The sequence below is a fragment of the Embleya sp. NBC_00888 genome, assembly GCF_045207655.1.
GTDB lineage: Bacteria > Actinomycetota > Actinomycetes > Streptomycetales > Streptomycetaceae > Embleya.
On sequence record NZ_CP108784.1, the window covers coordinates 5,742,624 to 5,857,966 of the forward strand.

Sequence of the window (115,343 nt, forward strand, 5' to 3'; positions counted from 1 at the left end):
GAACCTTCCTCGGCGAGCCGTACGCCGGCGGCGCGCCACTTCTCGATGATCTCGCGGTGCCACTCCTCGGCGAACCACTCGGTGACCGCCTTGGCGATGATCGGGCCGACACCGTCGACCGCCGCGATCTCCTCCTCGGAGGCCGCCGCGAGCCGATCGAGGTCGTGGAAGCCGCTCGTGATGGCCCGGGCGGTGGTGTCGCTGACGTGTCGGATGGACAGTGCCGTCAGGATGCGCCACAGCGGCTGGGTCTTGGCCTTCTCCAGACCCTCGAGCAGCGTGGCGACGGTCTGCTTGGGTTCGCCCTTCTGGTTGGCGAAGAAGGTCACGACCTTCGGCTCGCCGGTCTTCTCGTCGATCTTGGGCATGCCGGTCCGCTGTTCGCGGACGACCACCTTGATCGGCAACAACTGCTCCACCGTCAGCGAGAACAGATCGCCCTCGTTCACCACGGGCGGTACGGCCGGCTCCGACGGTTGGGTCAGCGCGGTCGCCGCGACGTAGCCCATGCCGTCGATGTCGAGCGCCTTGCGGCCGGCGAGATAGAACAGGCGCTCACGCAACTGCGCCGGGCACGAACGGGCGTTCGGGCAACGTACGTCGATGTCGCCCTCCTTCATCGCCCGCAACTCGGTGCCGCACTCCGGACACTCGGTCGGCATCACGAACTCGCGGGCGTCCGCGGGACGCAGGTCGGCGACCGGGCCGAGGATCTCCGGGATCACGTCACCCGCCTTGCGCAGCACCACGGTGTCGCCGATCCAGACGCCCTTGGCCTTGACCACGTTCTGATTGTGCAGCGTCGCGTACGCCACCACCGATCCCGCCACCGTCACCGGCTCCATCACCGCGTACGGCGTCACCCGGCCCGTGCGGCCGACGCCCACCTCGATGTCGAGCAGCTTGGTGTTGACCTCCTGCGGCGGGTACTTGAACGCGATCGCCCACCGGGGTGCCTTCGACGTCGCGCCGAGCCGGCCCTGGATCGGGATCTCGTCGACCTTGATCACGATGCCGTCGATCTCGTGCTCGACCGAGTTGCGGTGCTCGCCGAAGTAGCGGACGAACTCCTTCACTTCCTCGATCGTGTCGACCACCTTGTTGTGCTGCGCGGTCGGCAGCCCCCATGCGTGCAGGCGTTCGTACGCGTGCGACTGGCAGTCGATGTCGAAGCCCCGACGGGCGCCGATGCCGTGCACGATCATGTGCAGCGGGCGGGACGCGGTCACCCGGGGGTCCTTCTGCCGCAACGATCCGGCAGCGGCGTTGCGCGGGTTGGAGAACGGTTGCGGCGGAAGCGCCTTCACGGCCAGACCCTGCGCGCGCCGTTCCTCGTTCTCCTGCTCGGCCGCCGTGCGCGCGGCGACCAGTTGCGCGTTCAGCTCGTCGAACTTCTCGATCGGGAAGAACACCTCGCCTCGGATCTCGACCAGTTCGGGCACGTCGTGCCCGCCGTCGTCGCGCAACCTCGTCGGGATCTCGGCGATCGTCCGGATGTTCGGCGTGATGTCCTCGCCGGTCCGCCCGTCTCCGCGCGTCAACGCGCGCACGAGATGCCCGTTCTCGTACAGCAGGTTGACGGCCAGCCCGTCGATCTTCAGCTCGCACAGATAGTGGAACGACCCCGTCCCCAACTCGCGCGTGAGCCGGTCGTCCCACTCGTCGAGCTCGTCCTCGTTCATCGCGTTGTCGAGGCTGAGCAGGCGTTCCAGGTGGTCCACCGAGGTGAAGTCGGTCGAGTACGTGCCGCCCACCTTCTGGGTCGGCGAATCCGGCGTGCGCAGCGCCGGATACTCCTCCTCGATCGCCTCCAGCTCCCGCATCAGCGCGTCGAACTCGCCGTCGCTGACCACCGGCGCGTCCTTCACGTAGTAGCGGAAGCGGTGCTCCTCCAGCTCACGGGCGAGGGTCGCGGCGCGTTCGCGCACCTCGGCCGGGATCTCGTCCACTCCGGTCGTCGCACCAGCCACGTCGTCGCCCTCCAGCGCCACCAGTTCGAATGAGGTTCGCGGCGTCCCGCGGGCGGTCGCCGAGGCGCGCCGCCGCGTTTCGCTACATGGCGCCTTCGGGGTCGTCCCGAAGCACCCGGCCGGCAGCCACGCTGTGGGACAGAGCGGCCCGGGCGTACGCCGGAGAGGCACCGGCGAGGCCACACGTGGGGGTCACCACGACGGCTTCGGCCAGGGACTCCGGCGGGAAACCGAGCCTGTTCCACAACGTTCCGACAGACCTGACGGTACCGGGCGGGTCGGACAGTGGACGCGCTCCCACACCGGGCTTGACCTCGGACGCGTCGCTCTCCGGAGGCAGACTCGGCACCACGCCGGCGAAGAGGTGGAAGCCGGCCTCGACCGCCTCGCCGATCGATTCGTCCTGGGACTGCCGCAACAGCGAGACGTCGAGCGAGACGCCCGCCGCGCCGGCCTGGCGCAGCAGCGTGATCGGCGTGCCGGGTGCGCAGCAGTGCACGATCGTGGGCACACCCGCGCCCGCGATCACGTCCCGCAGCGTGTCGCGGACCACCGCCTTGTCCACGGCGCGCAGCCGGCCGAAGCCGCTCGCGGTGGGCACGTCGCCGGCGATCACGCCGGGCAGCGCGGGCTCGTCCAGTTGCAGCATCAGGTCGGCGCCGGGGATCCGTCGGGCCACCTCCGACACGTGCAGCCGGATGCCCTCGGTGAGCGACACGGCCAGGTCCCGGCATGCGCCCGGGTCGGCCAACGCCTTGTCGCCGTAGGTCAGTTCGATCGTGGCGGCGAGCGTCCACGGGCCCGCGACCTGGAGCTTGAGCGGACCCGTCCAGCCCTGGGTGAACTCCTCCAGGGCGTCCAGGTCCTGGCCCAGGTACGAGCGGGCCCGGCGGTGGTCGCGCCCGGGGCGGTCCACGAAGCGCCACCCGGAGGGCTGTACGTCGGTGTAGAGGTCGACCAGCATCCCGGCCGAGCGGCCGGTCAGGTCGGCGCCCGGACCGCGAGCGGGCAACTCGGGCAGGTGCGGCAGGTCGGTCAGCAGACCGAGCACCATCTTGACGGTCTCGCGGATGTCCTCACCGGGCATGGAACCGACCCCGGTGGCGCTGCCGGGTGGCCGGGGAGAAGTACGTTCTGGGGTGTCCACGCCCGGAAGCTTAGTTCGACGCGGCTCGTGCGCCGGCGGCCGGCGCGGCGGTGCCCGGTGTGGTGTTCGGCGCGGCGGATCCGGCCGGTGCGTCGGGGGCCGAGCGCAGCGGGACCTCGCGGACGAACCAGGACAAGGCGAACGCGAGCGCGGACAGGATCGCCAGCCCGATCGCCACGCCGTGCAGACCGCCGGTGACCGCCGTGTGGAAGGCGTCCCGTGTGGCGGCGGGCAACTCGCGCAGCGCGGCGGGGGTCGGGTCGGCTCCGCCGGAGTGGTCGCGTCCCAGGCCGGCCTCGAAGCGGTGCGCGTACACCGCGCCGAGCAGCGCGACGCCGAGCGAGCCGCCGATCGTCCGGGCGAGCGTCGCGGTACCGCTCGCCGCGCCCAGGTCGCGCGGGTCGGCGCTGTTCATGGTGATCAGGATCGTGCTCTGCATCACGAAGCCCACGCCGACCCCGATCACCAGGGTCAGCGCCGAGGCCACGGCCGTGGGGGTGTGCACGCCCAGACCGAGCAGCACGAGCGCGCCGACGATCATCACCGCGCCGCCCAGGATCGGGTACGCCCGGTAGCGACCGGTGCGGCTGATCAGTCGGCCGGCGGCGATCTGTACGCCGAGCATGCCGAACATCAGCGGCAGGAGCAGCAGCCCGCCCGCCGTGGGAGAGGCGCCCCGCACGAACTGCATGTACTGCGGGAGGTAGTTGCTCGCGGCCATCATCACCGCGCCGACCAGGAAGCCGAGCGCCTGTGCGACGGCGAAGTTGCGGTCGGCGAACAGCCGGGGCGGGATGATCGGTTCGACCGCGCGGCGCTCGACCGGGACGAAGGCGGCCAGCGTGACGACGGTGAGCGCGGCCAGGCCGAGGATCTGCGGCGAGGTCCACGCGTACGTGGTGCCCGCCCAGCCGGCCAGCAGGGTCAGCGCGACGATCCCGGTGGTGAGCAGCGCGGCACCGGCGTAGTCGATCCGGGCCCTGATCCGCACGGTGTCGAGCCGGATGCCGAGGCCGACGACGGCGAGCGCGAGCAGGCCGATCGGCACGTTGACGTAGAACGCCCAGCGCCAATCCAGGTGATCGGTGAGGAAGCCGCCCAGCAGCGGCCCGCCGATCAGCGCGATCGGCATGATCGCGCCGAACAGCGCCTGCACCCGGCCGCTGTCGCGCGGCGGTACGAGCACGCCGATCAGCGCGAACGCGCCGACCATCAGTCCGCCCGCGCCCAGTCCCTGGACGGCGCGGAAGGCGATCAGCTCGTTCATGTCCCGGGCCATCCCGGAGAGCATCGAGCCGACCAGGAACACGCCGATCGAGGCCATGAACACGCCCTTGCGACCGTAGAGGTCGCCGAGCTTGCCCCAGATCGGTGTGGTCGCGGCGGCGGCGAGCAGGTAGGCGGTCACCACCCAGGACAGCCGGTCCAGGCCGCCCAGTTCGCCGACGATGGTGGGCAGCGCGGTGCCCACGATGGTGCCGTCGAGCATGCCCAGGAACATGCCGAGGACCAGGCCGACGACGCCGAACGGGATTTTGCCGGGTGGGGTCTCGGATTCGTGTGACATGGCGCTTCCCCCGTGGCGGGTGGTCGGGTTCGAGAGTGTCGTCGGGTTCGGGGAGGGTCGTCGGGCTCGAAGGGTGAGGAGGAGTCAGGCCGCGTAGGGGCGGACGGCCTTGGCGTCGCGCAGGGCGTGCGCCCACCACACGAGTTGGTCGAGCATGGTCTTCGCGGCGGCGTCCGAGGCCGGGTCGACGGCCTTGCCGTCGGCGTCGAACTTGTCCCAGTGGCCGTGGAAGCTGACCGTGTCCCGCACGGTGACCGCGTGCAGCTCGGCCAGCACGACCCGAAGCTGCTCGACCGCGCGCAGGCCGCCGGAGACCCCGCCGTAGGACACGAAGCCGACCGGCTTGGCGTGCCACTCCCGGTTGTGCCAGTCGATCGCGTTCTTCAGCGCGGCCGGGAAGCTGTGGTTGTACTCCGGCGTGACGATCACGAACGCGTCGGCGGCGGCCAGCCGGGGCGACACCTCGGCGAGCAACTCGGCGGTGCCGGGTGCGGGCGGCTGCCCGAAGGCCGGGAACACGGTGGGCAGCGGGGTCTCGATCAGGTCGACGACGTCCACGGTCAGATCGTCGCGACCGGCGGCGTGGGCGCGCGTCCACTCGGCCACGATGGGCGCGAAACGGCCGTCCCGGGTGCTGCCGACGATGATCGCGAGGCGCAGGGGGGTGGTGGCGGGCATGCCGGCTCCTCGATGTTGTGTGTACAACGTATCCGTCGAAATACAACGTACACAGGCAGGTGTACGACGTCCACTCTTGATACGTTGTACGCACAGCGGCAACACATCCGCGGCATCCGCCGTATCGCCGCGTCCACGCACTTCGGGAGGGCCGCGCTCATGGCCGGGCAGAAGAAGAAGGCCTCGGCGGCCGAAGCGGAGCCGGAGGCAGGGTCGGACGCGGGCGGCGAACCCCGGGTCTCGCTGTGGGAACGGCTGGAGAACCCGAGTCCCGCGCCGCGCACCGTGCTCACCCCGGCGCGGATCGCCGAGGTCGCGGTCGGGATCGCCGACGCCGAGGGCATCGACGCGGTGACGATGCGGCGACTGGCGACCGAACTGGGCGTCGCGCCGATGGCGGCCTATCGGTACGTGTCGGGCAAGGACGACCTGTTGGAGCTGATGGTCGACCGGGTCTACGGCGAACTGCCCGCGCCCGAGACCGGCGCGGGCTGGCGGGCGACGCTGCGGACGCTCGCGACGAGCACCCGCGACGTCGTCCTGCGGCATCCGTGGCTGGTGCAGTTGCCGTCGGCGCGCGCGGCGATCTCGCTCACCCCGAACCGGCTGGCGGTGGTCGAGTGGGGGATGGCCGCACTGGCCGAGCTCGACCTTCCGCCGGATGAGTTGATGGTCGCGGTGGACACGGTCGGTGCGTTCGTCCAGGGTCGCACCGCCTCCGAGGTGGCCACCCGGCGGCTGATGGAGGTGCGGGGTGCGGCCGACGGTCACGCCCTGCGAACGCAGCTCGCCCCGGAGATGACCTACCTGATGAACACGGGCCGCTACCCCACCTTCCACGCGTACCTCGGGGCCGCTCGGCACAAGGACGATCCGCGCTGGCAATTCGAGACCGCCCTCGACTGCATCCTCGACGGCCTCGCCACCCGCCTGGGCATCTGACGTTGCGAGACGGGCTCGCCATGTACTGCGCGTACATCTGACACATTCATGACATGAGTGAGCCCGTGATCGCCTCCATGGCCGAGGTCCGCAGCCACCTCGCGGACGTCCTCGAACGCGCTCGGCGGGACGAGACGCCGACGATCATCACGCGACGGGGGAAGGAGGAGGCCATCGTGATCGATATCCACGAGTACCAGCGCCTGCGGCGGCTCGCGGACCGGGTGGAGGAATCCTGGCTCAACACGCGGGCGGACGAGTCGGAATCCGAGGGCGTCGAAGGGTCGGTTTCCCTCGAGGAGATGGCCGCCCTGCTCCGGGCCCACCACGGTTGATTCCGCTGCGTCCGCGGCGGTCCGGCGGCCGGCGGGCCCGGGTCCGCAGCGTCCGAGCGCCGGGCAGGCCACTTCCGGCCCGTCCGGCGTTCGAGGACGGCCCGGAAGCCGCTTGGTCCATGAGCCATTCGGGCGACAACCGGCTCAGGCGACCTCGCGAGGCGCCAGCCGGAGTGCGTCCACCGCCATCCTGGCGGCCGTTCCGATCACCGCGTCGGCGGCCGGGAGTGCCGCGGACGTGTCGGCGGACCGGGTGCAGATCGCGATCGCGTACCGGCCGCCGTCCGGATACTCGACCACCCCCGCCTCGTGCCGCAGCGTGGGCAGCGTCCCGGTCTTCCCGGACACCCGCACGTCGTCGAACGGGAAGCCGGACGCCAACCGATGCGACCACGCCTGAAGGCCGAGCACCCGCCGCAGCCCCACCCCGTATTCGCCGGCACACGCCTCGTCCCGCCAGATCGCGCCCAGCAACCGGGTCAGGTCACGCGGCGTACCCCGGTTGGACCGGTTCGGGTCCAGCGCCCGCAACCGGGCCACCACGGTCGGGTCGACCAGCGCGGCCGGGCCGCCCGGCCCCGCGTCCGCCCGCAGACCGGCGTACATCTCGCGCAGGGGCTCGATCGCCACCGTGCGGGTCAGGCCCAGTTCGAGCATCGTCGCGTTGACCGTGTCCAGGCCCAGGGTGTCCCACAGCGCGTCGGCCGCCGCGTTGTCGCTCACCGCGACCGCGAGCGACGCGAGGTCGCGCAGCGACATGGTGACCGGGTCCAGCATCGCGGCCACGCCGGTCCCGCCCGGACTGCGCGCCGCGCCCGCGGGCAGCTCGATCCGCTCGGTCAGCTCTACCCGACCGGCCGCCGCCTCCCGGAACAGCGTGGTGACCAGACACAGCTTGTGCAGGCTCGCCGTGCTGTACAGCGTGTCCGCACCCAGATCGACTTCGGCGCCGGTGTCGATGTCGACCGCGTGCAGCACACCGCTCACTCCCGCGTCGGCGAACGCGTCGGCGATCCGAGCCCGCGCGGCACGCCGCCGGCCGCCGTGAGAGGCGTGAGAGGCGTGCGAGCCGGGTGAGCCGGGTGAGCCGGGTGAGCCAGGTGCGGATCCGGGCCGGGTCACAGCGGGAACTCCGAGGCCGGACGCGGAAAGAGCGGCCGCCCGGGATGCTCGGCCAGGACACCGGCATGCCGCCGCAGCGCCGCGTGCGCGGTCTCGGCGAACGCGCGTACGGCCGGCCCGTCGGTGCCCCGGGGCCAGGCCGTCGAGGTCCGCCACGCGAGCGGCCCGCCCGTCAACGGGCGCCACACCGTGCCCGGCTCGGGCGCGGTCTGCGGGACCAGCGCCACCGCCGCGCCGGACAACACCAGGGCCCGGGCGAAGTCGCCGCCGGGCACGTCGTGCACGACCGCCGGCGTACACCCGTGCCGGGCACACGCGGTCAGCGTCTCGTCATACAGCGCCGGGGCGAACTCTCGTGGGAACAGCACCAACTCACACCCCGTCAGGTCGGCGAGCGCGACCTCGGTCGGGGTCGCGAGCGGATCGTCGGCGGCCAACAGCACGCCGAGCGGTTGACGCAGCATCGGGCCCACCTCCAGGTCGGCCACCGCGCACGGATGCCGGACCACGCCGACGTCCAGGGTGCCGGCCGCCAACTCGCGCAACTGCCGGGTGGTGGTCAGCTCGCGCAACTCCAAAGCGCCGCCCGGCGAACGCTCCCGGAAGCCGGTCAGGATCGCGGCGACCGCCGCACCACCGAGATCGGGTGGGACCGCCGCGCGGATCGCACCGGTGGTCCCACCGCGCAGCCCGGCCACCGCCGCGCCGAGCCGGTCGGCGGCGCCGAGCAACTCGCCCGCCTCGGCCAGCACGACCCGGCCCGCCGGGGTCAGCACGACGCCTCGGCTGTTCCGGTCGAACAGGCGCACGCCGAGTTCGCGCTCCAGCCGCTGGATCCGCTGGGACAACGACGGCTGAGCCATCCGCAGGCGCTCGGCGGCCCGGCCGACATGTCCCTCCTCCGCGACGGTCCGGAAGTACCGGAGATGTCGGAGCAGGTCCATGGCCGGCGATGATAGCCGTCCGGCTATCGCTCCCGGTCCGATCACGATCCCGGTCACGATCCCGGAGCGGGCGAGCGACTCGCGCCGGTGGGCGGCACCGACCCGACCGGCGGGCAGCGCCGATCCGACGCCGAGCCCCCTCGGCCGACACAACGCGGGGCCCGCTCGGATCCGTCCCGAACGAGCCCTGCGTCGTGCGACCGGGCCCCGCGTCCTGCGCCGACGTCAGGCTCCGAAGGCCAACCCCACACTCCGACCTATCTCGCGCCGCTGGAGGTAGAAACAGGCCTTGTGCGGCTCCGCGCCGTGTTCGCCCGTGTATCCACCACGCAGCACCGGCCCGCCCTCCGCGGGGACCGGGAACATCCGTGACAGGGTGGGATCGGCCGCCACGAGGTCGTCGCGGTCGGCCAGGTTCACCCAGTTCTCCACGAACGCCGGCGGCTGCGCGGGCTGCGGTCGCACCCACGAGTCGACGACGGTGTCCGGGCCCAGCGGCGACCCGAGCGTGATCAACAGCGGCAGTGGTCTGCGCAGCCGGTGCGCGAGTTCGTAGGCGACCACCGCACCGAGCGAGTGCCCGATCACCACCTTGGTGTCGAAGCCGATCTCGGCGCCGACCCGATCCAGCACCCGATTGCGGGTCTGATCATCCGTCAGGTAGCGGGTGAGCTGGGTCAGCGCCTTGTTCACGAAGCCGCCGGCCGAGCCCGGGCCGTCGGCGGCGAACCAGCGCAGCCCGGCCAGTCCGCAGGTGGGGGAGAGCACGACGGTGCGCCCCGTCTCCCCCGGCCCGCCCTCCAGGCGGGCGATCTCCCGTGCCGCACGCTGTCGTTCCGGCGGGACCGAGCCGCGAACCGCGGCGCGATCCAGCCATTCGCGACCTATGCGTGCGGTCACCTCGTGCTGGATGTCCTCGTCGATCATCTCGCCCTGCGACGGGTGCCGGCGGAGCAGGTCACCATAGAACGCCATCCGCGCGTCGATTCCGCGACGGGTGTGGCGGTACTTCCACAGCCGGTCCGCGACCTCGGGAAATCCCGCTGCCTTCACTCCCCGGGCCAGACGTGGGACCCACTCCTCCTCGAGTGTGTGGGCCGACCTGTATTCCTGCGCGATCCCGTGTACCAGCACGATGGCGGCCATCGTGTCCCCTCCCAAGCCCCGAGTCCTTGACGAGCGCGCTCTCGGACGCCGGGCCCAAGAGTTGTGCGAAGGGCCGATCGACGCGGGGGGACGCAGACCGGAGAGTGGCTTCGCAAGGTTCTCTTACCCAGTCGGTAACGGAAGTTGGCATTTGAGTGAAGTTACTTCCGGGTTGTTCGACGAGATGTGCCATCCGGCCGGAATTATTCGCACCCGGGTACCGCCGGATCGGGGCCGGCGGGCGGGTCGCGAGGCGCCGGCGGGCCGCGCCGGTGTCGGCCGGCGGGCCAATAGACTGGCCTGCATCACACCCGTCAAACCGAAGGAACCCGCTGCATGCCTGGCATCACGCGCGAGGAGGTCGCCCACCTCGCCCGGCTGTCGCGGCTGGAGCTCGGGGCCGAGGAGCTTGATCACCTCGCCGCGCAGCTCGACGACATCATCGGCGCGGTCGCCCGCGTCGCCGAGGTCGCAGCCGACGACATCCCGCCGACCTCGCACCCGCTGCCGCTGACCAACGTCATGCGGCCGGACGTCATCCGCCCCGGGCTCACTGCCGAGGAGGCGCTGTCCGGTGCGCCGGCCGCCGAAGAGCAGCGTTTCCGGGTGCCCCGCATCCTGGGAGAGGAGTGACGGCCATGACCGAGACCATTCGCTGGACCGCGGCCGAGACCGCCTCCGCCATCGCCGACGGCAAGGTCACCGCCGTCGAGATCGCCCAGGCCCACCTGGACCGCATCGAGGCCGTCGACGCCAAGGTGCACGCGTTCCTGCACGTGGACGCGGACGGCGCGCTCGCCGCCGCCAAGGCCGTCGACGACGCCCGCGCGCGCGGCGACAAGCTCGGCCCGCTGGCCGGTGTGCCGCTCGCGCTCAAGGACGTGTTCACCACCAAGGGCGTGCCGACCACCTGCGGGTCGAAGATGCTCGAGGGCTGGAAGCCGCCGTACGACGCGACGTTGACCCGCCGGCTCAAGGACGCGGGCGTGGTCATCCTCGGCAAGACCAACATGGACGAGTTCGCGATGGGCTCCTCCACCGAGAACTCCGCGTACGGCCCGACCGGCAACCCGTGGGACCCGACCCGGGTCCCGGGCGGCTCCGGCGGCGGCTCGGCCGCCGCCATCGCGTCCTTCCAGGCGCCGCTGGCGATCGGCACGGACACCGGCGGCTCGATCCGCCAGCCCGCCGCGCTCACCGGCACGGTCGGCGTCAAGCCCACCTACGGCGGCGTCTCCCGCTACGGCCTGGTGGCCTTCTCGTCCTCGCTCGACCAGGGCGGCCCGTGCGCGCGCACGGTGCTCGACGCCGCGCTGCTGCACGAGGCGATCGCCGGGCACGACCCGCTCGACTCGACCTCGATCGACGCGCCGGTGCCGAACGTGGTCGAGGCCGCGCGCAGCGGCAGCGTCCGGGGCCTGCGGATCGGCGTGGTCAAGGAGTTCGGCGGCGAGGGCTATCAGGCGGGCGTGCTGGCGCGCTTCGCCGACGCGGTCGAGCTGCTGCGCGAACTCGGCGCGGAGATCGTCGAGATCTCCTGCCCGAACTTCACCTACGCGATGCCCGCGTACTACCTGATCGCGCCCTCCGAGGCGTCGTCCAACCTGGCCCGCTTCGACGCGATGCGCTACGGACTGCGGGTCGGCGACGACGGCGAACACTCGGCCGAGGAGGTCATGTCGCTGACCCGCGAGGCCGGCTTCGGCGCCGAGGTCAAGCGCCGGATCATGCTCGGTACGTACGCGCTGTCGTCCGGTTACTACGACGCCTACTACGGCCAGGCACAAAAGGTCCGCACGCTCATCACGCGTGACTTCGAGGCCGCGTTCGGGCAGGTGGACGTGCTGATCTCGCCGACCACGCCGACCACCGCGTTCCCGATCGGCGAGCGTGCGGACGACCCGATGGCGATGTACCTCGCGGACCTGTGCACCATCCCGTCCAACCTGGCGGGCAACGCCGCGATGTCGCTGCCGTGCGGCCTCGCGGACGAGGACGGCCTGCCGGTCGGCCTCCAGATCATCGCGCCGGCCATGGCCGACGATCGGCTGTACCGGGTGGGCGCCGCCGTGGAGGCCGCCTACCTGTCCCGTTGGGGTGCCCCGCTGCTCGACCGCGCACCCGCGCTCTGACTTTCCGAGGAGTCGATATGGCCAAGAAGAAGAAAGCCCCCAAGAGCAACGTCGCCAAGGTCTTCAGCGTCGGCATGCAGCTCTTCGGCGCGATCGGCGTGATCAAGCAGATCAAGGAGGCCCGCGGCAAGAACGACAAGCTGGAGCTGGCCGACGCGGTGATCAGCGCCGCCGCCGTGGTCACCGGCTTCGCGCTGCTGATCCGCGCGATGCGCGAGGTCGAGGAAGAGCTGACGGAGGCCGACGCCCTGTGAGTACCACCAGCCTGATGTCCTACGAGGACGCGCTGGAGACCTACGACCCGGTGATGGGCCTGGAGGTCCACGTCGAGCTGGGCACCGCGACCAAGATGTTCTGCGGTTGCTCGACCGAGTTCGGCGCGGAGCCCAACAGCCAGGTCTGTCCGACCTGTCTGGGCATGCCCGGCGCGCTGCCCGTGGTCAACGCGGTCGCGGTCGAGTCGGCGATCCGGATCGGCCTCGCGCTCAACTGCAACATCGCCGAATGGTGCCGCTTCGCCCGGAAGAACTACTTCTATCCGGACATGCCGAAGAACTTCCAGACCTCGCAGTACGACGAGCCGATCGCGTTCGACGGGTACCTCGACGTCCAGGTCGAGGGCAAGACCTGGCGGGTGGAGATCGAGCGCGCGCACATGGAGGAGGACACCGGCAAGTCGCTGCACATGGGCGGCGCGACCGGTCGCATCCACGGCGCGGACTACTCGCTGCTCGACTACAACCGGTGCGGCATCCCGCTGATCGAGATCGTCACCAAGCCGATCGAGGGCGCGGGCGAGCTGGCCCCGCTGGTGGCCAAGGCGTACGTGGCCGAGCTGCGCGAGCTGATCCGCGCGCTCGGGGTGTCCGAGGCCCGGATGGAGCTCGGCCAGATGCGCTGCGACGCGAACCTGTCGCTGCGCCCGAAGGGCCGGGAGAAGTTCGGCACCCGCAGCGAGACCAAGAACGTCAACTCGCTGCGTTCGGTCGAGCGGGCCATCCGGTTCGAGATCCAGCGGCACGCCACGGTGCTCACCGACGGCGGCACCATCGTGCAGGAGACTCGGCACTTCCACGAGGACGACGGCAGCACCACCGCCGGCCGGATCAAGGAAGAGGCCGAGGACTACCGGTACTTCCCGGAGCCCGACCTGGTGCCGGTGGCGCCCTCGCGCGAGTGGGTCGAGGAACTGCGCTGCACGCTGCCCGAGCTGCCGTCGCTGCGCCGCGCCCGGCTCCAGGCCGAGTGGGGCGTCAACGACTTCGAGATGCAGTCGATGGTCAACGCGGGTGTCCTGGACGTGATCCTGGCCACGATCGACGCCGGGGCCGACTCGGACGCGGCGCGCAAGTGGTGGCTGGGCGAGCTGTCCCGGCGGGCCAACGAGCGCGGCGTCGAGGTGGCCACGCTGCCGATCACGGCGGCCCAGGTCGCGCGGGTGGCCGCGCTGGTCAAGGGCGGCGAGCTGAACGACAAGCTGGCCCGCCAGGTGATCGACGGCGTGCTCGCCGGCGAGGGCGAGCCGGACGCGGTGGTCGAGGCGCGCGGGCTCAAGGTCGTCTCCGACGACTCGGCGCTCGGCGCGGCCGTGGACGAGGCGATCGCGGCCAACGCGGGCATCGCCGACAAGATCCGCGGCGGCAAGGTGCAGGCGGTCGGGGCCCTGGTCGGCGCGGTCATGAAGACCACGCGCGGGCAGGCCGACGCGGCTCGGGTACGGGAGCTGATCCTGGAGCGCCTGGGCGTGTCCTGACCCGTCGGTGTTCGGCGGTTCGGCGGTTCGGCGGGTTCGTTGCGTTCGACGTGTTCGCCGTTCGCCGTTCGTGGTTCGCCGTTCGTGGTTCGTGGTTCGTGGTTCGTCGAGGAGGGCCTTCGGTCGCGTTGCGATCGGGGGCCCTTCGGCGTGTGTGTCGTCGGCCGTGGGGGTGTGCCGGGGGTGTCCGTAGGTACCGGGTGATGTTCGGCCGGGGTTCTCCCTAGGTCTGTTCGACCCCCTTATCGGGTTCTTCTCGGGCGCCTTAGATCGGCTGTGGACGAGGTGAGCGACTCGGATGCGGCATCCGACCGATGCCCGAAGGCCCCCTGGGACGCGAGGCTCGTACCACGAGCCGGAGCGACCGGTTCGGTGACCAGGAGGTCGACACCGTGTTGGAGTACGAACTGTTCCAGGCCCGTGAGCGCGAGCTGCGGGCGACCGCCGACCACGACCGGATGGTCCGTGAGGCGCTGAAGGCCGGTCGGCGTGCGGCCAAGGCCGCGCGGGTGGCCCGGCGCGAAGAGCGGCGAAGCGGCCAAGGTGCCGGCGGTCTCAGTTCCGATCGCGGCGTATCCGGGTGGAGCATAGGAAGCCTCCACCTGCACGCCCGGTGAGTACGTGACGCCGGACACGCCCACCGAAACCCCTTGGTTGACCTGCGCAAACGGGTTTCGCCGGGCGAGAAATCCCCGGCTGCGCACCGGCGGGACATGACATGCTCGGCACTGTGGCGAGTACTTCTGTTTCTCCCGTGTTCGTAGGCCGGTCAGTGGAAATGGCGCGGTTCCTCACGGCTTTGCGCGAAGCCGACGAGGGCACGCCGGGCGTGGTGCTCGTCGGGGGCGAGGCCGGCGTCGGCAAGACGCGCCTGCTCCAGGAGTTCCTGGAGCGTGCGGAGGCGCAGGGCGCGGTGACCACCGTCGGTGGTTGTCTGGAGTTGGGCGCGGAGAGTCTGCCGTTCGCGCCCATCTCCGCCGCGCTGCGCACGCTCTCCCGCCGGATCGGCCCCGAGCTGGCCGAGGCCGTGGCCGGCCGCGAGCGCGATCTCGCGTGGCTGCTGCCCGACCTCGCGCCGGGCACGATCGCGCGCGACGGCGAGTTCGACCGGGTCCGGCTGTTCGAGCTGATGCTCGGTCTGCTGGAGCGGCTCGGCGGCGACCGCACCCTCGTGATCGCGATCGAGGACCTGCACTGGGCCGACTCGTCCACGCGCGAACTGCTCGGCTTCCTGTTCCGGCTGCTGCGTACCGGCCGGATCCTGATCGTCGGGACGTATCGGGCCGACGCGGTCGGCCGGCGGCATCCGCTGCGGTCCTTCCTGGCCGAGTTGGACCGGGTGCATAACGTGGCCCGGATAGACCTGGCCCGGCTCACCCGCGCCCAGGTCGGCGACCAGTTGCGCGGCATCCTGCGCGAGGATCCGCCGCGCCGCCTGATTCGACAGATCTTTCAGAAGTCCGAGGGGAACGCGTTCTTCGTCGAGGAGCTCGCCTGTTCCATTCGGGATGGGCAACTCACGGGTATTTCGGATACTTTGCGGGATTTGTTGCTGATTCGGATCGAGGAGTTGTCCGAGGACACCCAGAAGGTGATCCGTCTGGCGGCGATCGGTGGGGTCACCGTCGGCCACCGGCTGCTCACCGAGGTGTCCTGGCTCGACCCGGACCGCCTGGAGGAGGCACTGCGCACGGCGGTGTCCGCACACGTACTGGTGCCCATCGGGGACGAGTTCCAGTTCCGGCACGCGCTGGTGCGCACCGCCATTCGCGAGGACCTGATGCCCGGGGAGCGGGTCCGGCTGTACGCGACCTTCGCCGAGGCGCTGGAGCGCTGTCCGGACCTGGTGGCCGCCGACGAGCTGCGCGGTCGGATCGCCACGTACTGGTTCCACGCCGGCAAGGCGGTCAAGGCGCTGCCGGCGGTGCTCGCGGCGGCCGAGGCGGCGCGGGAGCGGTACGCCTTCGACGAGCGCACCCGGCTCCTGGAGCGCGCGCTGCTGTTGTGGGAGCAGGTGCCCGACCCGGAGGAGCTGAGCGGTCGACGGCTGCTCGACATCTACATGGAGGCGGTCACCGCGGCCCGGCTGGGCAGCGAGCGCGAGTTGACCATCCACTTCTGCAAGCGCGCGATCGAGTTGGTGGACCCGGTCGCCGAGCCGGAGTTGGCCGCGTTCCTGTGGCGGGAGAAGGCCCAGGGCCTGCGCAACCTGTGTCGCTCGTCGGGCATGCCGGAGCTGCGCCGGGCCAAGGAGATCCTGGAGGGCCTGCCGCCGTCGATGGAGCAGGCCCGAGTGCTCGCGCACATCGCGCGGGACCGGATGCTCGACGGCGAGGGCGACGAGGCGATCGCCGAGGCGATGGTCGCGCTGGAGCGCGCGCGCACCGTGGCCAGCCCCGACATCGAGGCCGAGGCACGCAAGACCCTCGCGTGCGGCCTGGTGCAGATCGGCCGGATCGAGGAGGGCATGGCGCAGCTCGAGCTGGCCGAGCAGGGCGCGATCAGCAGCCGCGAGCCGGACAGCCTGGTGCACATCCTGAGTAACAAGGCCTCGCTGCTGGAGGGGTTGGGCCGGCACCGGGAGAGCGCGGTGGCCGCACGGCGCGCGATGGAACTCGCCGCCGAGCGCGGGCTCACCCGCACCTCCGGCTCGTTCGCGCTGGGCAACCTCGCCGAGTCGCTGCTCTCGGCCGGCGACTGGGCCGACCTGGAGACGCTGGTGGAGAAGACCCTCGACCTCGACCCCGGGCCGCAGACCACCCGCCACCTCGAACTGCAACTGGTCGACCTGTGTCTGGCCCGGGGCGACGTACGGGGCGCGACCGCGCACCTGAAGCGATCCCGGCTGGCCGCGGGATCGCGCTACGTCGAGGCGCAGTACGGGATTCCGCTGGCGCGGGCCGAGATCCGGGTGGCCGAGGCCCAGGGACGACTGGACGAGTCCCGCGAGGCGCTGGTGGCGGCGCTGGAGGGGGTCGGCTGCCCGCCGGGCCACCAGCGGTACATGTGGCAACTGCTCGCCGACGCGGCCGGGAACGAGGCGGACGCGCGCACCTCGACCGTGCGCCCTCGCGAATCCGAGCTCAGGACCCGCCAGGACATCGCCGACCGGATCGCGGCGATGGCCGATTCGCTCGCGGTCGACTGCGTGCTCGACGCGGCGTACGCGGGACTGGTCAAGGCCGAACTGGCCCGCGCGGCGGGCACCGACGACGCCGAGCAGTGGGGCCGGGTGGTGTGCTCCTGGGAGCTGACCGAGCAGCCCTATCGCACGGCCTGGGCGCAATTCCGGCACGCCGAGGCGCTGCTCGCCGCCGGCGACCGCGACGCCGCGGCGACGCCGCTGGCCACCGCCGCCGAGGTGGCCGTCCGGCTGGACGCCAAGACCCTGCGCGAGGTCATCGACCTGCTCACCCGCCGTGCCCGGATGGCCCCGAGTTCCCAGGGCGACCCCGGCACCCCGCTGCCGACCCTCACCCCACGCGAGATCGACGTCCTCCGACTGGTCGCCGACGGCCGCAGCAACCGCCAGATCGCCGAAGAGCTCTACATCAGCGTCAAGACGGCCAGCGTCCACGTCTCCAACATCCTCGCCAAGCTCGAGGTCACGGGCCGGGGTGAAGCGGCGGCGGTGGCACATCGGCTGCATTTGGTGGATGGGTGAATTTGGGGGGCAGGTGCGGGGTGGCGTTGCCGTTGGTGCCGACGGCGGGGCACACGGGGTGGGCTCGGCACGGCTGGGTTGCGGGGGCGCGGGGTGGGTCGGGGTGTGGGGGTTGTGGGTGAGGCTGGGTCGGGTTGTGGGGGTTGTGGGGGTTGTGGGTGAGGCTGGGTCGGTTTGCGGGGGTCGCGGGGCGGGCGTGGTGGGTCGGTCAGAGTCGTGGTCCGCGGCGTTGCTTCTGGTTGGGCGACTTCGTCGCCGGCTCGCGAGGCACCACCTTTTTCTCTCCCCCGCAAGCTCCTCCAAGAAAAAGGCGGCCCCTCGCTCGTGACTTCGTGTCCCTCCGCTTCGCTCCGGGGCACGAAGTCAAAGGTCTGCGGCTCCGCCGCTCTCCGCGCTTCGCGCGTCGATCACTGGGGTGGGCTGGGTCGGGGGCGCTGACGCGCCTGGGGGGTGGGCTGCCGGGATGGGCTGCGTGCCACCGACCGTCCCGCGCCATGTCCGCGTAGGCGCTCCCCGCCGCGTCGGCCCGACTTCCGGGGGCGGGTCGCTTCACCTCTTCGGCCTGAAAGCCTGTCCCGGCTGGTCTTCGCCGTCGGGCCCGCCGCCGCCAGCCGCAGCCGCAGCCGTTGCCGCTGCTGCGTCCGCTCACGTGCCCGCCGCCCCGCCGGCCGCCGCCGCCCGCCGCAGCCGTCGTCGCTGCTGCGCTCGCTCACGTGCCCGCGCGCCGTCGCGTGTGCTGCCAACGTCGCCGTGCCCATGACCAGCGCTACCGTCGCCGCTGCCGGGCTCGTGATCGACACCTTCCCCCGCCCCGCTGCGCCCGCCGGGCGTGCCCGTGGGGGTGGGGGTGGTGGGGGTTAGCGTGGGGGTGGAGGGAAGGGGAGTCATGGGGCCGGGGCTGGGGCTGGTGTTGCGGGAGTTGGGTGTGGACGAGGCGGGTGGGGTGTTTGCGCGGTTGGTGGGGGTGCGGGGGGTGGATGCCTGGGTGGGGGATGAGGTGTGTTTGTCGGACGCGTTGGTGGAGGCGATCGCCGCGTGTGGCAGTGCCGAAGAGGTGGTGCGGGCCGCGGGTAATCCGCGGTTGACCGCGGCGCAGTTGTGTCGGTTGATCGAGGCCGGTGGGTATCCGGTGGTGGCCTGGGTGTTTCCGCCGGAGGGTGAGGACGAGGTTCTCGATCCGCCGGGCGGTCCGAACGAGGTACTCGACCTGGGGCGGCGGGAGTTGCGGCGCGCGGGGGTGGCGCTGGAGCGCGTGCTCGAACTGTTGCGCGCGCATCCGCTGCTCGCGTACACCGCTCGCCGCGCCGGGTCCGTGAGCGTGTTGCACCGGCCGGATGTGCCCGTCACCCGGACCGAGGCGCTCGACCAGGTGGGACCCGCGCTGCGCGCCGGCGTACTGGCGCCGCGCGAGATCCTGAACCGCATGCGACCCGCCCGCGTCGCCGCCCAGGTGCTCGCCGTGGTCTCCCGCGAACACGCCTACGTCACCGGCGAGACCACCATCCACGAACTGCTCCGGCCCGAGGTGGTCGACACGCTCGGCACCAACCCCGCCGCCTGGGCGCACGTGGCCCGCACCCTCGGCCGCCACGCCGGCACCCTGCCCGAGCTGTTCGCGGACGCGAGGACGCACACGGGCGAGGCCGCCATCAGGGTGCCCGCAGCCGTACGGCCGTCCATGGCCTTCCTGCTCCGCCGGCTCACCGCCGACGAACTCACCACCCTCATACCGCACCTCGACGACGCGGCGGCGGTCGCCCTGCTGCCCGGCAACGTCCCGCCGCTGCCGAACGTCGCCGACGCGGCGCTGCGCTGCGAACACCACGCGCTGCTCGCGGCGCTCGCCGAGCACCAGAGCATCGGCCGACACTACGCCGGCCTGCTCAAGGACCTCGGCGACGACCGGCTCGACCGACTCCTGGTGGACAACCGCTCCGGCGTCACCGCCGAATTGCGCCGCGAGATCTACGCCGGCCGCCGGGCCGACCGTCCCCGCGTCCCGATGCACCCGGAGCTGCGCGGCCAATTGCTCAACGAACCGCCCTTCGGCAGTGAGCCCGAGGCGTACGCGCTGTCCGGCGATCCCGCGCTGGTGGACCACGCGCTGCCGGGCTGCGAGGCGCGCAAGCTGCGCCGGATCGACTGGATCGACATCGTGCTGAGCCTGTGGGAGCGCGCCGACTCGACGGTGACCGCCGACATCCTGGCCCGCCACGGCGAGCTGTTCCCGGAGCGGATCAAGGTCACCGCGCAGGCCGCGTTGGCCGCCGAGGACCCGACCCCGCTCCGGGAGTTGCGCGCCCGCTGGGACCGGGGGCCGCGTGCCGAACCGCCCATACCCGAGCACCGCCGACCACCCGCCGACCGGCTTCGCGACACCCCGCTCGACCCGTGGCACTCCTGGCTCGTCGCCGCGGTCACCTCCGGCGAGTTGGACGCCGAGGAGGTCGTTCGGTACGCCCGCCCGGCCCGGCACGCGTTCGAGGCCGTGGTCGCGATCGACGCCTACCACTGGGCCCCGGGCAGTGCCCGCCCGGCGCTCGCCCGACTCGGCAAGCGGATCGGCCCCAACCCGGAGGCATGGGTGATCCTGGCCGGCCTGACCGCCGACTTCGAGGGCACCCTGACCGAACTCGCCGACCTGTGCGCGGCCGCCGCCGGTTGAACCCCGGCGGTCAGTTCGACACGAGCCGCAGGACGCGGTCGTCGCCCTTGCGCGGGCTGCCCCGGCCGTCCGTCGCACTGGTGGTCAACCACAGTTCGCCCGAGACGACCAGCACCGTGCGCAGCCGACCGTACTTGCCCTGGAAGTATGCCTTCGGCGTGCCGACCGTGGAGCCCAGGATCGGGGCCTGCCACAGTCGTTCGCCCTTGAGGCCGGCCAGGTAGACGACATCGCCCAGGATCGCGATGCCGCTCGGGGAGGCGTCGTCGGTGGCCCACTGGGCGACCGGGTTCATGTACCGCGGGTCGTCGCCGGTGCCCTCGACCTCCGGCCAGCCGTAGTTGGCGCCGGAGCGGATCAGGTTCAGCTCGTCCCAGGTGTCCTGGCCGAACTCGCCCGCCCACAGCCGCCCGGTCGAATCCCAGGCCAGACCTTGGACGTTGCGATGACCCAGGCTCCACACCGGGGAGTTCGGGAACGGGTTGCCGGGTGCCGGCTTGCCGTCCGGGGTGAGCCGCAGGATCTTGCCGCCGAGCGAGGAGAGGTCCTGCGCCAAGGGCTTGCGGCCGGCCTCGCCGGTGCCCGCGTACAACATGCCGTCGGGGCCGAACGCGATCCGGCCGCCGTTGTGGTTCGAGCCCGCCGGGATCCCGGAGACCAGCACCTCGGGGCCGCCCAACGGCTGCCCCGGCACGTACGTCATCCGCACGATCCGGTTGTCCTGCTCCGTGGTCAGGTACGCGTACAGGAAGTGGTCGGTCGCGAAGCTCGGCGACACCGCGATCCCGAGCAGACCCCCCTCCCCGCGATGCACCGAACCCGGCACCGTGCCCACCACCACCGGCGTCGGTGTGCCCGGACCGAAGCGAGTGATCGTGCCCGTGTCGCGCGAGGACACCAGCGCGTCCTTGTCCGGCAGCACCGCCACGCCCCACGGCGTGTTCAGATCCCGGGCCAACTCACCGGCCACGACCGGCTCGGCGACCTTGGCCGCGGTCGGCCCGGCCGGCACGTTCGGCGGCTGCGTCCCGGCCACCGGCGCGGAGGAGCCACCCGGTATGGCCTTGCCGTCCGACGAGCCGCCGTCACCACCACACGCGGTGAGTCCGGCCGCCATCGCGACGGCGAGCGCCAGGGCGGGCCAACGAGCCTTGGGACGGCGTGTGAGCACCGGAAACACCACCTTCTCGGGTTACCTCGACCCTAAGCGGCCCGGGCCCGCGAGGGAGGGGGCCGATACGACATTTAGAGTTCCTGCCATGGTCACCGAAGGCAGGATCTGGGTTCCGTACACCCTCGAACAACTCGCCCCGCTCCCCGGCAAACTCGGCGGCGGCGCCGGCAAGGACGACGGCGGCGACAACCGCGTCGCCTCGATCATCGACGTCTACGACGGCTTCGACGGCCCGGTTCCGGACACCGCCGCCGACGTCGAGCTGTACGTCCTGCCGTACACCTTCGACCGCGAACCGCTCGCCCGGATCGCGGACATGCCCCGGCTCAGGATGATCCAGACGCTGACCGCGGGCTACGAACACGTGCTGCCGTACCTGCCGCCCGGCGTGCTGCTGTGCAACGGCCGAGGCATCCACGAGACCAGCACCGCCGAACTCGCGCTCACCCTCACCCTCGCCGCGCTGCGCGACATCCCGACCTTCGTGCGCGGCCAGGACGCGGGCGAGTGGCGGTCGGGGTTCTATCCGGCGCTGGCCGACAAGAGTGTGTTGATCCTCGGGTACGGGGCGATCGGCGAGGCGGTGGACCGCCGGCTCCAGGGCTTCGAGGTGGACGTGGTCCGGGTCGCCCGCAGCGCCCGGGCCGGCGCGCACGGACCGGTGCGGGCGATGGCCGAGCTGCCCGAACTGCTCCCGCGGGCCGACGTGGTGATCGTCACGGTCCCGCTCTCCGAGGACACCCGCGGCCTCGTCGACGCCGACTTCCTGGCCCGGCTCCCGGCCGGCGCGCTCGTGGTCAACGTCGCGCGCGGCCCGGTCGTGGACACCGACGCGCTGCTCGCCGAACTGGGTGCCGGCCGCCTGCGCGCGGCGCTGGACGTCACCGATCCCGAGCCGCTGCCCGCCGACCACCCCCTGCGCTTCGCCCCCGGCACGTTGATCAGCCCGCACGTCGGCGGCAGCTCGTCCGCCTTCCTCCCACGCGCCCTGCGACTGATCCGCGAGCAGCTCGAACGCTGGTCCGAAGGGGTGACTCCGGCGAACGTCGTGCGTGATTGAGCAACAAAAACCGTCCGGTCGCGCTCTGCTTTGAGTAAGGGCCGACACCGGTACGGTGTGCCCGCGCACGCCGACCCGGACGGAGAGACATGAAAGACAGGGGGACGGCGCCCGGCGCTGTTCACAGGCGGTTCCAGGCCCTCGACACCGTCGAGGTGGCCGCCTCGCCCGCCGCCCCGGCGGTCGTCGAATCGGCGGTGATCGCTCCCCGAACGGGTGAACACGACCGCGGATTGCGCACGGTGGTCGAGCGGGCCCGGCGACGGATCGGCTCGGGCATCCTGCCGTACCTGCTCGCCGCGCTGTTCTTCGTGATCTACACGACGCACTCGTTGCTGCGGCATCGCCGGATGGAGACGCACGCCTACGACCTGGGTCTGTTCGAGCAGGTGGTCCGGGCGTACTCGAACTTCCAGGCGCCCGTGTCGGACATCCGGGCGCCCGACTTCAACGTGCTCGGCGAGCACTTCCACCCGATCCTGGCGCTGCTCGGTCCGATCTACCGGGTCTTCCCCGGCCCGAGCACGCTGTTGGTCGCCCAGGCGTTCCTGATCGCGATCTCGGTCGTGCCGATCACCCGGATCGCCGGGCGCGCGTTCGGCCCGTGGGGCACGGCCGCGCTCGGCATCGCGTACGGCCTGTCCTGGGGCATCCAGTCGGCCGTCTCGTTCGACTTCCACGAGATCGCCTTCGCGGTACCGCTGCTGGCCTTCGGCCTGGACCGCTTCCTGCTCGGCCGGTACCTCACGGCGATGGCCTGGTGGTTGCCGCTGATCCTGGTCAAGGAGGACCTCGGGCTCACCTTCGCCGCCGCGGCCGTACCGCTGTTGTTGCTGCGTCGCTGGAAGATGGCCGCGGCGCACGTGCTGATCGGCGCGTCGGCGTTCGCGCTGGCGATCTTCGTGCTGCTGCCGGCGATCAACCCGAACGACACGTACGCGTTCTGGGGCAACCTCGACTCCAGCCAGCGCTCGGGCAACGCGGATCCCACCACGCCGTTGGGCCGGGTGCCGATCTCCGAGCTGATCGTCGAACTGCCCAAGTCGATGGTGCTGCCCAGCGTGAAGTGGATGACGCTGTTCACGCTGCTGCTGCCCACCGGGTTCATCGCGCTGCGTTCACCGATCCTGGCGATGATCGTGCCGACGATGTTGTGGCGGTTCACCTCCAGCAACGAGTACTACTGGGGCACGTACTTCCACTACAGCGCGGTCCTGATGCCGATCGTGTTCGCGGCGTTCGTGGACGGCGTGGTCCGGTTGCGCGCGTCGCGCGTGCATTGGCTGCGTCGATACGCGGTCCACGCCGCGATCGTCCCGCTCGCGGTGTCGCTGGCGTTCGCGCGCGACTTCCCGCTGATGGACCTGCTGCACAAGCGCACCTATACGGTGCCGGACCGGGTGCGCTCGGCGCACAAGGTGCTCGACCGGGTCCCGGACGGCGCGACGGTGTCGGCCACGATGAGCTTCTCGCCGCAACTGGTCTCGCGGGCGGGGCGGGTGACCGACTTCCCGACCCTGCTGCCCGGGCGCGGGTACGCGGCGATCGAGGTGTGGGGCAACAACAAGGACTGGGCCCGCTACTGGATCGCGTACCTGATCGGGCAGGGCTTCACCGAGGTGGCGCGCGAACCGGGCGCGGTTCTGCTCAAGCGCGACTGAACCGGGCACCCGACCGGCGGGCCACGAAAGCCGAGCGCGGTCGAGCGCCCACCCGTGCCCACGGCCGAGCGACTCGTCCGCGCCCTTCGCGCCGGTCACACGCTCGGCCGTCCGAGTTCTGCGTCGCCGGCGCGCGTCGCCGGACCGCGCCGTGTCAACGACCCCGAGTGCCCACCGATCCGGCCCCACCGAGGCCCCGCCGAGCCCCCGGCGGGGCCTCGGCCCGCCTTCCGGACCCCTCGAAGGCCGCCGGCCGATTGCTGAAACTCCCAGGTTTGCCCTGATCAGAGCCCCTTTTTCCGTCCAGTGTCGGGACTTTGTCACAAATGCACGGGAAGGGACTCCCATGCCGGCCATCATTAGTTACTCTGTGTTGAGTAAGACAAGCTCACAGTGACGGGTTGGTGTATCGTCCGAGTCGTGGGGCGTTGAGAGACGCGCACGGTCGGGTGTCGCACCCCCGTCGCGCCGGCGCCGACCGCCCCGCCTCACGGCTGGGGTGTGAGGGCCGGTGCAGTGCCATGAAGCGCCGTGGCGGCGACTTCGGGCAGAGGGGAGTGCGGAATGCCGGGGGACCACTGCCGGAGTGGCCGAGCCACGACGACCCGGTGCGGCTGCTGATCTTGGCCGACACCCCTACGCAGCGGCAGTTGAAGTACCTGATCGTGCCGCTGTGTCTCGTGTACGCGATCGGTGCGCTCCAGGGCTGGGGCAATCCGACGTTGTCGCTGGCGATGGGCGACTTCGGCCTGGCGGCCGCGGCGGCCGTGGCGGCGATCTCCTGCGCGTTCAAGGCCGTGCGCGAAGCCGGTCGTGCCCGGTTGTCCTGGGCGCTGTTCGCCTTCTCCGCCACGATGGTCTCGCTCGGCAACGGGATCTGGGGCTGGTACGAGGTCGTCCTGGACGTCCCGGTGCCCACGCCCGGTCCCACCGACGTGATCTTCCTGCTGTTCGCGCCGCCCACCATCGTGGGCCTGCTCCTGGTGGCGCAGCGCCCGCGCGGCATCGCGGCGTGGACCTGCATGGCGCTGGACGGGTGGCTGATCGCGGGCTCGCTGTTCACGCTCGGCTGGAGTCTCGCGCTGGCCCGCAGTACCAACGGGGATCGCTCGGACATCCTCAAGATCGTGCTCACCCTCGCCTATCCGGTGCTCGACATCCTGATGATCAGCATGGTCCTCGGATTGCGTTTTCGGGCCGGTTCGGGAGATCGCGCGGCACTGAACCTGGCGCTGGTGGGCCTCGCGGTCACCGTGATGAGCGACGCGCTGTGGACCACACCCGGACTCAACAGCGGCTACCGCTCGGGCGGACTGCTGGACGCGGGCTGGTTCGCGGGCAGCCTGCTGCTCGCGATCGCGCCGTGGACCGGCGACCGGGTCGAGGCGCACGAGCGTCCCCGACACCGCACCATCTCGATGTTGTCCGCGCTCACCCCCTACATCGCCGCCGCGGTGTGCACCGCGGGCGTGCTCGGCGGCGCGGTGGCCGGCCACGCGCCGGACAAGGTGGTGCTCGGGGTCGGCGCGACCGTACTGGTCACCCTGGTCCTGCGGCAGGGCATCACGCTCGTCGACAACGTGTTCATGGCCCAGGAACTGTCGGCGAAGGAGAGCCACTTCCGGTCCCTGGTGCAGGGCTCCAGCGATGTGATCATGATCGCGGCGAGCGACGGCGTGCTCCAGTACGTCAGCCACGCGGTGCGCCGGGTGTACGGGTTCGAGCCCGAGGAGTTGGTCGGCACCCGGCTGGAGTTGCTCATCCATCCCGAGGAGAGCGCGCGGGTACAGCGCGAACTACGCGCGTTCCTGGACGGCGCGGTGCCGGTGGGCGAGGCGGACACCGCGATGGTGCGGGTGGAATGTCGGATCCGCTCGGCCGGCGGTACCTGGCTGCACACCGAGTCGGCGGTGAACCGCTACGGCGACGGGCTGATCTTCAACAGCCGCGACGTCACCGACCGGATCAAATTGCAGACCCAACTGGAGCACGACGCCTTTCACGACCGGCTCACCGACCTGCCCAACCGGGCCCTGTTCGAGGACCGGATCCAGCACGCGCTGGCCCAGCGGCGCGGGATCACCCCCACCGTCGCGGTGTTGTTCGTCGACCTGGACGGGTTCAAGGCGGTCAACGACAACTACGGGCACACCGCGGGCGACGAACTGCTCGTGCAGGCCGCGCGCCGGCTCGAACACGCGGTCCGGATCGGCGACACCGTGGCCCGGTTCGGCGGCGACGAGTTCGCCGCGCTTTTGGTCGGCGACCCCACCCCGCGGGCGATCCGGGAGATCGCCGAACGGCTGCTCTCCACGCTGTCCGCGCCGTACCGGATCGCCGACGGCGAGGTACGCGTCGCGGCGAGCATCGGAATCGCCTTCTCCGCGCCCGGCATCGCCCCGGCCGACCTGATGCGGCACGCGGACGCCGCGATGTACCGGGCCAAGGACGGCGGCAAGGGCCGGGTCGAGGTCTACACCCCCGACATGGACGCCGACGTGGAGCGCCGCGCGGCCCGCGCCGCCGGGCGCCGCCGGGTGGACCGGGACGGCCGGCTGGCCGTGTCGTACCAGCCGGTGGTGGACCTGGACACCGGTCGGGTGCGCGACGTGGAGGCGGCGCTGTGTCGGGTCGAGGACGGCGTGGTGCCGGGCCGGGCCGACCACGTCCGGCTGACCGCGGGCGTGGACGGCCGACTCTCGGCGGTGGGCCGCAGGCTGCTGGAGGAGAGCGCGCTGGCCGCGACCACCTGGCGGGCCGCCGGGCACGAGATCGGCGTCACGGTCGGCCTGGCGGCCCGCCAACTCACCGGCCCCGGCTTCCTGGACGTGCTGGAGGAGACCCTGCGCGGTGCCGACCTGCCGGCCGGCGCGTTGACCCTGGAGATCACCGACAACGTGCTGCCGGACGGCGACGAACTGCTGCTGAGCCGGATCGCGGTGCTGCGCCGGTTGGGTGTGCGGTTGTCCCTGGACGACTTCGGCACCGGCCACTCCTCGCTCACCTACCTGCGCCGGTTGCCGGTGGACGTGCTCAAGATCGACCGCTCGTTCGTCGCCGAGGTCGGCACGTGTCCACACCTGACCGTGCTCACCTCGACCATCGTGCGCCTCGGGTTGGAATCCGGGCTGACCCTGGTGGCGGCCGGCATCGACAGCCACGCGCAGGTCGACATACTCCGCGAGATGGGCTGTCAGCGGGGTCAGGGCAACTGGTTCCACCCGGCGGTGTCCGGGGACGCGATCTTCGATGTGCTCGGCCAGGCGCCGCTGGGCAACAGCGCGGTGCGCGGCCCGCGTCCGGAGCCGCTTCCGGAGGCGCGCGTGCCGCTGCCGGTTCAGGTGCCCAGGTCGCAGCTTTGAGTGTGGCCGTGGCGGGCCCCGAGCGGCGCCGGCGTCCGTGTCGGTATCCGCGCCGGTGTCCGAGGTGGTGTCCGCAGGGGCGCCCGAGGCGGCGTCGGGGCCGGCCGAAACCATGACGTCCCGTCAGTCCTGGACAAAGAATCCCGAATACTGAGACGCGCGAAGAGTCGGCTTGACACGTACACGGGCGCGGAGGGAGAGTCGCGGGCATGCAGACCCGCATCCTCGTACTTGAGAAGCGCGTGAACTGACCACCGAGTCGGTTCGCGCGCCCCCCTCGCTTGCCTAACGGCACGGGGGGTTTTTTGTTGCAGTCCGACGGGTCCGGGCCTCGCGCCCCACTCGATATGCCGACTTCAGATCGAGAAGAGACGAAAGCATGACCGATCAGGTGACAGGAGCCCAAGCGCTGATCCGCTCCCTGGAAGCCGCAGGGGTGGACACGGTCTTCGGCATCCCCGGGGGCGCGATTCTTCCCGCCTACGATCCGATGATGGACTCGACGAAGGTGCGCCACATCCTCGTCCGGCACGAGCAGGGCGCGGGTCACGCCGCGGAGGGATACGCGCAGGCCACCGGCAAGGTCGGGGTGTGCATGGCCACGTCGGGCCCCGGCGCGACCAACCTGGTGACGCCGATCGCCGACGCGCACATGGACTCGGTGCCGATCGTCGCGATCACCGGTCAGGTGGCCAGCGCCGCGATCGGTACGGACGCCTTCCAGGAGGCGGACATCTGCGGCATCACGATGCCGATCACCAAGCACAACTTCCTGGTCACCGATCCGGCCGAGATCGCGCCGACGATCGCCGCGGCGTTCCACATCGCCTCCACCGGCCGGCCCGGCCCGGTCCTGGTCGACATCTCCAAGGACGCGCTCCAGGCGACCACCGACTTCGTCTGGAACGGCACCCCCGAACTGCCCGGCTACCGCCCGGTCACCCGGCCGCACGCGAAGCAGATCCGCGAGGCCGCCCGGCTGCTCAGCGAGGCCAAGCGCCCGGTCCTGTACGTCGGCGGCGGGGTGCTCAAGGCGCACGCGTCGGCCGAGCTGAAGATCCTCGCCGAGCTGACCGGCGCGCCGGTGGTCACCACCCTGATGGCGCTGGGCGCGTTCCCGGACAGCCACCCGCAGCACCTGGGCATGCCGGGCATGCACGGCACGGTGGCCGCGGTCACCGCGCTGCAGAAGTCGGACCTGATCTTCGCGCTCGGCGCCCGCTTCGACGACCGGGTCACCGGCAAGCTGGACACCTTCGCGCCGCACGCCACCATCGTGCACGCGGACATCGACCCGGCCGAGATCTCCAAGAACCGCACCGCGGACGTGCCGATCGTCGGCGACGCCCGCGAGGTGATCGCGGATCTGGTGGTCGCGGTCCAGGCCGAGCACGAGGCGGGCCGGTTCGGCGACTACCAGGAGTGGTGGACCGCGCTGAACCGCTGGCGCGACACCTACCCGCTGGGCTACGACCTGCCCGCGGACGGCTCGCTGTCGCCGCAATTGGTGATCGAGCGGCTCGGCGCGATCTCGGGCCCGGACACGATCTTCGCCTCCGGCGTCGGCCAGCACCAGATGTGGGCCTCGCAGTTCATCCGCTACGAGAAGCCGTATACCTGGCTCAACTCCGGCGGCGCCGGGACCATGGGCTACTCGGTGCCCGCCGCGATGGGCGCCAAGGCCGGCATGCCGGACACCACGGTGTGGGCGATCGACGGCGACGGTTGTTTCCAGATGACCAACCAGGAACTGGTCACCTGCGCGGTCAACGACATCCCGATCAAGGTCGCCATCATCAACAACGGCACCCTGGGCATGGTCCGCCAGTGGCAGACGCTCTTCTACAACGAGCGCTACTCCAACACCGACCTGCAGAGCCGCCGGCTGCCGGACTTCGTCAAGCTCGCCGAGGCGATGGGCTGCGTCGGGCTGCGCTGCGAGAGCCCGGACCAGTTGGACGAGACCATCCACAAGGCGATGTCGATCAACGACGCTCCCGTGGTCATCGACTTCGTCGTCCACCAGGACGCGATGGTGTGGCCGATGGTCGCGGCGGGTTCCTCCAACGACGAGGTGATGGCCGCGCGCGACGTGCGTCCCGACTTCGGCGACTCGGACGACTGACAGGCCGACAGGGCATCAGGAAGGCATAGGAGTCCAGCGATCATGTCCAAGCACACCCTCTCGGTCCTTGTCGAGAACAAGCCCGGTGTCCTCGCCCGGATCACCGCGCTGTTCTCGCGTCGGGGCTTCAACATCGACTCGCTCGCGGTCGGCACCACCGAGCATCCGGACATCTCGCGGATCACCATCGTGGTCAGCGTGGTCGAGGAACTGCCGCTGGAGCAGGTCACGAAGCAGCTCAACAAGCTGGTCAACGTGCTCAAGATCGTCGAGCTGGACCCGCCCGCGTCGGTGCAGCGCCAGCTCCTGCTGGTCAAGGTGCGCGCGGACCACGAGACGCGTTCGCAAGTGGTGGAGATCGTCCAGCTCTTCCGCGCCAAGACGGTCGACGTCTCGCCCGAGGCGGTCACCGTCGAGGCCACCGGCGGCCCCGACAAGCTGGCCGCGATGTTGCGCATGCTGGAGCCGTTCGGCATCAAGGAACTCGTCCAGTCCGGCGTCGTGGCGATCGGCCGCGGCGGCCGCTCGATCACCGACCGTTCGCTGCGGTCGGTGGAGCGCTCGGCCTGACGGATATGTCCGGACCTCGGTTCTGACGGACCGTCATGGTCCACATTTCAAACCGGCGGCACGCGGTTCGTTCGTGATTTGCGAAGATGACGAGCGGGGCGCGGCCCCGAAAACCCAGTCTTGAAGGAGAACCCCGAAGTGGCCGAGCTGTTCTACGACGACGACGCCGACCTGTCCATCATTCAGAACCGCAAGGTCGCGGTGCTCGGCTACGGCAGCCAGGGTCACGCCCACGCGCTGTCGCTGCGGGACTCCGGTGTCGACGTGCGGGTCGGTCTGCTGGAGGGCTCGAAGAGCCGCGCCAAGGCCGAGGAGGCGGGCCTGCGGGTCGTCACTCCCGCCGAGGCCGCCGCCGAGGCGAGCGTCATCATGATCCTGACCCCGGACCCGGTCCAGGCGAAGGTCTACGCCGAGGCCGTGGAGCCCAACCTGCAGGACGGCGACGCGCTGTTCTTCGGGCACGGCTTCAACATCCGGTTCGGCTTCATCAAGCCGCCGGCCAACGTCGACGTGTGCATGGTCGCCCCCAAGGGCCCCGGCCACCTGGTCCGTCGGCAGTACGAAGAGGGTCGCGGCGTGCCGTGCATCGTCGCGGTCGAGCAGGACGCGTCGGGCCAGGGCCTGGCGCTCGCCCTCTCCTACGCGAAGGGCATCGGCGGCACCCGCGCCGGCGTCATCAAGACCACCTTCACCGAGGAGACCGAGACCGACCTGTTCGGTGAGCAGGCGGTGCTCTGCGGCGGCGCCTCGGCGCTGGTCAAGGCGGGCTTCGAGACCCTGGTCGAGGCCGGCTACCAGCCGGAGATCGCCTACTTCGAGTGCATGCACGAGCTGAAGCTCATCGTCGACCTCATGTACGAGGGCGGCCTGGAGAAGATGCGCTGGTCCATCTCGGAGACCGCCGAGTGGGGCGACTACATCACCGGCCCCCGGATCATCACGGCCGACACCAAGGCCGAGATGAAGAAGGTGCTCGCCGAGATCCAGGACGGTTCGTTCGCGACCGCGTGGATGGCGGAGTACGAGGCGGGTCTGCCGAAGTACAAGGAGTACGTGAAGGCGGACTCCGAGCACAAGCTGGAGACCACCGGCAAGGAGCTCCGCAAGATGATGAGCTGGGTGACGAACGAGGGCTGATCCTCGACGTGTCGCCTGCCGCTTCGGCGGTGTGAAGTGCCCCGGGCCGGGATCGGTCCGGGGTGCTGCTTTTTGGGCGACTTTGTCGCCGGCTCGCGAGGCGCCGCTTTTTCTTTCCCCCGCAAGCTCCTCCAAGAAAAAGCGGCGCCTCGCTCGGGGCTTCGTGTCCCTGCGCTTCGCTCCGGGCCACGAAGCCCACGCTTGCGGCTCCGCCGCTCTCCGCGCTGCGCGCGTCGATCACTTGGGTGGGCGGGGGTCGGGGGCGCTGACGCGCCGGGGGGTGTGGGGTGTCGGGGCTTGGGGGCGGCCGGGCGCAACCCGTGGGGGGTGGGGTGCGTGTGGACCGTACCGGGGGTGTCGCTTGGGGCGGCGCGGGGAGGGACGGGGGACGCGGGGCATGGGGGAGGAGGAGGCGCTTTCCGTTGCGTTCGGCGCGTTCGAACGGGACGTGCGGCGCGTGCTCGGTGCGCGGCCGGACGGAGGGCGGCCGGCCGTGGGGGTGTTGATCGCGCGGCGTCGGCGTCGGCGGCTCGTGCGCGTCGGGGTCGGGATCGTGGTGGTGGTTTCGGGGCTCCGGTTGGTCGTTGCACGGAACCGATCACCCGGTCGTGTGCGTGGGTGGGGGAGAGACGCTCGAGGCGGGTGTTCCGCGACCTGAACCGACATCGGGTGCGCGCCCCGGGCCGGATAAAGTACCGGGTCACGGCAGGACAGACACGCCGCGACGGGACGCGGGGGAACGATGGGACGGGACACGGGCGGTCGCGCCGACTTCGACGTGTTCTACGCGGAGAGCCACGGCGCCCTCGTCGCACACCTGTACGCGCTGACCGGAGATTTCGGCGAGGCCCAGGAGGCCGCGCAGGAGACCTACATCCGGGCCTGGAAGGACTGGGAGCGGATCAGCGACTACGAGAACCCCGTCGCGTGGATCCGCCTGGTCGGTCAACGTATCGCGGTCAGCCGATGGCGGCGCACCCGTACCGCGCTCAAGAGCTGGATCCGGCACGGCCCGGACGGGGATCTGCCCGCGCCGGGCCCCGAATCCGTGGCCCTGGTCGCCGCATTGCGCCAGATTCCCGAGGCCCAGCGCCGTGCGGTGGTGATGCATCACATGGGCGGGCTGTCGGTGGCCGAGATCGCCGCGCACGAGGGCGCGCCCGAGGGCACCATCAAGGCCCGCCTGTCCCGGGGCCGCGCCGCGCTCGCCGGCCTGCTCGCGGACGGTTCGGAGGCGGTTCGGACCGGACGCTCCTAGGCCCCGACGCGGTCCATCCGGGTTCATCCGCGCGGCGGTGCCCGGAAAACCCGAAGGAATTGGCCTTGCGGATCACATGCCAGGGCCGTATCCGAGGCAGCATGCTTGAACGAGGCAGTGCTATCGCCGCACCGGACTTGCCGTTCCGGGCCGACATCGTGGAGCGTGAGACACATGAGGGGCAGAGGGGACTCGGGTCGGGAGACGACCGTGCCGGCTCGCGGTGGCTTCCCGGAACGGACGCTGCGGCAGGACGAATTGCGCGCCCAGCGGGCACCGGCGGCGGACGACGACATCTTCGGCGACCTGTACCTCGACTTCGAGGACGCGCCCGCCCGCGAGCCGGCCGAGCGGACCGGACCGGCGCAGCCGCTGCCGACGCACGAGCCGGGGCCCGCGCCGAACGGCTCGGCCGACGAGTTCGCGGCCGAATCCGAGCCGGAGGACGGCCGGCCGCGAGCGGACGCCGCCACGTCGTACGAGGGGTACGACGCCGACCCGACGGACGATCCGGCGCCCGCGCCGGCGGCGGATTCCGGCCGGCCGCAGGCCGATGCCGAGGCGGCGCCGGCCGAGGCGCCCGAGGCCGCGTCGCGTTCGTTGTGGGACCAGGCGCCCCGGCCCGCCGAGACGTTCGCGACCGGGCCGGAGGCGGCCGAGCGCGGGCCCGACGCGGTCCCGCACACGGTGACCCCGCGCGCGGTCCGCCCGGAGGGCGGCATCCCGGCCGCGCCGCCACTGGTACCCGCGCCGCCGACGATCTCCGGCGGCTCCGCCGACACCACCTTCGCCGCCGGGCACGCGGTGCCGCCGCCGCCCTCGGTGCCGCCGATGCCCACCTCGCCGCCGCCGGTGCCCGAGCCGCAGACCCGGCTGCTGCCGGCCGACCCGCCGGTGCCCGAACCGGTCGAGGAGGCGGACGAGTTGGACGTACCCACCACCTCGCGCAGCGACAGCCTGCGTCGGGCCGACGCGGCCGAGGGCGACGTCCCGGAGGACACCGGGCCGCCGCTGGGCGTCCAGGCGTCCGCGTGGTCCACGTCCTCGCACCCCGGCCGGCGACGCGCCGCGCGGCGCGAACGGCGCGGATTGGGCCCGGAGCTGACCGCCCGCGACAACGACGACCGGTATGCCGCGACGGGCGACGTGTTCATCGTCGCCGACGGCCTCGGCGGCCACCCCGCCGGTTGGTACGCGGCCGACGTCGCGGTGCGCACGCTGGTGGCCGAACTCGCCGCCGCCGACCTGGCCGCGGGCTGGAGCGACCGGCTCAGCGCCGCGATCGCGGTCGCCGACCTGGCGGTGCGCCGGCACGGCGTCGCGCAGTACGAGGGCATGCGCACGACCGTGGTGGCGGCCGTCCTGCAACACGGCAGGCTGCACCTGGCCGGCTGCGGCGACAGCGTGTGCTGGCTGGTGCGCGGCGGCCGGGCGTTCCGGCTGACCGAACAGGGCAACGCGGCCGAATTCGGCCGACCCTGGCTGCTCACCTCCACCCCGTTGGGCGGCTCCCAGGCCCCCGACCCCGAACTGCAACGCATCGAACTGCACCCGGGCGACCGTGTGGTCCTCGCCACGGACGGTGTCGGCCACCTGCCCGACGAGACGGTGGCCGACCTCGTGCACGGCGACCCCTTCCACGCGGCAACGACCTTGACCAGGACGGCCGTCGAGAGCGGTGACGACGACGCGACGGCGGTCGTGGTCGAATGCGACGCACTGCCCGTTCCGGCGGGTCATCGCTCCGGCGCCGACCCCCGGGAACAACCGGAGGATGCGTCGAGTGCCCCCGGGGCCCTACGGTCGGACGGCGGGACTGCCTGGTGACGGTTCACCGGGCGAAGATGGGCGATGCCCCAGGGCGGGGCACGAGACCGGACGGATGGCGATGCTCGAACTGATCCTCACCGTGGCGACGTCGGACGACGCCGACCAGCAGGAGTCGGACCTGGCCCGGCCGCGCACGGTGAAGGTGCAAAGCGAGCCCGGCAAGAAGATCGCGATCGGCCGGGACCCGTCGCGGTGTGGCCTGGTCACGCCGAAGGACTGGCGCTTCGTGTCGCGTGTGCACCTGGAGTTCGTCTACTCCCTGGAGCGCGGCTGGAGCGTGGAGTGGCTCCAGGGCTCGCACCCGCGCCCGGTCGCGCTGGTGCAGATCGATCGCGAGGGCGTGTCGGAACCGGTGCCCTACGGCGCGACGCTGCCGCTGGGTTCGCTGCGCCCGGGCCGGGTGGTGGTCACCGACCTGGCCCGACGGCGACGGGTCCTGGTGGAGTGGCGAGTCTCCCTGCCGCAACGCCCGGGCGAGGAGCCCACCGAACCGGACGTGGGCGTCCCCGAGACCCAGGACGTCGCGCCGTTCGTGTTGCAGAACCGCCTCTCCGAGACGGAGATGGAGGTGCTGGCCGCGCTGTCCTGCGACTGGGTGCACGGTCGTCCGGTCAAGCGGGCCAAGTCGACCAAGGAACTGTGCGAGCTGTTGCACCTGTCCGCGGCCACGGTCGAGCGGTACAAGACCAAGCTGCGCCGCGAGTTCTACAGTTCGGGCCTGTGCCCGGAGCTGAACTCCCTGCTCGGTCCGAACTACCTCGACACCGTGCGGCACGTGCACGGGGGCTGGGACCTGATAGCGCAGACCGCGGTCACCCACGGCATAACGGGACGCGGTCCGTGCCCGTGTGGTGCGGACGCGCCGCACGCGGGTACCAGGTGAGCGGTAGGACCGGGGAGGGGGCGAGGGGATCATGCTCGAACTGAACATGTCGTTCGTCGCGATCGAGGACGGCCGCGAGGCGGAGCGCGATCCGCTGCCGAGCCCCAAGAGCGTGCGAAAGCCCGGAGTGGCGGGCACGCGGGTGTTCGTGGGGCGCGACCCCAACGTGTGCCGGCCGCTGCTGACGCCGCACGACTGGCTGTTCGTCTCGCGCAAGCACCTGGTGTTCGAGTACAGCGAGGACCGCGGCTGGACCGTGGAGTGGCCGCGCGGACAGCGGGACACGCCGGTGGCGATCGTCCGGATCAAGCGTGGCGAGAGCTCGCAGGACATGCCGTACGGCGCGATCCTGCCGCTGCCCGCGCGCACCAGCGGCAACATCCTGGTCAGCGACCTGGCCCGGCGGCGCAGCGTGGTGCTCGCGTGGCGGGCGATGCAGCCGGTCCGGCCCTGGACGTCCGCGTCGCTGGACGGGAGCGCTCCGGACACGGTGGACATCGGTCCGCAGGAACTGCGCGCCAAGCTGAGCGGGGTGCGGCTGGAGGTGCTCGCGGCGATGTCCTGCGACTGGATCCACGGCCGCGCCACCAAGCGGCCCAAGACCACCGACGAGCTGTGCGAGATGCTCTACATGGCCAAGGCCACGGTCGAGCGCTGCAAGACGGAACTGCGCCGGGACTTCTACAGCTCGGAACTTTGCCCGGAATTGAACCACTTGCTGGGGCCCGACTATCTGGACACCACCCCGCATGTGCACGGAGGTTGGGACCTGATCGCCCAGACGGCGGTCACCTGCGGCATTGTGGGACGCGAACCGTGCCCGTGCGCACGTCGCGGTGGATCGATCGACTGAACCACGGGGGGTCGGCCGCACGGCGGGCCGGCACGCGGGATCGATTGTGGATGGACTGACGGCCAGGAGCGTGGGGGAGGAAACCGGTGCTCGATCTCAACATGGCGTCGACTTCGGGGGCGGACGACGCGGCGACGGTCGCCATGCTGATGGCCAGCGCGCCGAGCCGGCCGGGGGCGACGTTGGCGGTCGGTCGCGACGCGACCCGCTGCCATCTCGTGACGCCGGCCGACTGGCTGTTCGTCTCCCGGGTGCACCTGGAATTCCAGTGCGACGACGACACGACGTGGTGGGTCACCTGGCGGCGCGGTTCGCAGAACGCGCCGGTGGCCGAGGTCCAGGTGGACGACGGCGAGACCCGCACGCTGCCCTACGGCGGCACCGCGCCGCTGCCCAGCCCCGGTTCCGGCGAGGTGGTCATCCTGGACCTGAACGGGCAGCGCCGGGTCACCATCGGGTGGTTCCTGGCCGCCGACTGAGCGTCGAATCGATCCCGAGCCGATCCACCCGCTGATCTGACGACAGGTCGGAAGTGTTGCCCCCGCCCGTCCGGAGTCCACACATCGGACATCTGTGAAGTCCTTCACAAGGGCGGCGGTAGGATCGGCCACGCGTCAGGCCACCCCGTCGTGCGTCTTCCACGCGGCCACCCGTCATCGCAGCACGCGAAGGAAAACCGTGAGCAAGCCCGTCGTTCTCATCGCCGAAGAGCTGTCCCCGGCCACCGTCGATGCCCTCGGACCCGATTTCGAGATCCGCCACTGCGATGGTGCGAACCGCGGTGAGCTGCTGTCCGCGATCGCCGACGTCGACGCCATCCTGATCCGCAGCGCCACCAAGGTGGACGCCGAGGCGATCGCCGCCGCGAACCGCCTCAAGGTGGTCGCGCGCGCCGGTGTGGGGCTCGACAACGTGGACGTCCCGGCCGCCACCAAGGCCGGCGTCATGGTCGTCAACGCGCCGACCTCGAACATCGTCACCGCCGCCGAGCTCGCCTGCGGCCTGCTCATCTCGGTCGCGCGCAACATCCCGCAGGGCAGCGCCGCGCTCAAGAACGGCGAGTGGAAGCGCAGCAAGTACACCGGTGTCGAGCTCTCCGAGAAGACCCTCGGCGTGGTCGGCCTGGGCCGGATCGGCGTCCTGGTCGCCCAGCGCATGTCCGCGTTCGGGATGAACATCGTGGCCTACGACCCCTACGTGCAGCCGGCCCGCGCCGCGCAGATGGGCGTGCGACTGCTCAGCCTGGACGAGGTGCTGGAGCAGTCCGACTTCATCACCGTGCACCTGCCCAAGACGCCGGAGACGCTCGGCCTGATCGGCGACGAGGCGCTGCGCAAGGTCAAGCCGACGGTGCGCATCGTCAACGCCGCGCGCGGCGGGATCGTCGACGAGGTCGCGCTGGCGTCCGCGCTCAAGGAGGGCCGGGTGGCCGGCGCCGGCCTGGACGTGTTCTCGAAGGAGCCGTGCACGGACAGCCCGCTGTTCGAGTTCGACAGCGTGGTGGCCACGCCGCACCTGGGCGCGAGCACCGACGAGGCGCAGGAGAAGGCCGGTGTCGCGGTGGCCAGGTCGGTACGGCTCGCGCTGGCCGGCGAACTGGTGCCGGACGCGGTCAACGTGCAGGGCGGCGTGATCGCCGAGGACGTGCGCCCGGGCCTGCCGCTGGCCGAGAAGCTCGGTCGCATCTTCACCGCCCTCGCGGGCGGCGTCGCGGTCCGACTCGATGTCGAGGTGCGCGGCGAGATCACCCAGCACGACGTCAAGGTGCTGGAGCTCGCGGCGCTCAAGGGTGTCTTCGCGGACGTCGTGGAGGAGTCGGTCTCCTACGTCAACGCCCCGCTGCTGGCCCAGGAGCGCGGCGTGGAGATCCGGCTGACCACGAGCTCGGAGAGCCCGGACCACCGCAACCTGATCACCGTGCGCGGCACGCTCGCCGACGGCGGCGAGATCTCGGTCTCCGGCACGCTCGCGGGCCCCAAGAACATCGAGAAGATCGTCGAGGTGGACGGGTACGACGTGGACCTGGTGCTCACCGCGCACATGGTCTTCCTGCGCTACGCGGACAAGCCCGGCGTGGTCGGCGTGATCGGCCGGCACCTCGGCGAGGCGGGCGTCAACATCGCCGGCATGCAGGTGGCCCGCGCCGCCAAGGGCGGCGAGGCGCTGGTGGCACTCACCGTGGACACCACCGTCGAGCCGCAGATCCTCACCGACATCGCGGAGGAGATCGGCGCGGTCTTCATGCGCTCGGTGAACCTGGACGACTGACGCCGGTCGCGGCCGGCGACGGGCGCGCGACACGCCGTACGAGGCCCGGGAACCCATGTGGTTCCCGGGCCTTCGGCATGTCCGGGAGCGGGTGGTCGCGGCCCGTCGCCACGCCGCGTGGCGGACGGTCGATCTCAGATAGTAGGAACTCCGAGTAAATTGCAGACAGCGACGCGACCCGTCGCCTACCGTGAAAGCAGACGGCCCTTCCGTACCCGGAAATCCCCGTACGGCAGGAAATTTCAGCACGCCCACAAGGCCCCTGCACGTGTCCGTCACACACCGTGTAGACACCCGAGCCTTGTGAAGGAAGTGCAGTCATGGACGAAACCACGCGCCGCAACGCAGCCCGTGCCCTCCAGCGCGCCCTCGACCGTCGCGACAACGGCGGCAGGCCCGCCGACGAGGACCGCTGACCCTCGATTCACCCCGTTGCGTCCCATCATCCGGACTGCACATGATCAGTCCCTGGGACGGAAGGTAAGGTCCACCGCATGTCTCGCAGCATTCGTCTCGCAGTGGTTCCCGGTGACGGCATCGGCCAGGAAGTGGTCGCGGAGGGTCTGAAGGTCCTCGGCGCCGTACTTCCCGCCGATATCAAGATCGAGACCACCGAGTACGACCTCGGTGCCCGCCTGTACCACCGCACCGGAGAGACGCTGCCCGACAGCGTGCTCGACGAGTTGCGCGGCCAGGACGCGATCCTGCTCGGCGCCATCGGCGACCCGAGCGTGCCCTCGGGGGTCCTGGAGCGCGGCCTGCTGCTCAAGCTCCGCTTCGCCTTCGACCACCACGTCAACCTGCGCCCGGCCCGGCTCGCGCCGGGCGTGGTCTCGCCGCTGGGCGCGGACGCGGCGATCGACTTCGTGGTGGTCCGCGAGGGCACCGAAGGTCCGTACACCGGCAACGGCGGCACGCTGCGCACCGGCACCGAGCACGAGGTGGCCACCGAGGTCAGCGTCAACACCGCGTTCGGCATCGAGCGGGTCGTGCGCGACGCGTTCGCCCGGGCCCAGGCCCGCCCGCGCAAGAAGCTGACCCTGGTGCACAAGAACAACGTGCTCGTGTTCGCCGGCCGGCTGTGGACCCGGATCTTCGAGGCGGTCGCGGCCGAGTTCCCCGACGTCACCACCGACTACCTGCACGTGGACGCGGCGACCATCTTCATGGTCACCCAGCCCGAGCGGTTCGACGTGATCGTCACCGACAACCTGTTCGGCGACATCATCACCGACCTCGCCGCCGCCATCGCCGGCGGCATCGGCCTCGCGGCCAGCGGCAACATCAACCCCTCCCGCGAGTTCCCGTCCATGTTCGAGCCGGTGCACGGCTCCGCGCCGGACATCGCCGGCCAGGGCAAGGCCGACCCCACCGCCACCGTGCTCTCGGTCGCGATGCTCCTGGAGCACCTGGGCCTGACCGACCAGGCCCGCCGGGTCGAGGAGGCGGTCTACGCCGACCTCGCCGAGCGCGCCGGCCCGGGCACCCGCAGCACGTCGCAGATCGGCGACGCGCTCGCCGCCCGAGTAGCCGGCTGATTCGCCGGCACCATCACGTTCGTCGACCGGGACCGTCGACGCGTGCCCCCTGCCGGACCGGCGAATCGGTCGTTCGGCGGGTCAGGGGCCGCGCCTGTCGGGATCCCGGTCGACTGCGTTAACGTCTCACCGGGTGGAACGTGGGTGCGGTTCCCGGGAACACTTCCAGTACGTCCGGTACGGGAAGCCGGGTCCCAGCAGCACCCGGCCCCGCCATACTCCACGGTGAAGGACGAGAACCAGCCATGACGACTGCCGCCCCGCAGGAGCCCGCCCTCCAGGCTTCCCTGACGATCGACCTCAAGCCCACCGCACACCCGCTGAGCGACGCCGAGCGCGCCACGCGCCTGGAGAACCCGGGCTTCGGCCGCGTGTTCACCGAGCACATGGTCGGCATCAAGTGGAGTGCGGGACGCGGCTGGTACGACGCGCAGCTCACGCCCTACGCGTCACTCGACATCGACCCCGCGAACATGACGCTGCACTACGCGCAGTCGATCTTCGAGGGCCTCAAGGCCTACCGCCGCCCCGACGGCAGCGTGGCCACCTTCCGGCCGCACGCGAACGCCGCCCGCTTCCGCAACTCCGCCCGCCGGCTCGCCATGCCCGAGCTGCCGGAGGAGCTGTTCGTGGCCGCGGTGGACGCGCTGATCCGCCAGGACATCGCGTGGGTGCCCAGCGCGCCCGAGGAGAGCCTGTACATCCGGCCCTTCATGTTCGCCACCGAGGTCGGTCTCGGCGTGCGCCCCGCGAACGAGTTCCTCTTCCTGGTCATCGCGTCGCCGGCCGGCCCCTACTTCGCGGGCGGCGTGCGGCCGGTCTCGGTGTGGTTGTCGCAGGAGTACGTGCGCGCCGTGCCCGGCGGCACCGGCGAGGCCAAGTGCGCCGGCAACTACGCCGCGTCGCTGGTGGCCCAGGCCCAGGCCATCGAGCAGGGCTGCGACCAGGTGGTCTGGCTGGACGCGGTGGAGCGTCGCTGGATCGAGGAGATGGGCGGCATGAACCTGTACTTCGTGTACGGGGAGGGCAAGGACGCGCGGATCGTGACGCCGCGACTGACCGGTTCGCTGCTGCCCGGCATCACCCGGGACTCGCTGCTGCAACTCGCCGCCGACCGCGGCTACGCCACCGAGGAAGCGCTGATCTCGGTCGACGACTGGCGCGAGGGCAACGCGAACGGCACGCTCACCGAGGTTTTCGCGTGCGGCACCGCCGCGGTGATCACCCCGGTCGGCTCGGTCAAGTCCAGCACCGGGAACTGGACCGTCGGCACCGGCGAGGCGGGCCCGATCACGATGGAACTGCGCAAGGCGCTGGTCGACATCCAGACCGGCCGCGCGGAGGACGCCCACGGCTGGACGCACGCGGTGTAAGCCGAGCTGTATGCCGCGCTTCGCGCGGTGCCGGCGGCCTCCGGCCGCTCTCCTGGCAGGCTCGTCGATCACCGGTCGACGATCGAGTCGTGGGCGCTGACGCGCCGGGGGGAGCGGCCGAGTCCGCAGCGGCCCCGCGTCCCGCCTGTCGTCGCGGAGCCCGCCGCAACGCGGCATTCCGCCCGAAACGGCAACCCGCCCGCTCGACGCAACGGGCGGAGCGGGTGGAGCGGGTGGGCACACGAAACTCCGTACCCCGACCATGGCCCACATAGTGAGACCCTCGCACCACGCGCAACCTCATGTGCGAGACTCGCGAGTATGCAGCAGTGGATCATTATTAGCCGCAGCGTGCCGGCAACGGGTTGACCTCCCACAAGGGGTGCCATACCGCCCACCGCCCGCACGCAGACCTCTCGCGACCGCGAGGGGTCTTTTTGTTTGGCCGCACCACCCACGCGGCGAGCGAGCGCGCACGGGCCCGCCATTTCTTGATCGACGGGAGAACCGAGGCCGATGCACCCCACGACGACCGACCCGAGCGCCTTCCACGTCTTCGACACCACCCTGCGGGACGGTTCGCAGCGCGAGGGCATCAACCTGACGGTGTCCGACAAGCTCACCGTGGCTCGCCACCTGGACGACTTCGGCGTGGGCTTCATCGAGGGCGGGTGGCCCGGCGCGGTACCGCGCGACACCGAGTTCTTCCGCCGGGCCCGGGAGGAACTCGATCTCGCGCACGCGGTCCTGGTCGCCTTCGGCTCGACCCGCAAGGCCGGTACCACCGCCGCCGCCGACCCGCAGGTCCAGGCACTGCTCGACTCGCAGGCGCCGGTCGTGTGCCTGGTGGCCAAGTCGCACGACAAGCACGTCTCGCTCGCGCTGCGCACCACGCTGGACGAGAACCTGGAGATGGTCCGGGACACCGTCGCCCATCTGCGCGCCCAGGGCCGCCGGGTCTTCGTCGACTGCGAGCACTTCTTCGACGGCTACCGGGCCAATCCCGAGTACGCGCTGAGCGTGGTCGCCGCCGCGCACGACGCGGGCGCCGAGGTGGTCGTGCTGTGCGACACCAACGGCGGGATGTTGCCCAGCGGGGTCCGCGAGATCGTCGGTGCCGTGCACGCGGGCACCGGGGCGCGCCTGGGCATCCACGCCCAGGACGACACCGGTTGTGCCGTGGCCAACACGATCGCGGCCGTCGAGGGCGGCGCCACGCACGTCCAGTGCACCGCCAACGGTTACGGCGAACGTGTCGGCAACGCCAACCTGTTCCAGGTGGTCGGCAACCTCGAGCTCAAGCAGGACATGCGCGTGCTGCCCGAGGGCAAGCTGCGCGAGATGACCCGGATCTCGCACGCGATCGCCGAGGTGGTCAACCTGGCCCCCTCCACGCACCTGCCCTACGTGGGCGTGTCCGCGTTCGCGCACAAGGCCGGCCTGCACGCCTCCGCGATCAAGGTCGACCCCGACCTGTACCAGCACATCGACCCGGCGCTGGTCGGCAACGACATGCGGATGCTGATCTCGGACATGGCCGGACGTGCCTCGATCGAGCTCAAGGGCAAGGAACTGGGCTACGACCTCTCGAACGACAAGGATCTGGTCGGCCGGGTGGTCAACCAGGTCAAGGAGCGCGAGGCGGCCGGCTACACGTACGAGGCCGCGGACGCGTCCTTCGAACTGCTGCTGCGCGACGAGAGCCTGGGCCGTGCGCGCTTCTTCGCGCTGGAGTCGTGGCGCGCGATCAGCGAGCAGCGCGGCGACGGCGTGCCGGTGAACGAGGCCACCGTCAAGCTGCGGGCCAAGGGCGAGCGGATCGTGGCGACCGGCGAGGGCAACGGCCCGGTCAACGCCCTCGACCGCGCGCTGCGGCTGGCCCTGGAGCGGATCTACCCGCAACTCGCGGCGTTCGAGCTGGTGGACTACAAGGTGCGTCTGTTGGAGGGCCGGCACGGCACCGACGCGATCACCCGCGTCCTGGTGGAGACCACCGACGGCAAGCAGGAGTGGAGCACCGTCGGGGTCGCGGAGAACGTGATCGCGGCGTCCTGGCAGGCCCTGGAGGACGCGTACACCTACGGTCTGCTCAAGGCGGGCCTGACCCCCGGTGCCCACGACACCGAGGGTTCGGACCGTACGTAGAACCAGAGGTGATGAACCGTCAGGGGCGGCCGGGGCGGAACGATCGCCATCCGTCGCCCCACGGTTCGTCCCAGCCCGCCGGCAGCGGCGACAGCGAACCCGGCGGTGGCGACGGCATCGCGGGCGGGACCGGCGGGACCGGTGGGGTGGGCTTCGCGGCCCGCGGTTGCAGCGGAGCCGGCGCGGGGGCGGGCGGGCGGACGGGCGACGAGGCCAGCGGACTCGCCGCGGTCATCGGATTGGGCGGCAGCAGCGGTTCGCTCTCTTCGAGACGTGCCAACTCGCGTCCGACGGCGAATCGTTCCAGCCGCCCTCGGACCTCTTCCGGTTCTCGCGACACGGACAGCTCGCGATCGAGGCCGAACTCCTCGGCCGCCGCACCCGGCAGCAGGTTCGCCTGCGGGGGCCTTCGCGGCAGCCCCGACTCGGTCGTTCCGTCGACCATCGGAAGGCGGGCCGCTTGCGCCGCGCGCCTGCTGTTGTCGTCCACCGAACCCACCTCGGTTCGTTGTTGGGCCTGCGCCTCAAAACGTTCTGATATCAATTGGGCAACAGATGACTATGGGAGGACCTTAGCAATGTGCGGGTCGAGGCGGGGACTCGGCCGGGCATGTCGCGGAGTCCTGTCACACATTTGTCGAATCTCTGGAACGCCCGCGCCCGAACGCCCTTGGGAATCCCGCCACATGGGGTTCGCGACCACAACACCTCAGGCGAACCCCGCAATGGGATTCGCCTGAGGTGAGATGGTGCGCAATACGAAAAAACAGGTTCGAGCAGTTACCGAAGACCGGCGTGGATGGACCCGAAGGTCAGCGCAGGCGAGCCATCAGTGCGTGCTCCACCAGCGTGATCAGGGTCGACTTGGCCGATTCGCGGCGCCGTGCGTCACAGCTCACGATCGGTGTGTCGGGCCCTATCTGCAATGCCTCGCGGACATCCTCCGCGTGGTGGGTTTGCAATCCGTCGAAGCAGTTCAACGCGACGATGAACGGCAGTCCGCTGTTCTCGAAGTAGTCGATCGCGGGGAAGCAATCGGCGAGTCGGCGGGTGTCCACGAGAACCACGGCGCCGATGGCACCGCGGACCAGGTCGTCCCACATGAACCAGAATCGGTGCTGACCCGGCGTACCGAAGAGGTACAGGATCAGATCCTCGTCCAGCGTGATACGACCGAAGTCCATCGCGACCGTCGTCGTCTGCTTGTCCGGCGTCGCCGACAGGTCGTCGACACCGGCGCTCGCGGACGTCATGACCGCTTCGGTACGCAGCGGAGCGATCTCCGAGACGGCACCGACGAGCGTGGTCTTGCCCACGCCGAATCCGCCGGCGACGACGATCTTCGCCGACGTGGTGGAGGACCTGGCGGGGGCCGGGCCCGGGCTAGAGCTTGCGAAGTCCACTGAGCACCCTTTCGAGCAGCGTGACGTCCGGCTGCCCCTGGTCGTTCCCGGGCTGGTGGATGACCACCAGCCCGGCTTCGGCGAGGTCCGCGACGAGTACGCGGGCGACGCCGAGCGGGATGGTGAGCAGAGCCGAGATCTCGGCTACCGACTTGACCTCCCGACACAGCGCACAGATGCGCTGGTGCTCGGGCAACAGGCCGGGTGGGTTGGCCACCTGAGGTGTCGTGGTGACCAGGGCCTCCAGCGCGAGCTGATAGCGAGGCCGGGTGCGACCACCGGTCATGGCGTACGGGCGGACCAGGGTCTCGTGAAACTCCTGGTCCCCGTGATCGGACATATCCGGAGGTGTCATCGCGGCAGTGCACCTTGGAGTTCGGCGCGCAAGGCCGGCGTGAGCACGGCACCCGCGCGGTCGACGAGCAGGGCCATCTCGTAGCCGATCAGGCCGATGTCGCACTCCGGCGACGCCAGCACGGCCAACGACGAGCCGTCCGAAATCGACATGATAAAGAGGAAACCCCGTTCCATTTCCACGACCGTCTGGGTCACATGCCCGCCCTCGAAGATACGGGACGCACCCTGGGTCAGGCTGGTCAAACCCGATGCGACGGCGGCGAGCTGGTCGGCCCGGTCGCGAGGGAAGCCCTCGGACAGGGCGAGCAGCAGGCCGTCCGCGGAGACCACGACCGTGTGCGACACCCCGGGGGTGTTGTCCACGAAGTTCGTGATCAGCCAGTTCAGGTTCTGCGCGGCCTGGCTCAACGACTTCTCAGTCATGCCTGCTCCTGGTTGTTCTCGTCACGAGGCCGAGGGGCGGATCCCCCGGACCCGGCGGTGCGACCCTGCTGGATGCCCCGGCGGAAGTTGGTCAGACGCCCGCGAACCTCGTCGGGCGACCGGGACAGGCCCGGAGCGCCCGGCGCGGCCTGCCGGCCCGGCTGCTCCTGACGGGTGCCGGGAGCGGCAGGACCCGCACCCGGGTGACCCGACGCCTGGGCGCCGCCGGACTGCTCGACGCCGCCCGGCACCAGGTTGGCGCGGGGCACGCGGCGGGGCAGACCCGCTCCGGTGGTGCCACCCGAGGACGGCTCGCGAGCGGCCTCCGCCGCGCGCCAACCGTCGTCACCGGCGGAGTACCAGCCGGACTGCTGACCCTGGGGGCCGACGGCGGGTGCGACCGCGGGGGACTGCTCGACGATCTCGTCCGGTTCCGTCGGTGTCCCGAACATGTCGGTGACGGGCTGCGGACGCCCGGCACCGAAGGTCGGGACCTGCTCGACCGGCGCCGGTGTCTGCGGCGGATTGGTCGCCATCGGCACCCGGCGGTCGAGACCACCGAGCGGACCGGCCTCCGGCTCCGCCTGCTCGCGCGCCGGCGTGGCCTGCTCCCCGCCTCGCGGCGTGGAACGGACCTGTGCGGCACGCATCCGACCGCCGCGGTTGCCCTGCCGGTGGAACCAGTCGGACTCGAGCGTGTCGAAGATCGGCAGCCTACCGTCATCGCCGGTGCTCGGCGGCGCGCTCATGTCCAACTCGGAGGGAGCGGGCAGTTGTTCGGCGCTCTCCGACCCACCGACCGGCGCGAAGGGCGAGCCCTCCGAACGACCCGGTCCGGCGGGCGCGAACGGCGAGACCGCCGGTCGCACGTCACCCTGCGGGCCGCGGGCCTGCTCGGCCCGGGTGTGCTCGTCCTGCTCCTGCCGCGCGGGCTCGGGACGAGCCTGCGGCAGACCGCGCAGCACCGGCAACGCGTCGCCGGTCGAGGTCCGGCCGTCCGCGGGGCCCTGGCCGTGCTGCGGCAGGTCCTCGCGACGGGTCAGTTCCTCGCGACGGGGCGCGTCGTAGGCCGACGGCACGTCGGCCGGCGGTGCGACGGGCTCGACCGGCAGCGGGGCCACCGGGGCGAGCTCGTCGTACTCGGTGCCCCACGGAGCCGGCGCGCGCTCCTGCGACCGCGGCGCGAGCTCCGCACCCGGGCCGCCGAACGGCTGCGCGGGTTGCTCGTAACCGCCCCGGTCGAACTCCGCTGCGGGCTGCGACTCGTCCGCGTAGGGCGTACCGAACGCGAACTGCGAGGTGTCACCGGCGCGTCCGGAGCCGGCCTGCGGCTGCGGCGCGGCCGGGAACGACCCGGTGTCCTGCCCGTATCGCGCCTGCTGCGACTCGACCTCGCGGCCGTCCTCGCCGGTGCCGAACATCGGCGCCGAGGGCGCGGCGGGGAAGGCCCCGGTGCGCGGGTCGTCCGGTCGCGGCTGGTGCTGCGGCGGCTGCGGCAGCACCGGTGCGAACGGGTTGTCCCGACCGGGCGTGGCGGGCGGCGGCGAACTCGGCGCGCGGTGCGCGCCGGTGCTGGTGACACCCGGCTCGCTCGCGAACGGGTTCACGGTGCCCGGGTACGGCGTGTCCGTCCCGGCCGAACCGTCCTGGAAGGACGGGGCCGCGAAGGACTGCGTGCTGCCGTACGAGGGCTCCTGCTGGACCGGAGGCTGCGCGGGCCGGTTGGTGGGGATCTGCGTCGGCTGCGGGGCCTGGTTGACCGGCTGGGCCGGTGCGTCGGCTCCGCGCTGCGGCAGTTCGCGCCGCCGGTTGCGCTCCTCGGCGCGGCTGCCCACCCGGGGCCCGGGAAGGGCCTGGGCGACCGGCGCGGCCGAGGGCAGTTCCTCGGACCAACCGGACACGGCCGCGGCGGTCTTGTCGCCGCCCTTGCTCCACCCGTCGCCGCCACCGGGGCGGTCGCCCTGGATGAGCTCGATCGGGAGCATGACGAGCGCGGTGGTACCGCCACCCTCGCCCGGCCGGAGCTGGACGCGGATGCCGTGTCGGGTGGCCAGTCGGCCGACCACGAACAGACCCATGCGGCGCGAGATGGACACGTCCACCACCGGCGGGCGGGCCAGTCGCTGGTTGGCGTCGGCGAGGTCGTCGCCGGTCAGGCCGATGCCGTTGTCGTGGATCTCGATGAGCGCGCGGCCGTCCGGGAGGATGTGGCCGGTCACGCGCACCTTGGTGTGCGGGCTGGAGAACGTGGTCGAGTTCTCCAGCAACTCGGCGAGCAGGTGCACGAGGTCGTTGACCGCGCGGCCGGCGATGTCGGTGGTGGGCAGTGCGCCCAACTCGACCCGCTCGTACTGCTCCACCTCGGAGGCCGCCGCGCGCAGCACGTCGACCAGCGGAACCGGTCGGGTCCAGCGACGGCCGGGCTCCTCACCCGCGAGCACCAGGAGGTTCTCACCGTTGCGGCGCATACGCGTCGCGAGGTGGTCGAGCTTGAACAGGTTGGCGAGCTGGTCCGGGTCCGCCTCGCGGTTCTCCAGGTCGGAGATGAGCGCGAGCTGACGCTGGATCAGGCTCTGGCTGCGACGCGAGAGGTTGACGAACATCGCGTTGACGTTGCCACGCAGCAGGGCCTGTTCGGCGGCCAGTCGCACGGCCTCGGCGTGCACCGCGTCGAACGCGCGGGCCACCTGGCCGATCTCGTCCCGGGACAACACGCCGATCGGCTCGATCGCCAGATCCACGTCGCCGGGATCGGACTCGGAGAGTCGACGCACCGTCTCGGGCAGTCGCTCCTCGGCGACCTCGAGCGCGGAGCGCCGCAGCGTGTTGAGCGAACGCACCAGCGACCGCGCCACGATCACACCGAGCAGGATGGTGATCAACAGCGCGCCGACGACCAGGATCGTGTTGACCAGGGCGTCGGTGCGGGCCTCGTCGCGCAGGTCCTTCGCGGTGGCGGCCAGCTTGAGCCCGAGTTGGGCCTCGACCTGGCCGAGCGCGCTGATCTTGTCGGTGGACAGCGTCCACCACTCCTGCGTGGTGAAGTCGTTCGCGTTCTCGAGCCGGGCCAGACCGTTGGGCTTGTTGTTGGACGACAGCGCGGCGCCGACCATGCCCTTGAAGAGCTGGAAGCGCTCCTCGACGGCGGTGATCTTGTCCCGACTGACGTTGGCCTTGTAGACGGCGTTCCAGTCGGCGGGCGCGACGCTGGTGAATCCGCGGATCGCGTTCTGCTCGGCCTCGTTCAGGCGCGCGAGCGTCTCGCTCGCCTCCAGCGGGATCTCGTTCGGCTTGAGGCCGTACGCGATCACCGCGGCGCGCTGCGAGGACGCGTACGCCTTCGATTCACCGAACGACCCGAGCGCGCGGGCGCCCTGGATCAGGTCGGCGTCACGGGTGACTTCGGGCGCCTCCTGGTTGATCTGCAGCAACTGCAGGATCATCTTGTTGTAGGCGTCGACCGTGCTGCGGGTGCTCGTGCGGAAGGCGTCCTGACGGGTTCGGTTCAACTCCGTCAGCGAGTGGCCGATGTCCTTGAGTGTGGCGCCGAGCACCGGCATCGAATCGGTGTTCATCTTCGCGACGGTCGCGTTGTAGACGGTGACCTGGTCGTCGGTGGTCTTCTTGGCCTTGTTCACCTCGGCCGTCAGATCCGCCGACGGAGCCACGCTCGCCTGCGCGAGCAGGTCGCGTTCCTGCTCCAGCCACGCGGCCAGCGTCGACGCCTGGTCGATGATGGCCGCGGCCTTCTGCACCGTGTCCATCTCGCGCGTCTTGTCGATCGACGACTGGATACGCAGGCCGCCGAGCAACGCGGCGACCACGACCGGGAGCAGGAGCAGCGCGGTGATCCGGGTACGGATGCGCCAGTTCCTGATCGAGAACAGCAACTTGAGCCGGGACGGTGCCGTCCCGGCGGGCCGGGCTGCCCCGGCGCCGGCTATGGAGTCCCCGACGGAGTCGGCGGGCTCGTTGGCATCCTGGGGTCCGCTGGCTTGCTGCGGGGCTCGCACCTCCGGCGTGGAGGGACCGGCCGTGGCCGGGGCCCCTGCGGAGTCGTGCTGCTTCTTCCGACGTCCCTGCACTAGCGTCGCAACCTCTTGTGACCAGTCGTTAGACCCGCCGGTAAGGCGAGGCTCGTGTGCGTTAATCCCTGGATTCGCGTCTTCCCAGGGCACCTCGGCCGCGTTCGCGCGGCGAGGTGAAGGAACTCCGCTTGATGGGAACCACCCCCGTGGTCGCAGGCATTTCAGCACAGCCACGGGGCCGCAACAAGATAGCGGGGTCCGGACAAATGTCCATTGCACCCGGTGTCGGCCGTTAAGCCGTTTCGCCGGGAAAACGACCGGTATTAAGGGGTAATCAGGGGCAAAACGCCACACGTTTGCTGATGTTCCGAGGAGGTGAAAATCACATATTGACGTCGGGGTTCGAACACCTGGTGTAAACCGTGATGCGCAGTCGGTGATCGAGGCCGTCGGGTCACCCGTGACCACCCCTGACGTAACCACGGGTAATCTTGAAGAACAAGGCTGCACCCTGCACGCACTTGTGGACACGCACGTGTGGACGCGTACGGACGAGGAAGAGCGAGAACCGGGAACCGTGGACAACATCAGCACGCACCGCCCCAGCACGGCCAACCCCCGGCGCACCCAACTGGACGTGGTGCTGCCCCGGCAGCGGGTGGCCGAGGCGGGCGTCGAGCAGTCGGTCATCGCCGAGGTGCGGACCGCGAACCCCAGGCGTACCAACCTGATGGACACCCCGGCCTGACCCCGCCGGACCGCACGCCGAGGCGGCCCGTGCCCGCGTAGCCTTGGGCACGTCTCGTTCGTGACTCTCCGGCAAGGGTGACCCATCTTGCGCATCGCCAGGTTCTCCACCGACGACTCCGTCTCCTTCGGGGTGGTGACCGGCGACGCCGACCAGCCCGAGTCGCTGGTGGTGCACGCCCTCGCCGGCCACCCGTTCGGCGAACTGCGACCCACCGGCGCGCAACACGCGCTGTCCTCGGTCCGCCTGCTCGCGCCCGTACTGCCGAGCAAGGTCGTCGCGATCGGCCGGAACTACGCCGCGCACGCCGCCGAGATGGGCTCCGCCGTGCCCGAGGCGCCGATCACCTTCCTCAAGCCGTCCACCTCGGTGATCGGGCACGGCGACGGGATCGCCTACCCGCAGATCTCCGACGATGTGCACCACGAGGCCGAACTGGCCGTGGTGATCGGTCGGATGTGCCGGGACGTGCCGGCCGAGCGGGTGGCCGAGGTGATCTTCGGCTTCACCTGCGCCAACGACGTGACCGCGCGCGACCTGCAACGGGCCGAGGGTCAGTGGGGTCGGGCCAAGGGCATGGACACCTTCTGCCCGCTGGGCCCGTGGGTGGAGACCGACATCACCCTCGACCAGGTCTCCGAAGGCGAGGGCCTGACCGTGGCGTGCACCGTCAACGGCGAGGTGCGCCAGGCCGGCAGCACCGGGCAGATGATCCGTACCGTCACCGAGCTGATCGTGCACGTGACCCAGGCGATGACGCTGCTGCCCGGCGACGTGCTGCTCACCGGTACGCCGGCCGGGGTCGGTCCGCTGCACGTGGGCGACCGGGTTTCGGTCACCGTGGGTGGCGTCGGCACCCTCACGAACACGGTGATCAAACGCGGATGACCCGCCGCGCGCGGCCGATGATGGGCGGGACACCCGGACTTGTGGTGGTTCGAACGAGGGTCCGGTAACCCGTTTTGGTCACGCGCGCCTCATCGGGTAAAGTTCTTCTCGTGCCGCCCCGCAAGGGAGCGGCACGGAGCGAAGTCCTCGCAAAAGCCCCCGGGTAACGCGAAGGACGGAGCATTGGGGTATGGGGTAATTGGCAGCCCGACGGTTTCTGGTTCCGTTAGTCTAGGTTCGAGTCCTGGTACCCCAGCTGCATCGTCCGTCTTCGGGCGATGTCGCTGGAAGAAGTTCATGATTGATGATCTGGCCCCGTTGTGTAGTGGCCTAGCACGTCGCCCTCTCAAGGCGGTAGCGCGGGTTCGAATCCCGTCGGGGCTACCAGATCAGCCGTTCGCGGCTTCCACGGCACGAGCAACACCAGTGGTACGAGGCCCCGTTGTGTAGTGGCCTAGCACGCCGCCCTCTCAAGGCGGTAGCGCGGGTTCGAATCCCGTCGGGGCTACCTCGAAGAAGAAGACCTCCCGCAATCGCGGGAGGTCTTCTTCGTTGTGTGGCTTCGTCGTTCGTGCCGCTTCGCGGTTCGGGGCGTACTCGTTCGGCGGGGGCGGGCGTGCCCGCTTCGGGGCGCGACATCCGGCGTGATTCCCCGGACGCCCGTCGGCGCCCGGGGAGCGGGGCGGTCAGACCTCCACCTGGGCCCGACGCAGCGCGTCGGACAACTTGGCGGCGGCCTCCATGACGGCCTGCGCGTGCAGGCGGCCAGGATGCCGGGTCAGCCGCTCGATCGGGCCGGAGACGGACACGGCGGCCACCACGCGGTTGCTCGGGCCGCGCACGGCGGCGGAGACGGACGCGACGCCGGGTTCGCGTTCGCCGATGCTCTGCGCCCAGCCGCGGCGCCGCACGCCGGAGAGCGTGGTCGCGGTGAACCGCGCACCCTGCAGGCCGCGGTGCAGCCGCTCGGGCTCCTCCCACGCGAGCAGGCACTGCGCGGCCGATCCGGCCTTCATCGGCAGCGTGCTGCCGACCGGGACGGTGTCGCGCAGGCCGGAGAGCCGCTCGGCCGCGGCCACGCACACGCGCATGTCGCCCTGGCGTCGGTAGAGCTGCGCGCTCTCGCCGGTGATGTCGCGCATGTGCGCGAGCACCGGGTGCGCGGCGGCCAGCAGGCGGTCCTCGCCGGCCGCGGCGGCCAGCTCGGCCAGCCGCGGGCCGAGCACGAAGCGCCCCTGCATGTCGCGCGCGACCAGACGGTGGTGTTCCAGGGCCACCGCGAGTCGATGTGCGGTGGGCCGGGCAAGACCGGTTATGGCGACGAGTCCCGCGAGCGTGGCAGGACCGGCTTCGAGCGCGGCCAGCACGACAGCGGCCTTGTCGAGAACGCCGACTCCGCTAGAATTGTCCATGCCTTGATATTGCCGTCTCGGATTACGAGACGCAAGTCCGCGACCGAGGCCGGTGCCGGCACAGTGGCGCAACGCGCCGAACCCGAGCACCGGGGCAACAGCCGGGAGCCGTCGGGACGCGGGCACGCGTCAGGGCGTCGACCGCGGATACGGAATCAGCCGCACCCGCGCGACAGAAGACACACAGCGCCGGCAATGGCGCCGGCCGGAGGGACAGCGATGGGACGGACACTCGCGGAGAAGGTCTGGGACGCACATGTGGTGCGTCGCGCGGAGGGCGAGCCGGACCTGCTCTACATCGACCTGCACCTGCTGCACGAGGTGACCAGCCCGCAGGCGTTCGACGGTCTGCGCCAGGCCGGTCGGCCGGTCCGGCGCACCGATCTGACGATCGCGACCGAGGACCACAACACGCCGACGCTCGACGTCGACAAACCCATCGCGGACCCGGTCTCGCGCGCCCAGATCGAGACGCTGCGCAAGAACGCCGCCGAGTTCGGGGTGCGGATCCACTCGCTGGGCGACGTCGAACAGGGCATCGTGCACGTGGTCGGCCCGCAGCTCGGGCTGACCCAGCCGGGCATGACCGTGGTCTGCGGCGACAGCCACACCGCCACCCACGGTGCCTTCGGCGCACTGGCCTTCGGCATCGGTACCAGCCAGGTCGAGCACGTGCTGGCGACCCAGACGCTGCCGATGGCGCCGTTCAAGACGATGGCGGTCACCGTCGAGGGCGACCTGCCCGAGGGGGTCGGCGCCAAGGACCTGATCCTCGCGGTGATCGCGCGGATCGGCACCGGCGGCGGTCAGGGCTACGTCATCGAGTACCGCGGTCAGGCGATCCGGAACCTCTCGATGGAGGGCCGGATGACCGTGTGCAACATGTCGATCGAGGCCGGCGCCCGGGCCGGGATGATCGCCCCGGACGAGACCACGTTCGAGTATCTGAACGGTCGCCCGCACGCGCCGCAGGGTGCCGACTGGGACACCGCGCTGGCGTATTGGAAGAGCCTGGCGACCGAGGCGGACGCGGTGTTCGACAAGGAGGTCGTCATCGACGCGGCCGAACTGTCGCCGTTCGTCACGTGGGGGACCAACCCCGGTCAGGGTGCGCCGCTGGCCGACTCGGTGCCGGACCCGGTCGCGATCGAGGACCCGGTCGAGCGCGCGGCGGCCGAAAAGGCCATCGCGTACATGGGTCTGACGGCGGGCCAGAAACTGCGTGAGATCGCGGTGGACACGGTCTTCGTCGGCTCGTGCACCAACGGTCGGATCGAGGACCTGCGCGAGGTGGCCGGCATCATCAAGGGCCGCAAGGTCGCCGACGGCGTGCGGATGCTGGTCGTTCCCGGTTCGGTGCGGGTCTCGCTCCAGGCCGTGTCCGAGGGCCTGGACAAGGTGTTCACCGAGTTCGGCGCCGAGTGGCGCTACGCGGGCTGCTCGATGTGCCTGGGCATGAACCCCGACCAACTCGCCCCCGGCGAGCGCAGCGCGTCCACGTCCAACCGCAACTTCGAGGGGCGGCAGGGCAAGGGCGGCCGCACCCACCTGGTCTCGCCGCAGGTCGCGGCCGCGACCGCGGTGCTGGGCCACCTGGCCGCACCCGCCGACCTGAACACCGCAGGAGTCTGAGCGATGGAAGCCTTCACCACCCACACCGGAACGGCCGTCCCGCTGCGCGAGAGCAACGTGGACACCGACCAGATCATCCCCGCGCACTGGCTCAAGAAGGTCACCCGCGACGGCTTCGAGGACGGACTGTTCGAAGCCTGGCGCAAGAACCCGGAGTTCGTGCTGAACCGGCCGGAGCGGGCCGGCGCCACGGTCCTGGTGGCCGGTCCCGACTTCGGCACCGGGTCCTCGCGTGAGCACGCGGTGTGGGCCCTGCAGAACTACGGGTTCCGCGCCGTCATCTCGGCCCGCTTCGCGGATATCTTCCGCGGCAACTCGCAAAAGGGCGGTTTGTTGACCGTCGTGCTGCCGCAGGAGACGGTCGAACGCCTGTGGGCGTTGACCGAGGCCGATCCCACCGCCGAGATCACCGTGGATCTGGTGGGCCGTCAGGTCCGCGCGGGCGACCTCGTCGCGGACTTCGAGATCGACGACTACACGCGCTGGCGGCTGCTGGAAGGGCTGGACGACATCGGTCTGACCCTGCGTCACGAGGAGGACATCACCTCGTTCGAGGCGGACCGGCCGAGTTGGCTGCCGCGCACCCAACCGGTGAGCTGATTACGAACTCCCTTGCAGGGCAAGGGAATTCGCGGGGATTGAACGGCGGGACGCGATCGCGTCCCGCCGTTCGCATGTTCGGCGTTCGCCCCAATGGGCGCCCCGTTGTGCCCATAGCCGGATGAGCTGTCACAATTGCGGTGTGGAGCACCAAGGCCGACACGTGAACGAGTTCGAAGAAGTGGAACTCTTCGCCGAACTGGCCACCCGGTTGAAGGTCGCCCACGCCCGGGTGCGTAGGCTCCGACTACCGAACGAGGCTAAAGTGGCGCTAATACGCCGCTTGTTGGTCATCACCGACGCGGCAAAGCATGATTTGGCGGACGCCTCGCGGCGACTGACCAAGCTCATGGACGAGTTGGACGCGGGGCCCGCGAGTTCGCGGGACACCGCCGAAGCCTGAATCCGTTGCGACACAAGGGTGATTCGCCCGTTCGGTAATTGCTTCGGCACTTTTGGATGCTTAGCGTGCCCAATGCCGGCTGAACTGTCCCGGCATCGGTTTCCGAAGGGGAAGACGTGAACAAGGCGCAGCTCGTCGAGGCGGTCGCTGACCGACTGGGTGGCCGCAAGGCCGCCGCAGAGGCAGTCGATGCCGTCCTCGACACCATCGTTCGTGCGGTCACGGGAGGAGACCGGGTGTCCATCACGGGCTTCGGCTCGTTCGAGAAGGTGGACCGTCCGGCTCGATACGCCCGCAACCCGCAGACCGGTGAGCGGGTGCGCGTCAAGAAGACCTCGGTGCCGCGCTTCCGCGCGGGCCAGGGCTTCAAGGACTACACCAGCGGGACGAAGAAGCTCCCCAAGCCCAACGTGAAGAGCGCGGCCGCCAAGAGCAGCCCGACTCCGCGCGTGATCGCGACGGACGCCACGGCGCCCGCCGCGAAGGCGACGACCCGCAAGACCACCACGGCGAAGAAGGCGCCGGCGAAGCCGGCCACCACGCGCGCCGCGGCGGTCAAGACCCCGGCCGCGACCACCCGCAAGACCGCGGCCGCCGCCAAGACGACGGCGGTCGCCAAGCCCGCCGCCAAGAAGGCGACCAAGGCGCCCGCGACCAAGGCCGCGAGCAAGCCGGCCGCGGCGAAGAAGGTCACGGCCAAGGCCGCGACCGGCACCACCAAGGCCACCACCACCAAGGCCGTCAAGAGCACTCCGGCCGCGGCCAAGGCTCCGGCGACCAAGGCGAAGGCGACCAAGGCCGCGCCGAAGGCCGCGACCGCCAAGCCGGCCGCGGCCAAGCCCGCCGCCGCCGCGAAGGCGCCCGCGACCAAGAAGCCCGCCACCAAGCGCGCGGCCAAGAAGGCCTGACGCGGCGGACATCGGCGGCCGGTCGACGGCCGACGAGGACGACGGGCCGGAATCCCACTCGGGGTTCCGGCCCGTCGCCGTGCGTGCCGGCATCCGGCGCGGGGGTCAGCGCAGCGGATCCGGCAACGTGTACAGCGTCACCAGCACGACCCGATCACCCGTGGCGTCCATGGTCATCCGCACCCGCTGACCGGGGCGCAGGAACCGCATTCCGCCGGCGTCGAACGCCGCCGCGTCGAAGGGCACGGGAGAGCCGTCGTCGAGCAGCACGACGCCCTCTCGCGAGTCGGTTTCGAAGGTGTACACGGTCCCCTGCATGACCCCATTCTCGCCTGTCCGTCACCTGTCACCCACCGCCGCCGCGACCGCACGCACCGCCGTCGATCCGACGCGGCGTCAGGAGGCGGCCGCACGCGGCAGAAACGGTACGGACGGGAGCAGCGCGGCGGTGGCCGCACCGACGCCCAGCGTGATCGCGGCCCGCAGATCCTCGCCGGTGTCCACGTCCCGACGCACCGAATCCACGTCGTAGGGCGTGAGTTCGACCGCCCCCGAGGCCAGGTGCCGGGCCCGGGAGGGGCCGCCGAAGCCGGGCGCGAGCGGGACGCCGGCCGCGGCCGCGAGCAACGTGGTGCCCACACCCGCCGCGTCCGCCAGGAACGCCCGCGGCGCGCGCGTCGCGGCGGCCAGCACCCGATCCAACTCCCGGGTCCGCAACGCCGGAAGATCGGCGGACAGCGCGGCCACCCCGGTCCGCGGCCGGCGCTCGCCGGCCACCCGGGCGCCGTGCGCGAGCGCGGCGTTCAGGCCGCCGCCGACGTCGGCGACCACGTCCGCGCCCAGCGCGCGGATCGCCGCCGCGACCCGCGCGTCGTCGGTGACCACGAGCACGCCGTGCACGCGAGCGCAGGCCAGGGCCGCCCGAACGGTGTCCAGGGCGAAGGCGAGGGCGAGTTCGGGGCGATGGCCGGGACCGATCGTGCCGGCGAGGCGGCTCTTGGCGATCGACAGCGGTTTCACCGGCACCACGAGCCGCCACGAGCGCGTGCCGGAGGAAGCGGGACGCGCGTCGCCGGCGGGCCGGCGCCGGGCGGTGGAATCCGTCGCGGGGGACATCGGCAAGATCCTCGCATCCGTACCGTAAGCCCATATCCTCGTCGGTCGACGAGGACGTTTCTCGACAATGCGGAAGGCCCGGGGGAAACTGTGGGGTCCGCCGTACAGAATCGATGTTCCGCCAGAATCGATGTTCCGTGCTTCTCGCGGGGAACGTCGATGGTGTGAGGAGCGACACGGCGGCGGAAACATCGAGGCGGGACTTTCGCGTCGACACGCACGGATCTGAAACACATGAACGGGAGGAACGCCGGTGGCCCGCCGAAGGATCGGTTTCTGGTACCGCCTGGCGGTCGTGGTGATCAAGCCCCTGCTGTTGTTGTTCACGAAACGCGACTGGCGGGGCACCGAGAACATCCCGACGTCGGGCGGGTTCGTCACGGCGGTGAACCACATCTCCTATGTCGACCCGCTGACCTACGCGCACTATCAATACGACAGCGGCCGGGTGCCGCGTTTCCTGGCCAAATCCGGCCTGTTCAAGATCCCGTTCGTGGGTCGGGTGCTGGCCGGCGCCGGCCAGATCCCGGTCTACCGGGACTCCGCCGACGCCGCGCTCGCGTTCCGCGCGGCCGTGGAGGCGGTCGAGAAGGGCGAGTGCGTCGCGGTCTACCCGGAGGGCACGATCACCCGGGACAAGGCGCTGTGGCCGATGCCGGGCAAGACCGGCGCGGCGCGGATCGCGCTGACCACCGGCGCCCCGGTGATCCCGGTGGCCCAGTGGGGCGCGCACGAGTTGTTGCCGCCGTACGGCAAGCGACCGCGTCTGCTGCCGCGCAAGACGATGCACGTGCTGGCCGGGCCGCCGGTGGACCTGGACGAGTTCCGCGGGCGCGAGCTGACCGCGGACGTGTTGCGCGGAGCGACCGACCGGATCATGGAGGCGGTGACCGAACTGCTCGCCGAGCTGCGCGAGGAGCCCGCTCCGCCGAACGCCGGCGTCCGCAAGACCTCCGGCCGCAAGGGCGAGGACGAGGGCGAGGCACCGGCCGAGATCGAGCCGAGTCGAGAGGTGCCGGGCGGCACCGACCCGATCGGGTCCACCGCGCCGGAGCCGGCGCACGCCGAGCCGCCGCGCACCGCGACCCCCAGGGTCGAGGTCGGCAAGGTCGAGGTGCCCAGGGTCGAGGTCCCGACCGGGGCCGAGGCGGCGAAGACCGAGACCGAACGGCCCGCGGGCGAGCGCGCCGGCACCGAGCACACCGAGGATGGCCGCGCATGACGCGCTGCGCGGTATTCGGCATGGGTTCCTGGGGGACCGCCTTCTCGATCGTGCTCGCCGAGGCGGGCTGCGACGTGGTGATGTGGGGCCGGCGCCCGGAAATGGCCGACGCGATCAACGCGCGGCACGAGAACGACGAGTATCTGCCCGGGATCGCGCTGCCGACCGGGATCCAGGCCACCACCGACCCGGCGAAGGCGGCCGAGGGCGCGGAGTTCGTGGTCTTCTCGGTGCCCTCCCAGACGCTGCGCGGCAACCTCACCGCGTGGGCGCCGCTGCTGCCCGACGACGCGATCCTGGTCAGCTTGATGAAGGGCGTCGAGCTGGGCACCGCGAACCGGATGAGCGAGGTGATCCGCGAGGTCACCGGCGTGTCCGAGGGCCGGATCGCGGTGGTCAGCGGGCCCAACCTGGCGATGGAGATCGCCCAGCGCCAGCCCGCCGCGAGCGTGGTGGCGTGTACCGACGAAGAGGTCGCCCGGCGGCTCCAGGAGGCCAGCCACACGCCCTACTTCCGCCCGTACACGAACACCGACGTGGTCGGCTGCGAACTCGGCGGCGCGGTCAAGAACGTGATCGCGCTCGCCGTGGGGATGGCGGACGGCATGGGCATGGGCGACAACACCAAGGCGACGCTGATCACCCGGGGACTGGCCGAGACGGCCCGGCTGGGTGCCGCGATGGGCGCCGACGCGCACACCTTCGCGGGCCTGGCGGGCCTCGGCGACCTGGTGGCCACCTGCACGTCGCCGCTGTCGCGCAACCGCACCTTCGGCGAGAAGATCGGCCGGGGCATGCCGATCGAGGAGGCGGTGCGGGACAGCCGGCAGATCGCCGAGGGCTTCAAGTCCTGCGAGTCGGTGCAGACGCTCGCACGCCGGTACGGCGTCGAGATGCCGATCACCGACGTGGTGGTCTCGATCATGCACGGCGGCAAGCCCCCGTCGGTCGGCATGGCCCTGCTCTCGCGCTCCGCCAAGCCCGAACGCTACGAGTCGTAACCACCGTCGCCCGTCGTGACCACCGTCGCCGGCCGGACCCGCGCTCTCCGCCCGGCCGGCGACGAGACGCGACGGCGACGCGACACAGGCGAGGTGACCCGGGCGGCGACGAGGCACGGCGGGGGCACGCCGGCGGCGCAACGCCGGGCGCCCGGCGGGCAATAACCCCGTTCGAACGGCGGGCGGGATAGGGTCGTCCGACCATGAACGACGTTTCCGCCACCCCGCACCCCTCCTCGCGCCCCCGCGTCGCGGTCGTCTTCGGCGGCCGCAGCTCCGAACACGCGATCTCCTGCGTCACCGCCGGCAGCGTGCTGGCCGCGATCGACCGCTCCAAGTACGACGTGCTGCCGATCGGCATCGGCACCGACGGGCGCTGGATGCTCGTCGACGACGACCCGGAACGGCTGGCGATCCGCGGCGACAGGTTGCCCTCGGTGACCGACGTCGCGGAGTCCACCGCCGCCGTCGTACTCGCGGCCGATCCCACGGCACGCGAGATCACCGTGCTCGAACCCGGCGCGCTGCCCAAGCTGCTCGGCGAGGTCGACGTGGTCTTCCCGCTCCTGCACGGCCCCTACGGCGAGGACGGCACGTTCCAGGGCTTCCTGGAACTGGCCCAGGTCCCCTACGTCGGATCCGGCGTGTTCGCCAGCGCGGTGAGCATGGACAAGGAGTACATGAAGGCCCTGTTCGCCGGCTTCGGCCTGCCCTCCGGCCCGTACGCCACGGTCCGCCCCCGGGAATGGGAGCGCGATCCGGCCGCGGTGCGCGAGGCGGTGTCCTCGCTGGGCTTCCCGGTGTTCGTCAAGCCGGCCCGCGCGGGCTCCAGCATGGGCATCACCAAGGTGCACCGGATCCAGGACCTGGACGCGGCGATCGAGGAAGCCCGCCGGCACGATCCCAAGGTGATCGTCGAGGGCATGCTGACGGGCCGTGAGATCGAGTGCGGCGTCCTGGAGTTCGAGGACGGGCCGCGGGCGAGCATGCCCGCGGAGATCCGGGTCGGCGGCGAGCACGAGTTCTACGACTTCGCCGCGAAGTACCTGCCGGACAACGGCACCGAACTGGACGTGCCCGCGGCGCTGACGAAGGAGCAGACCGCCGAGGTGCAGCGACTCGCGGTGGCCGCCTTCGAGGCGCTGTCCTGCGAGGGCCTGGCCCGGGTGGACTTCTTCCTGCTGGAGAACGGCCACTTCGTGATCAACGAGGTCAACACCATGCCGGGCTTCACGCCGGTGTCGATGTACCCGAGCATGTGGCAGGCGACCGGCGTGGACTACGCGGAGCTGGTCGACCGGCTGATCCAGGCCGCGCTGCGGCGGCCCAACGCGCTGCTGCGCTAGAACCCGTGCGCACGCAGGGGCGGTCGACCTCCCGGCCGCCCCTTACGCGTTGCTCAGGTCCAGGGTGGCCGGCACCGTGCGGGCGACCGCGTCGGCGACGTCGACGAGCGGCGCGGCCGGCTCGGCGAACTTCTTCGGGACGGTCATCTCGACGTTGGCCCGCCGATAGACCGTGGTGAACCGCACTCCGTCGGCGTACCTCGCGAAGGCCCAGGTCACGCCGTTGACCTCGACCGAGTCGACCGGCTCGGAACCGGCCTTGGCCGGATCGACCACGCGCAGCGACGCGGGCAGGCCCACGCCGCAGCGCAACACGATGGCCGGATCGCCCCACGCGGCGGTCAGGGTGGACTCGGGAGAGATCTTCCGCGCCCCGGCGTCCATCACCTTCGCCGGGAGCGCGTCGTGCAGCGCCCGGCACGCGTCGGCCGCGGCCCCCGGCGGCGGGGTCGGCACCGCGACCCGGACCGGACCCGATCCGTCGCCGCCGCACCCCACCGCCGTCAGCATGGTGACCGGGAGCAGGCAGGCGATCAGTCGAGTGGGGCGCACGGCCTCGATCCTAGTGCCGTGCCCGGCAACGCTTGCCGGGCACGGCACCGGGTCGCGCCCGCGCCGGGTCGCTCTCGGGGGGTCTCACCCCAGGTTGACCACCGGACACGTCAGGGTGCGGGTGATGCCGTCGATGCGCTGCACCTCGGCGACCACCATGCGGCCCAACTGGTCGACGTCGGCGGCCTCGGCCCGCACGATCACGTCGTAGGGGCCCGTGACGTCGTCCGCCCGGGTCACCCCCGGCAGCTCGGCGATGCGTCGGGCCACCGAAGCCGAACGGCCGACCTCGGTCTGGATCAGGATGTATGCCTGTACCACCACGGCCTCCCGGCGCGCAGGATGATGGGATCTTGACGTGATCCCCGCTGCTGCGACCATTGTCGGCCCGGCGGGGCTTCGGCGACCACAGCGGGAGCCGATGGATCACGGCCGAACACGGTGAACACGGTGAACGAGGCGGATCAGGGCTGATGGGCATGGCAGGAGAGCGGCGATGAGCGGGACGCTTGGCGATCTCGGCGAGTTCGGCCTGATCGGGGCGCTGGTCGCCCGCGTGCCCACGGGGCCGCACGTGTCCCTGGGGCCGGGCGACGACGCCGCCGTGGTCGCCGCCGCCGACGGGCGCGTGGTGGCCACCATGGACCTGCTCGTCGAGGGTCGGCACTTTCGGCGGGACTGGTCCACCGCGTACGACGTGGGCCGCAAGGCCGCCGCGCAGAACCTGGCCGACGTCGCGGCGATGGGCGCGGTGCCCACGGCGCTGCTGATCGGCCTGTGCGGACCGCCGGACCTGCCCACCGGGTGGGCGCTGGAGCTGTACGACGGCCTGCGCGACGAGTGCGCGGTGGTCGGCGCGGGCGTGGCGGGCGGCGACGTGGTCGGCGGCGAGACCGTCACCGTCGCGGTGACCGCGCTGGGCGACCTCCAGGGCCGCGCTCCCGTGGTCCGCTCCGGCGCCCGGCCCGGCGACGTGCTCGCGGTCGCGGGCTGGCTGGGCTGGTCGGCCGCCGGGCTGGCGATACTGGGCCACGGACACCGCGCGCCGCGCGCGTTCGTGGAGGCGCACCGCCGGCCCGAGCCGCCCTACGACGCCGGCCCCGGCGCGGCGATACTCGGCGCGACCTCGATGATCGACGTCAGCGACGGCCTGCTCGCCGACATGGGCCACCTCTCGCGCGCCTCCGAAGTGCGGATCGACATCCTCTCCGGCCGGCTGGACGTGCCCGCGCAGATGCGCGACGTGGCCCGCGCGCTGGGCGCCGACCCGCTGCACTGGGTGCTCACCGGCGGCGAGGACCACGCCCTGGTCGCCACCTTCCCGGCGGGCACCGCGCTGCCCGCGCGCTGGCGGGTGATCGGGCGGGTGCACGCCGGCCGCGGCGTCACCGTCGACGGCCGGGACCCGGGCCTGGCGGGCGGATGGGACCACTTCGGGCGCGGTCGATAGGCGCGCTCGCGGCGTGGATAGGCTGCCCGACATGGTGCAGACTCCTCCACGCGTGCTGACGGTGGCCGGCTCCGACTCCGGCGGTGGCGCCGGGATCCAGGCCGACCTCAAGACGATGCTGGCCCACGGCGTGCACGGGATGAGTGTGATCGCGGCGGTGACCGCGCAGAACTCGCTCGGCGTGCAGGGCTACTGGGAACTGCCGGCGGAGGCCGTCCGGGCGCAGTTCCGCAGCGTCGTGGACGACATCGGCGTCCAGGCGATCAAGACCGGCATGCTCGCGTCGCCGAACCTGGTGGCGGTGGTCGCGGCCCTGCTCGCCGAGGTGTCCGTGCCGGTGGTGGTCGACCCGGTGGCCTCCTCCAAGCACGGCGACACCCTGCTCGCGAACGAGGCGCTGGAGACGCTGCGCACCCGCCTGCTGCCGGTCGCCACGGTGGTCACGCCCAACCTGTACGAGGTCGAGCTGCTGACCGGCCACAAGGTGCGCGAACGGGCCGACATGCGCGGCGCGGCCGAGGCGGTGCTGGCGTTCGGTCCGCGCTGGGCCCTGGTCAAGGGCGGACACCTGGAGGGCGAGCCCGCCGACCTGCTCTTCGACGGCACCCACGAGCACTGGTTCACCAGCCCGCGCTACGACAACCGGCACACCCACGGCACCGGCTGCACGCTGGCGAGCGCGATCGCCTCGCGCCTGGCCGTCGGCGACACCGTGCCGGACGCGGTCGCCGCCGCGAAGGACTACGTCACCGGCGCGATCCGGGCGGGCTTCCCGCTGGGCGAGGGGATCGGGCCGGTCGACCACGCGTGGCGATGGCGCGAGGAGTTCTGAGCGGCGCACGAACACCAACACGAACGGGCCCGCGCCGACGGCGCGGACCCGTTCGTGTTCGTGCGGCCGTCCCGGACGAGCCGAAGGGCCGGTCCACCCTGGGGTGAACCGGCCCTTCGATGTCGAGCGATCGAGCAACTAGCGGGAAACCTTGCCCGCCTTGATGCAAGAGGTGCAGACATTGAGGCGCTTCGGCGTGGCACCAACCATCGCGCGCACCGTCTGGATGTTGGGGTTCCAGCGACGGGGCGTCCGGCGGTGAGAGTGCGAAATGCTGTTGCCGAAGCCCGGCCCCTTGCCGCAGACGTCGCAGTTGGCAGCCACGGGAACACTCCAAAGACGAATGGGAATTGCGTACGAACACGTGCCGGCGAATGCCGGACAACCGCAGAAGAGTAACCGACGAACCGTGCGATGCGCGAACCCGGGATGATCCGGGCATAGGCGATCAGCCGATCTCGTCATGCTTCCCGCCAAGCCTAACCCATCCGGGTGGGCCGCTTTACCGCTCCCCGTCTCGATAACGTGGCCGGCGGACGGGACGCGCACAACGGATTCGTACAGGAGGTGGGCGTGCAGGGCCTGCTGGGAGAGCTGGACGGTCCGGCGGTACGCCGCTGGGGCCGCGTCGCCCTGGAGCTGATGGGGCGAGCGCGCGAGGAGATCGACGCCCTCAACGTGTATCCCGTGCCCGACGGCGACACCGGTACGAACCTGTTCCTGACCCTGGAATCGGGTATCGCCGAGGTCGACGCGCTGTTCGGCCGCGACCTGCCCGAGCCCGACCTGCCGACCGCGTTCCGGGCACTGGCGCACGGCGCGTTGATGGGCGCGCGCGGCAATTCCGGGGTGATCCTCAGCCAACTCCTGCGTGGCATGGCCGAGCGACTGGAGGCCGAACAGGCCGACGCGGTCGAGACCGGCCGCGAGGTGCCCGCCGGGCTGGCCATCGCGCACGCGCTGCGCACCGCCGCCGACGCCGCGTACGCCGCGGTGGCCCGGCCGGTCGAGGGGACCATGCTCACCGTGGCCCGGGCCGCCGCCGACGCCGCGGCGGGCGCGGGCGGCGAGATCCGACCGGTGGTGCGCGCCGCCGCCACCGCCGCGCACGGCGCGCTGGCCCGTACGCCCGAGCAACTGGAGGTGCTGCGCCGGGCGGGTGTGGTGGACGCGGGCGGGCGCGGCCTGACCGTGCTCCTGGACGCGCTGCTCGCGGTGGTCACCGGTGAGCGCTCGGCGTACCGGATCCACCCGCACCAGGCGCAGATCCCGGTCCCGGTCCCGTTCGCGGCGCCGATCGGGCCGAACGAATCGACCCAGGGGCCCGGGTTCGAGGTGATCTACCTGCTCGACGCGCCCGACGCCGCGCTGCCGGAGCTGCGCGAACGGCTCGCCGCGCTCGGCGACTCGCTCGTGGTGGTCGGCGGCGAGGGCCTGTGGAACGTGCACGTGCACGTGGACGACGCGGGCGCGGCGGTCGAGGCGGGCATCGCCGCCGGCCGGCCGCACCGGATCCGGATCACCCACCTCGAGCGCGGCCTGGCCGGCCTCTCGGCGCCCGAGCCCACCCCCACGCGCGGGATCGTCGCGGTCGCCCAGGGCGACGGCCTGGCCACCCTGTTCGCGGACAACGGCGCGCACGTCGTGCAGGCCGGTCCGGGCCGGCGGCCGTCCACCGGCGTGCTCGTCGACGCGATCCTGCGGACCGAGGCGCGCGAGGTGGTGCTGCTGCCCAACGACGCGGACTGCCACGCGGTGGCCGGGGTGGCCGCCCAGCAGGCACAGGCGCACGGCGTCCGGGTGCAGGTGATCCCGACCAAGGCCGCCGTCCAGGGCCTGGCCGCGCTGGCCGTGCACGAGCCCGGCCGGCGCTTCGACCAGGACATCGTCGGGATGACCTCGGCGGCGGGCGCCACCCGCTACGGCGCGCTCACCGTCGCCGTCCGCGAGTCGTGGACGATGGCCGGCGTGTGCCAGGCGGGGGACGTGCTCGGCGTGATCGAGGGCGACATCGCGGTGATCGGCCACGACCAGCGCGAGACCGGCACCGTGGTGGTGGACCGCATGCTCGCGGGTGGCGGTGAACTGGTCACCCTGGTCACCGGCAGCGCCTGCCCGCCGGGCCTGGCCGCCTCGATCGAGCGACACCTGCGGGCCACCCGGCTCGGGGTGGACGTGATGGTCTACGAGGGCGGCCAGGAGGTGTACCCGCTGCTCATCGGGGTCGAGTAGCGATCGGTCCGGCGGTTGGGACGGCCCGATGACACCCTCGACCAGTACCGTTGGGCGGCATGTCGCGCCTTGACGAACCGCTGAAGAAACTCGTCGGCGACCGCACGGCGACGGTGCTGGCCAAGTCCCTCAAGCTGGACACCGTCGGAGATCTGCTGCGCCACTACCCCCGGCGCTACGCGGAGCGCGGGCGCCTGACCGACCTCTCCCGCCTGGAGCCCGAGGAACACGTCACCGTGATGGCGGAGATCGCCAAGGTGAACAAGCGCCAATTCCGCAATCGGCGCGGCAACCTCCTGGAGGTCGAGGTCACCGACGGGCGCGGGAAGCTCACCCTGATCTTCTTCAACCAGGCCTGGCGCGAGGAGGAACTGCGCCCGGGTCGGCGCGGCCTGTTCGCGGGCAAGGTCGGGCGGTTCAACAACGTGATCCAGCTCAGCCGGCCCGACTACCAACTGATCGGCGAGGACGATCAGGACGGTGTCGCGAACCTGTTCGCGGGGGCGCTGATCCCGGTCTATCCGGCCGCCGCCAACATGCCGTCCTGGAAGATCGCGCAGTGCGTCGGCATGGCGCTGGACACACTCGGCGAGGTCGGCGACCCGCTGCCCGCCGAGATGCGCGAGCGGCGCGGCATGCCGGGACTGGCCGAGGCGCTCGCGCACGTGCACCGGCCGAACTCGTGGGACGAGGTGAACTCGGCCAAGGACCGCCTCAAGTGGGACGAGGCGTTCGTCCTGCAGATCGCCCTGGCCCGCCGCCGCCGGGACGCCCGGGCCCAGTCCGCGGTGGCCCGCCCGCGCCGCGCGAACGGCATCCTGGACGCCTTCGACGCCCGCCTCCCCTTCGAACTGACCGACGGCCAGAAGGAGGTCTGCGCCGAGATCGAGACCGACCTGGCCACCGAACACCCGATGCACCGCCTCCTCCAGGGCGAGGTCGGGGCCGGCAAGACGCTGGTCGCGCTGCGGGGCATGTTGACCGTGGTGGACGCGGGTGGGCAGACCGCGTTGTTGGCGCCCACCGAGGTGCTCGCGCAGCAGCACTATCGCTCGATCGTGGAGATGCTCGGGCCGCTGGCCGAGGGCGCCGGGATGCTCGGCGGGTCGGAGATCGGCACCAAGGTCACCCTGCTCACCGGCTCGATGGGGGTGCCCGCGCGCCGCGCCGCGCTCCTGGACCTGGTCACCGGCGAGGCCGGGATCGCGATCGGCACGCACGCGCTGATCGAGGACAAGGTGGAGTTCCACGACCTGGGTCTGGTCGTGGTCGACGAGCAGCACCGCTTCGGCGTCGAACAGCGCGACGCGCTGCGCGGCAAGGGCAAGCGCCCGCCGCACCTGCTGGTGATGACCGCGACGCCGATCCCGCGCACGGTGGCGATGACCGTGTTCGGCGACCTGGAGACCTCGATCCTGGCCCAGCTCCCGTCCGGCCGATCGCCGATCGCCACGCACGTGGTCCCGGCCAAGGAGAAGCCGCACTTCCTGGACCGCGCCTGGCAGCGGGTGCGCGAGGAGGTGGAGAAGGGCCACCAGGCGTACGTGGTGTGCCCGCGCATCGGCGACGGGGAGGACGACCCGAAGGCCAAGAAGAAGGCGAAGTCGAAGGCGAAGGCCGCCGCGCGGGACGAGGACCTGCCCGCCGAGGCCTACCTGGACGATCCCGAGGACATCGGCGCGGACGCCGCGGGCGGCGAGGAGCGACGCCCGCCACTGGCCGTGCTGGACGTCGCCGAGTCGCTGCGCGCCGGTCCGCTGGCCGGCCTGCGGATCGCGGTGCTGCACGGTCGGATGGCGCCGGACGACAAGGACGACGTGATGCGCCGCTTCACCGCCGGCGAACTGGACGTGCTGGTGGCGACCACGGTGATCGAGGTCGGCGTCAACGTGCCCAACGCGACCGCGATGGTGATCATGGACGCCGACCGGTTCGGCGTCTCGCAACTGCACCAGCTGCGCGGCCGGGTCGGCCGGGGCAGCGCCCCCGGGCTGACCCTGCTGGTCAGCGAGATGCCCGGCGGCACCTCCGCGCGCGAACGCCTGGACGCGGTGGCGGCCACCCTGGACGGCTTCGAACTCTCCCGGATCGACCTCGAGCAACGCCGCGAGGGCGATGTGCTCGGCGACGCGCAGTCCGGCTCGCGCTCCTCGTTGCGGATGCTGGAGGTGGTGCGGGACGAGGAACTGATCGTGGCCGCCCGCGAGGAGGCGAGCTCGATCGTGGCGAACGACCCGGACCTGATCGAGCACCACGACCTGCGCAGCGCGCTCGCCAGCATCCTGGACGACGAGCGCGCGGAATACCTCGACAAGGGCTGACCGCCCTCCCTCCGCTCCGACGCGCCCCCACCGGTCACCCGTTCGGAGCACGCGGAACACCCCGTCGGTTGGCTACCAATGGGGGCCATGGACGCACGCACGGGGGACGAGGGCTTCGACGCGCTCTTCTGCGGGTTGCTCCCTCGGTTGTATCGGCGGGCCGTGCTGCTCGCCGGCGAGGGCAGCGCCGAGGACGCGGTGCACGAGACGTACCTCAAGCTGGCCCGCAGACCCGACCGCCTGCTCGGCCATCCCGAGCCCTACGCCTATGCCTTCCGGGCCCTGGTGAGTGTCACCCGCGACATATGGCGCGTGCGCAGCCGCCAGGTCCTGCTGCCCGAACCGCCCGAGCCGGGGGAGCGGGCCCGCTCCGCCGCCGACCCGATCGCCCGGCGCGAGGCCGAGTGGGAGGCCGTGCGGATGCTCGGCTCGCTGCCCGCCAAGCAGGCCGCGGCGGTACTCCTGGTCGACCTGGACGGATACACGATCGATCAGGCGGCCGAGATCCTCGGCGTGCACCGGGGGACGGTGTCCCGCTCGCGCGAGCGCGCCCTGACCCGGCTGCGTGCCGGCCTCGGCGGGCCCTCCGGCCGGTTCCGCCGCCGGGATCGACACGAAGGAGTCACCCGGTGAACCCCTCGCCTCCCGACCTCGACGACCCGGACGACGCGGTCCACGAACTGCGCACCCGGCTGCGCGACGCGGAGGCCGCCTGTGTCGAACCGCCCGGCCTCGCGGTCCGAGTGCTGCGCCGGCCGGCCCCGCGGTCGAGATGGCGCGGCACCTTCGCGATCGCGCTCGCCGCCGTGCTCGTCCCGGCCGTGGTCGGGTTCGGCGCCTTCCTGGTCGGTCGGCACGACGCGAGCGACGCACCCGCCCCCAGGCCGCCCGCGGCGCGCGCGGCGAGCGTGCAGAGCGAGGTCCACAACTCCGAGGTGCCGTGCCGGGCGCTGCGCACGCTCGAGTGTTCGATGGGTGTGTTCAAGGAGCCGAAGTTGTCCTCGCGTACCGCCGACCTCGCGGATCGGGTGTGGCACGGCGACCGGCTGTTGCTGGTCTGCCTGCTCACGGACGGCCCGCGGGTCACCGACGAGACCGGCGTCGCCTCCCGGCACTGGTACCGGGTGGTGGTGCTGGGCACCAACGCCGAGGGCTGGCTGCCCGGCGTCCGCACCCGCAACGAGACCGAGGTGCCCGACTGCGCGCTTTGACCGCGGAGCGCGGCCGGGATCCCGGGGGACCGGGGGCAGTCGGGTCGGCGCGGGCGCGGACACGTGGTCGGGGGACGGGACGATCTCCGTCCCCCGACCACGTGGGCTCATCGCATGCCGGTCAGCAGTGGTACATGCCCGGCATCGGGTCCTGCGGCGTGAAGACGCGCTGCGCGGGCAGGAAGCCGTGCCCGCCGTCGTCACCGTCGGTGTAGTACCAGATGTCGTTGCCGCCCGAGTGCGGGTCGCCGGAGGTCCAGCAACTGAAGTAGCTGTAGGTGGTGTTCAACCGGCTGACCACGGGTGCCCGAAAGTACGGCTCGGAGCGCAGGTCGCTCGCGCCGTTGGCGCAGTGCAGGGTGCCGTTGCTGTCGACGTAGCAGTTCGCGGCGGGGGTGTGCGGTGCGGCGGTCTCGGCGACCGCCGGGGCCATGCCGGTCGCGGCCAGCGCGGCGCCGGCGACGACCGTGGCGAGGAAGGTGCGGAGCGTCATCGGATCTCCCGGATCGGGTGGGAATCGGGTGGGAATCGGGTGGGGTCGGTGCCTGGACGGCGATCGGTGTCGCCGGTGCACGACGGTGGCGCCCCCGCCGTGCACACCCCTCATACGATCGAGTGGCTCCGCGTGTATGACACGTCGCGCAAAGTGCCCGGGCCCGGATTTCGTCCACCGCGACCAGTCGATAGCGTGGGCGCCATGCAGGACACGTACGCGCAGGCCGGCCCACCGGGCACCGGCGAGCCCCACCGGTACCGGCGAGGGCACGCATGACCCGGGTGATCGCCGGGGCGGCGGGCGGCCGACGACTGAGCACACCGCCGGGCGAGGGCACCCGGCCGACCTCGGACCGGGCCCGCGAGGGACTGTTCTCCACCCTCCGGTCGCTGCGCGGCAACCTGCACGGCGCGCGGGTGCTCGACCTGTTCGCGGGCTCCGGCGCGGTCGGCCTGGAGGCGCTGTCGCGGGGGGCTGCGCGGGTGCTCCTGGTCGAATCCGACGCCCGCGCGGCGAGCACGATCCGGGCGAACATCCGCCTGGTCGCGCTGCCCGGCGCGGAACTGCGCCCGGCCCGCGCGGAGAAGACCGCCGCCGTGCCCTGCCCGGACGAGCCGTACGACGTGGTCTTCCTCGATCCGCCGTACGCGGTCACCGACGAGGACGTGCGCGCGCTGCTCGGCGCGCTGGCCGAGCACGGCTGGCTGGCCGAGGAGGCGCTGATCGTGGTCGAACGTGCCACACGTGGGGGGCCATTCGCGTGGCCCGCCGAATTCGCCGAGATCAGATCCCGTCGCTACGGCGAGGGAACGCTCTGGTACGGTCGCGCCGCGCAAGCCTGACCAGGCGGGCGGACCATCGGGTCCGGACCCGTCGGCACCCGATTTCGAGGGGAACCTCCGTTGCGTCGAGTCGTCTGCCCCGGTTCGTTCGACCCGGTCACCAACGGTCATCTGGACATCATCGGACGGGCCTCGAGCCTGTACGACGAGGTCTACGTGGCGATCGGCTTCAATCGCGCCAAGCGCTCCGGTCTGTTCACCATCGAGGAGCGCATCGAGATGCTCCACGAGGTGGTCGATCAGTACAAGAACGTCAAGGTCGAGGCGTTCGAGGGGTTGCTGGTCAACTTCTGTCAGGAGCGCGGGATCCCGGCGATCATCAAGGGTCTGCGCGCGGTCACCGACTTCGACTACGAGTTGCAGATGGCACAGATGAACTACGGTCTTACCGAGGTGGAGACGTTGTTCGTCGCGACGAACCCCCTCTACAGCTTTCTGTCGTCGAGTCTCATCAAAGAGGTCGCGACGTACGGAGGCGACGTGTCCGGCCTGGTGCCGGAGACGGTGCTACGTCGGCTCACCGAGCGGCTCGCGCAGGGCTGACGGGGCACGTGCCTCGTCGCCGGGCCGACCGCCCGCGGCGAGTCGGTCCGTCACGCGATGCCGGCGAACACGACGGCTACCGTCGGTTTGAGGAGAGAGAGCAAGCCCGTGGACGTGCAGCCCAAGCTCGATGAACTGATCGCACTGGTCGAGAACGCCCGCTCGATGCCGATGTCGGCGTCGTGCGTGGTCAACCGTGCGGACGTGGTGGCCCGGCTCGAGGAACTCAAGAACCTGCTGCCCGAGGAGTTCGACCACGCGCGCCGGGTGCTCGGCGACCGCGAGTCGGTGATCGAGGAGGGCCGCCGCGAGGCCGAGCGGGTGCTGGCCACCGCCCGGGAGGAGCGCGGCTCGCTGATCGCGGACACCGAGGTGGCCCGCGAGGCGTACGGCGAGGCCGACCGGATCCTGTCCGAGGCCCGCCGCGAGGCCCAGCGCATCCGCGAGGAGGCCGACGACTACGTCGACCAGAAGCTGGCCAACTTCGAGGTCGTGCTGACCAAGACGCTCGGCGCGATCGGTCGCGGCCGGGACAAGATGCGCGGTCGCCGTCCGTCCGACGAGCTCGGCGAGTACATGCAGGCGCAGGAGTTGGCCGACGCGCAGGCCAAGGGCCGGCCGGGCAGCCTCCAGGCGCAGCTCGACGGGCACGAGGAGACGTTCGCCGCGCAGCCCGCTCAGCCCGACTATCCGGCCGCGCCGCCCGCCGCGCCGACCGTGCCCGCGCAGGCCGGCCCCTACGGCGGTCAGCACGGCTACGGCCAGGACGCCTACGGGCAGCCCGCCTACGCGCAGGGCACCGGACCGGACACCGGATACGCCGGCGGCTACGAGGGCCAGTACGACATGCCGCAGTACGACCAGCACGGGCAGCAGCAGCCGTACGCCACGCAGCACGACCCGGCGAGCACGGGGCAGCAGCAGGCCTACGACCCGCAGGCCCAGTACGCGCAGTCGCTGGACGAGACCAGCTTCTTCGACACGAGTCTGATCGACGTCCGCCAGTTCCAGCAGGACGGCGGGCGCTAGGCCCTGTCCGGCGACGGGCACCGCCGCTCGCGGCGCCCGCTCGCGGCGTCCGGTCGGTCCGGGCGCCGCGGGAATCGCCGCTCGAACGTCCCGCTCGAATGGCCCCGTTTGGGGCCTGGCGCGCGGGCTGCGATACTCTTACGGACCGACCCTGCCCGAGGCGTGTTTTTCGCGTGCCCCGAGGGTCGGCACCCTGACCATTCGAGCCCCCCGTCATCCCGGGGGGTGGCACTGCATGAGGTAGGACGTCCTGGACCGCTTGGATCACCGCAAACCACTCGTCGTCGACACACGCGAGCTGGGGCGTCGGCCTGGATCCATGCTGAAGGTGTCCCGCTCCGTGCCGGCCCCGAAGGACATGGGTGTGGCAGACGTGATCGGCGCGCCCGAAGGTGCCCCCATCCAGCTGGGTGTCCGGCTGGAAGCGGTCATGGAGGGTGTGCTGGTCACCGGCGTCGCGCAGGTGCCGCTGACCGGTGAGTGCGTCCGGTGCCTGGAACCGCTCGAGCGTGAGCTCACGGTGCGTTTCCAGGAGCTGTACGTCTACCCGGACGCGGACGCCGACGAGGACGCCTTCCGGCTCACGGACGACCTGTTCGACCTGGAGCCGGTGCTGCGGGACGCGACGGTGCTCGCACTGCCGCTCTCGCCGCTGTGCCGGGAGGACTGCCCGGGCCTGTGCTCCGAATGCGGAGCGCTGCTCGCGGAGGACCCCGACCACAGTCACGAGCTCGCCGACCCCCGGTGGGCGAAGTTGACCAACATCTTCGACGGACCTTCCGCCGAAGCCGACGTTGACGGCGCGTCCAGCGCCGACGAGAACCAGGAGAAGTAGCCGTGGCTGTTCCGAAGCGGAAGATGTCGCGCAGCAACACCCGGCACCGCCGGAGCCAGTGGAAGGCCACTGCCGCCAACCTGGTGACCTGCGAGCGCTGCCGTGAGCCGAAGCTGTCGCACATCGCGTGCCCGAGCTGCGGCACCTACAACCGCCGCCAGGTCCTCGACGTCTGATCAGGCCGGTGGTCGTTCCGGTGACGGAATCACTCGCGCAATACGCGGATCTGGAAGGGCGGCTGGGCTGGTCGCTCGACGCCGCCCTTCTGGAACGCGCCCTCACCCATCGCTCGTACGCGTACGAGCACGGCGGGCTCCCGACCAACGAGCGCCTGGAATTCCTGGGCGACTCGGTGCTCGGCCTCGTCGTCACCGACACGCTGTACCGCAGGCACCCCGACCTGCCCGAGGGCCAGCTCGCGAAGTTGCGGGCCGCGGTCGTCAACTCGCGCGCCCTCGCGGGCGTCAGTCGACGACTGGACCTGGGCGCCTTCATCCGGCTCGGCCGAGGTGAAGTGGGCACGGGTGGGCGAGACAAGTCCTCGATCCTCGCGGACACGCTCGAAGCCATCCTCGGTGCGGTGTACCTGGACCAGGGTCTCGACGCGGCGACCGAGCTGATCCACCGGTTGTTCGATCCACTGATCGAGCAGTCGGCGAATCTCGGCGCGGGCCTGGACTGGAAGACCAGCCTCCAGGAGCAGACCGCCGCGGCGGGTATCGGAGTCCCCGAGTACGTGGTCTCCGAGACCGGTCCCGACCACGAGAAGACCTTCACCGCACTCGCCCGGGTCGCGGGTGTCGACTACGGCACCGGTGTCGGGCGGAGCAAGAAGGAGGCGGAGCAGCAGGCCGCCGAAAGCGCTTGGCACTCGATCCGCGCCAAGTACGGAGACGGTTCCGGCACGCCGCCGGCCGCCACCGCGTAGTCTCCGAGCCAATGCCTGCCGATAGGTAAGTTCGAACCGGTCGCCGACCTCACGGTCGCCCGGCACGATCTCACCTACCGGCAGGCATTTTCGCATTCTCGGACCCGGCCCCGGGCCGGCGTCCGTGTCGTGTCCCGTGCGTTCGTGTTCTCTCCAGTCGTGTCGTCTCCGGTTGTGCCGTCCCCAGGGGGAGTGCAAGGTGCCCGAACTGCCCGAGGTCGAGGTCGTCCGTCGCGGACTGGAGAAGTGGGTGGTGGGTCGCACCATCGCACACGTCGAGGTCACCCACGAGCGCGCCGTCCGGCGCCACCCGGCGGGCCTGGTGGACTTCGCCGACGCGCTCGCCGGTGCCCGGGTACACGCCGCCCGCCGACGCGGGAAGTACCTGTGGCTGCCGTTGGTGGCGCCCGGTGCCGAGGCGCCCGAGGACGCGCTGCTCGCACACCTGGGGATGAGCGGCCAACTCCTGGTCCAGCCGCCCGAGGCACCCCGGGAGAAGCACCTGCACGTGCGGTTCGCCTTCACCGACGGCGGGCTGGAGTTGCGCTTCGTCGACCAGCGCACCTTCGGCGGGCTCGCGGTCGAGCGCGGCGGCGCCGAACTGCCGCCCTCGATGGCGCACATCGCCCGTGACCCGCTGGATCCGCTGTTCGACGACGCGCTCTTCCACGCGGCGCTGCGCCGGCGCAACACCGAGGTCAAACGCGCGCTCCTGGACCAGACCCTGGTCAGCGGGATCGGCAACATCTACGCCGACGAGGCGCTGTGGCGCTCCCGGTTGCACGGTGCCCGGCAGACCGGGAAACTCACCCTCGCGCAGACCACGCTGCTGCTCACGTCCGCGCGGGACGTGATGACCGACGCGTTGGCGGCGGGCGGTACCTCGTTCGACAGTCTGTACGTCAACGTGAACGGCGAGAGCGGCTACTTCTCGCGCGGCCTGGACGCCTACGGCCGTGAGGGCGAGCCGTGCAACCGGTGCGCGACGCCGATCCGGCGGATCTCGTTCATGAATCGCAGCAGTTACTTCTGTCCGACCTGTCAGCGGACGCCACGCAAGGCGACGGCCGGGGCGTAGGCACCGGAACCCAGGGAGCGCGTGTCATGGGATTCAACGGGGACATCGTCGTCGTGCGTGGGGCGCGGCCGTTGTCCGAGTTCGCGCCGCACGTGGACACGGCGGCGCACCCGGCCCGGACGATGTGGGAGTCGTCGGACGGCTGGACCGCGACCCACGTGCGGCACCAGGACGACCCGTACGCCTTCGAGCGGCCGTGGTTGGAGGCGTTGGCGGCCAAGGCGGACTCGCCGGTGTTGGTGTGCTGGGTCTTCGAGACGCACGTCGCGCACGTCCAGGGGGTGAGCGAGGCGGGCGCGTGGGAGGCGTGGCTGAATCCGGGTGAGGCGGCGGCGCATCTGGCGATGGGCCGGCTCGAGGTGGAGGCGGCCCGGGCCGGCGCGGAGGTCTTCGACGACGACGGCGAGTTGCGTCGGCCCGAGCGCTATGCCCGACTGCGCGACGAGGTGGGCGAGGTGCTGGACCGGGCCCGCCCGAAGGTGGTCACGGCGGCGGTGCGCTGGGCGCGGGCGGCGGGTCGGGCGGCCGGCGAACAGGCGGTCGACCTCGTGCTCGCCCGCAGCCAGGGCGAATCCGGGTTGTACGTGTTCGGCCTGCTCGCGGACCGGCTCGGGGTGGGGCCGCGCTGAGGCGCTCGGCCGGCTCGGCTCGCGCCGAGGCACGGCCCGGGTCCGCCCGGGCCGTGCCGTCGGGTCAGCGGCCGAACTCCTGGGTCCACCAGGGGCCGTTGGCACCTTCCTTGATGCCGACCCCGAGCTTGGTCAGGCCGCAGTCGAGGATGTTGCGGCGGTGGCCGGGGCTGTTCATCCAGGCGCGCATCACGGCGTCGGCGGTCTTTTGGCCGCGCGCTATGTTCTCCGCGCCCAGGTAGCTCACGCCGGCCTTCTCGGCGCGATCCCAAGGGGTCAGCCCCTCGGGCGTGTTGTGGTCGAAGTAGTCGCGGGCGGCCATGTCGGCGCTGTGCGCACGGGCCAGCGCGACCAGCTTGGCGTCGTTCTTGACCGGACCGCAGCCCGCGCTCGCCCGCTCCTCGTTGACCGCCGCGAGCACCTTGTCCTCGGGGCCGCTGGACGGGGTCGGGGTGCTCGTGCTCGGGGTGGCGGCGGGCTTGCTCGGCGAGGCGGTCGCGCTCGGGGTGCCGGCCGCGCTCGTGGTCGGTGCGCTCGGCACCGCGCTCGCGGAGGGCGTGGTGTCGGCGCTCGCGCCGGGCAGCGCGGTGCGGCCGGTGGTCGCCGCGCCCGGGAGCAGGCTTCGGGACGCCCCGTCGCCGGTGCGGTCGGCCCCGGCGGCGCCCGACGGGCCGGACCCGTCGGCGCCGAGTCCGGGCAACGGTCCGTCGGCACCGGCGACCCGGTTGCCGGAGGACTCGCCGGCCCGATCCGAGACGACCAGGCCGGCCACCGTCCCGCCGAGCGCGAGGAGGGCCAACAGGGCGAGCAGGGGGGCGACGCGTCGACGGCGGGCCCTCGCGCGTCGTCGACGCGGGCGGGCCGGGGTCGAGGAGGTGCGGCTGTGCCGGGCCATGGAGGGTTGAGTCACCTTCCGGCAGGGGATATCAGTTCACCCGAACGGGTGTCGTGCCGGAGTGACTCTAGGGCACGGTCGTCCGGAGTTGGCGGACAACCGGAATCTTCTTGACGGTGGAGGTCGAAAGATGATCTCGTACACCCAGCACGACAGCCGTCACCCCAATCCGCGGTCGAACCGCGTTTGATCGGGTGAAGGTCTCGTTATCGTGCCGTTATGATATTGACCTCCTGCGTTTTTGGTGCGACGCTGGAAGCCCGCGCACCCTATCAGGAGCCTTGCGGCCGGGTGCCACATTTAGACCCGCGAATCTGCGTGGTCATTCATTTTCAGCGTGGAGGACCCTCTCATGGCGAAGGCGCTTCTCGGTTACGTCGGTGGCCCCGATCCCCGACTGCTCGCCGAGAATCGACGGCTCCAGCAGCGTGTTCGTGACCTGGAAACGGAACTTGTCCGTGCCCAGGAGCGTAACGACGCGCTCAACGCCGCCGCTTCGGACGAGCTGCTTGCCGGCTTCGACGTCTCCGCGGCGGAACCCGCGCTTTCGCGAGCGTAGGTCCGCGTAAGCGATAACCAGGGACGCCTTCCGGCGTCCCTTTGTCGTTTCCGCAGTGGTTCCCGAACGGCAGTGCGCCCCGAACCACCCGGTCCGGGAAGCCGATTGCGTTTGCGAACCTTGTGCTTGCGAACCCGACTTCGGAGCCACCCGCGCTCCCGGGGTCCCGCGCGACCCCTGTGGCGCGCGCCACGATCCGCGCGCCGGTACCTCGGTCTTCCCCCTGTGCCCGTCCCCGCCATGCCCCCTTGCGCCCACCCACTCGCTTCCAGCGGTTGATACCCCCATCCGGGGCACCCGACACGCCGTGGAAGGGACCGAGCGGACGAATCGCCCGAGTACCCCCGACTACTCTTTCGTCGCGTGCACCTGAAGAGTCTGACACTGCGTGGCTTCAAGTCCTTCGCGTCGGCGACGACGCTGCGCTTCGAGCCGGGGATCACGTGCGTCGTCGGGCCCAACGGCTCCGGCAAGTCGAACGTGGTCGACGCGTTGTCGTGGGTGATGGGCGAGCAGGGCGCCAAGACGTTGCGCGGCGGCAAGATGGAGGACGTCATCTTCGCCGGCACCGCCGGTCGACCGCCGCTCGGGCGCGCCGAGGTGAGCCTGACCATCGACAACGCGGACGGCGCGCTGCCCATCGACTACTCCGAAGTCACCATCACCCGACGGATGTTCCGCAACGGCGGATCCGAGTACGAGATCAACGGCAGCACCTGTCGCCTCTTGGACATCCAGGAACTGCTCTCCGACTCCGGTATCGGCCGGGAGATGCACGTGATCGTCGGCCAGGGGCGGCTCGACTCGGTGCTCCAGGCCGATCCGACCGGCCGGCGGGCGTTCATCGAGGAGGCCGCGGGCGTACTCAAGCACCGCAAGCGCAAGGAGAAGGCGCTGCGGAAGCTGGACGCGATGCAGGCCAACCTGAACCGGGTGCAGGACCTGACCAACGAACTGCGCAGGCAGCTCAAGCCGCTCGGGCGGCAGGCCCAGGTGGCCCGGCGGGCGGCGGCGATCCAGGCCGATCTGCGGGACGCGCGGCTGCGGCTGCTCGCCGACGACCTGGTGGGGCTCGAGCGAGCGCTGGCCGAGGAGGTCGCGGACGAGGCCGCGTTGCGCGAGCGGCGGACCGCCGTGGAGCGCGAACTCGGGTCGGTCCAGGTACGCGAGGCGCACCTGGAGACCGAGATGCGGTCGATGGCGCCGCGGCTGGCCCGGGCCCAGGAGACCTGGTACGCGCTGTCCGCACAGGCCGAACGGGTGCGCGGGACGGCCGGGCTGGCGCGGCAGCGGGTCAAGCACGCGACCTCGGCGCCCGCCGACGAGCGGCGCGGGCGCGACCCGGAGGAGATGGAGCGCGAGGCGGAGCGGATCCGCGAGCAGGAGGCGGAACTCGCCGCCGCGCTCGAGTCCGCGCAGGTCGAGCTGGCCGAGACGGTGGAGCGGCGCGGCGAGTTGGAGCGCGCCCTGGTCGAGGAGGAGCGCCGGCTCAAGGAGGTCGCCCGGGCGCTGGCGGACCGCCGCGAGGGGTTGGCCCGGCTGGTCGGCCGGGTCGGTGCCGCGCGCAGCCGGGTGGCCGCGGCGGAGGCCGAGATCGGTCGGCTGGTCGGCTCCCGCGACGAGGCACACGAGCGCGCGGCGGCCGCGCAGGAGGAGTACGAGCTGCTCCGGCTCGGGGTCGAGGGCACCCCGGAGGACGGCGGCGGGTCCGCGCTCGCCGTGATCGAGGCCCGGTTGGGCACGGCCGAGGAGGCGCTGGCCGAGGCCGAGGAGGCGTTGACGGCCACCCGCGACGCGGAGAAGGAGGCCGAGCGGGAGCGCTCGGCGGTCACCGCGCGCAAGGAGGCGCTGGAGTTGGGGCTTCGGCGCAAGGACGGTACGGGCGCGTTGCTCGCGGCGGGGGACCGGTTGTCCGGCGTGCTGGGCACGGTGGCCGCGCTGGTCACCGTCGAGCACGGCGCCGAGCAGGCGGTCGCGGCGGCGCTGGGCGCGGCCTCGGACGCGATCGCGGTGACCGGTGTGCAGCCGGCCGTGGAGGCGTTGCGGCTGCTGCGCAAGGACGACGCGGGCCGGGCCGCGCTGCTGCTCGGCGGGGTCGCGGAGGCGGGGTCGGCGGCCGGGGGGCCGGCGCAGTGGCCGGCACTGCCGGCGGGCGCGGTGTACGCGGTGCGCCTGGTGTCCGTACCGGAGCAGTTGCGCGGTGCGGTGGCCGGGCTGCTCGATCGGGTCGCGGTGGTCGAGGATCTCGCCGCCGCCGCGGACCTGGTGCGGGCGCTGCCCGGGGTGCGGGCGGTCACCCGGGCGGGTGATCTGGTCGGCGAGGGCTTCGCGCACGGCGGGTCGGCGAGCGCGCCGAGCCTGTTGGAGGTGCAGGCGGCGGTGGACGAGGCGGCCGAGCGGCTGGCCGAGCTGACCGGGCGGTGCGCGCGGCTGGGCGACGCGCTGGCGGATGCGGTGGCGACCCGGCGCGAGGCGGCTGCCGCGGTCGAGCGGATCACGGCACAACGACGCGAGGCGGAGCGCAAGGCCGCCGCGGCGGCACAGCAGTTGGGCCGGCTCGGCGGCCAGGCCCGGGCGGCGGGCGGCGAGGCGGAGCGGCTGGCGGGCGCGGTGGCCGCGGCCGAGGCGGCGCGGGCCCAGGAGGAGCTCAAGGTCGAGGAACTGTCGGCGCGACTGGAGGCGGCCGAGGAGTACAACGCGGCCGAGGGCGACGAGGAGCCGGACACCGCCGAGCGGGACCGGCTCGCGGGCGGTGCGAGCGCCGCGCGGCAGGCCGAGATGGAGGCCCGGCTCGCGGTGCGCACGCACGAGGAGCGGGTGCGCTCGCTGGCCGGGCGGGCCGACGCGCTGGACCGGGGCGCGCGGGCCGAGCGCGAGGCGCGGGCGAGCGCCGCCCGGCGGCGGGAGCGGATGGCGGTGGAGGCGCGGGTCGCGGGCGCGGTGCTCGCGGGCACGGACGTACTGCTGCGCCACGTCGAGGCCTCGTTGGCGCGTGCCGGGGCGGAGCGCGACGCGGCGGAGGGCGCCCGGGCCGCGCACGAGGCGGAGTTGGCCCGCGAGCGCGGCAGGTCCCGCGCGTTCGCCGCCGAGTTGGAGAAGCTGACCGACTCGGTGCACCGGGACGAGATGCTGCGCGCGGAGAAGCGGCTGCGGGTCGAGCAGTTGGAGGCCAGGTCCCTGGAGGAGCACGGGATCGAGGCCGTGGGCCTGTTGGCGGAGTACGGCCCGGACCAACCCGTGCCGCCGTCGCCGCCGGCCGAGGGCGAGGAGCGCGACCCGGACTCGCCCGAGGCGCTGCCGCGGCCCTACGTCCGGGCCGAGCAGGAGAAGCGGCTGCGCGCGGCGGAGAAGGCGCATGTGCAACTGGGCAAGGTGAACCCGCTCGCGTTGGAGGAGTTCGCCGCGCTGGAGGAGCGACACAACTTCCTGACCGAGCAGTTGGAGGATCTGAAGAACACCCGCCGCGACCTGATGACCGTGGTCAAGGAGGTGGACGAGCGGGTCGAACAGGTCTTCACGGCGGCGTACCACGACACCGCGCGCGAGTTCGTGGGCGTGTTCGCCCGGCTGTTCCCCGGCGGCGAGGGCCGGCTGATCCTGACCGACCCGGACGACATGCTGAGCACCGGCATCGAGGTGGAGGCCCGGCCGCCGGGCAAGAAGGTCAAGCGGCTGTCGCTGCTCTCCGGCGGGGAGCGCTCGCTGACCGCGGTGGCCCTGCTGGTGGCGATCTTCAAGGCCCGGCCCAGCCCGTTCTACGTGATGGACGAGGTCGAGGCGGCGCTGGACGACATGAACCTCCAGCGGCTGATCGGGATCTTCGCGGAGCTGCGGGAGAGTTCGCAGCTCATCGTGATCACCCACCAGAAGCGCACGATGGAGGTCGCGGACGCGCTGTACGGCGTCTCGATGCGCGGCGACGGGGTGACCACGGTGATCAGCCAGCGGCTGCGGCAGGAGGACCGTCGGGTCGCGTCCGAGCACGCGGAGCCGATGAGCGGGGTCGCCGCGGGCGGGTGAACACGAACGGCGGCCACACCCCGGTCGAGTCGAGGGTGTGACCGCCGCCGTGCGCGGGGCGCCGGGCTACTCGGCCGGCACGTTGCGCGGCATCACCTTGTCGTTGAACAGTTGCAGGCTGGCCCAGCCCGCGTCGATCGGCAGGCCGCCGACCAGCGGGTGCAGGATCAGCGCGTCGGTCAGGCCGCCGGCCTGGCCGATCTCGACGCACTCGTCGGGGGTGAGGCAGCAGTAGATGCCCTCCTCGCGCAGCGCGGCGACCGTGGTGGCCGAGGACTCGACCACCGACGCTATGTCGGGGGTCTGCCAGCCGGCGTACGTGGTGGCCTCGTGCAGGAAGTACTCGCCGTACTCCGCCCACGCCTTGTCCGGATCCTCGGTGCAGAAGATCATCCGGGTCTTGACCGGGGGCAGGATCGCGAAGCCGCCCTCGAAGCCCTCCTCGGCGGCGAGCTCGTAGTAGTACTGCTCGAGCTCCGGGATCGGCGCCGCGGCGTAGAACGGCAGGCGCAGTCGCACCGCGCGGCGTACGGACGCCTTGGCGGTGCCGCCGACCATGACCATCGGGTGCGGGTCGGTGAACGGCTTCGGGGTGACCCGGACGGTGGTGCCGCGGTATTCGAACGGCTCGCCGGTCCACGCCTTGAGCAGCGTCTCCAGCACCTCGTCCTGGATCTTTCCGCGCCGCTTCCAGTCCTTGCCCAGCGCCGCGTACTCCTCGGGCCGGTAGCCCAGGCCGGCGACCAGGGAGAGCCGGCCGCCGCTGATGTTGTCCAGGACCGCGATGTCCTCGGCCAGCCGGATCGGGTCGTACAGCGGGGCGAGCAGCGCGCAGACGATCACGCCGATCCGCTCGGTGGCGCCGAAGATCGCGCCCGCGGTGCTCAGCGGGGAGGGGCTCCACGCGTTGTCCGCGCCGTGGTGCTCCTCGAGGCTGATCATGTCGAACCCGTTCTTGTCCGCGAAGGCCGCCATCTCGACGGTGGCCCGATAACGCGCGGACATCTCCTGCCGGTCGAGACCGGGGAGGACCTGGTTGAACCGCAGATTCGTGACAGCCATGGAGCGTGAACACCTTCCGGGTCGAGCCGAAGCCGTCTCGGACACGTGTCATCTGCCGGACGGTGCTTGGCTCTGGCAAGCTATCTGACGCAGTGTCAGGATTCAACGGTCTTCCGGTCACGGCCGGGCGGCCGGACGCGGACCCGCCGGGAGCGGCCGGTCGCGGTTCGGCGCCGGGCCGTCTGGGAGACTGGAGGTCCTATGGAGACTGTGATCCTGATCGTCGTCATTGCCCTCGTCGTCCTCGGCGCCGCCGGCTGGTTCGTGGTCGGCTCGCGCCGCAAGGGCGTGCCGCCGGCGCCGCCGCGCACACCGGTCGAGCCGGGTGTCGGCGACGAGGCCGCCCCGCCCGTCGAAGCGCCCCGGCGCACCGTCGACACGGTCGATCTGCCGGAGACGTCGGTCGTCGTGCCGGAGACTTCGGTCGTCGTGCCGGCCGAGCCGGAACTCGTCCCGTTGGAGGTGCCTGAGCCCACGGCCGGGCGGCTGGTCCGGCTGCGCGCCCGGTTGGCCCGCTCGCAGAGCACGCTCGGCAAGGGCCTGTTGGCGTTGCTCGCGCGCGAGCACCTGGACGAGGACACCTGGGAGGAGATCGAGGACACCCTGCTGACCGCCGACGTCGGGGTGGCGCCCACCCAGGAGCTGGTCGAGCGCCTGCGTACCCGGGTCAAGGTGCTGGGCACCCGTACGCCCGCGGAGCTGCGCGCGCTGCTGCACGAGGAACTGCTCACGCTGCTCGGCCCCGACCTGGACCGCACCCTCAAGACCGCCCGGCACACCGGCGGCGAGGGGGGCGACCGTCCGGCCGTGGTGCTCGTGGTCGGCGTCAACGGCACCGGCAAGACCACCACGACCGGCAAGCTCGCACGGGTCCTGGTCGCGGACGGTCGCAGTGTGGTGCTCGGCGCCGCGGACACCTTCCGTGCGGCCGCCGCCGACCAGTTGCAGACGTGGGGCGAGCGGGTGGGCGCGCATACGGTGCGCGGGCCGGAGGCGGGCGACCCGGCCAGCGTCGCGTTCGACGCGGTCAAGGAGGGTATCGCCGAGGGCGTGGACACGGTGCTCGTGGACACCGCCGGCCGCCTGCACACCAAGACCGGCCTGATGGACGAGCTGGGCAAGGTCAAGCGGGTGGTGGAGAAGCACGGTCCGGTCGACGAGGTGCTGCTCGTCCTGGACGCCACCACCGGTCAGAACGGTCTGGTCCAGGCCCGGGTGTTCGCCGAGGTGGTGGACATCACCGGCATCGTGCTGACCAAGCTGGACGGCACCGCCAAGGGCGGCATCGTGGTCTCGGTGCAGCGCGAGTTGGGTGTGCCGGTCAAGCTGATCGGCCTCGGCGAGGGGCCCGACGACCTGGCTCCGTTCGAGCCGTCCGCGTTCGTGGACGCGTTGATCGGCGACTGAGCGGGTTCGAGCTGCGACGCCGGGCGGGCCGACACGGCCCGTCCGGCGTTTTCGGGTCCGGACCCGGGCGGCGTCAGGACGCCAGCCACAGTCCTCGGCCGGTCGACGACGCGTCCTTGCGGTGGCACGCGTAGGCGAGCGTGCCGAGCAGCAGACGGGCCTCCGGGAGCGCCGGGTCGCCGCTCTCGGGCGGGCGGATCCACTCCACCGGGCCGAGCATGCCCATCGGCGACGGCGGCGCGAACACGTAGTCGCCCTCGCCGTGGCAGCGCAGGTCCAGGACGGCGTCGTCCCAACCCATCTGGTAGAGCAGGTGCGGCAGTTCGGCCGCCGCGCCGGGGGCGACCAGGAACGCGACCCGCCCGGTCGGCGTGGCCAGCACCGGGCCCAGCGGGGTGCCCATGCGCTCCAGCCGGACCAGTGCCCGGGTGCCCGCCTGGCGGGGCACGCTGATCGCGTCGAAGACCCGACCGGTGGGGACCACGACCGTGCTGTCCGGCCACTGCGACCACAGGTAGCGCACCGCGGCCGGCGACGCGGTGGCCCGCTCCGACCAGCGCGGGTCCGCCGGGTGCATGCCGGGCGCGGCACACGTGACGCGGCCGCACGAACAGTGGGTGCCGCGTCCGTCGCGTACCAGGTGCGCACCCTGGGCCACCGGCCAGCCGCGTTCCTCCGCGAACTCGGCCACCGCCTGCCACAGTGCGGCCCGCGTACGCCGGCGCGATCCGAGCATGATGTCCATGTCCTCCCCAACGGCACTCATTACTTTTGGTTACGCTGTGACCGCAGAACGTCATCTCGACGGCTGTCGGCTCCGCGCGGTATGAACAGGACCGGCAGTCGTCGTCGACGCTGTGTCGACGATCAGTCAAACGCGGGTTCCCCCCTGGCGCGTCCCGGGCGCGTGGGGTGGCGAAGCCTGGCGTTTAGCGCATCGACCGACGCCTGCGCGCGAGTTGCGAATACGTTCGGCGAACGGGCCTGCGCGTACGGTTCCCATCGGGGCCCGACGCCTGACCGGCCGGACCGCTGAGGGCATGGGGGCGATGCGGTGGCGACGACGCGAACGCGGGACGACGGGTCCGCGGACGAACACGAGCCGGACGGCGGGCGGCAACCCAACGACCGGCTCGCCGCGTGGTTCGCCCGCAGCGGGTGGTCGAAGGGCGAACTGGCCCGCCAGGTGAACCGGCACGCGCGGGCGATGTCGGCTCCCCACGTGAGCACCGACACCTCGCGGGTGCGCCGCTGGCTGGACGGGGAACAACCGCGCGAGCCGATACCGCAGATCCTGGCCGAGTTGTTCACCCGACGGTTCGGCCGGGTGGTCAGCATCGACGAGTTGGGCCTGCGCGAGCCGGACGAGCCGCACGGCGACTTCGGCGTGGACCTGCCCTGGACGTTCGAGACCGTGGCGGAGATCCTCGGCGAGTACACCCGCGGCGATCTGCTGCTGGGCCGACAGGAGTTCGTCGGTCCGGCGCTGCGCCTGGCGGCGGGCCGCGATCTGGTCGAACCGCTCCAGCGCTGGTCGGCGCCGCTGCCCGCGACGCCGACCGCGCCGCCGATCGGTGTCGGCGACGGTTCGGGACCGGCTCGTGCGATGCGGCTGCCGGTGGCCGCCACCGAACACCTGCGCGACTCGGTGCGGTTGTTCCGGCGCTGGGACATGCAGGGCGGCGGCGGGCTGCGGCGCAAGGCGGTGATCGGACAACTCAACGCGCTCACCGACCTGTTGCGCACCGAGCAGTCGGCCGCCGTCCGGGCCCGGCTGCTCGGCCTGACCGCCGAACTCGCGTTGCTCGCCGGGTGGATGTCCTACGACACCGGCCTGCAACCGGGCGCGCAGAAGTACATGGTGCTCGCGCTGCACGCCGCGAAGGAATGCGACGACGCGCCGTTCGGGGCCAATGTGCTCGGCGTGATGTCCCGGCAGATGATCCACTACGAGTTGCCCGAGGACGCGCTGGAGTTGATCCACCTGGCCCAGTACGGCAGCCGGGACACCGGCGGAGCGGGGCTCCAGGCGATGTTGTGCGCGCTGGAGGGGCGTGCGTACGCCGCGCTGGGCGACGCGGATCGATGTAGGCGCGCGCTGGGTCTGGCCGAACAGGCGCTGGCCGACAGCCGGCCCGGGACCGAGCCGGACTGGATCCGCTACTTCGACCGGGCCGAACTGCTCGCCGAGAGCGGGCACGCGTATCGCGATCTCGCCTACACCCGGCCGGCCTTCGTGACCCCGGCCGGGGAGCGGCTGGGCGAGGCCGTACGGCTGCTGCGGGGCACCGACGAGTTCGTCCGCAGCCTCGCGCTCGCCCGGGTGGGGCTGGCCACGGTGTTCCTGATCGAGAACGACCCGCCGGCCGCGGTCGAGCAGGCCGGCGCGGCGCTGGAGATCGCCTCCCGGGTGCGCTCGGAGCGGTTGATCGTGCGGCTGCGGCGCACCGTCGAGGCGCTGGCCGGGCGATTCCCGAGCGATCCCGCGGTGCGCGACCTGGCCGCCCGGGTGGCCCGCGAGCTGCCCGAGGCGCCGTTCCCCACCGCGTGACGCGCGTCGGCCCCCGTCCGCGCGAGGCGGACAGGGGCCGAACGGCGTTGAGGCGGGACTACTTCAGCCCGACCCGGTCCATGAAGAAGACGCCGGTGTTGTACTGCACGACACCGGTGACCTTCTTGTTGAACAGGACCCCGATCGAGGACTCGGCATACGTCCACACCGGCAGGTCGGCGGACATCGCCTTCTGCAGGTCCGAGTAGGCCTTCTTGCGGATGGTCGGGTCGGTCGAGTTGCGGCCGGTGACCAGGGCCGCGTCCACCGCCGGGTTGTTCCAGCCGATGAAGTTGGTCGGGCTCTTGGAGAACCAGTTGTTGAAGGCCAGCGGCTCGGGGTCGACCAGCCACTGCTGGAAGAGCATCGCCTGGAAGTCGCGGCGGAACGCGTACTTCTCGATGTAGGCGCCGATCTCCAGCGGTTCCAGCTTCATCGAGACGTTCTTGTACTCGGCGAGCTGGGTCTGCATCCACTCGGCGACCTTGACCGAGGACGGGTTCTGCGGCAACAGGTAACTGAACTCGACCTTCTTGCCGTCGCGTTCGAGCTCGTCGAAGAGCTGCTTGGCCTTGGCCTTGTCGGGCGCGGCCTGCGCGCTCGCCGCGTCGTAGAACGGCGACTTCTGGGCGAAGTAGCCCTTCGCCGGCACGTAGCCGTTGGCGAGGGTCTTGGGGATGCCGGCCGGGTCCAGGGCGAGGGTGATCGCCTGCCGTGCCCGCGGGTCGTCGAACGGCGGCTTGGTCATGTTGAACTGGATCATCTGGCCGCCGTCGACCGAGCGCTGGACGACGCCGATCGCCTTCTCCGCCTGCGCGATGGTGGCGTTGTCGGAGCTCAGGAAGATGTCCGCGCCGCCGCTGTTGACGGTGTTGTACTGCTGCTTGACGTCCGGCACGTTCTTGATGGTCAGCTTGTCCAGCTTGGGCAGACCCTTGTCCTTCTGCCAGTAGTTCTCGTTCTTGACGTAGACCTGCTGGCTGCCGCGGGTCCAGCTCTCCAGCTTGAACGGGCCGGCGCCGACCGGCTTGTTGCGGTACTCGTCCGGACCCTTGGCCAGCGACGCGGGCGACGCGATGTAGGTCAGGTCGATCGCGATCGCGCGGTCGAGGTTGGCGTTCGGCATGCCCAGCGGGGTGATCTCCAGCGTGGTCTCGTCGACCACCTTGCTGGTCAGCCCGGCGGCTATCTGGCGGTGCTGGGACTGGGTCTCCGCCTTCGCGTGCATGTCCCAGTTGAACTTGACCGCCTCGGCGTTCAACGGCGTGTTGTCGGAGAACACGACCCCCGGCCGGAGCTTGAGCTGCCAGGTCTTGCCGTTGTCCGAGGTGGCCAGGCTCGCACCGAGGTGCGGCTTGACCGAGTTGTCCGCCGCGTCGATGTAGAACAGCGGGTCGTACAGTGCCGCCAGGCGCGGCTCGTCCGCCACCGCGACGGACGCGGCCTTGAACGGGTCGAGCGAGGCGGAGTCCTGGACGGCCAGCATGGTCATGCTGCCGCCGGACTTGGCCTCGCCCTGGACGGTCGACTGTTTGCCGCCCGAGGAGCCGGAGTCGTCCGATCCGCCACACGCGGTGGCCGTGATACCGAGGACCACCATCATCGAGACGAGAGCCGTGCGACGTGCGGTCGTGCGTCGTGCAGACAACGTTCTTGCCACCTCCGCCGGGAACAACACAAGTGGTGCCGGGAGCCATGAGCTGTGGAGCGGGCACTGCCGTATCGGTACTGCGTGCGGCACACCGTAGGTCCACTCGGCGCAACTTGCACGACCTGTAAGCCGATCTGTTACATCGTTACAGACAGTTGTCGAATCGTGTCGGGAGACCGGACTTTCCCGGCCTCCCGGAGGTGGCCGGGAAGCCCGCTCGCGGATCGCGAACGGGCCTCCCGGACACCCGAGGTGACGGTGCGTCGGATCAGCCGGAGGTGATCCGGGACCGGCGTTCGGCTACTTCAGGCCGACCCGGTCCATCAGCATGCCACCGTCCTGCACACCCACCACACCCACGGCCCTGGGGCCGGAGATGATGTTGGTGACCGCCTCCTGGTAGGCGAGCATCGGCAGGTCCTTGACGAGCACCTTCTGCAGGTCGGAGTAGGCGGCCTTGCGCGCCGCCTCGTCGGTGGTGGAGCGGCCCTTGATCAGCGCCGCGTCCGCCTCGGGGCTCTTGTACCCGGTGAAGTTCAACGGGGTCTGCGAGAACAGGCTGTTGAACAGCACCGGTTCCGGGTCGCTGGACCAGATCTGGTAGAGCGCCGCGGTGTAGTTCTTCTGCACCGTCAGGCGCAGGTAGTAGCTGGCCACCTCGGCCTTGTCGAGCTTGACCTCGACGTTCTTGAAGGCGTTGAGCGCGGTCATGGTGTACTCGGAGGTCGCGTTGGAGGTCGGGTTCTCCGGGACCAGGTAGTTGAACTTGACCGGCTTGCCCTCGGCCGCGAGTTCGTCGAAGAGCTTCTGCGCCTCGACCTTGTTCGGACTCGGCTGCGCGGCGGTGGCGTCGGTGAAGGTCTTGCCGCTGTGGAAGATGCTCTTGGCCGGGGTCGCCGTGCCCGCGTACATCTTCTGGTTCAGGTCGGCCGGGTCGAGCGCGAGCGCGACCGCACGACGCGCGCGAGCGTCGTCGAACGGCGCCGTCGAGGTGTTGAAGACGATCATCTGGCCGCCGTCGAGGGTGAACGGCGTGACGCCCAGGCCCCCTTCCTGCGCGGCCTTGGTCTTCTGCGGGTCGATGGTGAAGGTGATGTCCGCGCCACCGGCCTTGATCGTGTCGACCTGCTGCTTGACGTCGTTGACCACCTTGATGGTCAGCGTGTCCAGGTAGGGCTTGTCCGGTCCCTGCCAGTAGTTCGGGTTCTTCTCGAACACCATCTGGCTGTCCCGGGTCCAGGTCTTGAGGACGAACGGACCTGCGCCGACCGGCTTTTCGCCCTTGGGGTCGGCCGCGTACTGCTTGGGCGACTCGATGTAGGACAGCTCCGAGGCCACCGTGCGGTCGAAGTTCGCGTTCAGCATCGGCAGGGTGATCCTGAGCGTCAGCGGGTCGGCCACCTCCAGCCCCAGGCCGCTCGCGGCCGGGCGGTGCTGGCTGAGCACCTCCGGCTTGGCGTGCATCTCCCAGTTGAACTTGACCGCGGCGGCGTCCAGCGGGGTGCCGTCGCTGAACTTGACGTTCGGCTTGACCTTGAGCGTCCAGACCTTGCCGCCGTCGTCGCTCTTGAGGCTCTCGCCGATCTGCGGGACCACCTTGTTCTGCGTGTTGTCCACGTAGAACAGCGCGTCGTAGACGGCGAGCATGCGGTTGAGGTCGGTGACCGCCGCGTAGGACGCGTTGAACGGCGTCATGCTGCGCGCGTCGGACACGGTGAGCAGGGTCAGATTGCCGCCCTTCTTGGCGCCCGCGGACGCGTTCGGGTCCGCCTTGCCGCCGGCGGCGTCGTCCCCGCCGCCACACGCGGCGAGGGTCAGGGCGAGTGCGGAAACGCCGGCGATGGCCGCCGCGCGCTTTCGTGCGTTGTTGCCGAGGTTGCTGCTCATGTGACTCCTCCGTTGTCACAAGGCACATCCGATCCCCGTTCGGATCGGGTGTGATGGTGCGGTGGTGCACGGCCGGGTGGTGTGCGCGACGCCGAGAACACCGGATCGCGCCGGCCACCCGGCCGGGTCTGTGGGGGTCAGCCGCTCATCAGCGCCGCCCGATGGCGTCGAAGTGGATCAGGCCGTCGTTGAACAACTGGATCCCGACCAGGTCGGCCCGGTGTACCGCGCCGATGACCGCCGACGAGTAGACCCAGAACGGCAGATCGCGATTGACCTGGTTCTGCAACCGGGTGTAGGCGTCCCGCCGCGAGGACGCGTCGGTGGATCGCCGACCGTCCTCCAGGGCGGCGTCCACGACGTCGTTCGCGTAGCCGGTGATGTTGCTCAAACCGGCCTTGCTGTACAGGAATTGATAGATCGTCGGCTCGACGTCGTCGGCCCAGAGCTGACATACGGTGGCGTCGAAGTCGCTGCCCGCCAACCGGGTCACCAGCGAGGCCATGTCGGTGACCTCGACGATCACGGTGACGCCCGGATAGCCCTCCAGGGTCTGCCGGATGTACTCGGCGGTGCCGCGCATCTTGACGTTGTCGGGCACCAGGTAGCGGAAGACGAACGGTTTCTTCCCGTTGTTGGTGAGCTGTGCGAACAGCGCGCGGGCCTCGTCGGGTCGATTCTCCGGCGCGGCCAGGTTGACGTTCGCCAGCGGCGACGTGGCGTCGAAGATGCCGCGCGCCGATTCGCCCCGGCCGCCGTAGAAACGCCGGTTGATCTCGGCGCTGCTGAGCGCCAGCGCCACCGCCCGGCGGGCGGCCGGATCCTGGAAGACCCCCTTGCGCACGTTGAAGGCGACCATCAGTCCGCCGTTGAGACGGGCGTCCTCGGCGACCAGTCCGTCCGCGCGGGCCTGCGCCACACTCTGCGGATCGATGGTCAGGGTGAGGTCGGCCCGCTTCGCCCGGATCGACTTGTTCGCGCCCTCGACGTCCTTGTCCACCCGGAAGACCACCTCGTCGAGGTAGGGCCGATTCCGTTGCCAGTACTGGGGATTGCGCTCCAGCCGCAGCTCCTTGCCCGGCTCCCAGCTCTTCACCTTGAACGGGCCGGCGCCCACCGGCGCGTGCTTGAGCTCGTAGCGGCCGTCGGCGGTGGCGACCAGGCGTCGGGGCGCGACGAAGGAGAGGTTGCGCGCGATGGTGTGGTCGAAGTTGGCGTTCGAGGAGGGCAGTTCGATCCGCAACTGGAGCGTGGAGACCTCGGTCAGCAGCACCCCGCGCAGCGGACCGCCGACCAGCGAGCGCACCGCGGGGTCGCGGTGCGCCTCCCAGTTCGCCTTGACCGTGCCGGCGTCGAGCGAACTGCCGTCGCTGAAGCGCACGTCCGGACGCAGGGTCAGGGTCCAGATCCGCGCGCTCTGGTCGGAGACCAGCGATTCGGCCAGCTTGGGGCGCACCCCGCCTGTGCTCGGATCGGTCCACACCAGGACGTCGTACAGCGCGGCCAACCGGTTCGAGTCGGCGACGCTGGAGTAGGAGGCGGTGAACGGGTCGAGGCCGCGCTCCTCGCCGGGCATCAGGATGGTGACCGAACCGCCGTGCTCGGGCTCACCGGAGGAACTCCCGGAGTCGGAGGAGTCCAGACCGCAGCCCGCCGTCGCCAGCACCGTCGCCGCCGCGAGAGCGAGGGCGAGTCGGCGGCGCAGGCCGCGGCACGGTGGTCGTCGCAAGGGTGTCTTCGGGTGGGTTACCACTGCCGGCCTACCTACCTATCACTGTGGGGTTCGAACGTGCCTCGTGCGTCGGTGCAGTCGTGCAGTCGTTCCGGAAGTGCGGTAGCGCTGTGGTGCGGCGGCTCGCGCCCGACTCGGGGCGGAACCGGGTGCGTCCGCGTGGCGGGCGTGATCGGGCCCGGGGGTACGGAGGGACGTCCCGCCCGGGCACACGGGCCCGGGCGGGACGGGTGGATCCACTAGCCGGTGGTGCCGATCCGGTCCCACAGGATGGCGCCGTCGTTGGCCAACTGGATGCCGGTGATCCTGGGGCTGTAGACCGCGGCGGTGACCGCTTCCTGGTAGACCCAGAACGGCATGTCCTTGTTCACCTGCAGCTGTACACGCGTGTACGCGTCGCGTCGCTGGGCGGGGTCGGTCGTCCTGCGCGCGTCCTCGAGCGCGGTGTCGACCGCCTGGTTCTCGTAATTGCTGTTGTTCGGCATGCTCTTGCTGTGCAGCAGATCGTAGATGCCCGGCTCCGGGTCGTCGATCCATTGCTGACCGAGAGCGGCGGCCCACTCCGTGTTGCCGCTGCGGACGGTCTTGACGTAGGTCGCGATGTCGACGACCTTGACCTCCATCTCGACGCCGGGGTAGGTGTTCAGGACCTGCTTCATGTACTCGGCGACCCGGATCGACGCGGGGGCCTGCGGCACCCAGTAGGTGAACTTGAGCGGCTTGGTGCCGCCCGCCGTCACGTCCTCGAAGAGCTCCTTGGCCCGCTTCGGGTCGTTCTCCGAGGCCGCGAGTTGGATGTTGGCCACGGGGGAGGACGCCGCGAAGATGCCCTTGGCGGGCGTACCCTTGCCGCCGAAGAACTTCTGGTTGATGTCGATCCCGTTGAACGCGTAGACGAACGCGCGGCGGGCCCGCAGATCCTTGAACGGCGCGACGTTGAGGTTGAACACGACCATCTGGCCGCCGTTCAGCCCGATCCGCGTCACGCCCAGCTTCTTCTCCTCGGCCTGTGCCGTGGCGAGCGGGTCCACCGCGACGGTCAGGTCGGTCTTGCCCTCGTCGACCGCGGTCACCGAGTGGTTGACGTCGGTGTCCACCGTGATGGTCAGGTTGTCCAGGTGCGGCAGACCCTTGTCGAGTTGCCAGTAGTCGGGGTTTCGGGTGTAGGTCTGCTTGACCCCGCGCTCCCACTTCACCAGCTTGTACGGACCCGCGCCGACCGGCTTGTCACCGATTCCGGTGGGACTGGCCCGAAGCGCGGTGGGCGAGGCGATGTAGGCGAGGTTGCGCGTCACCAGGTGGTCGAAGTTCGCGTTCTCGGTGACCAGCTTGATGTCGAGGGTGAGCGGGTCGCTGACGGCGAGCGAGAGGATCGCACTCGCCGCGCCGCGCTGGAAGGAACCGACCTTGGGGTCCTTGTGGCGGTCCCAGTTGAACCGGACGGCCTCGGCGTCGAACACCGTGCCGTCGCTGAACTTCACGTTGGGCTTGAGCTTGAGTCGCCACGTGTCGGCCTTGGGGCCGTTGATCGCCAACGACTCGGCGACCTGCGGGCGCACACTGCCGGTGGTGGGGTCCGCCCACACCAGCGAGTCGTAGAGCGCCTGCATGCGACTGCCGTCGGCGACGTTGACGTACGACGTGGAGAAGGGGTCCAGGCTGGTGGAGTCGCCCGGGAGGCTCATCGTGAGCGAGCCGCCCTGCTTGGGCGTGCCCGCGGCCGACGGTTTGGTCTCGTCGTCGCCCCCGCAACCGGCGAGGACGGTGGCCAGTGCGGTCGCGACGACCAACACGGTTATTCGGCGCCGGGGACGGGGACGGCGTGTGGATCGAAGGGACAACGGGGAAGTACGAGTCACTGCAGGGCCAACCTTCACCTGACGGACCGCCCGGGCTTCCGTGGCCGGGCGGCGGACGTGCTTGGTGCCGGGTACGTCGGCCGACTCGGGGGGAGAGGGCGACGGCGCCCCGGGTGGAGCATGGTGGTGCGTCCGTGCGGCTGTGCTGTCGTGCGGTGGTGCGTGCTACTCGGGTGTCTGCGGCCCGGAGTCGAGACACGTGAAGGCCGGGAATCACGAAGGTGATTCCCGGCCTCCACGAACCGACTGGTAAGGGTGCCGTCCCTTTCTACTGCCTTCCGGCGATCTGGTCCATCAAGATCGGGTCACTGTTGTACTTCTGATGACCAGTCAGTCCTTTTTGCCGATGCGATCGAAGAGGAAGATGCCGTCGTTGCACAGTTGCACGCCGGTCACCCCGGAACGGAACACCCCCGCCACCACGGCCTCCTGATAGACCCACAGCGGCATGTCCCGGTCCAACTGGAGCTGGAGCTGCGTGTAGGCGGCGCGACGCCGGGACGGGTCGGTGGTGTTGCGGGCGTCGTCGAGTGCCCGGTCCACCACGTCGTCGCCGTAGAAGCAGCAGTTGCTCGGGCTGCCCCGGTGCAGGTACTGGTAGACCACCGGCTCGGGGTCGTCGGCGAGCAGCTGGCTGACCTTGACGTCGAACGCCTCGGCCAGGTTGGAGCGCTTGACGAACTCGGAGAGGTCGGCGGTCTCCACGTCGAGCGCGACGCCGGGGTACCGCTCCAGCGTCTCCTTCATGTAGCGGCCCAGTTCGTCGATCGCGCCGCTCTTGGGCGCGAAGAACTTGATCCGCATCGGCTTGGCGCCGTGCTCGGTCACCTTGTCGAACAACTCGACGGCCTGCTGCGGCTTGTTCTCCGGCGCGGACAACTGCGGGTTGGCCAGCGCGGTGGCCTGGTTGAAGATGCCGCGCGCGGGGGTGCCCGCGCCGCCGTACACGCGCTTGTTGATCTCCTCGCTGCTCAGCGCCAGCACGATCGCGCGGCGCACCTCGGGGTTGGCGGTGGGGCCGCCGGAGGTGTCGAAGCTCAGCAACTGGCCACCGGAGAGCGCGAGCGACTCGACGCCGATGCCCGCGTCGCGCGCGGCCTTGAGGGTGAACGCGTCGCTGACGTTGGCGATGTCGGCCCTGCCCTTCTTGACCTTGTCCACCGCCGCGCTGCCGGAGCCCTCGAAGCGGAAGGTGATGCTGTCCAGGAACGGCTTCGCCGGGCCCTGCCAGTAGGTCGGGTTCTTCACCAGGGTCAGGTGGTCACCCTTGACCCAGCCGCCCTCGGGGAGCATGAACGGGCCCGCGCCGACCGGGTGTTCGGCCAGCTTGTCGACGCCCTCGGCGATCGCCTTGGGCGACGCGATGAAGGACAGGCTGCGCGCGACCAGGCGGTCGAAGTTGCCGTTCGGCTTGTCCAGGATGATCCGCAGCTCGAGCGCGTCGGCGCCGATCTGGCTCTTCATGCCCACGGTGGCGTCCCGCTGCCGGGATTTGGTGGTGGGCACCGCGTGCGTGTCCCAGTTGATCTTGACGGACGCGGCGTCGAAGACCGTGCCGTCGGTGAACCTGAGGTTGGGCCGGATCCGCAGGCTCCAGATCTTGTTGCCGCCGCCCTCCACCGGGACCAGGCTCTCGGCGAGCTGCGGCTGCACCGAGCCGGTGACCGGGTTCGTCCAGACCAGGCTGTCGTACAGCGCCGCCATCCGGTTTCCGTCCGCCTGCGCGGCGTACGAGGGCAGGAAGGGGTCGAGGCTGCGGGCGTCGGCGGTGGCCAGGACGTCCAGCGAGCCGCCGGCCTTGGGCGTGCCCGCCGCGCTGGGGATCTCACCGGACTCGGCACCACAGCCGGCCGCGGCCAGGAGGCCGATCGCCGCGATCACGGCGGCGGTGCGACGGCGTGCCCGAAGGGCGAAGGTTCGTGCGTGTGCCACTGGAAACGTCCTCAAGCATGGAGCAGGCCGGCCGAAGGCCGGCTGCCGCGCGGTCAGCGCGGTCAGCGCCGTGAGGCTATAGGTCGACACGTGTCGCATCGTCGACGGGATGCCCGATTCGGCCCCCGATCGCTCGGCCCGGACACGCCCGTGCACGGACAGCGACGCGGTACGGCCGGGTCGGCCGTACCGCGTCGGGTGTCGATGCTCAGTCCCGCTCGGCCGCCTCGGCCTTGGTCGTGGGCTTGGCCTCGGCCGCCGGTTCCGCCGCCGCCTCCGTCTCGGATTCGGACGCGGCCTCGGTGACCGGCTCGGACTTCGACTCGGCCTCGGTCTCGGTCTCCGTCTCGGCCGCCGGCTCGACCTCGCTCTCGGACTTCGACGCGACCTCCGCCTCGGACTTCGACTCCGCCTCGGACTTCGACTCGGCCTCGGCCGGCGCCTCGGAGCGGGCCTCGGCCTTGGGGTCGGGCTCCGCGGCCGAGACGGCGCGGTCGAACACGGCCGCCTCGCCCACCAGCGGGAAGTGACACGCGACCCGGTGTCCCGGCGCGATCTCGCGCAGCGTCGGTACGTGCGCCGCGCACTCGTCGCGCGCGATCGGGCAGCGGGTCCGGAACCGGCAGCCGCTGGGCGGGTTCATCGGCGAGGGGATCTCGCCCTTGAGCGAGGGACCGGCCGGCGCCGCCGCGGGGTCCGGCGCGGGCACCGCGTCGAGCAGGGCGCGCGTGTAGGGGTGCGCGGGCGAGTCGTAGATCGCCGCGGTGTCGCCGGTCTCGGCGATGGTGCCCAGGTACATCACCGCGACGTCGTCGCTGATGTTGCGCACCACCGCGAGGTCGTGCGCGACGAAGATCATCGACACGCCGGTGCGGGTCTTCATCTCGTCGAGCAGGTCCAGCACCTGCGCCTGCACCGACACGTCCAGGGACGCCACCGGCTCGTCGCAGATCAACAGGTCGGGATCGACCACCATGGCCCGGGCGATGGCGATCCGCTGGCACTGTCCGCCGGAGAACTGATGCGGACGTCGATCGGCGACCAGTTCCGGGTCCAGACCCACCTGGCGCAGCACCGCCTCCACCCGCGGGCGGATCTCCTCGGCGGACAGGCCGGAGATGACCAGCCCCTCGGCGACGATGTCGAAGATCTTGCGACGCGGGTTCAGCGCCGAGATGGGGTCCTGGAACACCATCTGGATCCGCCGGCGCATGGTGCGCAGGCCGGCCTTGGGCAGCGTGGTCAGTTCCTGCCCGTCGAACCGGACCGAGCCCTCGGACGGCTTGGTCAACTGCAGGATGGCCCGGGCCAGCGTGGACTTGCCGCAGCCGGACTCGCCGACCAGACCGAGCGTCCGGCCGCGCCCGAGTTCGAAGCTCACGCCCGCGACGGCGTTCATCATCCCGCCGGGCACCCGGAAGCGCTGGACCAGGTCGGTGACCGTGAGCAGCGGGTCGGTGCCGGTCGCGGGCTCGGCGGCGGGCTTGGTGTCCAGGGCGAGCGCGCCCGGCGCGGTGCCGTCGGCGGTCATGCGGAGGTCTCCTTGATCAGGGACGGCGGCCCGGTCGCGTCGTCCGCGGCGACGGCGACGTCCTCGCCGACGGGGTGATGGCAGGCGAACCGGTGCGTGCCCAGCTCGTCGCCCAACTCCGGCCGCTCGGTCCGACACAGGTCGTCCGCCGCCGTGCACCGGGCCGCGAACGCGCAGCCGGACTTGAGCGTGACCAGGTCGGGCGGCGCGCCCGGGATCGCCCGCGGGCGCTGATCGCGGGGCACGTCCAGGCGCGGCACGGCGCCCAGCAGGGCCTCGGTGTAGCGGTGCCGGCGGTGGGCGAACAGGTCGGCGGTGGGCGAGTGTTCGACCATGCGGCCGGCGTACATCACGGCGATCTGGTCGGTCCGCCCGGCCACCACGCCCAGGTCGTGGCTGACCAGGATCATGCCCATGCCGCGTTCGGCCTGGATCTCCTGGAGCAGGTCGAGGATCTGCCGCTGCACGGTCACGTCCAGCGCGGTGGTCGCCTCGTCCGCGATCAGCACGTCGGGGTCGCACGCGAGCGCCATCGCGATGGTCACCCGCTGGCGCATGCCGCCGGAGAGCTGGTGCGGATACTGCCGGGCGCGCTTGACCGGCTCGGGGATGCCGACCAGCGTGAGCAGTTCGATCGCGCGCTCGCCGGCCTCCTTCTTGCCCATGCCCAGGTGCAGCCGCATCGACTCGGTGAGCTGGCGGTCGATCCGCAGCACCGGGTTGAGCGAGGTCATCGGGTCCTGGAAGACCATCGCGATCCGGTTGCCCCAGATCGTGCGGGCCTCCTTGCGCGGTACGCCGACCAGTTCGCGGCCGTCCAGGCGCACGCTGCCGTGGATGTCGGCGATCGAGGGGCAGATGCCCATCAATGAGCGCACCAGCATCGACTTGCCCGAGCCGGACTCGCCGACCAGGCCGAGCGTCTCGCCGCGTTCGATGCTGAAGGAGACCCCGTCCACCGCCTTGAGCAGCCCGCGCGGGGTGTCCAGGTGGACCCGCAGGTCGGTGGCCCGCAGCAGTGGTGCGTCCGGCGTGGGCGAGCCGGTCGTCTTCGGCTCCGCCATGGTCACCACGCCACCTTCGCGCCGCGCGGCTGTTGGATCCCGTCCATGAGAGCGGTCCCGTCTGTGTGAGGGGGTCGAAGAACGGGATCGACGGCGGCCCTCGGGGCGAGGGCCGGCGCCGATCCCTCGGCTACAGCTTGGTGTCGCGGACGTCGAACTTCGCGCGCAGCCGGTCGCCGATGACGTTGAGCGAGAAGACGGTCAGGAAGAGCACGCCGCACGGCACGAACACCTGGGACGGATACAGCGAGAGGTCGTCCTTGGCGGCGTTGATCATGCCGCCCCAACTGGGCATCGGCGGCGGGATGCTCAGGCCGAGGAAGGACAGCGAGCCCTCCGCGACGATCAGCACCGCCATCACGATCACCGAGTACGACATCACCGCCGGGAACGTGTTGGGCAACAGTTCCTTGAAGATGATCCGACCCGGACCCGCTCCCATCGCCTTGGCCACCGTGACGTATTCGCGGTTGGACTGGGCGATCGCGCTCGCCTTGGTCAGCCGGGTGAAACCGGGGATGGTCAACACGGCGAGACCGGCGGTGATGCTGGTCTGCGACGGCTCGTACACCGAGGACAGCGCGAGCAGCAGGATCAGCGGCGGGAAGGCGAGCAGCGCGTCGGAGAACAGGTCGATGATCATCTCGGTGACGCCGCGGAAGTAGGCCGCGACCAGACCGAGCAGGCCGCCGATCACCACGCCGACCACGACCGACACCAGCGCGACGATCATCGACACGCGCGCGCCGAAGGCGAGCCGGGTCAGGTGGCTGCGGCCGAGGCCGTCGGTGCCGAGGAACTCCGGCCAGGCCGCGAAGGGCTTCTGCTTCGCCTCGCCGAACGCCTTGCCGTACTCGTGCGGGAAGACGCCGGGGGCGATCAGGCTCAGCAGCGCGCCGAGCAGCACGATGCTCATCCACGCGATGGCGAACCAGAGCAGGATGCTGGGGCGCTTGCGGGCCTTGCCGCTCTTGGCCCGCTTGACCTGCGAGGGGCGCAGTCCGGTGGGTTCGGCGGCGCCCAGGGCGGGCTCGGGCGCGGTTTCGAGTGTGCTCATCGGGCCCTCACTCTCGGGTCGATGAGGGAGTAGCCGATGTCCACGAGCGTGTTGAGCAGCACGTAGATGATCGCGATCACCACGACCGTGCCCTGCACGACGGGGATGTCCTTGCCGTTGATCGCCTGGTACATGCCCTGCCCCAAGCCGGGGATGGCGAAGTAGGACTCGACGATGACCGTACCGCCGATCAATCGACCCAGGGTCAGGCCGGAGACGGTCAGCAGCGAGAAGGACGAGGGTCGCAGCGCGTGCCGGAAGAGCACGTACGGCGTGGACAGGCCCTTGGACCGCGCGGTCAGGATGAAGTCCTCCTGGAGCGTGGCGAGCATGTCGCTGCGCAACAGGCGTTGGAACTGCGGGATCTCCGCGAGGGCCAGGGCCAGGGCGGGCAGGAACGCGAACTCGATGTTCTTGGCGAAGTCGACCGAGATGTACTCCCAGCCCGTCGGCTTGAACGCGAGCATCATGTTCGGGTTCGCGAAGAAGTAGACGAGGATGAACACGCTGACGAAGGTGGGGATCGACAGCAGGCCCGAGGAGAGCCCGCCGATCACGCGGTCGACGCGACCGCCCGCCTTCGCGGCCGTCCACACGCCCAGCGGCACGGCCACGATCAGGGCCATGAGCAGGGCGAAGACGGCGAGTTCCAGGGTCACCGGGAACCGCTCGCTGATGCCGTCCATGACGGAGGTCCGGGTCTTCAGGGACTCCCCGAGGTCGCCGGTGAGCGCGTTGCCCACCCAGGTCACGTATCGGACGGGCAGCGACTTGTCGTACCCGAACTCGTGCTCCAGGTCCTTGAGGTCCTGCGGTGTGGAGCCGGGGCCGAGCATCTGGGCGACCGGTGAGCCGTCCACCAGGTCGGGCAGGGCCGTGGTCGCGAACGTGACCAGGAACAGCACCGGAATCAGGGCCAGCAACTTGCGACCGAGCAGGCGCAACACGACGGTGTCACCCCCTCTCGCTGGTCTGGTCGGTTGACGAGGTCTGTTGAACATTCCGTGCGGTGGTGCGTTCGCGCGAAACCGCCGAATCCCGGACAGGGCCGTTCACCTGTGGTGACACGTGCCTTGACGGGTCGTCAGTTAAGCGCGGTGATTAATTACGGCAGTGGGCGCGATCAATGTCAATGGATTCACCGCAACCGTTAGCGGGTCGAAAACGTCGATCCCGAACCGGAGGGTTGCCCTCCGTCGGCACGTGTCGACCTGCGCGAATAAGGTGCGGAGGCCAACTAACTGACGGTGCGTCAGATGTCGTCGACGGGCTGTGTGTGGGTCGCCTGCCGCTCACCCACCGGACACCGACACACGCGTCGCGCGCGCGACCCCGAGCCACCCGGCCGTGCGACCCGAGCTCCGCGCGGGCGGCGCGATCCGGCCGGCTCGGCGCGTGAGCGGACGTTCATCCGCCGGAAACACATGTGCGACAAGCGTCACGTCGGCGAAACACGTCGCGCCACGGCGTGAAACCTCACACCCCGAAGCTCCTTCCCATGAGCTCCCGGAGGTCGGCCGGGGCCACGGAGAAGAGAGGCAGAGTATGGACACGGGTAACACCGCATTCGTACTCCTGAGCGCCGCACTGGTCATGCTCATGACGCCCGGGCTGGCGTTCTTCTACGGCGGCATGGTCCGCGTGAAGAGCGTCCTGAACATGCTGATGATGAGCTTCATCTGCCTGGCTGTCGTGACGGTGCTGTGGGTGCTCTACGGGTTTTCGATGACGTTCAGTACGGACGCCTTCGGCGGGTTGGTCGGTAACCTCGACTGGTACGGCATGCGCGACATCGGGGTCGCGGAGTTGTGGGACGGCTACACGATCCCGGTGACGGTGTTCGCGGCCTTCCAACTGATGTTTGCGATCATCACCCCGGCGCTGATCAGCGGCGCCGTCGCGGACCGCACCAAGTTCACCGCCTGGGCCGTGTTCGTGGCTTTCTGGGTCACCCTGGTCTACTTCCCCATCGCGCACTGGGTCTGGGCCGCGGACGGCTGGTTGTTCGAGAAGGGCGTGATCGACTTCGCCGGCGGTACGGCGGTGCACATCAACGCCGGCATCGCCGCGCTGGCCCTGGTCCTGGTGATCGGCAAGCGGGTGGGCTTCAAGCGTGACCCGATGCGCCCGCACAACCTGCCGCTGGTGATGATCGGCGCCGGCCTCCTGTGGTTCGGCTGGTTCGGCTTCAACGCCGGCTCCTGGCTCGCCGCGGACGGCGTCACCGGCCGGGCGCTGATCAACACCCAGATCGCCACCGCCGCGGCCATGCTCGGCTGGCTGTTCCTGGAGAAGATCCGCGACGGACACCTGACCACCCTGGGCGCCGCGTCCGGCGCGGTGGCCGGCCTGGTCGCGATCACCCCCGCGTGCGGTGCGCTCAGCCCGCTCGGTTCGATCGCGCTGGGTCTGGTCGCGGGCGCCGTCTGCGCCTGGGCGGTGGGCCTGAAGTACAAGCTCGGCTACGACGATTCGCTCGACGTGGTCGGCGTGCACCTGGTCGGCGGCATCATCGGCTCGCTCGCTCCCGGCTTCCTGGCCACCGGCCACATCCAAAACGATGCCGAGGGCCTGTTCTACGGTGGGGGCTTCGACCAGCTGGGCAAGCAGCTGATCGGCGTCGGTGCCGTCCTCGCCTACTCCTTCGTCGTCACCTTCATCCTGGGCACGGTCATTCACAAGACCATCGGCTTCCGGGTGTCCGAGGACGACGAGGTGGCCGGCATCGACCTCGTCGAGCACGCCGAGACCGGGTACGACTTCGCCGCACTCGGCGGTTCCACCCGACCGTCGGCGGGCATCGGCACCTCTACGGGCGCGGGCGCCGCGGCGCCCGCCGACACGAAGGTGGATGCGTGAAGCTCATCACGGCGGTGATCAAGCCGCACCGGCTCGACGACGTCAAGAACGCCCTCCAGGCGTTCGGCGTGCACGGCCTCACCGTGACCGAGGCGAGCGGCTACGGCCGGCAGCGCGGCCACACCGAGGTCTACCGAGGCGCCGAGTACCAGGTCGACCTCGTGCCCAAGGTCCGGATCGAGGTCGTCGCGGACGACGAGGACGCCGAGGAACTGCTGGACGTGCTGGTCAAGGCCGCGCGCACCGGCAAGATCGGGGACGGCAAGGCCTGGATCGTCCCGGTGGACAGTGTGGTCAGGGTGCGTACCGGCGAACGCGGCCCGGAAGCCCTGTAGGACCCCCGATGGCCGGTCCCGCCCCGAAGCGAGTCTTCGGGGACGGGTCCGGCCATCGGCCTTCGCGTCGACCGCTCGCGGTGCTCGGCCGCCATGCCCCGGCTCTGGTCGCGGCACGCTTCGGCCGGCGCGTGTGAACGAGGGAGCAGGCCCATGCAACCGACCCCCACTTCGCGCTACACCCGGGCCAGGGACGACCTCCTGGCCGATCCCGCCGGTCCCACCGGCGCGGCCCGCCGACAGGCGCTGGGCGCGCTGTCGGATCGCTGGCTGACCGAGCTGTTCACCGGCGCGGGCGCGCCCGCACAGGGCGTCTCGCTGGTCGCGGTCGGCGGCTACGGCCGGCGCGAGTTGTCCCCCGGCAGCGACCTGGACGTGGTGCTGCTGCACGAGGGCCGGCGCGGGGTCGGCGAACTCGCCGACGCGATCTGGTACCCGGTGTGGGACGCCGGCGTCGCCCTGGACCACTCGGTGCGCACCCCCGACGAGGCCCGCCGGGCCGCCGCCGAGGACCTGCGGGTGCAGACCGGCCTGCTCGACATCCGGCACATCACCGGCGACGCCGACCTGACCGCCGCGCTGCGCACGTCGATGTTCACCGCGTGGCGCGCGGCCGCGGTCAAGCGGCTGCCCGAACTGCTCGCGGCCTGCCGAGAGCGCGCCGAGCGGCACGGTGAGGTCGCCTTCCTGCTCGAACCCGACCTCAAGGAGGCCCGGGGCGGCCTGCGCGACGCCACCGCGCTGCGGGCGATCTCGGCCTCGTGGATCGCGGACGCGCCGCACGAGGAGGTGGACACCGCGCGGGCCACGCTGCTGGACGTGCGGGACGCGCTGCACCTGGTCACCGGACGCGGCTCGGACCGGCTGCTGCTCCAGGAGCAGGACGCGGTCGCCCGGCGGCTGGGGCTGCTGGACGCGGACACGCTGCTGCGCCGGGTCTCCGAGGCGGCGCGGGCGCTGACCTACGCGGGCGACGTGACCTGGCGTGAGGTCTCCCGGGTGCTCGCGGCGCGCGAGGCGGGCTCGGGGGTGCGTCGGTTGCGCCGGGCCCGGGCCGGGGTGTCCGCGCGCACGCCGCTGGCCGAGGGCGTGGTCGAGTACGCCGGCGAGGCGGTGCTGGCCCAGGCCGCGCAGCCGGCCCGGGACCCGGTGCTGCTGCTGCGCGCCGCCGCGGCCGCCGCGCAGGCCGGCCTGCCGCTGTCCCGGCACACCGTGGACCGGCTGGACCTCGAGTGCCCGCCGCTGGCCGATCCGTGGCCGCCCGCCGCGCGCGAGGCGTTCGTGGCACTGCTCGGCGCCGGGCGGGACGTGTTGCCGGTCTGGGAGGCGCTGGAGTCCAAGCGGCTGATCACCCGACTGCTGCCGGACTGGGAACGGGTGCGCTGTCGCCCGCAGCGCAACGCGGTACACCGCTTCACCGTCGACCGGCACCTGATCGAGACCGCGGTCGAGGCCGCCGCGCACACCCGGCGGGTGGCCCGGCCCGACCTGCTGCTGGTGGCCGCGCTGCTGCACGACATCGGCAAGGGCTGGCCGGGAGACCACAGCGTGAGCGGCGAGGTGATCGCGCGGGAGGCGGCCGCGCGGATGGGCTTCGCCAAGGACGACGTGGACGTGCTGGGCACCCTGGTGCGCCACCACCTGCTGCTGGTGGACACCGCGACCCGGCGCGACCTGGACGATCCGACCACGGTGGCGGCGTTCGCCGAGGCGGTGGGCGGCGTGGAAACCCTCGAACTGCTCCACGCGCTCACCGAGGCCGACGCCGCCGCCACCGGACCCGCCGCGTGGAGCGAGTGGCGGGACGCCCTGGTCCGGGACCTCGTCGCCCGGACCAGGGCGGTGTTCGCCGGCCGACCGGCCCCGGCGGCGCCCGAGCGGACCGTCACCGCCGACGTACCGGGCGAACTCCCGGTGGTCCGCCTGGAACCGCTGCCCTTCGGCGCGGAGGTGACCATCGCGGCGGCCGACCGGGTCGGCCTGATGGCGCTCGCCGCCGGCGTGCTGGCCCTGCACCGGCTCACCGTGCGCTCGGCCGCGATCGACGTGGTCGACGAGCTGGGCATCACGGTGTGGACGGTGGAGACCGAGTTCGGCCGGCTGCCCGACCCGGCCGCGCTGCGCGAGGACGTGCGCAAGGCCCTGGCCGGCGGCCTGGACGTGGCCGCCCGGCTGGCCAAGCGCGAGGCCGCGTACCCGCCTCGGCGCGGCACCACCCGGGCGCCCGCCCGGGTGGAGGTGATCGCGGACGCGTCCGAGAGCGCGACCGTCCTGGAGGTGCGCGCGCACGACAGCCCCGGACTGCTGCACCGGATCGGCAAGGCGCTCGCCGAGGCCCGGGTGAGTGTGCGTCAGGCCCGGGTGGGCACCCACGGCGCGGAAGCCGTGGACGCCTTCTACGTGGTCGCCCCGAACGGCCGGCCGCTGGCCGCCGGCGAGGCCCGGAGCCTGGCCAGGACGTTGGAGAAGGCGCTGGCCGGGTGAGCGGCGAGGCGGCGCGGGGCGTCGCTCCCGGGGCCGGCGGGCCAAGCCCGGACGCGTGCCCCCGCCACGACCGCTCGGCGGGCGGTTAGGCTGGGCCCGACACCACCCGTATCTGACGAAGGACCTCTGCCGACGTGTTCGACACTCTCTCCGACCGCCTCGCAGCGACCTTCAAGAACCTTCGCGGCAAGGGGCGGCTCTCCGAAGCCGACATCGACGCCACCGCGCGCGAGATCCGCGTCGCCCTCCTCGAGGCCGACGTGGCCCTCCCGGTGGTCCGCGAGTTCATCGGACGCGTCAAGGAGCGCGCCCGGGGCGCCGAGGTGTCGGGTGCGCTCAACCCGGCCCAGCAGATCGTCAAGATCGTCAACGAGGAGCTCGTCGGGATCCTCGGCGGCGAGACCCGGCGACTGCGCTTCGCCAAGACCGGCCCCACGGTGATCATGCTCGCCGGCCTCCAGGGCGCGGGCAAGACCACCCTGGCGGGCAAGCTCGGCAAGTGGCTCAAGGAGCAGAAGCACCAGCCGCTCCTGGTGGCCTGCGACCTGCAGCGCCCGAACGCGGTCAACCAGCTCTCCGTGGTCGCCCAGCGGGCCGGTGTCGCGGTCTACGCGCCCGAGCCCGGCAACGGCGTCGGCGACCCGGTCAAGGTCGCCCGCGACTCGATCGAGTTCGCCAAGACCAAGCAGTACGACGTGGTCGTGGTCGACACCGCCGGTCGCCTGGGCATCGACGCCGAGATGATGCGGCAGGCCGCGGACATCCGGGACGCGGTCAAGCCGGACGAGATCCTGTTCGTCGTCGACGCGATGATCGGCCAGGACGCGGTGGTCACCGCGCAGGCCTTCCTCGACGGCGTCGGCTTCGACGGCGTGGTGCTCTCCAAGCTCGACGGCGACGCGCGCGGTGGCGCGGCCCTGTCGGTCGCGTCGGTGACCGGCCGGCAGATCATGTTCGCCTCCAGCGGCGAGAAGCTCGACGAGTTCGACGCCTTCCACCCGGACCGGATGGCCTCGCGCATCCTGGGCATGGGCGACATGCTCAGCCTGATCGAGATGGCCGAGGCCAAGTACGACCAGGACCTCGCGCTCAAGGCCGCCGAGAAGCTGCACGGCGGCGGCAACAACTTCACGCTGGAGGACTTCCTCCAGCAGATGGAGCAGGTCAAGAAGCTCGGCTCGATCTCCAAGCTGCTCGGCATGCTGCCGGGCATGGGCGCGATGAAGGACCAGATCGACAACATCGACGACCGCGACCTGGACCGGGTCGCGGCGATCATCAAGTCGATGACGCCGGCCGAGCGGGCCGACGTGAAGATCCTCAACGGCTCGCGCCGGGCCCGGATCGCCAAGGGCGCCGGTACCGAGGTCAACGCGGTCAACAATCTGATCGAGCGGTTCGTCGAGGCCCGCAAGATGATGGGCCAGATGGCCAAGGGCGGCGGCATGCCGGGCATGCCCGGGATGCCGGGCATGGGCGGCGGCGCCGGCAAGAAGAAGGGCAAGGCGCCCAAGCAGGCCAAGGGCAAGCGCCAGTCGGGCAACCCGATGAAGCGCAAGCAGGAGGCGGCGGCCGAGGCGGCCCGGCGCGAGGAGCGCGCGGCGAACCCGTTCGGCCTGCCGGCCGGCGGCGCGGGCGGCGCGGCCGACTTCGAACTGCCCGAGGAGTTCAAGAACTTCCTGCCCCCGGGCCAGAAGTAGGCTCGGAGGAGACGCGGGCCGACCGTGCCCCGGGGGTTCGCCCGGGGAAACGGTCGGCGAGGACGAGAAGGGGACGCGGGTGGTCGGGACGCCGGAGCTGTACACCGTGCCCGGCTGCCGGGTGGGCATCCGGGCGCCGCGGGTGTCGGACGCGGCGGCGTCCGCCGAGGCGATCCGCCGCTCCGAGCACATCGCGCGCTGGAACCCGTCCGACCCGGACGACCTGCCGGACCTGATCCGCCGGCAGAGCGACACCTTCCGCACCTTCCTCGCGGTGGACATCGCCGACCGGGCGCTCGCCGGCCGGATCAACGTGTCGAACATCGTGCGCTCGCGGTTTTGCAACGCCTCGCTCGGCTACGACGCCTACACGCCGTACGCGGGCACCGGGCGGATGACCGAGGCGCTCGCCCTGGTGATCGACCGGGTGTTCGCCGCGGACGGCTTCGGGCTGCACCGGTTGGAGATCAACGTCCAGCCGGGGAACGAGAATTCGATCGCGCTGGCGCGGCGGATGGGCTTTCGCTACGAGGGCTTCACGCCGCGCATGCTCTTTCTCAACGACGCGTGGCGCGACCACGAACGGTTCGCGCTGACCGCGGAGGAATGGCCCGGGGCGGAGAAGACCATTCTTCCCTCGTAGGGCCGGACGTGGCAGGCTGCCCGCCCATGACGTACGAGGTCGAGCCTGCCGTTCATCCCGAACTCGCCGCCCACACCGCGCACTTCGCCAAGCGGGTGTACACCGTGGCCGAGCATGTACACGTCGCCGTGGGCTGGTCCTCGGCCAACGCGACCGTGATCGAGGGCCCGGGCGGCCTGGTGGTGGTCGACACCGGCAGCGGCGCGGACCTGGCCGCGGTGATCGAGGCGGAGGTACGCCCGCATCTGGACGATCCGCGAGCTCCGGTCCGGGCCGTGGTGGTCACCCACCACCACCCCGATCACGTCAACGGGCTGAGCCACTGGGCCGCGACGCCGGACGTGGACGTGTACGCGCACCGGACCTTCCTGGCCGCGCTGACCGACCAGTCCGGGCCCGCGCTGCACATCATGGGCCTGCGCTCGGTGTACTCGCTGGGCAACCTGCTCGGCCCCTCGGACACCGAGGGCGTCAACGACGCGGTCGGCCCGCACGCGGGGGTCGGCACACCGTCGTTCGTGATGCCCACGGTGCTGGTGGGAGACGAGTTGGAGACCGAGGTCGCGGGGGTGCGGCTGCGGTTGTTCCACAACCCCGGCGAGACCGACGACGCGATCAGCGTGTACCTCCCGGACAGCGACGTCCTGCTGTGCGGCGACACCATCCAGGGGCCGACCCTGCCGAACATCCACACCCTGCGCGGTTGCCGCTACCGCGACCCGATGCAATGGGTGCGCAGCATCGACGCGCTGCGCGCCCACCGGGCCGCGCACCTGATCCCCAGCCACGGGCAACCGGTGTCCGGCGCGGCGAAGGTCGCCGAGGTGCTGGGCGTGGAGCGGGACTGCATCCAGTACATCCACGACCAGACCGTGCGCCGGATGAACGAGGGGCTGACCCCGGACGAGTTGGCCGAGACCGTCGAACTGCCCGAGCACCTGGCCTCGTACGCGCCGTACGCGCGGGAGTACTACGGCACGGTCAAGCACACCGTGCGGCAGATCTTCTTCGGTTATCTGGGCTGGTTCGGCGGCGACCCGGTGGATCTGGATCCGCTGCCCCGCGCGGAATACGCGCGCCGGACGGTGGAGTTGATGGGCGGCCGGGAGCGGGTGCTGGCGGCGGCGGGGCAGGCCTACACGGCGGGCGAGTACCAGTGGGCGGCCGAGTTGGCCACGCACCTGACCCGGATCGACCGCGAGGACGCGGACGCGCGCTCGGTCAAGGCCGCCGCGTTTCGCCGGCTGGGCTACGCGCAGCTCAACATCAACTGGCGGAACTGGTACCTGACCAGCGCGGACGAACTGGAGGACCGGATCCAGCCGATTCTGCCGCTGATCAACTTCGCGGCGATCTTCGCGCCCCGGGACCTGGTCGCCCGGATCCCGGCGGCCTGGCTGATCGAGTTGTACACGACCCGGCTGCGGGCCGAGGAGGCGCTGGAGGTGGACGCCGTGCTGGGCTGGCGGGTCCGCGGCGGCGTGCACGGCGAGGAGGAGGTCGCGCTGCACATCCACCGGGGCGTCGCCCGCTTCCTGCGCGAGATCCCGGCGGATGCCGAGGTGGTCCTCGAACTCCCGCGTGAGACCGTGGAGTCCCTGCACCTGGGTCGCACCGACCTGCGCGGCGCGCTGGCCGGCGGGGACGCCACGACCACCACCGGCACACCCGAGCGGGCGGCCGCCCTGCTCGACCTCTTCGACCCGGCCCAACCGAAGAAGCCCACCGAGCTCACGCTGCGCTGAACCCGGCCCGATTCTCGGCGCGCACGGTGTACGTACGATGCGCGTCGAGTACGCGGGCGCCCTCATCCGTGCGGTGTGCCTGCGTGGCGGGGTCGGTTCGGCAACGATTGGGTGCAGCCGCGCACGCGGGGTGTGGCGTGCGTGGGATCTTGCCCGCGGCCGTCGGGTGGGATCGGCGGCCGGAGTCGATGACGGGGGAACCCCAGTGGACGCATTGCGCACCGACGATCCGCGTCGGGTGGGACCGTTTCGGTTGCTCGGCCGGCTCGGGAGCGGCGGCATGGGGCAGGTGTACCTCGGCCGCGGGCCCGCCGGGCGGACCGTGGCGGTCAAGCGGGTGCGGGTCGAACTCCTGGACGACGAGGACGCGTTCCGGCAGCGATTCGCCCGCGAGGTGGAGGCCGCGAGTCGGGTGCGGGGCGCGTTCACCGCGCCGGTCGTGGCCGCCGACGCGTACGCCGAGGTGCCGTGGCTGGCCACCGCGTACATCCCCGGGATGGCGCTCGGCGAGGCGGTCGGCACGTTCGGCCCGCTGCCCGCGCACACGCTCGCCGCGGTGGCCCGCGGTCTGGCCGACGCGCTGGTCGCGATGCACGCGGTGGGCCTGGTGCACCGGGATCTGAAGCCCGCGAACGTGCTGCTCGCGGTCGACGGCCCGATCGTGATCGACTTCGGCATCGCGCTGCTGGACGGGGCGACCGCGCTGACCCGCACCGGGCACACACTCGGCACGCTCGGGTTCATGTCGCCCGAGCAGTTCGAGCGGGCCGATGTCGGGCCGGCCAGCGACGTCTTCTCCTACGGGGCGGTGCTCGCCTACGCGGCCACCGGACGACTGCCGTTCGGATCCGGGCCCTGGCCGGTCCTGTTGGCCAACCTGACCGGCCGCGATCCGGACCTGGAGGACGCCCCGGAGGCGTTCCTGCCGCTGTTGCAAGCCTGCCTGGACAAGGATCCGAACCGCCGACCGACGCCCACCGGGGCCCGCGCGCTGGTGCCGACCGGGACGGACGAGGACCTGCCGGGCGGCTGGTTGCCGGCGCCGCTCGCGCACGCGCTGCTGCGGATCGCGGGGCGCGCGCTGGACGCCGAGGGCACGCCGGATTCGCCGCCCGCCGAGGACTTCGCCGACTCGGTGGGCCGGGAGACGGCCGGCCCGGCGGCCGAGGGGACCGCGGACCCGGCGGGCGCGGGGCTCGTCGGCCCGGCGGTCGAGGACACCGGCGACTCCGTCGGCTTCTCCGTCGGCTTCGGGCCGAGCCGACTCGGCGCCGAGCCGGCTCGGGACGCGGTGCCGCGGGACGCGACGGACGAGGCGCTCGGCGCGGCGGCGGGCGAGGCGGCGGGCGTGGCCGAGCCGGCCGCTCCGCGCGCTTCGCGTGCGCTCGGTGCGGCACGGGGCGGAAGCCATCGACTGCCACCGACCCGCCCGCGATACGCGGTGGCGGTCGCGGTGGCCGTCGCGGTCGCGCTGACGGCCGGGCTGCTGGTGTGGCGCGAGTTCGGGGGCGGCGCGCAGAGCACCGCGAACACGCCCACCGCGTTCCGGATCGGCCTGCTGCTGCCCGACGATCGGGCCGCGGCGAGTGTGCGACCGGCGTTCGAGGCGCGGATCCGACAGCTGTGTCCCCGCTGCGCGGTGCGGTTCGAGCACGCCCGCCGGCGGCCGGACGTGCAGCGCGCGCAGATCGACGCGATGATCTCGGCCGGCGTCCGGGTGCTGGTGCTGGGCCCGGTGGACCCCAAGGACACGGCGTCGGCGGTGGCCAGGGCCCGGGAACACGACATCCCGGTGGTCTCCTTCGACAAGTTGGCCGCCGGTCCCGTGGCCGGGCACGTCTCGTTCGACTTCCGGGCGGTGGGCCTACTCCAGGCGCAGGCGCTGCTCGACGCGGTGCGCGCGGCGGGCGGACCGCGACGGGGCTCGATCGTGATGCTCAACGGCCGCGCGGGGGACCGGGCCGGGAGCGAGATCAAGCGTGGCGCACACGCCGTGCTCGACGGCGAGGTGACGATCGGGCGCGAGTACGACCTCGAGGATCCCGGCGGGAACCGGGCCCAGCAACTGATCGCGGACGCGCTGACCGCGCTCGGCGGGCCGACCCAGGTGATCGGGGTCTACGCGGCGGACGACACGATGGCCGCGGGCGTGCTCCGCGGCCTGACCGCCGCCGGTGTCGCCCCACCCGTGCCGCTGACCGGACAGGATCCGGACCCGGCCACGGTGCGCCGGATCATCGCCGGCACCCAGACCGTCTCGGTGCTCAAGCCCGGCGGGCCGGAGGCCGAGGCCGCCGCCGAGATGGCGATCACGCTGGGCCGGGGCGAAGCGTTGTCGCGCGTGGACGCCACCCGCGACAACGGCACGACCCAGGTGCCGACGGTGGCCCTCGCGCCGGTCGCGCTGACCCGGGCCAACCTCAAGGAGATGTTGCCCCTGCTCGCCGGCACGGTGGATCCGCGCGAGGTGTGCACGGCCGAACTCGCGGCGGAGTGCGCCCGACTCGGGCTCGGCTGAGGCGCGCGCCGCGGTCGGCGGGGCGAGCGGCACGGCCGCCCGCGTTGGACGATAACGACGGCCGGGGTCGGTCGTTGATCGGGGCATGACTACTTCTCGACGGTTGCTCGGTGCCCTGATGGCGGGTTTCTGCGCGATTGCGTTGCCGAGCGGGGCGTGGCCGGCCGGGGCGACGCTGCTCGGCGAGTCGGCGGTCGGGCCGGATCCGGCCCGACCGTGGGTGTTGCGCGAGGGGCCGATGGCCGTGTCGCCGAAGGACTTCGACTTCCTGTGCCGGGTGATCGCCCCGGCACCTCGACAGATCACCCTGCGGCTGTTCCCCGATGTGATCGTCAAGGTCGTGGAGGACGCCGTGGAGATCGACGACGAGGGCACCGCGATGTGGTCCGGGCACGTCCTGGACGCCCCCGCGAGCCCGACCAACTTCGCGGTCACCGGCACCTGCCCGGGCGGCCCGGTGTCGGTGGCCGGCGCGGTGGACATCGGCGACCTCACCTACGCGCTCACCCCGGGCACGTTCGGCACCAACACGGTGCACGTCGAGGAGATCGCCCGCTGGGCCATCCCGATCGACGGGAAGCCCACCCACGCGGCCGGCAGGGGCATCCCGGCACCGCGATGAGATCCGCGGGCGAGGCGGTACCCGCATGCGCGAGCGCCCCCGCCGGGTCGACCCGGCGGAGGCGCTCGCACGACCGGGAATGGGGTCAGCTCGCGTCGAGGACCAGCTTGCGGACGTAGTCGACCGCCTCGGCGACCGGGACCAGCGCCTTCTCGCCGCTCGCCCGCGAGACGATCTCCACGTTGCCCTCGGCCAGGCTGCGCGCGCCGACGGTGACCCGGAACGGGATGCCGACCAGCTCGATGTCCTTGAACTTCACCCCGGGACGCTCGGCGCGGTCGTCCAGGATCGTGTCCACCCGCTGCCGGACCAACTCGGTGTAGATCTCCTCGGCGGTGACGCGCGACTTCTCGTCGTCCACGTCGAGCAGCGCGACCGCGACCTCGAACGGCGCCACCGCGACCGGCCAGACGATGCCGTTCTTGTCGTGATGCGTCTCCACGACCGCGGCCATCGCCCGCTCGACGCCGATGCCGTAGCTGCCCATGATCGGGGTGACCCGCTCGCCGTCCGCGCCCAGCACGTTCACGCCCAGCGCCTCGGTGTACTTGTAGCCGAGCTTGAAGATGTGGCCGATCTCGACGGTCTGCTCGACCTCCAGGCCGGTGCCGCACGCGGGGCACGGCTCGCCGGCCACCACCTCGCGCAGGTCGGCCCAGGTGCCCACGGCGATGTCCCGCTCGACGTCCACGCCGCGCACGTGCACCTTGTCGACGTTGGCGCCGGTCACCATGTCCCGACGACCGCGCAGCGCCTCGTCGGCCAGGATCGGCAGGTCGCTCACGCCGACCCCGCCCAGGCTGCCCGGGTACGCGCCGAGCGCGGCCTTGATCTCGTCCGCGGTGGCCGGGCGCACGTCGGTGGAGCCGGTGGTGTCGATCAGCTTCTGCTCGACCAGCGCGTGGTCGCCGCGCAGCAGGGCCAGGGTGAGCCGCCCGCCGACCATGTAGACCAGCGTCTTGATCTGCCGGTCGGCCGGCACGCCGTGCGCCTTGGTCAGGTTCTCGATGGTCTTGATGCCGGGGGTGTCGAACCGCTCCGGCACGTCGAGCCCGGCGCCGTCCTCGATCTCCGCGAGCCGCGAGGTCGCCTTCTCGACGTTGGCCGCGTAGTCGCAGTTCGGACAGTGCACGACGAGGTCCTCGCCGGCCGTCGACGGGCACATGAACTCGGTCGAACCGCTGCCGCCCATGGTGCCGCTGGACGCCTGCACCGCGATCGCCGGGATGCCCAGCCGCTGGAAGATCCGCACGTACGCCTGCCGGTGCGCCTCGAACGAGCGGTCCAGCCCCTCGGCGTCCAGGTCGAAGCTGTACGAGTCCTTCATGGTGAACTCGCGTACCCGGATCAGCCCGCTCTTGGGTCGCGGCTCGTCGCGGAACTTGGTCTGGAACTGGTACCAGGTCTGCGGCAGGTCGCGGTAGGAGCTGAGCTCGTGCGCGAGGGTGGTGAAGATCTCCTCGTGCGTCATGCCCAGCGCCAGGTCCGAGCCCTTGCGGTCCTTGAGCCGGAACATCTCGTCGCCCATGACCTCCCAGCGCCCGCTCTTCTGCCAGATCTCGGCCGGGTGCATGGTCGGCAGGACCATCTCCTGCGAGCCGATCCGGCTCATCTCCTCGCGGATGATCGTGATCACCTTCGCCCGCACCCGCACCGCGAGCGGCAGCAGCGAGTAGTGGCCGGCCATGAGTTGGCGGATGTACCCCGCGCGCACGAGCAGACGGTGGCTGACCGCGTCGGCGTCGGCGGGGTCCTGGCGGAGGGTGGGTACGTACAGTTCGGACCAACGCATGAGACCGTGGCGACCTAACGACTAGAAGAAGAGGGAGAAGGGCGATGCGGCTTGCATTCTAAAAGCCGCGCGGCCCTCGGCCGGCCGAATCGGTGCCCGGCTTTGGTCGGGGCCGGGATGTCTGGCAGAATGGCGAGCTGAGTACCCGGGGCATTGCCGGACCCTCTCTCCGCATGCTTACCGTGTCCACGATCAGCCGAGCCTCATGTCCCCACGTGAATGCCGGCTGTTCACCCACGTCAAGATGCAGGAGACACCACTCTCGTGGCAGTCAAGATCAAGCTGAAGCGCCTGGGCAAGATCCGTTCGCCCCACTACCGCATCGTCGTCGCCGACGCCCGCACCAAGCGTGACGGTCGGGCGATCGAGGAGATCGGTATCTACCACCCGATGGAGAACCCCTCGCGCATCGAGGTCGACTCCGAGCGGGCGCTCTACTGGCTGGGTGTCGGCGCGCAGCCGACCGAGCCGGTCGCGCACATCCTCAAGCTCACCGGCGACTGGCAGAAGCACAAGGGTCTGCCGGCCCCGGCCCCGCTGCTCGTCGCCGCGGAGAAGGCCGACAAGAAGTCGCTCTTCGAGGCCGCCGCCCGTGAGGCGATGGACGAGCCCAAGGACGGCGCCACCACGCCGAAGGCCAAGAAGGAGAAGAAGGTCGAGGCTGCCGCCGAGACCGAGACTCCGGCCGCCGAGGGCGAAGCCGCCGCCGAGACCGCCGCTGACGAGGGCTGACCATGCTCGAGGAAGCCCTCGAACATTTGGTCAAGGGCATCGTCGAGCATCCGGACGAGGTCAAGGTACGGGCGCGTAATCTCCGCCGCGGCCGCATTCTCGAGGTTCGGGTACATCCCGAAGACCTCGGGAAGGTCATCGGTCGAGGTGGTCGCACCGCGCGTGCGCTGCGCACCGTCGTGACCGCGCTCGGCGGCCGAGGAGTCCGCGTCGACCTGGTCGACGTCGACCAGGTTCGCTGACGTACCCGGACATCACGTCCAACCGGGAGCTGCCCGGCGGAATCCTCCGCCGGGCGGCTTCTTGGCATTTCCGCCTTCCCGGCGTTTTCCCCTCCTGCCCCGGGCATGAGGTCCCATCGGTCCCATCGGGCAGAGATTGAGGAGTCGCAGGTGCAGCTTGTGGTCGGCCGAATCGGCAAGGCACACGGCATCAAGGGCCAGGTGACCGTCGAGGTCCGCACCGACGAGCCGGAACTGCGGCTCGCGCCCGGTGCGGTGCTGATGACGGACCCTCCCTCGGTCGGCCCGCTGACCATCGCCGACGGCCGGGTGCACAGCGGCCGGCTGCTGCTGACCATCGAGGGCGTGAGCACCCGCAGCGACGCCGAGGCGCTGCGCAACACCCTGCTGATCGCCGAGGTCGACCCCGAGGAACTCCCCGAGGACCCCGAGGAGTACTACGACCACCAGCTCGTCGGACTCGACGTGTTCACCGCCGACGGCGAGGCGGTGGGCGAGCTGACCGAGGTCGTGCACCTGCCGTCGCAGGACCTGCTCATGGTCCGCCGCTCGGACGGGCGCGAGGTGATGATCCCGTTCGTGCACCAGATCGTCCCGGAGATCGACCTGGAGAACCAGCGCGCGGTGATCACCCCGCCGCCGGGTCTGCTGGACGCGGAGAACGCGGTGCTCGCGGTGCCGGACCCGGAGGCGGGCG

General features: G+C 71.3%; 94 protein-coding genes, 3 tRNA genes and 1 pseudogene (2 of these 98 cut by a window edge). 65 read left to right on the forward strand and 33 right to left on the reverse strand.

The genetic code is table 11. The annotated features are described in order from the left end of the window. The 4 genes from ligA to OG948_RS24660 all read right to left on the reverse strand — a co-directional run. Nucleotides 1-1,970, reverse strand: partial view of an NAD-dependent DNA ligase LigA gene (gene ligA, locus OG948_RS24645; RefSeq protein WP_406298558.1) — the 5' portion only. The gene continues 292 nt to the left of window position 1, outside the view; the window shows 1,970 of its 2,262 coding nt (coding positions 1-1,970); its start codon is at nucleotides 1,968-1,970; its stop codon lies off the left edge, out of view. Between the two features lie 82 nt (nucleotides 1,971-2,052). After that, the gene (locus tag OG948_RS24650; protein ID WP_406300331.1) at nucleotides 2,053-3,057 is read right to left on the reverse strand and encodes a methionine synthase; all 1,005 of its coding nucleotides are present in this window, start codon (nucleotides 3,055-3,057) and stop codon (nucleotides 2,053-2,055) included. A gap of 70 nt (nucleotides 3,058-3,127) precedes the next feature. Next, nucleotides 3,128-4,684, reverse strand: coding sequence for an MDR family MFS transporter (locus tag OG948_RS24655; protein WP_406298559.1), 1,557 nt, complete (start codon nucleotides 4,682-4,684; stop codon nucleotides 3,128-3,130). Between the two features lie 84 nt (nucleotides 4,685-4,768). After that, complete coding sequence (locus OG948_RS24660; RefSeq protein WP_406298560.1) at nucleotides 4,769-5,362, reverse strand: NADPH-dependent FMN reductase; 594 nt, start codon at nucleotides 5,360-5,362, stop codon at nucleotides 4,769-4,771. Between the two features lie 84 nt (nucleotides 5,363-5,446). On the opposite strand from OG948_RS24660, the gene OG948_RS24665 reads away from it, so the two are divergent. Beyond that, nucleotides 5,447-6,304 carry a TetR/AcrR family transcriptional regulator gene (locus tag OG948_RS24665; protein ID WP_406298561.1) on the forward strand — a complete coding sequence of 286 codons (858 nt, stop codon included), beginning with the start codon at nucleotides 5,447-5,449 and terminating at the stop codon, nucleotides 6,302-6,304. Between the two features lie 53 nt (nucleotides 6,305-6,357). Then, nucleotides 6,358-6,639: a type II toxin-antitoxin system Phd/YefM family antitoxin gene (locus OG948_RS24670; RefSeq protein WP_406298562.1), complete on the forward strand. Its 282-nt coding sequence runs from the start codon at nucleotides 6,358-6,360 to the stop codon at nucleotides 6,637-6,639. A 144-nt stretch (nucleotides 6,640-6,783) separates the two neighbouring features. Here OG948_RS24670 and OG948_RS24675 read toward each other — a convergent pair whose 3' ends face one another. From OG948_RS24675 to OG948_RS24685, 3 genes are all read right to left on the reverse strand, one after another. After that, a complete protein-coding gene (locus OG948_RS24675; protein WP_406298563.1) occupies nucleotides 6,784-7,617 on the reverse strand; it encodes a serine hydrolase in 834 nt (277 codons plus the stop codon). A 140-nt stretch (nucleotides 7,618-7,757) separates the two neighbouring features. Next, nucleotides 7,758-8,705 carry a LysR family transcriptional regulator gene (locus OG948_RS24680; protein ID WP_406298564.1) on the reverse strand — a complete coding sequence of 316 codons (948 nt, stop codon included), beginning with the start codon at nucleotides 8,703-8,705 and terminating at the stop codon, nucleotides 7,758-7,760. Between the two features lie 225 nt (nucleotides 8,706-8,930). Next, on the reverse strand, nucleotides 8,931-9,851 hold the full coding sequence (locus OG948_RS24685) for an alpha/beta fold hydrolase (protein WP_406298565.1): 921 nt from the start codon (nucleotides 9,849-9,851) through the stop codon (nucleotides 8,931-8,933). Nucleotides 9,852-10,187: 336 nt separating this feature from the next. On the opposite strand from OG948_RS24685, the gene gatC reads away from it, so the two are divergent. The 7 genes from gatC (at nucleotide 10,188) to OG948_RS24720 (ending at nucleotide 20,065) form a co-directional block, all read left to right on the forward strand. Further along, entirely contained in the window at nucleotides 10,188-10,484 is a 297-nt protein-coding gene (gene gatC, locus OG948_RS24690; RefSeq protein ID WP_395873398.1) for an Asp-tRNA(Asn)/Glu-tRNA(Gln) amidotransferase subunit GatC, read from the forward strand. A 5-nt stretch (nucleotides 10,485-10,489) separates the two neighbouring features. After that, nucleotides 10,490-11,983, forward strand: a complete 1,494-nt coding sequence (gatA, locus tag OG948_RS24695) for an Asp-tRNA(Asn)/Glu-tRNA(Gln) amidotransferase subunit GatA (RefSeq protein WP_406298566.1) — start codon at nucleotides 10,490-10,492, stop codon at nucleotides 11,981-11,983. Nucleotides 11,984-12,000: 17 nt separating this feature from the next. Next, the gene (locus OG948_RS24700) at nucleotides 12,001-12,237 is read left to right on the forward strand and encodes a hypothetical protein (protein ID WP_406298567.1); all 237 of its coding nucleotides are present in this window, start codon (nucleotides 12,001-12,003) and stop codon (nucleotides 12,235-12,237) included. A gap of 14 nt (nucleotides 12,238-12,251) precedes the next feature. After that, entirely contained in the window at nucleotides 12,252-13,736 is a 1,485-nt protein-coding gene (gene gatB, locus OG948_RS24705; RefSeq protein WP_395873464.1) for an Asp-tRNA(Asn)/Glu-tRNA(Gln) amidotransferase subunit GatB, read from the forward strand. Nucleotides 13,737-14,050: 314 nt separating this feature from the next. Then, nucleotides 14,051-14,353, forward strand: a complete 303-nt coding sequence (locus OG948_RS24710) for a hypothetical protein (RefSeq protein WP_406298568.1) — start codon at nucleotides 14,051-14,053, stop codon at nucleotides 14,351-14,353. Between the two features lie 101 nt (nucleotides 14,354-14,454). Then, entirely contained in the window at nucleotides 14,455-17,400 is a 2,946-nt protein-coding gene (locus OG948_RS24715) for a helix-turn-helix transcriptional regulator (protein ID WP_406298569.1), read from the forward strand. Between the two features lie 886 nt (nucleotides 17,401-18,286). Continuing rightward, nucleotides 18,287-20,065, forward strand: coding sequence for a hypothetical protein (locus OG948_RS24720; protein WP_406298570.1), 1,779 nt, complete (start codon nucleotides 18,287-18,289; stop codon nucleotides 20,063-20,065). A 10-nt stretch (nucleotides 20,066-20,075) separates the two neighbouring features. On the opposite strand, the gene OG948_RS24725 is transcribed toward OG948_RS24720, so the two are convergent. Beyond that, nucleotides 20,076-21,182, reverse strand: coding sequence for a PQQ-dependent sugar dehydrogenase (locus OG948_RS24725; RefSeq protein ID WP_406300332.1), 1,107 nt, complete (start codon nucleotides 21,180-21,182; stop codon nucleotides 20,076-20,078). Between the two features lie 142 nt (nucleotides 21,183-21,324). Here OG948_RS24725 and OG948_RS24730 point away from each other — a divergent pair, with 142 nt between their 5' ends. The 15 genes and pseudogenes from OG948_RS24730 (at nucleotide 21,325) to cimA (ending at nucleotide 43,302) form a co-directional block, all read left to right on the forward strand. Next, on the forward strand, nucleotides 21,325-22,299 hold the full coding sequence (locus OG948_RS24730; protein WP_406298571.1) for a 2-hydroxyacid dehydrogenase: 975 nt from the start codon (nucleotides 21,325-21,327) through the stop codon (nucleotides 22,297-22,299). Between the two features lie 89 nt (nucleotides 22,300-22,388). Beyond that, on the forward strand, nucleotides 22,389-23,960 hold the full coding sequence (locus tag OG948_RS24735) for a DUF2079 domain-containing protein (protein WP_406298572.1): 1,572 nt from the start codon (nucleotides 22,389-22,391) through the stop codon (nucleotides 23,958-23,960). A gap of 608 nt (nucleotides 23,961-24,568) precedes the next feature. Continuing rightward, on the forward strand, nucleotides 24,569-27,322 hold the full coding sequence (locus OG948_RS24740; protein WP_406298573.1) for a putative bifunctional diguanylate cyclase/phosphodiesterase: 2,754 nt from the start codon (nucleotides 24,569-24,571) through the stop codon (nucleotides 27,320-27,322). 352 nt (nucleotides 27,323-27,674) lie between these two features. Next, nucleotides 27,675-29,447: pseudogene (locus tag OG948_RS24745) on the forward strand (acetolactate synthase large subunit); the annotation flags it as partial. A 42-nt stretch (nucleotides 29,448-29,489) separates the two neighbouring features. Next, nucleotides 29,490-30,017: an acetolactate synthase small subunit gene (gene ilvN, locus OG948_RS24750; RefSeq protein WP_020556335.1), complete on the forward strand. Its 528-nt coding sequence runs from the start codon at nucleotides 29,490-29,492 to the stop codon at nucleotides 30,015-30,017. A gap of 138 nt (nucleotides 30,018-30,155) precedes the next feature. Next, complete coding sequence (gene ilvC, locus OG948_RS24755) at nucleotides 30,156-31,154, forward strand: ketol-acid reductoisomerase (protein ID WP_395873462.1); 999 nt, start codon at nucleotides 30,156-30,158, stop codon at nucleotides 31,152-31,154. A gap of 742 nt (nucleotides 31,155-31,896) precedes the next feature. Beyond that, nucleotides 31,897-32,412, forward strand: a complete 516-nt coding sequence (locus tag OG948_RS24760) for a SigE family RNA polymerase sigma factor (RefSeq protein WP_395872565.1) — start codon at nucleotides 31,897-31,899, stop codon at nucleotides 32,410-32,412. 174 nt (nucleotides 32,413-32,586) lie between these two features. Continuing rightward, nucleotides 32,587-34,239, forward strand: a complete 1,653-nt coding sequence (locus tag OG948_RS24765; RefSeq protein WP_406298574.1) for a PP2C family protein-serine/threonine phosphatase — start codon at nucleotides 32,587-32,589, stop codon at nucleotides 34,237-34,239. Nucleotides 34,240-34,294: 55 nt separating this feature from the next. Continuing rightward, entirely contained in the window at nucleotides 34,295-35,125 is an 831-nt protein-coding gene (locus OG948_RS24770) for a hypothetical protein (RefSeq protein WP_161354475.1), read from the forward strand. A 31-nt stretch (nucleotides 35,126-35,156) separates the two neighbouring features. After that, on the forward strand, nucleotides 35,157-35,978 hold the full coding sequence (locus tag OG948_RS24775; RefSeq protein WP_406298575.1) for a hypothetical protein: 822 nt from the start codon (nucleotides 35,157-35,159) through the stop codon (nucleotides 35,976-35,978). Nucleotides 35,979-36,064: 86 nt separating this feature from the next. Then, entirely contained in the window at nucleotides 36,065-36,457 is a 393-nt protein-coding gene (locus OG948_RS24780) for a hypothetical protein (RefSeq protein WP_406298576.1), read from the forward strand. A 199-nt stretch (nucleotides 36,458-36,656) separates the two neighbouring features. Continuing rightward, entirely contained in the window at nucleotides 36,657-38,246 is a 1,590-nt protein-coding gene (gene serA, locus OG948_RS24785) for a phosphoglycerate dehydrogenase (RefSeq protein ID WP_406298577.1), read from the forward strand. Nucleotides 38,247-38,740: 494 nt separating this feature from the next. Then, nucleotides 38,741-39,784, forward strand: a complete 1,044-nt coding sequence (locus OG948_RS24790; protein ID WP_406298578.1) for a 3-isopropylmalate dehydrogenase — start codon at nucleotides 38,741-38,743, stop codon at nucleotides 39,782-39,784. Nucleotides 39,785-40,029: 245 nt separating this feature from the next. Next, nucleotides 40,030-41,157, forward strand: a complete 1,128-nt coding sequence (locus OG948_RS24795; protein WP_395872577.1) for a branched-chain amino acid aminotransferase — start codon at nucleotides 40,030-40,032, stop codon at nucleotides 41,155-41,157. Nucleotides 41,158-41,673: 516 nt separating this feature from the next. After that, nucleotides 41,674-43,302, forward strand: coding sequence for a citramalate synthase (gene cimA / locus OG948_RS24800; RefSeq protein ID WP_406298579.1), 1,629 nt, complete (start codon nucleotides 41,674-41,676; stop codon nucleotides 43,300-43,302). Nucleotides 43,303-43,321: 19 nt separating this feature from the next. Here cimA and OG948_RS24805 read toward each other — a convergent pair whose 3' ends face one another. The 5 genes from OG948_RS24805 to OG948_RS24825 form a co-directional block, all read right to left on the reverse strand. Then, on the reverse strand, nucleotides 43,322-43,792 hold the full coding sequence (locus OG948_RS24805) for a hypothetical protein (RefSeq protein ID WP_406298580.1): 471 nt from the start codon (nucleotides 43,790-43,792) through the stop codon (nucleotides 43,322-43,324). A 322-nt stretch (nucleotides 43,793-44,114) separates the two neighbouring features. Continuing rightward, nucleotides 44,115-44,705, reverse strand: coding sequence for an ATP/GTP-binding protein (locus OG948_RS24810; protein WP_161364843.1), 591 nt, complete (start codon nucleotides 44,703-44,705; stop codon nucleotides 44,115-44,117). Then, nucleotides 44,686-45,165 (reverse strand): DUF742 domain-containing protein, encoded by a 480-nt coding sequence (locus tag OG948_RS24815; RefSeq protein WP_395872583.1) that lies wholly within the window; start codon nucleotides 45,163-45,165, stop codon nucleotides 44,686-44,688. The genes OG948_RS24810 and OG948_RS24815 overlap by 20 nt, the downstream gene beginning before the upstream one ends. Then, nucleotides 45,057-45,485, reverse strand: a complete 429-nt coding sequence (locus OG948_RS24820) for a roadblock/LC7 domain-containing protein (RefSeq protein WP_020553297.1) — start codon at nucleotides 45,483-45,485, stop codon at nucleotides 45,057-45,059. The genes OG948_RS24815 and OG948_RS24820 overlap by 109 nt, the downstream gene beginning before the upstream one ends. Next, nucleotides 45,482-49,570 carry a nitrate- and nitrite sensing domain-containing protein gene (locus tag OG948_RS24825; protein WP_406298581.1) on the reverse strand — a complete coding sequence of 1,363 codons (4,089 nt, stop codon included), beginning with the start codon at nucleotides 49,568-49,570 and terminating at the stop codon, nucleotides 45,482-45,484. The genes OG948_RS24820 and OG948_RS24825 overlap by 4 nt, the downstream gene beginning before the upstream one ends. Before the next feature lie 478 nt (nucleotides 49,571-50,048). Here OG948_RS24825 and OG948_RS24830 point away from each other — a divergent pair, with 478 nt between their 5' ends. From OG948_RS24830 to OG948_RS24850, 5 genes are all read left to right on the forward strand, one after another. Beyond that, nucleotides 50,049-50,261 (forward strand): hypothetical protein, encoded by a 213-nt coding sequence (locus OG948_RS24830; protein ID WP_406298582.1) that lies wholly within the window; start codon nucleotides 50,049-50,051, stop codon nucleotides 50,259-50,261. 87 nt (nucleotides 50,262-50,348) lie between these two features. Further along, complete coding sequence (locus OG948_RS24835) at nucleotides 50,349-51,149, forward strand: fumarylacetoacetate hydrolase family protein (protein WP_406298583.1); 801 nt, start codon at nucleotides 50,349-50,351, stop codon at nucleotides 51,147-51,149. A gap of 184 nt (nucleotides 51,150-51,333) precedes the next feature. Beyond that, nucleotides 51,334-51,405, forward strand: a tRNA-Gln gene (locus tag OG948_RS24840). A gap of 55 nt (nucleotides 51,406-51,460) precedes the next feature. Beyond that, nucleotides 51,461-51,536, forward strand: a tRNA-Glu gene (locus tag OG948_RS24845). Between the two features lie 48 nt (nucleotides 51,537-51,584). After that, nucleotides 51,585-51,657: transfer RNA gene (locus OG948_RS24850), tRNA-Glu, on the forward strand. A gap of 178 nt (nucleotides 51,658-51,835) precedes the next feature. Here the strand turns inward: OG948_RS24850 and OG948_RS24855 are convergent. Further along, nucleotides 51,836-52,561 (reverse strand): IclR family transcriptional regulator, encoded by a 726-nt coding sequence (locus tag OG948_RS24855; RefSeq protein ID WP_026218813.1) that lies wholly within the window; start codon nucleotides 52,559-52,561, stop codon nucleotides 51,836-51,838. Between the two features lie 219 nt (nucleotides 52,562-52,780). On the opposite strand from OG948_RS24855, the gene leuC reads away from it, so the two are divergent. From leuC to OG948_RS24875, 4 genes are all read left to right on the forward strand, one after another. Beyond that, entirely contained in the window at nucleotides 52,781-54,193 is a 1,413-nt protein-coding gene (gene leuC, locus OG948_RS24860; RefSeq protein ID WP_395872591.1) for a 3-isopropylmalate dehydratase large subunit, read from the forward strand. A 3-nt stretch (nucleotides 54,194-54,196) separates the two neighbouring features. Continuing rightward, nucleotides 54,197-54,793, forward strand: a complete 597-nt coding sequence (gene leuD / locus OG948_RS24865) for a 3-isopropylmalate dehydratase small subunit (protein WP_406298584.1) — start codon at nucleotides 54,197-54,199, stop codon at nucleotides 54,791-54,793. Between the two features lie 142 nt (nucleotides 54,794-54,935). Continuing rightward, nucleotides 54,936-55,196: a hypothetical protein gene (locus OG948_RS24870; protein WP_379992908.1), complete on the forward strand. Its 261-nt coding sequence runs from the start codon at nucleotides 54,936-54,938 to the stop codon at nucleotides 55,194-55,196. Between the two features lie 116 nt (nucleotides 55,197-55,312). Then, nucleotides 55,313-56,104: an HU family DNA-binding protein gene (locus tag OG948_RS24875; protein WP_406298585.1), complete on the forward strand. Its 792-nt coding sequence runs from the start codon at nucleotides 55,313-55,315 to the stop codon at nucleotides 56,102-56,104. 105 nt (nucleotides 56,105-56,209) lie between these two features. Here OG948_RS24875 and OG948_RS24880 read toward each other — a convergent pair whose 3' ends face one another. Beyond that, on the reverse strand, nucleotides 56,210-56,422 hold the full coding sequence (locus tag OG948_RS24880; protein ID WP_360310697.1) for a hypothetical protein: 213 nt from the start codon (nucleotides 56,420-56,422) through the stop codon (nucleotides 56,210-56,212). 78 nt (nucleotides 56,423-56,500) lie between these two features. Then, entirely contained in the window at nucleotides 56,501-57,220 is a 720-nt protein-coding gene (gene cofC / locus OG948_RS24885; protein ID WP_406298586.1) for a 2-phospho-L-lactate guanylyltransferase, read from the reverse strand. A gap of 253 nt (nucleotides 57,221-57,473) precedes the next feature. On the opposite strand from cofC, the gene OG948_RS24890 reads away from it, so the two are divergent. The 3 genes from OG948_RS24890 (at nucleotide 57,474) to OG948_RS24900 (ending at nucleotide 60,789) form a co-directional block, all read left to right on the forward strand. After that, nucleotides 57,474-58,442, forward strand: coding sequence for a lysophospholipid acyltransferase family protein (locus OG948_RS24890; RefSeq protein ID WP_406298587.1), 969 nt, complete (start codon nucleotides 57,474-57,476; stop codon nucleotides 58,440-58,442). Then, complete coding sequence (locus OG948_RS24895; RefSeq protein ID WP_406298588.1) at nucleotides 58,439-59,443, forward strand: NAD(P)H-dependent glycerol-3-phosphate dehydrogenase; 1,005 nt, start codon at nucleotides 58,439-58,441, stop codon at nucleotides 59,441-59,443. The genes OG948_RS24890 and OG948_RS24895 overlap by 4 nt, the downstream gene beginning before the upstream one ends. A 203-nt stretch (nucleotides 59,444-59,646) precedes the next feature. Next, nucleotides 59,647-60,789, forward strand: a complete 1,143-nt coding sequence (locus OG948_RS24900) for a D-alanine--D-alanine ligase family protein (RefSeq protein WP_406298589.1) — start codon at nucleotides 59,647-59,649, stop codon at nucleotides 60,787-60,789. 42 nt (nucleotides 60,790-60,831) lie between these two features. Here OG948_RS24900 and OG948_RS24905 read toward each other — a convergent pair whose 3' ends face one another. Further along, the gene (locus OG948_RS24905) at nucleotides 60,832-61,341 is read right to left on the reverse strand and encodes a DUF3515 family protein (protein ID WP_406298590.1); all 510 of its coding nucleotides are present in this window, start codon (nucleotides 61,339-61,341) and stop codon (nucleotides 60,832-60,834) included. A gap of 84 nt (nucleotides 61,342-61,425) precedes the next feature. Next, nucleotides 61,426-61,662, reverse strand: a complete 237-nt coding sequence (locus tag OG948_RS24910) for an Lrp/AsnC family transcriptional regulator (protein ID WP_406298591.1) — start codon at nucleotides 61,660-61,662, stop codon at nucleotides 61,426-61,428. A gap of 175 nt (nucleotides 61,663-61,837) precedes the next feature. Between OG948_RS24910 and OG948_RS24915 the strand changes: the two genes are divergently transcribed. Continuing rightward, on the forward strand, nucleotides 61,838-62,791 hold the full coding sequence (locus OG948_RS24915; RefSeq protein WP_406298592.1) for a thiamine-phosphate kinase: 954 nt from the start codon (nucleotides 61,838-61,840) through the stop codon (nucleotides 62,789-62,791). Between the two features lie 31 nt (nucleotides 62,792-62,822). Beyond that, on the forward strand, nucleotides 62,823-63,623 hold the full coding sequence (gene thiD, locus OG948_RS24920) for a bifunctional hydroxymethylpyrimidine kinase/phosphomethylpyrimidine kinase (RefSeq protein WP_406298593.1): 801 nt from the start codon (nucleotides 62,823-62,825) through the stop codon (nucleotides 63,621-63,623). 138 nt (nucleotides 63,624-63,761) lie between these two features. Here thiD and rpmB read toward each other — a convergent pair whose 3' ends face one another. Then, a complete protein-coding gene (gene rpmB / locus OG948_RS24925; protein WP_079026714.1) occupies nucleotides 63,762-63,947 on the reverse strand; it encodes a 50S ribosomal protein L28 in 186 nt (61 codons plus the stop codon). Nucleotides 63,948-64,190: 243 nt separating this feature from the next. Between rpmB and OG948_RS24930 the strand changes: the two genes are divergently transcribed. The 4 genes from OG948_RS24930 (at nucleotide 64,191) to OG948_RS24945 (ending at nucleotide 69,387) form a co-directional block, all read left to right on the forward strand. Then, complete coding sequence (locus tag OG948_RS24930) at nucleotides 64,191-65,855, forward strand: DAK2 domain-containing protein (RefSeq protein WP_406300333.1); 1,665 nt, start codon at nucleotides 64,191-64,193, stop codon at nucleotides 65,853-65,855. A gap of 59 nt (nucleotides 65,856-65,914) precedes the next feature. Beyond that, on the forward strand, nucleotides 65,915-68,176 hold the full coding sequence (recG, locus tag OG948_RS24935) for an ATP-dependent DNA helicase RecG (RefSeq protein ID WP_406298594.1): 2,262 nt from the start codon (nucleotides 65,915-65,917) through the stop codon (nucleotides 68,174-68,176). 87 nt (nucleotides 68,177-68,263) lie between these two features. After that, nucleotides 68,264-68,809: an RNA polymerase sigma factor gene (locus OG948_RS24940; RefSeq protein ID WP_395872612.1), complete on the forward strand. Its 546-nt coding sequence runs from the start codon at nucleotides 68,264-68,266 to the stop codon at nucleotides 68,807-68,809. Continuing rightward, nucleotides 68,806-69,387: a hypothetical protein gene (locus OG948_RS24945; RefSeq protein WP_406298595.1), complete on the forward strand. Its 582-nt coding sequence runs from the start codon at nucleotides 68,806-68,808 to the stop codon at nucleotides 69,385-69,387. The genes OG948_RS24940 and OG948_RS24945 overlap by 4 nt, the downstream gene beginning before the upstream one ends. Nucleotides 69,388-69,508: 121 nt before the next feature. Here OG948_RS24945 and OG948_RS24950 read toward each other — a convergent pair whose 3' ends face one another. Beyond that, nucleotides 69,509-69,880 carry a hypothetical protein gene (locus tag OG948_RS24950; RefSeq protein WP_406298596.1) on the reverse strand — a complete coding sequence of 124 codons (372 nt, stop codon included), beginning with the start codon at nucleotides 69,878-69,880 and terminating at the stop codon, nucleotides 69,509-69,511. 275 nt (nucleotides 69,881-70,155) lie between these two features. Here OG948_RS24950 and rsmD point away from each other — a divergent pair, with 275 nt between their 5' ends. The 8 genes from rsmD to OG948_RS24990 all read left to right on the forward strand — a co-directional run bounded on the left by rsmD (nucleotide 70,156) and on the right by OG948_RS24990 (nucleotide 75,767). Beyond that, the gene (gene rsmD, locus OG948_RS24955; protein WP_406298597.1) at nucleotides 70,156-70,725 is read left to right on the forward strand and encodes a 16S rRNA (guanine(966)-N(2))-methyltransferase RsmD; all 570 of its coding nucleotides are present in this window, start codon (nucleotides 70,156-70,158) and stop codon (nucleotides 70,723-70,725) included. Nucleotides 70,726-70,785: 60 nt separating this feature from the next. Next, complete coding sequence (coaD, locus tag OG948_RS24960; RefSeq protein ID WP_395872620.1) at nucleotides 70,786-71,268, forward strand: pantetheine-phosphate adenylyltransferase; 483 nt, start codon at nucleotides 70,786-70,788, stop codon at nucleotides 71,266-71,268. 108 nt (nucleotides 71,269-71,376) lie between these two features. Continuing rightward, nucleotides 71,377-72,297, forward strand: coding sequence for a cell division initiation protein (locus tag OG948_RS24965; protein WP_406298598.1), 921 nt, complete (start codon nucleotides 71,377-71,379; stop codon nucleotides 72,295-72,297). A 319-nt stretch (nucleotides 72,298-72,616) separates the two neighbouring features. Further along, nucleotides 72,617-73,132, forward strand: a complete 516-nt coding sequence (locus OG948_RS24970) for a YceD family protein (RefSeq protein WP_406298599.1) — start codon at nucleotides 72,617-72,619, stop codon at nucleotides 73,130-73,132. Between the two features lie 2 nt (nucleotides 73,133-73,134). Then, a complete protein-coding gene (gene rpmF / locus OG948_RS24975; RefSeq protein WP_026218805.1) occupies nucleotides 73,135-73,308 on the forward strand; it encodes a 50S ribosomal protein L32 in 174 nt (57 codons plus the stop codon). 8 nt (nucleotides 73,309-73,316) lie between these two features. Next, nucleotides 73,317-74,060 (forward strand): ribonuclease III, encoded by a 744-nt coding sequence (gene rnc, locus OG948_RS24980; protein ID WP_395872626.1) that lies wholly within the window; start codon nucleotides 73,317-73,319, stop codon nucleotides 74,058-74,060. Nucleotides 74,061-74,259: 199 nt separating this feature from the next. Beyond that, nucleotides 74,260-75,138 carry a bifunctional DNA-formamidopyrimidine glycosylase/DNA-(apurinic or apyrimidinic site) lyase gene (gene mutM / locus OG948_RS24985; RefSeq protein WP_406298600.1) on the forward strand — a complete coding sequence of 293 codons (879 nt, stop codon included), beginning with the start codon at nucleotides 74,260-74,262 and terminating at the stop codon, nucleotides 75,136-75,138. Nucleotides 75,139-75,164: 26 nt separating this feature from the next. Next, on the forward strand, nucleotides 75,165-75,767 hold the full coding sequence (locus tag OG948_RS24990; RefSeq protein ID WP_406298601.1) for a hypothetical protein: 603 nt from the start codon (nucleotides 75,165-75,167) through the stop codon (nucleotides 75,765-75,767). 64 nt (nucleotides 75,768-75,831) lie between these two features. On the opposite strand, the gene OG948_RS24995 is transcribed toward OG948_RS24990, so the two are convergent. Beyond that, nucleotides 75,832-76,662: a CAP domain-containing protein gene (locus OG948_RS24995; RefSeq protein WP_406298602.1), complete on the reverse strand. Its 831-nt coding sequence runs from the start codon at nucleotides 76,660-76,662 to the stop codon at nucleotides 75,832-75,834. 352 nt (nucleotides 76,663-77,014) lie between these two features. Here OG948_RS24995 and OG948_RS25000 point away from each other — a divergent pair, with 352 nt between their 5' ends. Then, complete coding sequence (locus OG948_RS25000; RefSeq protein ID WP_078975259.1) at nucleotides 77,015-77,221, forward strand: hypothetical protein; 207 nt, start codon at nucleotides 77,015-77,017, stop codon at nucleotides 77,219-77,221. 363 nt (nucleotides 77,222-77,584) lie between these two features. Continuing rightward, nucleotides 77,585-81,241: a chromosome segregation protein SMC gene (gene smc / locus OG948_RS25005; RefSeq protein WP_406298603.1), complete on the forward strand. Its 3,657-nt coding sequence runs from the start codon at nucleotides 77,585-77,587 to the stop codon at nucleotides 81,239-81,241. A 66-nt stretch (nucleotides 81,242-81,307) separates the two neighbouring features. On the opposite strand, the gene OG948_RS25010 is transcribed toward smc, so the two are convergent. Then, a complete protein-coding gene (locus OG948_RS25010) occupies nucleotides 81,308-82,303 on the reverse strand; it encodes an LLM class flavin-dependent oxidoreductase (protein ID WP_395872638.1) in 996 nt (331 codons plus the stop codon). Between the two features lie 201 nt (nucleotides 82,304-82,504). Here OG948_RS25010 and ftsY point away from each other — a divergent pair, with 201 nt between their 5' ends. Further along, nucleotides 82,505-83,710, forward strand: coding sequence for a signal recognition particle-docking protein FtsY (gene ftsY / locus OG948_RS25015; protein WP_406298604.1), 1,206 nt, complete (start codon nucleotides 82,505-82,507; stop codon nucleotides 83,708-83,710). Nucleotides 83,711-83,783: 73 nt separating this feature from the next. Here ftsY and OG948_RS25020 read toward each other — a convergent pair whose 3' ends face one another. Beyond that, a complete protein-coding gene (locus tag OG948_RS25020) occupies nucleotides 83,784-84,476 on the reverse strand; it encodes a bifunctional DNA primase/polymerase (protein ID WP_395872642.1) in 693 nt (230 codons plus the stop codon). Nucleotides 84,477-84,764: 288 nt separating this feature from the next. Between OG948_RS25020 and OG948_RS25025 the strand changes: the two genes are divergently transcribed. Next, nucleotides 84,765-86,261, forward strand: a complete 1,497-nt coding sequence (locus tag OG948_RS25025) for a hypothetical protein (protein WP_406298605.1) — start codon at nucleotides 84,765-84,767, stop codon at nucleotides 86,259-86,261. 58 nt (nucleotides 86,262-86,319) lie between these two features. Here the strand turns inward: OG948_RS25025 and OG948_RS25030 are convergent, their stop codons facing one another. The 9 genes from OG948_RS25030 to OG948_RS25070 form a co-directional block, all read right to left on the reverse strand. After that, on the reverse strand, nucleotides 86,320-87,909 hold the full coding sequence (locus OG948_RS25030; protein WP_406298606.1) for an ABC transporter substrate-binding protein: 1,590 nt from the start codon (nucleotides 87,907-87,909) through the stop codon (nucleotides 86,320-86,322). A gap of 303 nt (nucleotides 87,910-88,212) precedes the next feature. After that, nucleotides 88,213-89,799, reverse strand: coding sequence for an ABC transporter substrate-binding protein (locus OG948_RS25035; protein ID WP_406298607.1), 1,587 nt, complete (start codon nucleotides 89,797-89,799; stop codon nucleotides 88,213-88,215). A gap of 148 nt (nucleotides 89,800-89,947) precedes the next feature. Next, nucleotides 89,948-91,528, reverse strand: coding sequence for an ABC transporter substrate-binding protein (locus tag OG948_RS25040; protein ID WP_406298608.1), 1,581 nt, complete (start codon nucleotides 91,526-91,528; stop codon nucleotides 89,948-89,950). 242 nt (nucleotides 91,529-91,770) lie between these two features. Then, a complete protein-coding gene (locus tag OG948_RS25045; RefSeq protein WP_406298609.1) occupies nucleotides 91,771-93,321 on the reverse strand; it encodes an ABC transporter substrate-binding protein in 1,551 nt (516 codons plus the stop codon). Nucleotides 93,322-93,720: 399 nt separating this feature from the next. Beyond that, a complete protein-coding gene (locus tag OG948_RS25050; protein WP_406298610.1) occupies nucleotides 93,721-95,322 on the reverse strand; it encodes an ABC transporter substrate-binding protein in 1,602 nt (533 codons plus the stop codon). A 208-nt stretch (nucleotides 95,323-95,530) separates the two neighbouring features. Beyond that, nucleotides 95,531-96,853, reverse strand: a complete 1,323-nt coding sequence (locus OG948_RS25055; RefSeq protein ID WP_406298611.1) for an ABC transporter ATP-binding protein — start codon at nucleotides 96,851-96,853, stop codon at nucleotides 95,531-95,533. Next, nucleotides 96,850-97,917 (reverse strand): ABC transporter ATP-binding protein, encoded by a 1,068-nt coding sequence (locus tag OG948_RS25060; RefSeq protein WP_406298612.1) that lies wholly within the window; start codon nucleotides 97,915-97,917, stop codon nucleotides 96,850-96,852. Before OG948_RS25060 ends, OG948_RS25055 begins: the two co-directional genes overlap by 4 nt. A 130-nt stretch (nucleotides 97,918-98,047) precedes the next feature. Next, nucleotides 98,048-98,974 carry an ABC transporter permease gene (locus OG948_RS25065; protein ID WP_406298613.1) on the reverse strand — a complete coding sequence of 309 codons (927 nt, stop codon included), beginning with the start codon at nucleotides 98,972-98,974 and terminating at the stop codon, nucleotides 98,048-98,050. Continuing rightward, nucleotides 98,971-99,921, reverse strand: a complete 951-nt coding sequence (locus OG948_RS25070) for an ABC transporter permease (RefSeq protein ID WP_395872661.1) — start codon at nucleotides 99,919-99,921, stop codon at nucleotides 98,971-98,973. The genes OG948_RS25065 and OG948_RS25070 overlap by 4 nt, the downstream gene beginning before the upstream one ends. Nucleotides 99,922-100,519: 598 nt before the next feature. Here OG948_RS25070 and OG948_RS25075 point away from each other — a divergent pair. The 8 genes from OG948_RS25075 (at nucleotide 100,520) to OG948_RS25110 (ending at nucleotide 111,880) form a co-directional block, all read left to right on the forward strand. Then, on the forward strand, nucleotides 100,520-101,833 hold the full coding sequence (locus OG948_RS25075; protein ID WP_406298614.1) for an ammonium transporter: 1,314 nt from the start codon (nucleotides 100,520-100,522) through the stop codon (nucleotides 101,831-101,833). Further along, nucleotides 101,830-102,168 carry a P-II family nitrogen regulator gene (locus OG948_RS25080; RefSeq protein WP_360310627.1) on the forward strand — a complete coding sequence of 113 codons (339 nt, stop codon included), beginning with the start codon at nucleotides 101,830-101,832 and terminating at the stop codon, nucleotides 102,166-102,168. The genes OG948_RS25075 and OG948_RS25080 overlap by 4 nt, the downstream gene beginning before the upstream one ends. A 153-nt stretch (nucleotides 102,169-102,321) precedes the next feature. Then, nucleotides 102,322-104,652, forward strand: coding sequence for a [protein-PII] uridylyltransferase (locus OG948_RS25085; protein WP_406298615.1), 2,331 nt, complete (start codon nucleotides 102,322-102,324; stop codon nucleotides 104,650-104,652). Between the two features lie 134 nt (nucleotides 104,653-104,786). After that, nucleotides 104,787-106,352 (forward strand): signal recognition particle protein, encoded by a 1,566-nt coding sequence (gene ffh / locus OG948_RS25090; protein WP_406298616.1) that lies wholly within the window; start codon nucleotides 104,787-104,789, stop codon nucleotides 106,350-106,352. Between the two features lie 79 nt (nucleotides 106,353-106,431). Next, entirely contained in the window at nucleotides 106,432-106,995 is a 564-nt protein-coding gene (locus OG948_RS25095) for a GNAT family N-acetyltransferase (RefSeq protein WP_395872668.1), read from the forward strand. Nucleotides 106,996-107,021: 26 nt separating this feature from the next. Further along, nucleotides 107,022-108,740, forward strand: a complete 1,719-nt coding sequence (locus OG948_RS25100; protein ID WP_406298617.1) for an alkyl sulfatase dimerization domain-containing protein — start codon at nucleotides 107,022-107,024, stop codon at nucleotides 108,738-108,740. Nucleotides 108,741-108,945: 205 nt separating this feature from the next. Further along, nucleotides 108,946-111,258 carry a bifunctional serine/threonine-protein kinase/ABC transporter substrate-binding protein gene (locus OG948_RS25105; RefSeq protein WP_406298618.1) on the forward strand — a complete coding sequence of 771 codons (2,313 nt, stop codon included), beginning with the start codon at nucleotides 108,946-108,948 and terminating at the stop codon, nucleotides 111,256-111,258. Between the two features lie 85 nt (nucleotides 111,259-111,343). Further along, nucleotides 111,344-111,880 carry a hypothetical protein gene (locus OG948_RS25110; RefSeq protein WP_406298619.1) on the forward strand — a complete coding sequence of 179 codons (537 nt, stop codon included), beginning with the start codon at nucleotides 111,344-111,346 and terminating at the stop codon, nucleotides 111,878-111,880. An 85-nt stretch (nucleotides 111,881-111,965) separates the two neighbouring features. Here OG948_RS25110 and OG948_RS25115 read toward each other — a convergent pair whose 3' ends face one another. Further along, nucleotides 111,966-113,672, reverse strand: a complete 1,707-nt coding sequence (locus OG948_RS25115; RefSeq protein ID WP_406298620.1) for a proline--tRNA ligase — start codon at nucleotides 113,670-113,672, stop codon at nucleotides 111,966-111,968. A gap of 264 nt (nucleotides 113,673-113,936) precedes the next feature. Here OG948_RS25115 and rpsP point away from each other — a divergent pair, with 264 nt between their 5' ends. The 3 genes from rpsP to rimM form a co-directional block, all read left to right on the forward strand. Next, a complete protein-coding gene (gene rpsP, locus OG948_RS25120) occupies nucleotides 113,937-114,404 on the forward strand; it encodes a 30S ribosomal protein S16 (RefSeq protein WP_360310613.1) in 468 nt (155 codons plus the stop codon). Between the two features lie 2 nt (nucleotides 114,405-114,406). After that, complete coding sequence (locus OG948_RS25125) at nucleotides 114,407-114,646, forward strand: RNA-binding protein (protein ID WP_020553237.1); 240 nt, start codon at nucleotides 114,407-114,409, stop codon at nucleotides 114,644-114,646. A gap of 150 nt (nucleotides 114,647-114,796) precedes the next feature. Then, nucleotides 114,797-115,343, forward strand: partial view of a ribosome maturation factor RimM gene (rimM, locus tag OG948_RS25130; protein WP_406298621.1) — the 5' portion only. 161 nt of this gene lie beyond the right edge of the window; only the first 547 of its 708 coding nucleotides appear in the window; its start codon is at nucleotides 114,797-114,799; its stop codon lies off the right edge, out of view.

Excerpts from the sequence above, each read along its gene's own strand:
- OG948_RS24650 (WP_406300331.1), bottom strand. The coding sequence starts at position 3,057 with ATGCCCGGTGAGGACATCCGCGAGACCGTCAAGATGGTGCTCGGTCTG.
- OG948_RS24655 (WP_406298559.1), bottom strand. The coding sequence starts at position 4,684 with ATGTCACACGAATCCGAGACCCCACCCGGCAAAATCCCGTTCGGCGTC.
- OG948_RS24660 (WP_406298560.1), bottom strand. The coding sequence starts at position 5,362 with ATGCCCGCCACCACCCCCCTGCGCCTCGCGATCATCGTCGGCAGCACC.
- OG948_RS24670 (WP_406298562.1), top strand. The coding sequence starts at position 6,358 with ATGAGTGAGCCCGTGATCGCCTCCATGGCCGAGGTCCGCAGCCACCTC.
- OG948_RS24680 (WP_406298564.1), bottom strand. The coding sequence starts at position 8,705 with ATGGACCTGCTCCGACATCTCCGGTACTTCCGGACCGTCGCGGAGGAG.
- OG948_RS24685 (WP_406298565.1), bottom strand. The coding sequence starts at position 9,851 with ATGGCCGCCATCGTGCTGGTACACGGGATCGCGCAGGAATACAGGTCG.
- gatC (WP_395873398.1), top strand. The coding sequence starts at position 10,188 with ATGCCTGGCATCACGCGCGAGGAGGTCGCCCACCTCGCCCGGCTGTCG.
- gatA (WP_406298566.1), top strand. The coding sequence starts at position 10,490 with ATGACCGAGACCATTCGCTGGACCGCGGCCGAGACCGCCTCCGCCATC.
- OG948_RS24700 (WP_406298567.1), top strand. The coding sequence starts at position 12,001 with ATGGCCAAGAAGAAGAAAGCCCCCAAGAGCAACGTCGCCAAGGTCTTC.
- gatB (WP_395873464.1), top strand. The coding sequence starts at position 12,252 with ATGTCCTACGAGGACGCGCTGGAGACCTACGACCCGGTGATGGGCCTG.
- OG948_RS24710 (WP_406298568.1), top strand. The coding sequence starts at position 14,051 with ATGCCCGAAGGCCCCCTGGGACGCGAGGCTCGTACCACGAGCCGGAGC.
- OG948_RS24715 (WP_406298569.1), top strand. The coding sequence starts at position 14,455 with ATGCTCGGCACTGTGGCGAGTACTTCTGTTTCTCCCGTGTTCGTAGGC.
- OG948_RS24720 (WP_406298570.1), top strand. The coding sequence starts at position 18,287 with ATGGGGCCGGGGCTGGGGCTGGTGTTGCGGGAGTTGGGTGTGGACGAG.
- OG948_RS24725 (WP_406300332.1), bottom strand. The coding sequence starts at position 21,182 with ATGGCGGCCGGACTCACCGCGTGTGGTGGTGACGGCGGCTCGTCGGAC.
- OG948_RS24730 (WP_406298571.1), top strand. The coding sequence starts at position 21,325 with ATGGTCACCGAAGGCAGGATCTGGGTTCCGTACACCCTCGAACAACTC.
- OG948_RS24735 (WP_406298572.1), top strand. The coding sequence starts at position 22,389 with ATGAAAGACAGGGGGACGGCGCCCGGCGCTGTTCACAGGCGGTTCCAG.
- ilvN (WP_020556335.1), top strand. The coding sequence starts at position 29,490 with ATGTCCAAGCACACCCTCTCGGTCCTTGTCGAGAACAAGCCCGGTGTC.
- OG948_RS24760 (WP_395872565.1), top strand. The coding sequence starts at position 31,897 with ATGGGACGGGACACGGGCGGTCGCGCCGACTTCGACGTGTTCTACGCG.
- OG948_RS24765 (WP_406298574.1), top strand. The coding sequence starts at position 32,587 with ATGAGGGGCAGAGGGGACTCGGGTCGGGAGACGACCGTGCCGGCTCGC.
- OG948_RS24770 (WP_161354475.1), top strand. The coding sequence starts at position 34,295 with ATGGCGATGCTCGAACTGATCCTCACCGTGGCGACGTCGGACGACGCC.
- OG948_RS24775 (WP_406298575.1), top strand. The coding sequence starts at position 35,157 with ATGCTCGAACTGAACATGTCGTTCGTCGCGATCGAGGACGGCCGCGAG.
- OG948_RS24790 (WP_406298578.1), top strand. The coding sequence starts at position 38,741 with ATGTCTCGCAGCATTCGTCTCGCAGTGGTTCCCGGTGACGGCATCGGC.
- OG948_RS24795 (WP_395872577.1), top strand. The coding sequence starts at position 40,030 with ATGACGACTGCCGCCCCGCAGGAGCCCGCCCTCCAGGCTTCCCTGACG.
- cimA (WP_406298579.1), top strand. The coding sequence starts at position 41,674 with ATGCACCCCACGACGACCGACCCGAGCGCCTTCCACGTCTTCGACACC.
- OG948_RS24820 (WP_020553297.1), bottom strand. The coding sequence starts at position 45,485 with ATGACTGAGAAGTCGTTGAGCCAGGCCGCGCAGAACCTGAACTGGCTG.
- OG948_RS24855 (WP_026218813.1), bottom strand. The coding sequence starts at position 52,561 with ATGGACAATTCTAGCGGAGTCGGCGTTCTCGACAAGGCCGCTGTCGTG.
- leuC (WP_395872591.1), top strand. The coding sequence starts at position 52,781 with ATGGGACGGACACTCGCGGAGAAGGTCTGGGACGCACATGTGGTGCGT.
- leuD (WP_406298584.1), top strand. The coding sequence starts at position 54,197 with ATGGAAGCCTTCACCACCCACACCGGAACGGCCGTCCCGCTGCGCGAG.
- OG948_RS24880 (WP_360310697.1), bottom strand. The coding sequence starts at position 56,422 with ATGCAGGGGACCGTGTACACCTTCGAAACCGACTCGCGAGAGGGCGTC.
- cofC (WP_406298586.1), bottom strand. The coding sequence starts at position 57,220 with ATGTCCCCCGCGACGGATTCCACCGCCCGGCGCCGGCCCGCCGGCGAC.
- OG948_RS24895 (WP_406298588.1), top strand. The coding sequence starts at position 58,439 with ATGACGCGCTGCGCGGTATTCGGCATGGGTTCCTGGGGGACCGCCTTC.
- OG948_RS24900 (WP_406298589.1), top strand. The coding sequence starts at position 59,647 with ATGAACGACGTTTCCGCCACCCCGCACCCCTCCTCGCGCCCCCGCGTC.
- OG948_RS24915 (WP_406298592.1), top strand. The coding sequence starts at position 61,838 with ATGAGCGGGACGCTTGGCGATCTCGGCGAGTTCGGCCTGATCGGGGCG.
- thiD (WP_406298593.1), top strand. The coding sequence starts at position 62,823 with ATGGTGCAGACTCCTCCACGCGTGCTGACGGTGGCCGGCTCCGACTCC.
- recG (WP_406298594.1), top strand. The coding sequence starts at position 65,915 with ATGTCGCGCCTTGACGAACCGCTGAAGAAACTCGTCGGCGACCGCACG.
- OG948_RS24940 (WP_395872612.1), top strand. The coding sequence starts at position 68,264 with ATGGACGCACGCACGGGGGACGAGGGCTTCGACGCGCTCTTCTGCGGG.
- OG948_RS24950 (WP_406298596.1), bottom strand. The coding sequence starts at position 69,880 with ATGACGCTCCGCACCTTCCTCGCCACGGTCGTCGCCGGCGCCGCGCTG.
- rsmD (WP_406298597.1), top strand. The coding sequence starts at position 70,156 with ATGACCCGGGTGATCGCCGGGGCGGCGGGCGGCCGACGACTGAGCACA.
- OG948_RS24970 (WP_406298599.1), top strand. The coding sequence starts at position 72,617 with ATGCTGAAGGTGTCCCGCTCCGTGCCGGCCCCGAAGGACATGGGTGTG.
- OG948_RS24990 (WP_406298601.1), top strand. The coding sequence starts at position 75,165 with ATGGGATTCAACGGGGACATCGTCGTCGTGCGTGGGGCGCGGCCGTTG.
- OG948_RS24995 (WP_406298602.1), bottom strand. The coding sequence starts at position 76,662 with ATGGCCCGGCACAGCCGCACCTCCTCGACCCCGGCCCGCCCGCGTCGA.
- OG948_RS25000 (WP_078975259.1), top strand. The coding sequence starts at position 77,015 with ATGGCGAAGGCGCTTCTCGGTTACGTCGGTGGCCCCGATCCCCGACTG.
- OG948_RS25010 (WP_395872638.1), bottom strand. The coding sequence starts at position 82,303 with ATGGCTGTCACGAATCTGCGGTTCAACCAGGTCCTCCCCGGTCTCGAC.
- ftsY (WP_406298604.1), top strand. The coding sequence starts at position 82,505 with ATGGAGACTGTGATCCTGATCGTCGTCATTGCCCTCGTCGTCCTCGGC.
- OG948_RS25020 (WP_395872642.1), bottom strand. The coding sequence starts at position 84,476 with ATGAGTGCCGTTGGGGAGGACATGGACATCATGCTCGGATCGCGCCGG.
- OG948_RS25035 (WP_406298607.1), bottom strand. The coding sequence starts at position 89,799 with ATGAGCAGCAACCTCGGCAACAACGCACGAAAGCGCGCGGCGGCCATC.
- OG948_RS25055 (WP_406298611.1), bottom strand. The coding sequence starts at position 96,853 with ATGACCGCCGACGGCACCGCGCCGGGCGCGCTCGCCCTGGACACCAAG.
- OG948_RS25060 (WP_406298612.1), bottom strand. The coding sequence starts at position 97,917 with ATGGCGGAGCCGAAGACGACCGGCTCGCCCACGCCGGACGCACCACTG.
- OG948_RS25065 (WP_406298613.1), bottom strand. The coding sequence starts at position 98,974 with ATGAGCACACTCGAAACCGCGCCCGAGCCCGCCCTGGGCGCCGCCGAA.
- OG948_RS25075 (WP_406298614.1), top strand. The coding sequence starts at position 100,520 with ATGGACACGGGTAACACCGCATTCGTACTCCTGAGCGCCGCACTGGTC.
- OG948_RS25085 (WP_406298615.1), top strand. The coding sequence starts at position 102,322 with ATGCAACCGACCCCCACTTCGCGCTACACCCGGGCCAGGGACGACCTC.
- OG948_RS25100 (WP_406298617.1), top strand. The coding sequence starts at position 107,022 with ATGACGTACGAGGTCGAGCCTGCCGTTCATCCCGAACTCGCCGCCCAC.
- OG948_RS25110 (WP_406298619.1), top strand. The coding sequence starts at position 111,344 with ATGACTACTTCTCGACGGTTGCTCGGTGCCCTGATGGCGGGTTTCTGC.
- OG948_RS25115 (WP_406298620.1), bottom strand. The coding sequence starts at position 113,672 with ATGCGTTGGTCCGAACTGTACGTACCCACCCTCCGCCAGGACCCCGCC.
- OG948_RS25125 (WP_020553237.1), top strand. The coding sequence starts at position 114,407 with ATGCTCGAGGAAGCCCTCGAACATTTGGTCAAGGGCATCGTCGAGCAT.